Annotated in this window: 111 protein-coding genes, 1 tRNA gene and 1 pseudogene (2 of these 113 only partly in view); 59 read left to right on the forward strand and 54 right to left on the reverse strand. The window is 70.3% G+C overall.

What is annotated here, in order from left to right:
• Both LCHO_RS05975 and pcaF read left to right on the forward strand, forming a co-directional pair.
• Positions 1-272, forward strand: partial view of a 3-hydroxyacyl-CoA dehydrogenase gene (locus tag LCHO_RS05975; protein ID WP_012346228.1) — the end only. Its footprint begins 1,243 nt before the window's first position; 272 of the gene's 1,515 nt are visible here — the last part of the coding sequence; the start codon falls outside the window, past its left edge; the stop codon is at positions 270-272.
• A complete protein-coding gene (pcaF, locus tag LCHO_RS05980) occupies positions 269-1,474 on the forward strand; it encodes a 3-oxoadipyl-CoA thiolase (protein WP_012346229.1) in 1,206 nt (401 codons plus the stop codon). The genes LCHO_RS05975 and pcaF overlap by 4 nt, the downstream gene beginning before the upstream one ends.
• A 25-nt stretch (positions 1,475-1,499) precedes the next feature.
• Here pcaF and LCHO_RS05985 read toward each other — a convergent pair whose 3' ends face one another.
• Positions 1,500-2,432, reverse strand: coding sequence for a helix-turn-helix domain-containing protein (locus LCHO_RS05985; RefSeq protein ID WP_012346230.1), 933 nt, complete (start codon positions 2,430-2,432; stop codon positions 1,500-1,502).
• A 139-nt stretch (positions 2,433-2,571) separates the two neighbouring features.
• Here LCHO_RS05985 and LCHO_RS05990 point away from each other — a divergent pair, with 139 nt between their 5' ends.
• From LCHO_RS05990 to LCHO_RS06045, 12 genes are all read left to right on the forward strand, one after another.
• Positions 2,572-3,435, forward strand: coding sequence for an SDR family NAD(P)-dependent oxidoreductase (locus LCHO_RS05990; protein WP_012346231.1), 864 nt, complete (start codon positions 2,572-2,574; stop codon positions 3,433-3,435).
• On the forward strand, positions 3,432-5,135 hold the full coding sequence (locus LCHO_RS05995) for an FAD-dependent oxidoreductase (protein WP_012346232.1): 1,704 nt from the start codon (positions 3,432-3,434) through the stop codon (positions 5,133-5,135). The genes LCHO_RS05990 and LCHO_RS05995 overlap by 4 nt, the downstream gene beginning before the upstream one ends.
• Entirely contained in the window at positions 5,132-5,494 is a 363-nt protein-coding gene (locus tag LCHO_RS06000; protein WP_012346233.1) for an NIPSNAP family protein, read from the forward strand. The genes LCHO_RS05995 and LCHO_RS06000 overlap by 4 nt, the downstream gene beginning before the upstream one ends.
• The gene (locus LCHO_RS06005; protein ID WP_012346234.1) at positions 5,491-6,288 is read left to right on the forward strand and encodes an SDR family NAD(P)-dependent oxidoreductase; all 798 of its coding nucleotides are present in this window, start codon (positions 5,491-5,493) and stop codon (positions 6,286-6,288) included. The genes LCHO_RS06000 and LCHO_RS06005 overlap by 4 nt, the downstream gene beginning before the upstream one ends.
• Before the next feature lie 39 nt (positions 6,289-6,327).
• On the forward strand, positions 6,328-7,176 hold the full coding sequence (locus LCHO_RS06010) for a branched-chain amino acid ABC transporter permease (RefSeq protein ID WP_012346235.1): 849 nt from the start codon (positions 6,328-6,330) through the stop codon (positions 7,174-7,176).
• 21 nt (positions 7,177-7,197) lie between these two features.
• Entirely contained in the window at positions 7,198-8,199 is a 1,002-nt protein-coding gene (locus tag LCHO_RS06015; RefSeq protein WP_012346236.1) for a branched-chain amino acid ABC transporter permease, read from the forward strand.
• A gap of 16 nt (positions 8,200-8,215) precedes the next feature.
• Positions 8,216-8,935 carry an ABC transporter ATP-binding protein gene (locus LCHO_RS06020; protein WP_012346237.1) on the forward strand — a complete coding sequence of 240 codons (720 nt, stop codon included), beginning with the start codon at positions 8,216-8,218 and terminating at the stop codon, positions 8,933-8,935.
• Positions 8,932-9,630 (forward strand): ABC transporter ATP-binding protein, encoded by a 699-nt coding sequence (locus tag LCHO_RS06025; RefSeq protein WP_012346238.1) that lies wholly within the window; start codon positions 8,932-8,934, stop codon positions 9,628-9,630. The genes LCHO_RS06020 and LCHO_RS06025 overlap by 4 nt, the downstream gene beginning before the upstream one ends.
• Before the next feature lie 35 nt (positions 9,631-9,665).
• The gene (locus LCHO_RS06030; protein ID WP_012346239.1) at positions 9,666-10,856 is read left to right on the forward strand and encodes an ABC transporter substrate-binding protein; all 1,191 of its coding nucleotides are present in this window, start codon (positions 9,666-9,668) and stop codon (positions 10,854-10,856) included.
• A 71-nt stretch (positions 10,857-10,927) separates the two neighbouring features.
• Entirely contained in the window at positions 10,928-11,515 is a 588-nt protein-coding gene (locus LCHO_RS06035) for a hemerythrin domain-containing protein (RefSeq protein WP_012346240.1), read from the forward strand.
• Between the two features lie 122 nt (positions 11,516-11,637).
• Positions 11,638-11,898 (forward strand): PepSY domain-containing protein, encoded by a 261-nt coding sequence (locus LCHO_RS06040; RefSeq protein ID WP_012346241.1) that lies wholly within the window; start codon positions 11,638-11,640, stop codon positions 11,896-11,898.
• 37 nt (positions 11,899-11,935) lie between these two features.
• On the forward strand, positions 11,936-12,499 hold the full coding sequence (locus LCHO_RS06045) for a cytochrome b/b6 domain-containing protein (protein WP_223210509.1): 564 nt from the start codon (positions 11,936-11,938) through the stop codon (positions 12,497-12,499).
• 12 nt (positions 12,500-12,511) lie between these two features.
• Here LCHO_RS06045 and LCHO_RS06050 read toward each other — a convergent pair whose 3' ends face one another.
• Genes LCHO_RS06050 through LCHO_RS06060 form a run of 3 tightly spaced genes read right to left on the reverse strand, consistent with a single transcriptional unit; the run spans position 12,512 to position 16,391 of the window.
• The gene (locus LCHO_RS06050) at positions 12,512-14,083 is read right to left on the reverse strand and encodes an acyl CoA:acetate/3-ketoacid CoA transferase (RefSeq protein ID WP_012346243.1); all 1,572 of its coding nucleotides are present in this window, start codon (positions 14,081-14,083) and stop codon (positions 12,512-12,514) included.
• Complete coding sequence (locus LCHO_RS06055; protein WP_012346244.1) at positions 14,080-15,240, reverse strand: acyl-CoA dehydrogenase family protein; 1,161 nt, start codon at positions 15,238-15,240, stop codon at positions 14,080-14,082. The genes LCHO_RS06050 and LCHO_RS06055 overlap by 4 nt, the downstream gene beginning before the upstream one ends.
• A gap of 8 nt (positions 15,241-15,248) precedes the next feature.
• On the reverse strand, positions 15,249-16,391 hold the full coding sequence (locus LCHO_RS06060; RefSeq protein ID WP_012346245.1) for an ABC transporter substrate-binding protein: 1,143 nt from the start codon (positions 16,389-16,391) through the stop codon (positions 15,249-15,251).
• Positions 16,392-16,562: 171 nt separating this feature from the next.
• Between LCHO_RS06060 and LCHO_RS06065 the strand changes: the two genes are divergently transcribed.
• From LCHO_RS06065 to LCHO_RS06075, 3 genes are all read left to right on the forward strand, one after another.
• Positions 16,563-17,591, forward strand: a complete 1,029-nt coding sequence (locus tag LCHO_RS06065) for a Gfo/Idh/MocA family protein (protein WP_043703932.1) — start codon at positions 16,563-16,565, stop codon at positions 17,589-17,591.
• A 65-nt stretch (positions 17,592-17,656) separates the two neighbouring features.
• Positions 17,657-18,469 carry a sugar phosphate isomerase/epimerase family protein gene (locus LCHO_RS06070; RefSeq protein ID WP_012346247.1) on the forward strand — a complete coding sequence of 271 codons (813 nt, stop codon included), beginning with the start codon at positions 17,657-17,659 and terminating at the stop codon, positions 18,467-18,469.
• Complete coding sequence (locus LCHO_RS06075) at positions 18,466-19,269, forward strand: SDR family NAD(P)-dependent oxidoreductase (protein WP_012346248.1); 804 nt, start codon at positions 18,466-18,468, stop codon at positions 19,267-19,269. The genes LCHO_RS06070 and LCHO_RS06075 overlap by 4 nt, the downstream gene beginning before the upstream one ends.
• A gap of 412 nt (positions 19,270-19,681) precedes the next feature.
• Here LCHO_RS06075 and LCHO_RS23130 read toward each other — a convergent pair.
• Positions 19,682-20,596, reverse strand: a pseudogene (locus LCHO_RS23130) (inositol monophosphatase family protein); the annotation flags it as partial.
• A 146-nt stretch (positions 20,597-20,742) separates the two neighbouring features.
• Between LCHO_RS23130 and LCHO_RS06085 the strand changes: the two are divergent.
• Positions 20,743-21,501, forward strand: coding sequence for an RNA methyltransferase (locus tag LCHO_RS06085; RefSeq protein ID WP_012346250.1), 759 nt, complete (start codon positions 20,743-20,745; stop codon positions 21,499-21,501).
• A gap of 107 nt (positions 21,502-21,608) precedes the next feature.
• Complete coding sequence (gene cysE / locus LCHO_RS06090) at positions 21,609-22,388, forward strand: serine O-acetyltransferase (RefSeq protein ID WP_012346251.1); 780 nt, start codon at positions 21,609-21,611, stop codon at positions 22,386-22,388.
• Here the strand turns inward: cysE and mog are convergent.
• The gene (mog, locus tag LCHO_RS06095) at positions 22,381-23,001 is read right to left on the reverse strand and encodes a molybdopterin adenylyltransferase (protein ID WP_012346252.1); all 621 of its coding nucleotides are present in this window, start codon (positions 22,999-23,001) and stop codon (positions 22,381-22,383) included. The two genes, cysE and mog, sit on opposite strands and share 8 nt — an antisense overlap.
• Complete coding sequence (gene yjgA / locus LCHO_RS06100; protein ID WP_012346253.1) at positions 22,994-23,647, reverse strand: ribosome biogenesis factor YjgA; 654 nt, start codon at positions 23,645-23,647, stop codon at positions 22,994-22,996. The genes mog and yjgA overlap by 8 nt, the downstream gene beginning before the upstream one ends.
• A 204-nt stretch (positions 23,648-23,851) precedes the next feature.
• On the opposite strand from yjgA, the gene pmbA reads away from it, so the two are divergent.
• The 4 genes from pmbA (at position 23,852) to LCHO_RS06120 (ending at position 28,334) form a co-directional block, all read left to right on the forward strand.
• A complete protein-coding gene (pmbA, locus tag LCHO_RS06105) occupies positions 23,852-25,276 on the forward strand; it encodes a metalloprotease PmbA (RefSeq protein WP_012346254.1) in 1,425 nt (474 codons plus the stop codon).
• A gap of 119 nt (positions 25,277-25,395) precedes the next feature.
• Positions 25,396-26,478 carry a TRAP transporter substrate-binding protein gene (locus LCHO_RS06110; RefSeq protein ID WP_012346255.1) on the forward strand — a complete coding sequence of 361 codons (1,083 nt, stop codon included), beginning with the start codon at positions 25,396-25,398 and terminating at the stop codon, positions 26,476-26,478.
• Positions 26,479-26,589: 111 nt separating this feature from the next.
• Positions 26,590-27,510: a DMT family transporter gene (locus LCHO_RS06115; RefSeq protein WP_012346256.1), complete on the forward strand. Its 921-nt coding sequence runs from the start codon at positions 26,590-26,592 to the stop codon at positions 27,508-27,510.
• A gap of 32 nt (positions 27,511-27,542) precedes the next feature.
• Positions 27,543-28,334 carry an SDR family oxidoreductase gene (locus LCHO_RS06120; protein WP_012346257.1) on the forward strand — a complete coding sequence of 264 codons (792 nt, stop codon included), beginning with the start codon at positions 27,543-27,545 and terminating at the stop codon, positions 28,332-28,334.
• Positions 28,335-28,361: 27 nt separating this feature from the next.
• On the opposite strand, the gene LCHO_RS06125 is transcribed toward LCHO_RS06120, so the two are convergent.
• Positions 28,362-29,315, reverse strand: coding sequence for a DMT family transporter (locus LCHO_RS06125; RefSeq protein ID WP_012346258.1), 954 nt, complete (start codon positions 29,313-29,315; stop codon positions 28,362-28,364).
• 163 nt (positions 29,316-29,478) lie between these two features.
• Here LCHO_RS06125 and LCHO_RS06130 point away from each other — a divergent pair, with 163 nt between their 5' ends.
• From LCHO_RS06130 to LCHO_RS06145, 4 genes are all read left to right on the forward strand, one after another.
• Entirely contained in the window at positions 29,479-30,462 is a 984-nt protein-coding gene (locus LCHO_RS06130; RefSeq protein WP_012346259.1) for a quinone oxidoreductase family protein, read from the forward strand.
• Between the two features lie 107 nt (positions 30,463-30,569).
• A complete protein-coding gene (locus LCHO_RS06135) occupies positions 30,570-32,561 on the forward strand; it encodes a TonB-dependent receptor plug domain-containing protein (protein WP_083772685.1) in 1,992 nt (663 codons plus the stop codon).
• 9 nt (positions 32,562-32,570) lie between these two features.
• Positions 32,571-33,140 carry a YfiR family protein gene (locus LCHO_RS06140; protein WP_223210510.1) on the forward strand — a complete coding sequence of 190 codons (570 nt, stop codon included), beginning with the start codon at positions 32,571-32,573 and terminating at the stop codon, positions 33,138-33,140.
• A 56-nt stretch (positions 33,141-33,196) separates the two neighbouring features.
• Positions 33,197-35,137 (forward strand): putative bifunctional diguanylate cyclase/phosphodiesterase, encoded by a 1,941-nt coding sequence (locus tag LCHO_RS06145; protein ID WP_050757297.1) that lies wholly within the window; start codon positions 33,197-33,199, stop codon positions 35,135-35,137.
• A gap of 15 nt (positions 35,138-35,152) precedes the next feature.
• Here the strand turns inward: LCHO_RS06145 and LCHO_RS06150 are convergent, their stop codons facing one another.
• The 11 genes from LCHO_RS06150 to LCHO_RS06200 all read right to left on the reverse strand — a co-directional run bounded on the left by LCHO_RS06150 (position 35,153) and on the right by LCHO_RS06200 (position 46,478).
• Positions 35,153-35,458 (reverse strand): putative signal transducing protein, encoded by a 306-nt coding sequence (locus LCHO_RS06150; RefSeq protein ID WP_012346263.1) that lies wholly within the window; start codon positions 35,456-35,458, stop codon positions 35,153-35,155.
• Positions 35,459-35,468: 10 nt separating this feature from the next.
• Positions 35,469-36,338, reverse strand: coding sequence for a DUF2189 domain-containing protein (locus tag LCHO_RS06155; RefSeq protein WP_012346264.1), 870 nt, complete (start codon positions 36,336-36,338; stop codon positions 35,469-35,471).
• Between the two features lie 87 nt (positions 36,339-36,425).
• The gene (gene lspA / locus LCHO_RS06160) at positions 36,426-36,938 is read right to left on the reverse strand and encodes a signal peptidase II (protein WP_012346265.1); all 513 of its coding nucleotides are present in this window, start codon (positions 36,936-36,938) and stop codon (positions 36,426-36,428) included.
• A 50-nt stretch (positions 36,939-36,988) separates the two neighbouring features.
• Positions 36,989-37,876: an aldo/keto reductase gene (locus LCHO_RS06165; RefSeq protein ID WP_012346266.1), complete on the reverse strand. Its 888-nt coding sequence runs from the start codon at positions 37,874-37,876 to the stop codon at positions 36,989-36,991.
• Positions 37,877-37,923: 47 nt separating this feature from the next.
• Positions 37,924-40,794, reverse strand: a complete 2,871-nt coding sequence (gene ileS / locus LCHO_RS06170) for an isoleucine--tRNA ligase (protein ID WP_223210542.1) — start codon at positions 40,792-40,794, stop codon at positions 37,924-37,926.
• 238 nt (positions 40,795-41,032) lie between these two features.
• Positions 41,033-42,070, reverse strand: a complete 1,038-nt coding sequence (locus LCHO_RS06175; RefSeq protein WP_012346268.1) for a bifunctional riboflavin kinase/FAD synthetase — start codon at positions 42,068-42,070, stop codon at positions 41,033-41,035.
• Between the two features lie 37 nt (positions 42,071-42,107).
• Positions 42,108-42,740, reverse strand: a complete 633-nt coding sequence (locus tag LCHO_RS06180) for a nucleoside/nucleotide kinase family protein (protein ID WP_012346269.1) — start codon at positions 42,738-42,740, stop codon at positions 42,108-42,110.
• A gap of 20 nt (positions 42,741-42,760) precedes the next feature.
• Positions 42,761-43,900: an acyl-CoA dehydrogenase family protein gene (locus LCHO_RS06185; protein ID WP_012346270.1), complete on the reverse strand. Its 1,140-nt coding sequence runs from the start codon at positions 43,898-43,900 to the stop codon at positions 42,761-42,763.
• 13 nt (positions 43,901-43,913) lie between these two features.
• Positions 43,914-45,053 (reverse strand): acyl-CoA dehydrogenase family protein, encoded by a 1,140-nt coding sequence (locus LCHO_RS06190; protein ID WP_012346271.1) that lies wholly within the window; start codon positions 45,051-45,053, stop codon positions 43,914-43,916.
• Positions 45,054-45,191: 138 nt separating this feature from the next.
• Positions 45,192-45,887, reverse strand: coding sequence for a retropepsin-like aspartic protease family protein (locus LCHO_RS06195; protein ID WP_012346272.1), 696 nt, complete (start codon positions 45,885-45,887; stop codon positions 45,192-45,194).
• 102 nt (positions 45,888-45,989) lie between these two features.
• Positions 45,990-46,478: a YajQ family cyclic di-GMP-binding protein gene (locus tag LCHO_RS06200; protein ID WP_043704906.1), complete on the reverse strand. Its 489-nt coding sequence runs from the start codon at positions 46,476-46,478 to the stop codon at positions 45,990-45,992.
• Positions 46,479-46,522: 44 nt separating this feature from the next.
• Here LCHO_RS06200 and murB point away from each other — a divergent pair, with 44 nt between their 5' ends.
• The gene (gene murB / locus LCHO_RS06205) at positions 46,523-47,539 is read left to right on the forward strand and encodes a UDP-N-acetylmuramate dehydrogenase (protein WP_043704907.1); all 1,017 of its coding nucleotides are present in this window, start codon (positions 46,523-46,525) and stop codon (positions 47,537-47,539) included.
• A 25-nt stretch (positions 47,540-47,564) separates the two neighbouring features.
• On the opposite strand, the gene LCHO_RS06210 is transcribed toward murB, so the two are convergent.
• From LCHO_RS06210 to LCHO_RS06245, 9 genes are all read right to left on the reverse strand, one after another.
• The gene (locus tag LCHO_RS06210; RefSeq protein WP_012346275.1) at positions 47,565-48,794 is read right to left on the reverse strand and encodes a septal ring lytic transglycosylase RlpA family protein; all 1,230 of its coding nucleotides are present in this window, start codon (positions 48,792-48,794) and stop codon (positions 47,565-47,567) included.
• A gap of 25 nt (positions 48,795-48,819) precedes the next feature.
• A complete protein-coding gene (locus LCHO_RS06215) occupies positions 48,820-49,914 on the reverse strand; it encodes an alkene reductase (protein WP_050757299.1) in 1,095 nt (364 codons plus the stop codon).
• A gap of 65 nt (positions 49,915-49,979) precedes the next feature.
• On the reverse strand, positions 49,980-50,744 hold the full coding sequence (gene xth, locus LCHO_RS06220; RefSeq protein WP_012346277.1) for an exodeoxyribonuclease III: 765 nt from the start codon (positions 50,742-50,744) through the stop codon (positions 49,980-49,982).
• Between the two features lie 66 nt (positions 50,745-50,810).
• Positions 50,811-51,173 carry a hypothetical protein gene (locus tag LCHO_RS06225; RefSeq protein WP_012346278.1) on the reverse strand — a complete coding sequence of 121 codons (363 nt, stop codon included), beginning with the start codon at positions 51,171-51,173 and terminating at the stop codon, positions 50,811-50,813.
• Between the two features lie 51 nt (positions 51,174-51,224).
• Positions 51,225-52,706 (reverse strand): FAD-binding domain-containing protein, encoded by a 1,482-nt coding sequence (locus LCHO_RS06230; RefSeq protein WP_012346279.1) that lies wholly within the window; start codon positions 52,704-52,706, stop codon positions 51,225-51,227.
• 31 nt (positions 52,707-52,737) lie between these two features.
• Positions 52,738-54,000: an FAD-binding domain-containing protein gene (locus LCHO_RS06235; RefSeq protein ID WP_012346280.1), complete on the reverse strand. Its 1,263-nt coding sequence runs from the start codon at positions 53,998-54,000 to the stop codon at positions 52,738-52,740.
• Positions 54,001-54,002: 2 nt separating this feature from the next.
• On the reverse strand, positions 54,003-55,544 hold the full coding sequence (locus tag LCHO_RS06240; RefSeq protein WP_012346281.1) for a cryptochrome/photolyase family protein: 1,542 nt from the start codon (positions 55,542-55,544) through the stop codon (positions 54,003-54,005).
• On the reverse strand, positions 55,537-55,704 hold the full coding sequence (locus LCHO_RS22665) for a DUF2256 domain-containing protein (protein ID WP_012346282.1): 168 nt from the start codon (positions 55,702-55,704) through the stop codon (positions 55,537-55,539). The genes LCHO_RS06240 and LCHO_RS22665 overlap by 8 nt, the downstream gene beginning before the upstream one ends.
• A 135-nt stretch (positions 55,705-55,839) precedes the next feature.
• Positions 55,840-56,478: a class I SAM-dependent methyltransferase gene (locus tag LCHO_RS06245; RefSeq protein ID WP_012346283.1), complete on the reverse strand. Its 639-nt coding sequence runs from the start codon at positions 56,476-56,478 to the stop codon at positions 55,840-55,842.
• A gap of 132 nt (positions 56,479-56,610) precedes the next feature.
• On the opposite strand from LCHO_RS06245, the gene LCHO_RS06250 reads away from it, so the two are divergent.
• From LCHO_RS06250 to LCHO_RS06260, 3 genes are all read left to right on the forward strand, one after another.
• Positions 56,611-57,072 (forward strand): rhodanese-like domain-containing protein, encoded by a 462-nt coding sequence (locus LCHO_RS06250; RefSeq protein ID WP_012346284.1) that lies wholly within the window; start codon positions 56,611-56,613, stop codon positions 57,070-57,072.
• 23 nt (positions 57,073-57,095) lie between these two features.
• Positions 57,096-57,830, forward strand: a complete 735-nt coding sequence (locus LCHO_RS06255; protein WP_190274837.1) for a Crp/Fnr family transcriptional regulator — start codon at positions 57,096-57,098, stop codon at positions 57,828-57,830.
• A gap of 72 nt (positions 57,831-57,902) precedes the next feature.
• Complete coding sequence (locus LCHO_RS06260; protein WP_012346286.1) at positions 57,903-58,406, forward strand: deoxyinosine 3'endonuclease; 504 nt, start codon at positions 57,903-57,905, stop codon at positions 58,404-58,406.
• A gap of 37 nt (positions 58,407-58,443) precedes the next feature.
• Here LCHO_RS06260 and LCHO_RS06265 read toward each other — a convergent pair whose 3' ends face one another.
• Positions 58,444-59,010 carry a chorismate--pyruvate lyase family protein gene (locus LCHO_RS06265; protein ID WP_012346287.1) on the reverse strand — a complete coding sequence of 189 codons (567 nt, stop codon included), beginning with the start codon at positions 59,008-59,010 and terminating at the stop codon, positions 58,444-58,446.
• 133 nt (positions 59,011-59,143) lie between these two features.
• Here LCHO_RS06265 and LCHO_RS06270 point away from each other — a divergent pair, with 133 nt between their 5' ends.
• Positions 59,144-60,151, forward strand: a complete 1,008-nt coding sequence (locus LCHO_RS06270) for a cation diffusion facilitator family transporter (protein WP_012346288.1) — start codon at positions 59,144-59,146, stop codon at positions 60,149-60,151.
• Positions 60,152-60,448: 297 nt separating this feature from the next.
• Entirely contained in the window at positions 60,449-61,417 is a 969-nt protein-coding gene (locus tag LCHO_RS06275; protein ID WP_012346289.1) for a porin, read from the forward strand.
• A 32-nt stretch (positions 61,418-61,449) separates the two neighbouring features.
• Here LCHO_RS06275 and LCHO_RS06280 read toward each other — a convergent pair whose 3' ends face one another.
• The 4 genes from LCHO_RS06280 to LCHO_RS06295 all read right to left on the reverse strand — a co-directional run bounded on the left by LCHO_RS06280 (position 61,450) and on the right by LCHO_RS06295 (position 65,049).
• Complete coding sequence (locus tag LCHO_RS06280; protein ID WP_012346290.1) at positions 61,450-61,950, reverse strand: dihydrofolate reductase; 501 nt, start codon at positions 61,948-61,950, stop codon at positions 61,450-61,452.
• Positions 61,947-62,795, reverse strand: a complete 849-nt coding sequence (locus LCHO_RS06285; protein ID WP_012346291.1) for a thymidylate synthase — start codon at positions 62,793-62,795, stop codon at positions 61,947-61,949. The genes LCHO_RS06280 and LCHO_RS06285 overlap by 4 nt, the downstream gene beginning before the upstream one ends.
• A gap of 83 nt (positions 62,796-62,878) precedes the next feature.
• Positions 62,879-63,247, reverse strand: a complete 369-nt coding sequence (locus LCHO_RS06290) for a PilZ domain-containing protein (protein ID WP_012346292.1) — start codon at positions 63,245-63,247, stop codon at positions 62,879-62,881.
• Positions 63,244-65,049 (reverse strand): ABC transporter transmembrane domain-containing protein, encoded by a 1,806-nt coding sequence (locus tag LCHO_RS06295; protein ID WP_012346293.1) that lies wholly within the window; start codon positions 65,047-65,049, stop codon positions 63,244-63,246. Before LCHO_RS06295 ends, LCHO_RS06290 begins: the two co-directional genes overlap by 4 nt.
• Before the next feature lie 104 nt (positions 65,050-65,153).
• Here LCHO_RS06295 and LCHO_RS06300 point away from each other — a divergent pair, with 104 nt between their 5' ends.
• The 6 genes from LCHO_RS06300 (at position 65,154) to LCHO_RS06325 (ending at position 70,058) form a co-directional block, all read left to right on the forward strand.
• Positions 65,154-65,621, forward strand: a complete 468-nt coding sequence (locus tag LCHO_RS06300) for a hypothetical protein (RefSeq protein ID WP_012346294.1) — start codon at positions 65,154-65,156, stop codon at positions 65,619-65,621.
• 119 nt (positions 65,622-65,740) lie between these two features.
• Positions 65,741-66,142: a hypothetical protein gene (locus LCHO_RS21990; RefSeq protein ID WP_012346295.1), complete on the forward strand. Its 402-nt coding sequence runs from the start codon at positions 65,741-65,743 to the stop codon at positions 66,140-66,142.
• Positions 66,132-67,577 carry a TolC family protein gene (locus LCHO_RS06310; RefSeq protein WP_012346296.1) on the forward strand — a complete coding sequence of 482 codons (1,446 nt, stop codon included), beginning with the start codon at positions 66,132-66,134 and terminating at the stop codon, positions 67,575-67,577. Before LCHO_RS21990 ends, LCHO_RS06310 begins: the two co-directional genes overlap by 11 nt.
• Positions 67,578-67,595: 18 nt before the next feature.
• Positions 67,596-69,008: a multicopper oxidase family protein gene (locus tag LCHO_RS06315; protein ID WP_012346297.1), complete on the forward strand. Its 1,413-nt coding sequence runs from the start codon at positions 67,596-67,598 to the stop codon at positions 69,006-69,008.
• 28 nt (positions 69,009-69,036) lie between these two features.
• Complete coding sequence (locus LCHO_RS06320) at positions 69,037-69,552, forward strand: cupredoxin domain-containing protein (protein WP_012346298.1); 516 nt, start codon at positions 69,037-69,039, stop codon at positions 69,550-69,552.
• A complete protein-coding gene (locus LCHO_RS06325) occupies positions 69,549-70,058 on the forward strand; it encodes a DUF411 domain-containing protein (protein WP_012346299.1) in 510 nt (169 codons plus the stop codon). The genes LCHO_RS06320 and LCHO_RS06325 overlap by 4 nt, the downstream gene beginning before the upstream one ends.
• Positions 70,059-70,074: 16 nt before the next feature.
• Here LCHO_RS06325 and LCHO_RS06330 read toward each other — a convergent pair whose 3' ends face one another.
• The 12 genes from LCHO_RS06330 to LCHO_RS06385 form a co-directional block, all read right to left on the reverse strand.
• Positions 70,075-70,824, reverse strand: a complete 750-nt coding sequence (locus tag LCHO_RS06330; protein ID WP_012346300.1) for an anti-sigma factor — start codon at positions 70,822-70,824, stop codon at positions 70,075-70,077.
• Entirely contained in the window at positions 70,821-71,387 is a 567-nt protein-coding gene (locus LCHO_RS06335) for a sigma-70 family RNA polymerase sigma factor (protein ID WP_012346301.1), read from the reverse strand. Before LCHO_RS06335 ends, LCHO_RS06330 begins: the two co-directional genes overlap by 4 nt.
• 51 nt (positions 71,388-71,438) lie before the next feature.
• Complete coding sequence (locus tag LCHO_RS06340) at positions 71,439-72,023, reverse strand: DUF3455 domain-containing protein (protein ID WP_012346302.1); 585 nt, start codon at positions 72,021-72,023, stop codon at positions 71,439-71,441.
• A 121-nt stretch (positions 72,024-72,144) separates the two neighbouring features.
• The gene (locus tag LCHO_RS06345) at positions 72,145-73,791 is read right to left on the reverse strand and encodes an ABC transporter ATP-binding protein (RefSeq protein ID WP_012346303.1); all 1,647 of its coding nucleotides are present in this window, start codon (positions 73,789-73,791) and stop codon (positions 72,145-72,147) included.
• Positions 73,788-74,903 carry an ABC transporter permease gene (locus LCHO_RS06350; RefSeq protein ID WP_012346304.1) on the reverse strand — a complete coding sequence of 372 codons (1,116 nt, stop codon included), beginning with the start codon at positions 74,901-74,903 and terminating at the stop codon, positions 73,788-73,790. Before LCHO_RS06350 ends, LCHO_RS06345 begins: the two co-directional genes overlap by 4 nt.
• Entirely contained in the window at positions 74,900-75,937 is a 1,038-nt protein-coding gene (locus tag LCHO_RS06355; RefSeq protein ID WP_012346305.1) for a microcin C ABC transporter permease YejB, read from the reverse strand. The genes LCHO_RS06350 and LCHO_RS06355 overlap by 4 nt, the downstream gene beginning before the upstream one ends.
• A gap of 24 nt (positions 75,938-75,961) precedes the next feature.
• Entirely contained in the window at positions 75,962-76,384 is a 423-nt protein-coding gene (gene hepT, locus LCHO_RS06360; protein WP_012346306.1) for a type VII toxin-antitoxin system HepT family RNase toxin, read from the reverse strand.
• On the reverse strand, positions 76,377-76,766 hold the full coding sequence (mntA, locus tag LCHO_RS06365) for a type VII toxin-antitoxin system MntA family adenylyltransferase antitoxin (protein WP_012346307.1): 390 nt from the start codon (positions 76,764-76,766) through the stop codon (positions 76,377-76,379). The genes hepT and mntA overlap by 8 nt, the downstream gene beginning before the upstream one ends.
• Positions 76,763-78,688: an extracellular solute-binding protein gene (locus LCHO_RS06370; protein WP_012346308.1), complete on the reverse strand. Its 1,926-nt coding sequence runs from the start codon at positions 78,686-78,688 to the stop codon at positions 76,763-76,765. Before LCHO_RS06370 ends, mntA begins: the two co-directional genes overlap by 4 nt.
• A gap of 123 nt (positions 78,689-78,811) precedes the next feature.
• Positions 78,812-79,501, reverse strand: coding sequence for a substrate-binding domain-containing protein (locus LCHO_RS06375; protein ID WP_012346309.1), 690 nt, complete (start codon positions 79,499-79,501; stop codon positions 78,812-78,814).
• 91 nt (positions 79,502-79,592) lie between these two features.
• Positions 79,593-80,822: a lipocalin-like domain-containing protein gene (locus LCHO_RS06380; RefSeq protein ID WP_012346310.1), complete on the reverse strand. Its 1,230-nt coding sequence runs from the start codon at positions 80,820-80,822 to the stop codon at positions 79,593-79,595.
• Between the two features lie 58 nt (positions 80,823-80,880).
• Complete coding sequence (locus LCHO_RS06385; protein ID WP_012346311.1) at positions 80,881-81,189, reverse strand: hypothetical protein; 309 nt, start codon at positions 81,187-81,189, stop codon at positions 80,881-80,883.
• Positions 81,190-81,322: 133 nt separating this feature from the next.
• Here LCHO_RS06385 and LCHO_RS06390 point away from each other — a divergent pair, with 133 nt between their 5' ends.
• Complete coding sequence (locus tag LCHO_RS06390) at positions 81,323-81,637, forward strand: cupin domain-containing protein (protein ID WP_012346312.1); 315 nt, start codon at positions 81,323-81,325, stop codon at positions 81,635-81,637.
• Between the two features lie 4 nt (positions 81,638-81,641).
• Here the strand turns inward: LCHO_RS06390 and LCHO_RS06395 are convergent, their stop codons facing one another.
• The 5 genes from LCHO_RS06395 to LCHO_RS06415 all read right to left on the reverse strand — a co-directional run bounded on the left by LCHO_RS06395 (position 81,642) and on the right by LCHO_RS06415 (position 88,010).
• A complete protein-coding gene (locus LCHO_RS06395) occupies positions 81,642-84,203 on the reverse strand; it encodes an FtsX-like permease family protein (RefSeq protein ID WP_012346313.1) in 2,562 nt (853 codons plus the stop codon).
• Positions 84,204-84,220: 17 nt separating this feature from the next.
• Positions 84,221-84,982 (reverse strand): oxygen-binding di-iron domain-containing protein, encoded by a 762-nt coding sequence (locus tag LCHO_RS06400; protein ID WP_012346314.1) that lies wholly within the window; start codon positions 84,980-84,982, stop codon positions 84,221-84,223.
• Positions 84,983-85,091: 109 nt separating this feature from the next.
• Positions 85,092-85,787: an ABC transporter ATP-binding protein gene (locus tag LCHO_RS06405; RefSeq protein WP_012346315.1), complete on the reverse strand. Its 696-nt coding sequence runs from the start codon at positions 85,785-85,787 to the stop codon at positions 85,092-85,094.
• Entirely contained in the window at positions 85,784-86,770 is a 987-nt protein-coding gene (gene miaA, locus LCHO_RS06410; RefSeq protein ID WP_012346316.1) for a tRNA (adenosine(37)-N6)-dimethylallyltransferase MiaA, read from the reverse strand. Before miaA ends, LCHO_RS06405 begins: the two co-directional genes overlap by 4 nt.
• A complete protein-coding gene (locus LCHO_RS06415; RefSeq protein WP_012346317.1) occupies positions 86,763-88,010 on the reverse strand; it encodes a multidrug effflux MFS transporter in 1,248 nt (415 codons plus the stop codon). Before LCHO_RS06415 ends, miaA begins: the two co-directional genes overlap by 8 nt.
• A gap of 143 nt (positions 88,011-88,153) precedes the next feature.
• Between LCHO_RS06415 and LCHO_RS06420 the strand changes: the two genes are divergently transcribed.
• Both LCHO_RS06420 and LCHO_RS06425 read left to right on the forward strand, forming a co-directional pair.
• Complete coding sequence (locus LCHO_RS06420; protein WP_012346318.1) at positions 88,154-88,579, forward strand: PA2779 family protein; 426 nt, start codon at positions 88,154-88,156, stop codon at positions 88,577-88,579.
• A 3-nt stretch (positions 88,580-88,582) separates the two neighbouring features.
• Complete coding sequence (locus LCHO_RS06425) at positions 88,583-89,575, forward strand: PA2778 family cysteine peptidase (RefSeq protein ID WP_012346319.1); 993 nt, start codon at positions 88,583-88,585, stop codon at positions 89,573-89,575.
• Positions 89,576-89,609: 34 nt separating this feature from the next.
• Here LCHO_RS06425 and LCHO_RS06430 read toward each other — a convergent pair whose 3' ends face one another.
• Positions 89,610-90,041: a DUF1841 family protein gene (locus LCHO_RS06430; protein WP_012346320.1), complete on the reverse strand. Its 432-nt coding sequence runs from the start codon at positions 90,039-90,041 to the stop codon at positions 89,610-89,612.
• 78 nt (positions 90,042-90,119) lie between these two features.
• Here LCHO_RS06430 and LCHO_RS06435 point away from each other — a divergent pair, with 78 nt between their 5' ends.
• From LCHO_RS06435 to LCHO_RS06460, 6 genes are all read left to right on the forward strand, one after another.
• Complete coding sequence (locus LCHO_RS06435) at positions 90,120-90,713, forward strand: malonic semialdehyde reductase (RefSeq protein ID WP_012346321.1); 594 nt, start codon at positions 90,120-90,122, stop codon at positions 90,711-90,713.
• A complete protein-coding gene (locus LCHO_RS06440) occupies positions 90,713-91,471 on the forward strand; it encodes a sulfite exporter TauE/SafE family protein (RefSeq protein ID WP_012346322.1) in 759 nt (252 codons plus the stop codon). The genes LCHO_RS06435 and LCHO_RS06440 overlap by 1 nt, the downstream gene beginning before the upstream one ends.
• 33 nt (positions 91,472-91,504) lie before the next feature.
• Positions 91,505-92,296 carry an enoyl-CoA hydratase/isomerase family protein gene (locus tag LCHO_RS06445; RefSeq protein WP_012346323.1) on the forward strand — a complete coding sequence of 264 codons (792 nt, stop codon included), beginning with the start codon at positions 91,505-91,507 and terminating at the stop codon, positions 92,294-92,296.
• Between the two features lie 68 nt (positions 92,297-92,364).
• Positions 92,365-93,897 carry a malonate--CoA ligase gene (locus LCHO_RS06450; protein ID WP_012346324.1) on the forward strand — a complete coding sequence of 511 codons (1,533 nt, stop codon included), beginning with the start codon at positions 92,365-92,367 and terminating at the stop codon, positions 93,895-93,897.
• A gap of 142 nt (positions 93,898-94,039) precedes the next feature.
• The gene (locus LCHO_RS06455) at positions 94,040-95,767 is read left to right on the forward strand and encodes a methyl-accepting chemotaxis protein (protein ID WP_012346325.1); all 1,728 of its coding nucleotides are present in this window, start codon (positions 94,040-94,042) and stop codon (positions 95,765-95,767) included.
• Positions 95,768-95,788: 21 nt separating this feature from the next.
• Positions 95,789-97,495: a putative bifunctional diguanylate cyclase/phosphodiesterase gene (locus LCHO_RS06460; protein WP_012346326.1), complete on the forward strand. Its 1,707-nt coding sequence runs from the start codon at positions 95,789-95,791 to the stop codon at positions 97,493-97,495.
• Positions 97,496-97,507: 12 nt separating this feature from the next.
• Here the strand turns inward: LCHO_RS06460 and kefC are convergent, their stop codons facing one another.
• Together kefC and kefF are read right to left on the reverse strand one after the other, a co-directional pair.
• Entirely contained in the window at positions 97,508-99,325 is a 1,818-nt protein-coding gene (kefC, locus tag LCHO_RS06465) for a glutathione-regulated potassium-efflux system protein KefC (protein WP_012346327.1), read from the reverse strand.
• On the reverse strand, positions 99,322-99,966 hold the full coding sequence (gene kefF, locus LCHO_RS06470) for a glutathione-regulated potassium-efflux system oxidoreductase KefF (protein WP_012346328.1): 645 nt from the start codon (positions 99,964-99,966) through the stop codon (positions 99,322-99,324). The genes kefC and kefF overlap by 4 nt, the downstream gene beginning before the upstream one ends.
• 143 nt (positions 99,967-100,109) lie before the next feature.
• Here kefF and LCHO_RS06475 point away from each other — a divergent pair, with 143 nt between their 5' ends.
• The 9 genes from LCHO_RS06475 to LCHO_RS06515 all read left to right on the forward strand — a co-directional run bounded on the left by LCHO_RS06475 (position 100,110) and on the right by LCHO_RS06515 (position 107,504).
• Positions 100,110-100,784, forward strand: a complete 675-nt coding sequence (locus tag LCHO_RS06475; protein ID WP_012346329.1) for a ParA family protein — start codon at positions 100,110-100,112, stop codon at positions 100,782-100,784.
• A 94-nt stretch (positions 100,785-100,878) separates the two neighbouring features.
• A complete protein-coding gene (locus LCHO_RS06480; RefSeq protein WP_012346330.1) occupies positions 100,879-101,700 on the forward strand; it encodes a response regulator transcription factor in 822 nt (273 codons plus the stop codon).
• Positions 101,697-103,103, forward strand: a complete 1,407-nt coding sequence (locus tag LCHO_RS06485) for an ATP-binding protein (RefSeq protein ID WP_012346331.1) — start codon at positions 101,697-101,699, stop codon at positions 103,101-103,103. Before LCHO_RS06480 ends, LCHO_RS06485 begins: the two co-directional genes overlap by 4 nt.
• Before the next feature lie 90 nt (positions 103,104-103,193).
• The gene (locus LCHO_RS06490) at positions 103,194-104,117 is read left to right on the forward strand and encodes a branched-chain amino acid transaminase (RefSeq protein WP_043703953.1); all 924 of its coding nucleotides are present in this window, start codon (positions 103,194-103,196) and stop codon (positions 104,115-104,117) included.
• A 21-nt stretch (positions 104,118-104,138) separates the two neighbouring features.
• The gene (locus tag LCHO_RS06495) at positions 104,139-104,345 is read left to right on the forward strand and encodes a zinc-finger domain-containing protein (RefSeq protein WP_012346333.1); all 207 of its coding nucleotides are present in this window, start codon (positions 104,139-104,141) and stop codon (positions 104,343-104,345) included.
• Positions 104,346-104,467: 122 nt separating this feature from the next.
• On the forward strand, positions 104,468-105,355 hold the full coding sequence (gene purU / locus LCHO_RS06500) for a formyltetrahydrofolate deformylase (protein ID WP_012346334.1): 888 nt from the start codon (positions 104,468-104,470) through the stop codon (positions 105,353-105,355).
• A 7-nt stretch (positions 105,356-105,362) separates the two neighbouring features.
• Entirely contained in the window at positions 105,363-105,812 is a 450-nt protein-coding gene (locus tag LCHO_RS06505) for a YybH family protein (protein WP_043703956.1), read from the forward strand.
• Between the two features lie 68 nt (positions 105,813-105,880).
• Complete coding sequence (locus LCHO_RS06510; protein WP_043704925.1) at positions 105,881-106,951, forward strand: YheT family hydrolase; 1,071 nt, start codon at positions 105,881-105,883, stop codon at positions 106,949-106,951.
• Entirely contained in the window at positions 106,944-107,504 is a 561-nt protein-coding gene (locus tag LCHO_RS06515) for a DUF2946 family protein (RefSeq protein ID WP_012346337.1), read from the forward strand. Before LCHO_RS06510 ends, LCHO_RS06515 begins: the two co-directional genes overlap by 8 nt.
• A 90-nt stretch (positions 107,505-107,594) precedes the next feature.
• On the opposite strand, the gene LCHO_RS06520 is transcribed toward LCHO_RS06515, so the two are convergent.
• Complete coding sequence (locus LCHO_RS06520; RefSeq protein ID WP_012346338.1) at positions 107,595-108,119, reverse strand: c-type cytochrome; 525 nt, start codon at positions 108,117-108,119, stop codon at positions 107,595-107,597.
• A gap of 128 nt (positions 108,120-108,247) precedes the next feature.
• Between LCHO_RS06520 and LCHO_RS06525 the strand changes: the two genes are divergently transcribed.
• Positions 108,248-108,323, forward strand: a tRNA-Arg gene (locus tag LCHO_RS06525).
• 526 nt (positions 108,324-108,849) lie between these two features.
• On the forward strand, positions 108,850-109,328 hold the 5' portion of the coding sequence (locus tag LCHO_RS06535) for a hypothetical protein (protein WP_012346339.1). Its footprint extends 166 nt past the window's final position; the window shows 479 of its 645 coding nt (coding positions 1-479); the start codon lies at positions 108,850-108,852; its stop codon lies beyond the right edge, outside the window.

Raw genomic sequence — 109,328 nt, forward strand, 5'->3', positions numbered from 1 at the left:
TCGCCGACGCGCCGGGCCTGGTGGTCGCGCGCACGCTGGCGATGTTGATCAACGAAGCCGCCGATGCGGTGCAGCAGGGCGTCTGCACGGCCGAGGGCGCCGACACCGCGATGAAGCTCGGCGTCAACTACCCCGCGGGCCCGTTCGAGTGGCTGGCCGGCTGGAGCGCCGGCGCGGTGGTGCAGTTGATCGAGCAGCTCGATGCGAACTACCGAGGCGAGCGTTACCGCGTCAATGCAGCGCTGCGCCAGCAAGCCTGGAGCCACCCATGACCCGACACGCCTTCATCTGCGATGCCCAGCGCACGCCCTTCGGCCGCTACGGCGGTGCGCTCTCGTCGGTGCGCACCGATGATCTCGCCGCCATCCCGCTGCGCGCGCTGATGGCGCGCAACGCCGCTGTCGACTGGTCGGCGGTGGCCGACGTGCTGTACGGCTGCGCCAACCAGGCCGGCGAGGACAACCGCAACGTCGCCCGCATGGCCGCGCTGCTGGCCGGTCTGCCGGTCGACGTGCCCGGCGGCACGATCAACCGCCTGTGCGGCTCGGGCATGGACGCGGTGGGCACGGCGGCGCGGGCCATCCGCGCCGGCGAGGCCGAGCTGATGATCGCCGGTGGCGTCGAGAGCATGAGCCGCGCGCCGTTCGTGATGCCCAAGGCCGAGAGCGCCTTCAGCCGCAACAACGCGATCCACGACACCACCATCGGCTGGCGCTTCGTCAACAAGCTCATGAAGGCGCAGTACGGCGTCGACTCGATGCCCGAGACCGCCGAGAACGTGGCGCAGCAGTTCGGCATCGAGCGCGCCGCGCAGGACCGCATGGCGCTGGCCTCGCAGTTGAAGGCGGTCGCGGCGCAGCGCAGCGGTTTCTTCGACGCCGAGATCACACCGGTGTCGATCGCGCAGAAGAAAGGTGACCCGATCGTCGTCAACCAGGACGAACACCCGCGCGAGACCTCGCTCGAATCGCTCGCCAGGCTCAAGGGCGTGGTGCGGCCCGATGGCAGCGTGACGGCGGGCAATGCCAGCGGCGTCAACGACGGCGCCTGCGCCTTGCTGCTGGCCAGCGAAGCGGCTGCCACCAAGAACGGCCTCACCCCACGCGCCCGCGTGATCGGCATGGCCACCGCCGGTGTCGAGCCGCGCATCATGGGCATCGGCCCGGCGCCGGCCACCCGCAAGGTTCTGGCGCTGACCGGGCTGCGGCTCGACCAGCTCGATGTCATCGAGTTGAACGAGGCCTTCGCGGCTCAAGGCCTGGCGGTGCTGCGCGACCTCGGCCTGGCCGACGACGATGCACGCGTCAATCCGAACGGCGGCGCGATCGCGCTCGGCCACCCGCTGGGCGCGAGTGGCGCGCGGCTGGTGATGACGGCGGTGAACCAGCTGCACCGCATCCAGGGCCGCTACGCGCTGTGCACGATGTGCATCGGCGTCGGCCAGGGCATCGCGCTGATCGTCGAGCGGGTCTGAGCCGCCGGCCCGGCTGCGGCTGCCCTCACGGTTCCACCGTGGCCCGGCCCTTGGCCTCGGGTGTCAGCCGCAGCCGCGCGGCGTCGCGGAACTCGGTGGGCGTGCGGCCGATCTGCTTCTTGAAGAAGCGGCCGAAATAGGCCTCGTCGGCAAAACCGAGCACCGCCGCGATCTGCTTGATGCCGAGCGTCGAATAGACCAGCTCGCGCTTGGCCTCGTGCACCACGCGGGCGTTGAGCACGTCGAGGCTCGACATGCCCAGCGCATCACGGCACAGCCGCGACAACTGCCCCGCGCTCAGGCCCATCTCGGCGGCATAGAACTCGATCCCGAGGCGCTTGCGGAAGTGGGCGTCGACCAATGCGCGGAAGCGCTCCACCTGCGCCGCCTTGCGCGAACGGCCGTGGGTGTCCGGCCCTTCCTGCGACTGCAGCGTGGCGGAGATGCGCGCGATCTGCACGAACACCGCCATCAGCAGCGCCGAGCCGGCCGCCACCTCGCCGCTGCCGTGCACGCGGGCCTCGCGCTGGATCGCGTCGAACAGCGGCATCAGCGCATCGACGTGCCGCACCGCATCGCCGACGCTCAGCACCTGCGGCCGGCGGATGTGCGCCAGCAGGTCGGGCGCGCCCACGCTGGCGAGCGATTCGAGCGGGCTCTGCGCGGCGGTCACCACCGGCCCGTCGATGTCGTGCGTGAAGTGGAAACCGTGCACATGGCGCGCCGGCACCACGATCAGCGACTGCGGATGCACCTGCCAGTTCGTGCCGTCGATGAAGGCCTCGCCGCCGCCGTGGGTGACGTAGAGCAGCTGGATCAGGCCCTCGTGGAAATGCGGGTCGATCTCGAACTTGAAGAGCGACGAGCGCTCGTGAATCATCTCGAAATGGACCATGTCCAGCCAGGCCGGCTGGGCCTCTTCGCCATACAGCGCGTAGTTCGGGATGGAGGAGCTCATGCGGGTTTTCACGGGTGGGCGATGCACGAATTGTCCGGCTCACCGCTGCTTTTGTCGATTGAGGCAAGAGGCTGCCGTTTCTACAGTCCAGGCACTGACTAACGGAGACACGGCGCCGGTCGAGAGACCCGCCGATGTGATGCAAATGCCTGAATTGTCTGGCTCCAACTTTCCCCACTGGCTGGGCCTCGAAGGCCGCGTGTGCGTCGTCACCGGCGCGGCCAGCGGCATCGGCCGCGCGGTGGCCGAGTCGCTCGCCGCTGCGGGTTCGTGGGTCGCGCTGGTCGACCGCAACGGCGACGCGGTGCGGCAGGCCGCACACGAGATCGCCGAGTGCGGCGCCCGCGTGCTGGCGCTCGAATGCGACATCACCGATGAAGCAGCGGTGGCCGCTGCGGCGCAGCGCGTGCGCAGCGAACTCGGCCCGGTGGCCGGCCTGGTCAACAACGCCGGCCTGCTGCGCCCGGGCGCGCTCGAGGACGTCAGCGTCGCCGAATGGAATGCGGTGCTGGCGATCAACCTCACCGGCTACCTGCTGTGCGCGCGCGAGTTCGGCCGCGACATGCTGGCCGCCGGGCGCGGCAGCATCGTGCACATCGCCTCGGTGTCTGCGCTGCACCCGCAGACCCGCAGCGGCGCCTACAGCGCCAGCAAGGCCGGCGTGCTGCTGCTCAACAAGCAGATGGCCGCCGAGTGGGGCCCGCGTGGCGTGCGCAGCAATGCGATCTGCCCCGGAATGATCCGCACCGCGCTGTCGGCCCGGTTCTACGAAGAGCCCGGCTTCGAGGCCAAGCGTGCGGCCGTGACCGCCAGCCGGCGCGTCGGCGAGCCGGTCGACATCGCCGAGCCCGCGCTGTTCCTGCTCAGCGACCGCGCGGGCTACGTCAATGGCACCGAACTGGTGGTCGACGGCGGGCTCGACTGCATGTTGATGGACATGGTGCCGCGCCCCGGCTTCAACCACACCGCCGACGCGGCACAGAAGGAATCGAACCCATCATGAACAAGCTCGAATGTGACGTGATCGTCGTCGGCTCCGGCGCTGCGGGATTGGCCGCCGCGATCACCGCGCGCAAGCGTGGGCTCGACGTGGTCGTGCTGGAGAAGGAACCCGTGTTCGGTGGCACCACCGCGCTGTCCGGCGGCGTGTTGTGGATCCCGCTGAACACGCATGGCCGCAAGCAGAACCCGGCCGACACGCGTGAGGCGGTGCGGACCTACATGATGCGCGAGACCGGCACCTATTACGACGCAGCCGCGGTCGACGCCTTTCTCGACAACGGCCCGAAGATGGTCGAGTTCTTCGAGCGCGAGACGGCGATGAAGTTCGTGCCGACGCTCTACCCGGACTATCACCCGACGGTGGACGGTGGCGTCGACATCGGCCGCTCGATCCTGGCAGCCCCGTACGACATCCGCGGTCTCGGCCGCGACATGGCGCGCCTGAAGCCGCCGCTCAAGACCATCACCTTCATCGGCATGATGTTCAACTCGTCGAACGCCGATCTGAAGCATTTCTTCCAGGCGACGAAATCGCTGACCTCCTTTGTCTACGTGGCCAAACGGCTGGTCACGCACATCAAGGAGCTGGCGCTGTACCGGCGCGGCATCCAGGTCACGAGCGGCAATGCGCTGGCCGCGCGGCTGGCGCAATCGGCGCTGGACCTGGGCATCCCGATCCTGACCAGCAGCCCGGCCAAGGAGATCCTGATCGAGCGTGGCAAGGCCGTCGGCGTGCGCGTCGATGGTGAAGGCGGCGAGCGCCGCATCACCGCGCGTCATGGCGTGGTGCTGGCCTGCGGCGGCTTTCCGCACGACATCCAGCGCATTGCCAAGGCCTACCCGCACCTGGCGCGTGGCGGCGAACATCTGTCGCCCACGCCGACGAGCAACACCGGCGATGGCCTCAACATGGCCGAGGCGCAGGGCGCGGCGGTCGACATCCGCTTCAAGGACACCTCGGCCTGGATGCCGGTGTCGAAGGTGGTCTACGGCAACGGCGAGGTGGGCGTGTTCCCGCACCTGCTCGATCGCTACAAGCCCGGCATCATCGGCGTGCTGGCGAATGGCAAACGTTTCACCAATGAATCGGACTCGTATCACGACGTCGGCGCCGCGCTGATCCGCGCCTGCGAAGGTCAGAAGAACACCGCCATGTGGCTCGTGTGCGACAAGCCGACGCTGGCCAAGTACGGCCTCGGTTTCGTCAAGCCGGCGCCGATGCCGATCGGCAAATTTTTGCGCAACGGCTACCTGATCCAGGGCGACACGCTGGCCGAGCTGGCGAAGAACGCCGGCATCGATCCGGCCGGGCTCGAAGCCACGGTGCGCACCTACAACGTCGGCGCGGTCAAGGGTCAGGACCCGGCTTTCGGCCGCGGCACGACCTCGTTCAACCGCTACCTGGCCGATCCGCAGAACCAGCCCAACCCCTGCGTGGCGCCGGTGCAGAGCGGGCCGTTCTACGCGGTGAAGGTGATCATGGGCGACCTCGGCACCTTCGACGGCATCCGCACCAGCGTGGTCGGCGAGGTGCTCAAGCGCGACGGCTCGCCGATCGCCGGTCTCTACGCGGTGGGCAACGACCGCGCCAGCATCATGGGCGGCAACTACCCCGGCGCCGGCATCACGCACGGGCCGAACATGACCTTCGGCTACGTCACGGCCAACCACATCGCCGACCAGGCCGGGAGCCGGGCATGAGCGGGCTGGATGCACTCGGCGTGAGCGCCGGCAAGGTGCTGATCGACCACCGCATCTACACCATCGTGCTGCGCAAGATGCCCGAATTCATCGAGGTATTCGACCGCTTGGCAATGCCGATCCTGCTCGAGACGCTGGGCCATCCGCTGGGCTTCTGGACCAGCCTGGTCGGGCCGCAGAACCAGTTCGTGCACCTGTGGGGCTACGACAGCCTGGCCGACTACGAACAGCGTTGCCGGGCCCGCGACACGCACCCGGATTTCCCGAAATACCTGGCCGCGTCGGGCCACCTGATCACCGCGCAGGAGACGCGCCTGATCCGCCGCGCCGAGCTATCGAGCATGAAGGGGTTGGCATGACTATCGCCATCGTTACTGGTGCCGCCGACGGCATCGGCTGGGCCACCGCACAACGGTTTGCAGCCGGCGGTGCCCGCGTGGTGCTGGCTGACCTGCGTGGTGAGTCCGCCCGCGAGCGCGCTGCCGAGCTGGGCGCCGCCCACATCGGGCTGGCTTGCGACGTGACGTCCGAAGCATCGGTCATCTCGCTGGTCGAGCAGGTGCTGTCGCAATGCGGGCGCATCGACGTGCTGGTCAACAACGCCGGCATCGGCGACCAGGGCGGCGCCACGGTCGACCAGAGGCTCGATGCCTTCGACCGCGTGCTCGGCGTGCACCTGCGCGGCACCTTCCTGATGAGCCGCGAAGTGGCCCGCGTGATGCTGGCGCAGGCGCCGCTGGAGGGCCCGCACGGCTGCCGCGGCGCGATCGTCAACATCGCCTCGATCGTCGCATCGGCCGGCATTCCGGGCCGCAACGCCTACGGGGCGGCCAAGGCCGGCATCGTCGGCATGACGAAGGCGATGGCGGTCGAGTGGGGCCTGGCGGGTGTGCGCGTCAACGCGGTCGCGCCGGGTTATGTGCGCACCGCGCTGGTCGAGAAGTTGCAGGCCGAGGGCCTGCTCAACACCGACGCCATCCACGCCCGCACGCCGATGGGCCGCATGGGCGCGCCGGCCGAGATTGCCGAGGCGATCGCCTTCCTGGCCTCGCCGCAGGCCAGCTACATCACCGGCTCGGTGCTGCAGGTCGACGGCGGCTGGATCGCCCATGGCGGCGCGATTCCGTCGGTGCCGCCGGTGGTGGCGTCCTGAGCCCCGGTCCTGATTCCTGAGTACAACGAGGAGACAAACATGTTCATCCACATCTTCAACGGCCTGGTCTACGGCGCATTGCTGATCGTGATGTGTTCGGGGCTGGCGCTGATCTACGGCCTGCGCCGGGTCGTCAACTTCGCGCACGGCTCGCTCTACATGCTGGGCGCCTACATCGGCTTCTCGATTGCGCAGGCGAGCAACTTCTGGGTCGCGCTGGTCGCGGCCCCCGCGGTGATGGCGCTGTTGGGCGTGCTGCTGGATCGCTGGGGTTTCCGCCTGCTGCAGCACCGCGATCCGCTGTCGGTGGTGCTGGTCACCTTCGGCCTGCTGCTGGTGATCGAGGACTTCGTGCAGACCGTCTGGGGCAAGAGCAACCTGTCGGTGGTGACACCGTCGGCGCTGGCGTTCTCCGTCGACGTGTTCGGCACCGCGCTGCCGGCCTATCGCATCGCGGTGATCGGCGTCGGCGCGGCCGTGGCGATCGGCCTGACGCTGTGGCTGCGCTTCTCGCGTGCCGGCCTGTTCGTGCGCGCCGCCAGCACCGACCCGGTGACGACCGCGATGCAGGGCGTCAACACCGACGCGCTGAGCGCCTTCGTGGTCGGCCTCGGCACCGCGCTAGCCGGCCTGGCCGGGGTGGTGGCGGCGCCGTTCCTGTCGCTGTCGCCGTCGATGAGCAGCGACGTGATCATCGATTCCTTCGTGGTCGTGGTGGTCGGTGGCCTCGGCAGCCTGGCCGGCGCGTTCGTGGCGGCGATGGTGCTCGGCATGGTGCAGTCGCTCGGCGCCGTCTGGCTACCCGACACCTCGGTGCTGCTGCCCTTCCTGCTGATGGTGGCGATCCTGATCTGGAAGCCGGCCGGCTTTGCCGGCAGCCGCACCTGAGACGCAAAGACGAGAACTCAGATGACACACAACCGCTTGTTCCTTTCCACCGCCGCCGCACTGGCCATCGGCGCGGCCCTGGCGCTGGGCGTCAGCTCGGGCACGCTGCTGTCGCTGCTGACCCAGGCCACGATCTACGCCGTGTTCGCGCTCGGCGTCGGCCTGCTGCTGCGCCAGAACGGCATGGTCAGCTTCGGCCACGCGCTGTTCTTCGGCTCGTCGGGCTACATCGTCGCGATCCTGCTGCAGCTGAAGGCCGTGCCGGCCGAGGCCGCCATCGTGATCGCGGTGCTCGGGCTGAGCGCCTTCGCCTTCCTGATCGGACTGGTGATCGTGCGGGTGCCGGGTGTCGCATTCGGCATGCTCACACTCGCCGTCGGCCAGATGGCGTATCTCACGGCGTCGCGTTCACGCGGCCTGACTGGCGGCGCCGACGGCATGTCGGTCGAATGGCCGTCGACGCTGTTCGGCTTGCAGACCTCGCTGCTGTTCAGCCCCGCCGGCATGCTGATGCTGAGCTGGAGCGTGCTGGTGCTGACGCTGCTGGCCATCGCCCTGCTGCTGCGCACGCGCTTCGGCGCCATCACCGAAGCCGCGCGTGACAACGAGGAGCGCGCCCGCTTCATCGGCATCCGCACGCTGATGCCGCAGGCGGCGCTGTATGCGCTGTCGGCGGGCGTGACCTCGCTGGCCGGCGTGCTGGCGGCGCTCAACACCGGCTTCATCTCGCCCGAGAGCCTGCACTGGAGCCTGTCCGGCGTGGCGCTGATGATGGTGGTGGTCGGCGGCACCCGCGCGCTGTGGGGGCCGGCGCTCGGCGCGGCGGTGTATTTCCTGGCCAAGGACGTGCTCGGCGATCACGCCCAGCACTGGATGGCGATCTTCGGCACCGCGCTGATCGTGGTGATCGTGTTCGCGCCCGAAGGGCTGTCGGGCATCTTGATGCGCCTCGTCAGCAGCCGCGCCAAGGCTGCCGGCGGTGCCGCCCCCCAGACCCCCGTCGCGGTCCGCACCGCGCACTGAACCGGAGCCGATGAACATGGCTGAATACGTATTGCAGACCGAGGACGTCGCCATCCACTATGGCGGCGTCAAGGCGGTCGACGGCGTGGCGATGACGCTCGAACGCGGCCAGATCCGCGGCCTGATCGGCCCCAACGGGGCGGGCAAGTCGACCGTGATCGACGCCATCACCGGACGGCGCCGCCTGACCCGCGGCAAGGTGGTGCTGGGTGGCCAGGACGTGAGCGCGCTCGGCGTGGTCGAGCGCCGCCAGCGCGGCCTGTCGCGCTCGTTCCAGCGCACCAGCATCTTTGCGCAGATGCCGGTGCGCAAGCAGGTCGAGCTGGCCTCCTGGAAGATGGGCATGGCCGACCCCGGCGCCGATGCCGACGACGTGCTGCGCGAGCTGTCGCTGCACACGATGTCTGACGTGATTGCCGCCGATCTCGGCTACGGCGAGCAGCGCCGCCTCGACCTCGCCATCGCGCTGGTCGGCAGCCCCACCGTGCTGCTGCTCGACGAGCCGATGGCGGGGCTGTCGGTCAAGGAATCGCTCGACCTGGCGCAGCACCTGAAGGCGCTGACCTCGCGCCGCAACGTCTCGGTGCTGCTGGTCGAACACGACATGGACGTGGTGTTCGGCATCTCCGATGTCGTCACCGTGTTCGAACTCGGCCGCGTCATCGCGGCCGGCTCACCCGCCGAAGTGCGCAGCAATCCGCGTGTGCGCGAGGCTTATCTCGGGAGCGCGGCATGAAGACGCTTTTGGCACTCGACAAGGTCAACGCCTTCTACGGCGCCGCCCACATCCTGCACGGCCTGAGCCTGCACGTGAACGAGGGCGAACGGGTCGCGCTGATCGGCCGCAACGGCGTCGGCAAGACCACGGTGGTCAACACCATCCTCGGTCTGGCCAGCCTGCGCGGCGGCGACATTCGCCTGCGTGACTACGCGCTGACCAAGCCGCGCACCTACATCGCCGCGCAGCACGGCATCGTGGTGGTGCCGCAGGGTCGGCGCATCGTCGCCAACCTGACGGTCGAAGAGAACCTGCAGCTCGGTGCAGCGACCGGCCGCAAGGGCCACTGGACCGTGCCGCGCATCTACGAGCTGTTCCCGATCCTGCAGGAGCGCGCGCACACGCCGGGCACGGCGCTGTCGGGTGGCCAGCAGCAGATGCTGGCGGTCGGCCGCGCGCTGATGGCCAACCCGGCGCTGATCCTGCTCGACGAGCCCACCGAAGGACTGGCGCCGGTGATCGTCGACCAGCTCGGCCGCATCTTCAACCAGGTGGCCGCGCAGGGCACGGCGCTGCTGCTGATCGAACAGAACATGACGCTGGTGGCGCGCGTGGCCGAGCGCTTCTGCGCCATGGCCAAGGGCGCCGTGGTCGCCGAAGGCCGCGTGCACGAAGGCAGCCTCGACGAGCTGCACCGCCACGTGATGGTTTGACGTTTTTTTACCCGCCCCCAGAAGGAGACAACACCATGATGAAGACCCGCCTCAATCGCCGCGCACTCGCCGCACTCGCCCTCTGCACCGCGCTGCCGCTGGCCGCGATGGCGCAGGCCAAGGACCCGGTGCGCGTCGGCCTCGTCAGCTCGAAGTCGGGCGTGTTCGCCCAGCAGGGCGAAGAGGTGATCCGCGCGATCCAGTTCGCCATCGACGAGGCCAATGCCCGCGGCGGCGTCGACGGCCGCAAGGTCGAGGTGCAGATCGCCGACGACGAGGGCACGCCCGACGCCGGCCGCCGCGTCGCCGAGAAGCTGGCGCGCGACGGCTACAACCTGCTGATCGGCGCGATCCCGTCGAGCATCTCGCTGGCGCTGGCGCCCAATCTCGAGCGCTGGAATGCGGCCTATTTCGTGGTGGCCAGCAAGAGCGACAAGATCACCGGCGACACCTGCAAGGCGCGGGTCTTCCGCACCAATCACTCGGACGCAATGGACATCGCCATGATCGGCGAGTGGGCCAAGGGCTTCAAGGAGAAGACCTACGCCTCGCTGGCGGCCGACTACGTGTGGGGCCGCGACTCGGCCGAGTCGTTCGCCAGGTCGGTCAAGGCGCAGGGCAAGGAGGTCAAGCTGCAGCTCTACGCGCCGCTGGGAACGAAGGATTTCTCGCCCTTCATCGCGCAGCTGAAAGAAGCCAATGTCGACGCGATCTGGGTCGCCGAGACCGGCCGCGACGCGATCGCCTTCGTCAAGCAGGCGCAGGAGTTCGGCCTGATCCCGAAGACCCGGCTGATCGGCCACGCGCTGATCCAGAACTTCATGATCAACGCCACTGACAAGGCACTCGAAGGCACGCCCGGCACCACCGGCTACACGCCGGACCTGGACAACCCGCGCAACAAGGCTTTCGTCGCGAGCTGGAAGGCCAAGTTCAACCGCCTGCCGACCGACAACGAAGGCCAGGCCTACAACGGCGCGCAGGTGATGTTCGAAGGTGTCAAGAAGGCCGGCAGTGCCCAGCCGGCCGATGTGGCCAAGGCCCTGCCGGGCGCCACCATCGATTCGATCTACGGCCCGGTGACGATGCGTGCGGCCGACAACCAGCTGGTGCTGCCGAACTTCGTCGGCCGAGCCAAGATGGCCGATGGCCAACTGCGCCCGGTCATCGAGCAGACCTTCGCGCCCGCGCTGATGCCGGCCGCATCGCCGCTGTGCAAGATCTGATCGACCGCAGCTGAACCCGCAAGGCGAGGGTGGGGCGCACCCCCCTTCGCCTTGATGACTGGAACGACCGAATGACGACGCCCTCCGCACTGACCATCATCCGCGCCGAACACCAGGCCCTCGCGGCGATCCTGCACGCGCTGCGCCACACACTGTGCGACATCCGCGATCACGGCGCGAAGCCGAACTTCGAGGTGCTGCGCAGCCTGCTGTTCTACGTCGACGCCTACCCCGAGCGGCTGCATCACCCCAAGGAAACCGATCACCTGTTCAAGCGCCTGCGCGAGCGCAGCAGCCAGGCCGCCGAGGTGCTCGACCGGCTCGACCTCGACCACGCCAGCGGCGAGCAGGCGATCCTGCGGCTCGAACATCAGCTGCTCGAATACGAGATGCTCGGCGAGACCCGGCTGGCCGAGTTTGCCGCTGCGGTCGAGCTGTTCTGCGACCGCTACATGGCGCACATGCATCTGGAGGAACTGGAGATCCTGCCGCTGGCCCGGCATGTCCTGACCGAAGAGGACTGGCTTTCGATCAACGCCGCCTTCGAGTCCAACCGCGACCCGCTGACCGGCCACAAGCCGGAGAAGGAATTCGAGGCGCTGTTCAGCCGCATCGTCAACCTGCTGCCGGCGCCGCTGGGGTTGGGTTCTGCAGCTTGAACTGACCGGTGCCTTGGGCCCTGTGCCTCTGACGGTCCGCTCATCTTTTCTTCATCTGCGCCATCTGTAATGCGTTCAGCCGATCGATGACGACCGGCTCAACACATGAAAGACACAGAACCATGAAGACCTTTGCTGCTGCTGCCGCCCTGACGTTGATCGCTTCTGCCGCGTTTGCCGGCCCCACCTGCAACGTGCCCGAAGACAAGTGGATGAAAGAGTCCGACTTCAAGAGCCGGCTCGAAGCCCAGGGCTACCAGATCAAGACCTTCAAGGTCAGCAAGGGACGTTGCTACGAGATCTATGGCTTCGACAAGGCGAACAAGAAGGTCGAGATCTATTTCGACCCGGCGACTGCCGCAGTGCTTGAAACCAAGTCCTGATCGCTGAATGGGCGCTGTGCCTTGCGCAGCGCCAATCTTGTTCTTCCACTTGCATGCCATCGCGATGACATCTACCCATCGGCCTGAACCCGTCCGGGTCTGGGATCTCTTCGTGCGCGTTTTCCACTGGTCCCTGGTGACGTGCATCCTTCTCAACTACTTTGTCGTCGACGATGGTGAAGACCTCCATCAGTGGCTGGGCTATGCCGCCGCTGCCTTGGTGGTGTCACGCATCGTCTGGGGTTTTGTCGGCACGCGGTATGCGCGGTTCAGCGACTTCTTTCCGACCTACCGCCGCATCCGTGATCACCTGAGCCGCTTGCGCTGCGGACAGGCCGACGGCCATGTCGGCCACAACCCGCTGGGTGCGTTGATGATGCTGGCGCTGATGGCGCTGGTGCTGTCGTTGGGACTCACCGGTTTTCTGCAGACCACGGATGCTTTCTGGGGAGATGAGCTGATGCAGGAAACCCATGAATGGCTGGGTTCCGCACTCATCGCGTCGGCCGGCCTGCACGCCGTGGCGGCCATCGTCATGGGACGTCTGGAGCGCGTGAATCTCGTGCGTGCGATGGTCACCGGCGTGAAGGTGATGCGCTGACCTGCGGCCTGTCTATCGGCTCGACAGCGCGCCCAGCCGATCGTCCTCGCGTCGGAAGTGCGACGCCGGCATCACCGCAATGTTCTCGGCCAGCCGCGGCACGAAGTCCATCTGGTCGAGCACGTCGCGCTGCAGATCGATGCCGGGCGCGATCTCGAACAGCTCCATGCCTTCGGGCGTCAGGCGGAAGTTCGCCCGCTCGGTCAGGTAGAGCGCCTGCTGGCCGCGCAGCAGCGCCTGCGGGCCGCTGAAGGTGACCTGGTCGACCTGCTGCACGAGCTTGCGCACCTCGCCGGGCTTGACCACGCACAGCGTGCCGTCGCCGGTTTCGAGCTGGACGCCCTTGGCCGCGAAGGTGCCGCAGAACACCACCTTGCGGGCGTTCTGGGCGATGTCGATGAAGCCGCCCGGGCCGACCGTCAGGCCGCCGAGTTTCGACACGTTGACGTTGCCCAACGCATCGAACTCGCCGAAGCCGAGGAAGGCGATGTCGAGCCCGCCGCCGGCGTAGAAGTCGAACTGTGTCGGCGCATCCAGCATCGCGCTGGCGTTGCGGGCGTAGCCGAACAGCACGCCGTCGAGCAGGCTGCCGCCGTAGGTGCCGTGTTCGATGGTCTGGTAGATGCGGTCGAGTTCGCCGCGCCGCGCCACCAGCTTGGCCACTGCATCGGGCACGCCGACGCCGTAGTTGACGACCGCGCCTTCGACCAGTTCGCAGGCCGCGCGCCGGGCCACCGCCTGGCGCTCGTTGAAGGGCTCGTCGCCAGGCGCTTCGAGTTCGAAGCGCTGCGGGCCGGTCAGTTCGCCGCTCAGGCTGGCGTCGAAGGGGATGTCGTAGCTGGTGCGCTGATCCGCGTCGACCACGATCGCATCGACCCAGGCGGCCGGGATGCGCACCTCGCGGGCCTTGAGCGCACCACGTGGCAGGCGCTCGCGCACCTGCACGATCACGCGGCCGCCACTGGTGCGCGCGGCCAATGCGATCGACGCGGCATCGAGATTGGCGGCCTCGTGTTCGAAGCTGATGTTGCCGTCCTCGTCGGCCGCCGAGGCGCGCACCAGCGCGACGTTGACCGCATACGGCTTGTAGCGCAGGTACTCGCGGCCATCGACCGTGACGACCTCGGCCAGGTCATCCTTGGCGCTCGCGTTCATGCGCCCGCCGCCGTGGCGCGGGTCGCAGACGGTGCCCAGGCCGACGTGCGTGAACAGCCCCGGCCGCGCGCCGCCGATCTCGCGCAGCAGCTGCGACGACACGCCACCGGGCAGGATGTAGGCCTCGATCTTCTCGTCCAGCGCGAGCTGCTGCATGCGTGGCGACCAGACCCAGTGGCCGCCGATCACCTTGCGCACCAGGCCCTCGTAGGCGAAGCAGTTCATGCCGCGCGACTGCTTGTCGCCGATGCCCAGCGCGTGCACGCACGTGAGATTGCGCGGCGTCTGGGTGGCCAGGAAGCGCCGCTCGACCGCCTGGAACAGGCAGGTCGCCTCCATCAGGCCGCCGCCGCCGCCCATCAGCGCCACGGTGTCGCCGTCATTGATCAACAGGGCCGCGTCATCGGCCGATACGAACTTGGATTTCATCGGTGTATGTCGAACAAGGCCGCGCCGCGCTTGAGCACGCTGCGGGCGATCACGGTGCGGTGGATCTCCGACGTGCCGTCGAAGATGCGATAGACACGGGCGTCGCGGTAATAACGTTCGATCGGCAGCTCCTTGCAGAAGCCCATGCCGCCGAACAGCTGCACGCCGCGATCGACCACGCGACCGAGCATCTCGGAGGCATGCACCTTGACCATCGCGATCCAGTCACGGGCATCGATGCCGGCGTCGATCATCGCGGCCGTGTGCAGCACCATCAGGCGCGAGGCGTTGATCTCCATCACGCTGTCGGCCAGCATCTGCTGGACCAGCTGGAAGTCGCCGATGCGCTGGCCGAACTGACGGCGCTCGTTGGCGTAGGCGGTCATCAGCTCCAGCACGTGGCAGGCCTTGCCGACCGCGCGTGCGCCGACCTGGCCCAGCCGCACGACGCCCAGCACGCCCATCGCCATCTTGAAGCCCTGGCCCTGCTCGCCGAGCATCGCCACCGGCTCCAGCGGCACGTTGTCGAAGAAGAGTTCGAGGTGCGGCGTGCCGCGCAGGCCCATCATCTTCTGGTCCTTGCCGACGGTGAAACCGGGCAGGCCCTTGTCGACCATGAAGAGGCTGATGTCCTTCTCGCCGGTGCGGGCCGAGACCAGAAAGAAGTCGCTCCACTCGCCGTCGCTGATGAAGTGCTTGCTGCCGTTGAGCACCCAACCCGAGTCGGTCTTCTTGGCGTGGGTCTTGATGCCCTGCGCATCCGAGCCCGCGCCCGACTCGGTGATCGCGATCGCGCAGGTGCGATCGCCACGCACGGTGGGTTTCAGCCAGCGCTCGACCTGCTCGCCCTGGCAGGCCAGCAGCGCCTCGTAGACGTTGCCGAAGGCGCGCCGGATCAGGATGTCGGTGGTGTGGCCGAACTGTTCCTCGCACAGCATGCGGTCGACCGTGTTCAGACCGCCACCGCCGAGCTCGTCGGCGATGTTCATCGCGTAGAGGCCGAGCGCCTTGGACTTCTCGTGGATCCGCTTGGCCTTCTCGGGGTCGAGCCGGCCGGTCTCCTCGACCTCGTCCTCGAGCGGCTTCAATTCGTCATGGATGAATCGACGCACCGTGTCGATCACCATCTTCTGTTCGTCGTTGAGCGCGAATGTCATCTTCGATCTCACTTCTTGCCCAGCGGCGGCAACGTCGCCACGACGACCTGGCGGCCGTCCTTCACTTCGACCAGGAAGCTCTCGCGGTCGAGATCGCCCTTGTCGTCGAAGCTCACGTCCATGATCACGCCGGGGTACTTGGCGGCCTTCACCTCCAGACCCTTCATCGCCTTGGCCACCGCCACGCGGTCGAGCTTGCCGGCCTTCTCGATCGCAGCCTTGAGCGTGTAGACGCCCATGTAGCTCTTGATGCCGTTGTGATCGGGGATGTACTTGTAGGCCTGATAGAACTTGGCCTTGAACTTGAGCATCTCGGGGTTGGGCGCATCGACCGTCAGGCCGACATGGCCGGTGACGCCGTTGGCCGCTTCGCCGGCCAGCTCGATCACCTTCTGGCTCACCAGCACGGTCTCGCCGATGATGGGCTTGCTCCAGCCCTGCTTGCGCAGTTCCTTGAGCGCGCGGGCCGATTCTTCTTCGGTCAGGTAGACGAACACCGCGTCGGCGTTGGCCTGCCTGGCCTTGATGACGGCGGCCGAGAAGTCGATCTGGCCCTGGTCGGTGGCCATTTCGCCGACGATCCTGGTCGGGCCGCCGTCGAGCAGCTTGGTGAGGGTGTCGCGCCCGCCCTTGCCGAAGTCGTTGTTCTGGTAGATCACCACCAGCGTCCGGGCCTTGGTGTTGATGTAGCGCGCCAGCTTGGGGAAGGAGCTCGACTGGCCGAAGGCGGTGCGGAAGACGTACGGGTTGCCCTGCTGCGTGATCGCCGCGGCCTCGCCGCCGGTGAAGTTGGGCACTTCGGCGCGGCGCGTCTCGGCCATGCTGACCATGATCGAGCCCGAATACACCGGGCCGAACACCGCGAACGCGCCGTCGTCGACCGCCTTGGCAGCCAGGCCCTTGGCGATGCCGGGCTGGGTCTGGGTGTCGGCGGTGGTGGTGACGATCTTCCGGCCCAGGATGCCGCCGGCCGCGTTGATCTCCTTGACCGCCAGCTCGACGCCGTCGCGGAAATAGGTGCCCGGGCTCGCGCCGCTGCCCGACAGCTCGACCACGTTGGCGATGCGGATGACCTCCTGCGCGTGGATCGGCGCCGCGAGCGCGGTCAGCAGGCCTGCGGCGGCGATGGCGAGGGTGTGGCGTCTGTTCATCGGAGTCTCCTGGAGGAATGGGGCCGGCGTGGGCTTTGCGTGACGGGTGTCGACAGCATAGTCAATTGTGGAACACAATTCAACTATTGGCATATGTTCCATCAGATGGCTTTCCCTACCCCGGTGTCCGTTCATGAAAGCGAGTCGTCCGTGAATCCACTCAGCCCCAAGATGCCCGTCGCGGTGATCGGCGCCGGCGCCATCGGCCGCATGCACATCGAGCGCCTGCTGCGCCACGCCGATGTCAGCCTGGCCGCTGTCGCCGATCCGACCGACGCCGCCCGCGCCCTGGCCGCCGAACTCGGCGTGCCGTGTTTTGCCGATCCGCGCGAGATGCTCGATCAGGTCCGGCTCGGCGGCGTGATCGTCGCCACGCCGAACTCGACGCACGCCGACATCGGCATCGCCTGCATCGAGCGCGGCCTGCCGGTGCTGATGGAAAAGCCGGTGGCCGACACGGTGGCCGATGCGCAGCGCCTGTGCGATCGGGCCGCAGCGGCGGGCGTGCCGCTGATGGTCGGCCACCAGCGCCGCCACAACCCGATCCTGCGCCGCGCCCGCGCACTGATCGCCGACGGTCTGCTCGGCCGGCCGGTGAGCGCCAACGTGATGGCGACCTGGCTCAAGCCCGACAGCTACTACCAGCTCGCCTGGCGCCGCCAGGCCGGCGGCGGGCCGGTGCTGATCAACCTGATCCACGACATCGACGTGCTGCGCTTCCTGCTCGGCGAGATCGAGTCGGTGCAGGCCGTCACGTCGAACGCGGTGCGCGGCTTCGAGGTGGAGGACAGCGCCGCCGTGCTGCTGCGTTTTGCCAGCGGCGCGCTCGGCACGCTGGTGGTTTCCGATGCCGCGGTGGCGCCGTGGAACTGGGATCTGGCCGCGGGCGAGGCGGCGCACTACGTGCAGCAGGCGGTCGATTCGCACTTCATCGCCGGCACCGAGGCCTCCCTGACCTTGCCGCGCCTGAACGTGTGGCGCTACCGCGGCGCGCGCGGCTGGCACGAGCCGCTGACGCAGGAGCGCAGCGCCGTGCACGCCGGTGATCCCTACATCGAGCAGTTGCGCCACTTCCGCGCCGTGGCCGAGGGCCGCGAGACGCCGCTGTGTTCGGGCCTCGACGGCCTGCGCACGCTGCAGGCGACGCTGGCGGTGCACGAAGCCGCGCGCAGCCAACGCCCGGTGAACCTGGCCGCCTGAGCCGGCGCCGCCCACATCCGCATCTGATCCGCATCCGACCCGAGACAACCGACCGAGACCCGACCATGAGCCGCATCTATTCGCTCGCCCAGTTGATGGCGCTGCCGTATTCGCCCGCCGAGATGATCCGTCTGGCCGCCGAGACCGGCTGCGCCGGCGCCGGCATCCGCATGCTGCCCACCGCGCCCGGCGGCCAGGCTTACCCGCTGATGGACGACGCGGTGATGCTGCGCGAGACGCTGGCGGCGATCGCCGACACCGGCGTCAAGGTGTTCGACCTCGAGGTGGTGCGCATCGGCGCGGCCTTCGACGTGCGCGATTTCCAGCGTTTCATCGAGATCGGCGCGCAGATCGGCGCGGCCCACATCCTGGTTGCCGGTGACGACCCCGACGAGGCGCGCCTGACGGCGTCCTACGCCGCCTTGTGCGACGCCGCGGCACCGTTCGGCCTGAGCGCCGACCTCGAATTCATGCCGTGGACCGCGGTGCCGAACCTGCGCAGCGCCAAGCGCATCGTCGGCGCGGCGGCGCGCCCCAACGGCGGCGTGCTGGTCGATGCGCTGCATTTCGCGCGCTCCGGCAGCCGGCTCGACGAGCTCGACGACATCCCGCGCGCCTGGCTGCATTACGCCCAGATCTGCGACGGCGCGGTGCCCGGCCCTGACACCGTCGAGGGCCTGATCCACGACGCCCGCTGCGAGCGGCTGTTGCCGGGCGAGGGCGGCATCGACCTGCGCGCGCTGTTCGCGCGGCTGCCGGCCGATCTGCCGGTCAGCATCGAGGTGCCGAGCGACAGCCGCGCGCCGCAGGTCGGTTATCCGGCCTGGGCTGCGCGTGCCAAGGCCGACACGCTGGCGGTGCTGGGAGAACGGGCATGACCGCGGTGCGTGCACTCGTGACCGGTGCGACCGGTGGCATCGGCCGGGCGATCTGCCTGGCGCTGGTCGAGCAGGCGCGGCGCGATGGCGCCGACATCCGCATCGCCGCGGCCGCCTCGCGCCCGGGGCCGGCGCTCGATGCGCTGGTGGCCGAGTTGACGGCGGCAGGGGCTGCGGCCACCGGTGTCTGCGGCGATCTCACCGATCCCGATTCATGCGCTGCGCTGGTGGCGCAGGCGGGCGAGTTCTGTGGCGGGCTGACGCTGCTGGTGTCGAACGCGGGCGCGTCGGGGCCGGGCCGGCTGGCCGACCTGTCGGTCGAGCAGTGGGACGCGACCTTTGCGCTCAACGTGCGTGCGACCTGGCTGCTGGCCCGCGCGGCACGGCCGCTGCTGGCCGGTGGAGGCAGCGTGGTGGCGATCGCGTCGATGTCGGGCCTGCACCCGCATCCGGGCTACGGCGCCTACTCGCCGGCCAAGGCCGCGTTGACGATGCTGTGCCGCCAGCTGGCGCAGGAGTGGGCCGACATGGGCATCCGCGTCAACACGGTCTGCCCCGGCATGATTCGCACGCCGCTGACCGAGGCGGTCTACCGGGATGAATCGGTCAAGGCGCAGCGCGAGGTGCTGGTGCCGCTGGCGCGCATCGGCCGGGCCGAGGACGTGGCCGCGGCGGTGGCCTACCTGGCGAGTGCCGGGGCGTCGTACGTGACGGGGCAGAACCTGGTGGTCGACGGCGGCGTGGCCGATCACATGCTGGCGCTGATCCCCGGCCGGCCGCAGAAAGCCGCTGCCACCTGAGGGGCTGCAGCGCGAGCGCCAGGACGGTGCGTCAGAACGGCGCGTCGTCGTGGCGCTTGGGGCCGCGCGGTGACGGGCGGCGCTCTTCTTCGGCCGGCGCGGGCAGGTCGGCCTTGCGGATGCGGGTCGGCTTGCGCACGGTCACGGTGGGCGCCACGGTGTCGACCGGGGTCGGGTCGAAGGCGGCGGCGAGCGCCTGGGCGGGCGTCATCGGGCGCTCGCTGGCGGTCGATGCGCGCTTGGGTTCGGCCCAGATTTCTTCGGCGCCGTCGTCGCCGGCGTCAACGGCGTCGATTTCATCGGCCTCGTCAGAGTCCTGCGCTTCGGCGGTTTCGGCAGCGCTGGCTGCGGCGCGCGAGGTCGGCGACAGCGAGCTGGTGGCGGAGATCGTGCCGGCAAAGCTGGCCGAGGTGGCGGCCGAGACCGGGGCCTTGCTGGCCTTGGGCGCCCGGGCGGTCTTGCCCGGAGCCGCCGCGCCTGCTGCCGCGCCGGTGTCGGCTTCGGCCTCGTCTTCCTTGATCACGCGGGTGTAGGGCGCCAGGATCTGCACCAGCTGGGCGTAGATGCGCGGGCTGCCGGTGACCAGTTCGCGCTGGTAGAGGTAGTCGGCTTCGCCGGTGAAGTTGCCGACCAGGCCGCCGGCCTCGGTGATGATCAGCGAGCCCGCGGCGATGTCCCAGGGGTTCAGTCCGGTCTCGAAGAAGCCGTCGTACCAGCCCGCGGCCACGTAGCACAGGTCGAGCGCGGCCGAGCCCGGGCGGCGCACGCCGGCGCAGGCCTGCATGACCTCCTCGAACATCTTCATGTAGCGCTTGAAGTTGTCACCCTTGCGGAACGGGAAGCCGGTGCCGATCAGGCACTCGAGCAGCCGCGTGCGCTTGGACACGCGCAGGCGCTTGTCGTTGAGGAAGGCGCCCTTGCCCTTGGTGGCGTAGAACAGGTCGTTGCGGTTGGGGTCGTAGACCACCGCCTGCTCGACCTTGCCCTTGTAGGCCAGCGCGATCGAGACCGCGTACTGCGGGAAGCCGTGGATGAAGTTGGTGGTGCCGTCGAGCGGATCGATGATCCAGACGTAGTCGCTGTGCTTGGCGCCATGCTCGCGGCCCGACTCCTCGGCCAGGATGGCGTGGCCCGGATAGGCCTGCAGGATGGTGTCGATGATGGCGTGCTCGGCCGCTTGGTCGACTTCGGTGACGAAGTCGTTGTGCCCCTTGCTGGTGACCGTCAGGCGGTCGAGATCCTGGCTGGCCCGGCTGATGATCGCCCCACCTGCACGAGCCGCCTTGACGGCAATGTTGAGCATGGGATGCAGATTGGTTTGCGACATGGCGAATCACTCGTGGGGCTGCCGCTCACGCGCAGGGCGTGATGGCGTTGGGGGGCTGGCGGGGGCAAAGAGCGCAGGGGCCGCAAGCTGCAGGCCCCTAAGATGAGGGCGAGATTCTATCCAAACCCGATTCCCGCTGTCCTGCCATGACCCCCGAAACCGATCCGACCCGCTTCATCCTGCTGCACACCAGCCATGCCGGCAACGTCGGTGCCACTGCCCGGGCGATGAAGGTGATGGGTTTTCGCGACCTGGTGCTGGTCGCGCCCCGTTTTGCCGACGTGCTCAGCCGCGAGGAGACCGTGGCGATGGCCAGCGGCGCGGCCGACATCCTGGTGCGCGCACGCATCGTCGCCACGCTGGACGAGGCGCTCGAGGGCATCCACGTGGCCTGCGCCACCGCGATGACGCCGCGCGATTTCGGCCCGCCCACCTCGACGCCGCGCGAGCATCTGCCGGCGTTGGCGGCCGGTGGCGAGCGGGTCGCGTTCGTGTTCGGCAGCGAGCGCTACGGCATGTCCAACGAGGAGGTCTACCGCTGCCAGATCTGCCTGTCGATCCCGACCCAGCCCGACTACGGCTCGCTCAACCTCGCGCAGGCGGTGCAGCTGATGGCCTACGAATGGCGCATGGCGCTGGGCGGCTACGACGTCAGCGCGCGCACGCCGGCGGTGCAGCGCGCCAGCCTCGACGAGGTGCAGGGCGCGCTGTCGCACTGGCAGGACACGCTGGTGGCGCTCGGTTTCCTCGATCCGGCAGCGCCGAAGAAACTCATGCCGCGCCTGCAGCAACTGCTCAACCGCGCGGCCCTGACACGCGAGGAGGTGCACATCCTGCGGGGCATTGCCCGTCTGGCTGCACGGGCTGCGGCCGCCGGCGATGTGCCGACGACACGCAAACCATGAGACAGGTTTCTCGCTCCCGCTCTCGGCGAGTGCCCGCACGGCCCGATTGCCTGCAGTGCCGGAAGCGAGCCCCTACACTGGACCGAGCTGTTTGAGGCGAGGCCACCATGTTCGAGCGACTCAGAGAAGACATCGATTGCATCCTGGCGCGCGATCCTGCCGCCAAGTCGCGGTTCGAGGTCGCCACCTGTTACCCGGGCCTGCACGCCTTGTGGATCCAGCGCTTCGCGCATGCCTGCTGGGTGCGCGGATTCAAGTGGCTGGGGCGCTTCGTCTCGCACATCGGCCGCTTCGCCACCGGCATCGAGATCCACCCCGGCGCCACTTTCGGCCGGCGCGTCTTCATCGACCACGGCATGGGCGTGGTGATCGGCGAGATGGCCGAGATCGGCGACGACTGCACCATCTACCAGGGCGTGACGCTGGGCGGCACCTCGCTGGTGAAGGGCGCCAAGCGTCATCCGACGCTCGAGAACGGCGTCATCGTCGGCGCCCACGCCTGCGTGCTGGGCGGCTTCACGGTGGGTGCGGGCGCGCGGGTCGGCTCGGGCGCGGTGGTCACCAAGCCGGTGCCGGCGGGCGCCACGGCGGTCGGCAACCCGGCCCGCATCATCCAGGCCACAGCCGACGCGCAGCGCGAGGAGGCCGCGGCCAAGATGGGTTTCTCCGCCTACGGTGTCACGCAGGGCGACGACCCGGTGGCGCAGGCGATGAAGGGCCTGATCGACAACGCCTCGGGCCACGAGCACCAGATCGCGCTGCTCTGGCAGGCGATCGAGAAGCTCTCCGGCCGGGCCCGCGAGCTGCCCGGCGACGAATGCGTGCCGCAGGACGCGCACACCACCGAGAACTTCGACGCCGACCGGCTCAGCCGACTCGTCAAGTAGCCGGGTTCCGGCGCGCCGGCCGCTGCGCCGACTTGGGCCGGAAGGCCTTGATCACCTCGTCGCGCGTTTCCAGGTACGGCCCGCCGATCAGGTCGATGCAATACGGCACCGCGGCGAAGATGCCGGGGCAGGGCGGCGTGGCATTGGGCAGACCCTCGAGCGTTTCGGCGATCGACTTCGGCTGGCCGGGCAGGTTCAGGATCAGCGCCTGGCTGCGCACCACCGCCACCTGGCGCGACAGGATCGCGGTCGGCACGAAACGCAGGCTGATCTGGCGCATCTGCTCGCCGAAACCCGGCATCACCTTGTGCGCCACCGCCAGCGTGGCCTCGGGCGTGACGTCGCGCAGCGCCGGGCCGGTGCCGCCGGTGGTCAGCACCAGGCTGCAGGCCTCGTCGTCGACCAGTTCGCGCAAGGCGGCGCTGATGCCGGCTTCTTCATCCGGGATCAGGCGTGTCACCCAGGTGATCGGGTTGAGCAGCGCGCGCGCCAGCCATTCCTGCAGCGCCGGCAGGCCCTTGTCGACGTAGACCCCGGCGCTGGCGCGGTCGCTGACCGAGACCAGGCCGATGCGCACCGGCTCGATGGGGTTGTCCTGGCTGGCGTCACTCATCCTCGTCTCCTTCGTCGCCCTCGGCTTCGGTGGCCGCGCGTTCGGCCGCCGCGAGCGTGCTGCGCACATGCTGGAACAGATCGCGGTAGGCCCGGCCCTTGCGCTCGGTCGGGCCGTCGTGCGGCAGCGCCACGTGGGCCTGCTCTTCCTTGCGGGCGTTGCGGATCAGCGCGCGCAGCGCCTGGCTGTCGGTCTGCGGGTGGGCGGCCAGCCATTCGGTCAGCGCGCCGTCGTCGCGCACCAGACGGTCGCGCCAGCGTTCGGCCTCGTGCAGCGCCAGCGTCTCGCGTGCGCCAGGCACGCGGAACGACGCCACCGCCTCGCGCAGCGGCTCCGGGTCGATCAATCGCATGATCTTGCCGACGTACTGCAACTGCCGGCGCTTGCCTTCGTGCGAGCGGGTGCGGCGCATCTCCTCGAGCGCATCGCGCAGCCGCTCGGGCATGTCGATCGCGGCCAGGCGCTGCGGCGGCAGCTCCAGCAGGTCGCGGCCGAGGGCCTGCAGATCGTGCGATTCCTTCTTCAGCCGGGTCTTGCTGGGGCGCTCGCCTTCGTCGCCGAACGCGTCCGCGTGGTCGCCGCTGTCGCCGTTGTCGCGGGGGTCGGGATGGCCCGACTCGGGGTCTGGAATGTCTTGGGGTCGCATGGTGAGTGGGGCGGCGCGCCCGGCCGTAAGGGCGGCGCGCCGGCCTGAAAGCTGCGCAGGGGTGCGACGGCTATGATACGAGCGACCCTTTCAAAGGCCCTTTTGCAGACCCGGGCGCAGCCCTGCCGAGCGGCCCTCAGGCCGCCTCCAGACGCACCGGGCAGCCACTTTCGCGGCCCCGTCCGCGAGCCACCCCGAGCGTCCATGACCACCCTCGACAGCGCCGCTTCTTCGTCCTCGTCCTCGTCCGCGTCGACGTCCAACACCACTTCGAGCCAGGGTTTCGCCTACAGCCGCGAGCAGTTCCAGCAACTGGTCGAAGACTCGCTGGCGCTGGCCCGCGAGCTCGGTGCCAGCGACGCCGGTGTCGAGGTCTCCGAAGGCGCCGGACTGTCGGTGTCGGTGCGCAAGGGCGAGATCGAGAACGTCGAGCGCAACCGCGACAAGGCGATCGGCGTGACGGTCTACATCGGCCAGCGCCGCGGCAACGCCAGCACCTCCGATTTCGCCCCCGCCGCCTTGCGCCAGACCGTGCAGGCGGCCTACGACATCGCCCGCTTCACCGCCGAGGACAGCGCCGCCGGCCTGCCCGACGCCGCCGACCTGGCGCTGGGTGACGCCGCGGTGCGTGACCTCGGGCTGTTCCATCCTTGGGCGATCGACGCCCAGACCGCCAGCGAGATCGCGCTGCGCTGCGAGGCCGCGGCGCTGTCGGTCGACAAGCGCATCACCAATTCCGAGGGCGCGGCGGTGTCGGCCCAGCAGTCGCACTTCTTTGCCGGCAACAGCCGTGGTTTCCGCGGCGGCTATTCGAGTTCGCGCCATTCGCTGTCGGTCTCGCCGATCGCCGGGCGCGGCCGCGACATGCAGCGCGACGCCTGGTACAGCTCGATGCGCGATGCGCTCGACCTGAGCTCGCCCGAATCGGTCGGCCGCTACGCCGCCGAGCGGGCGCTGTCGCGCCTGAAGTCGCGCAAGATCAAGACCTGCGAGGTGCCGGTGCTGTTCGAGGCGCCGGTGGCCGCCGGCCTGCTGGGTGCCTACGTCAACGGCACCAGCGGCGGCTCGCTCTACCGCAAGGCGAGCTTCCTGCAGGACAGCCTCGGCCAGGCGATCTTCCCGAGCCACATCGACGTGCGCGAGGATCCGCACATCCCCAAGGGCAAGGGCAGCGCGCCGTTCGACGACGAAGGCGTGCTGACGCGCGCGCGCACCGTGGTCGAGGCCGGCGTCACGCTCGGTTATTTCCTGTCGAGCTATTCGGCGCGCAAGCTCGGCATGCACACCACCGGCCACGCCGGCGGCTCGCAGAACCTGACGCTGACCAGCCGCCTGACGCGTCGCGGCGACGACCTGCCGGCGATGCTGCGCAAGCTGCACCGCGGCCTGTTCGTGGTCGAGCTGATGGGCCAGGGCGTCAACTACGTGACGGGCGACTACTCGCGTGGCGCGGCGGGTTTCTGGGTCGAGAACGGCGAGATCGCCTTCCCGGTCGAGGAGATCACCATCGCCGGCAATCTGCGCGACATGCTGGCCCGGATCGTCGCGGTCGGCGCCGACACCTACAACGCCGGCAGCAAGACGATGGGCTCGGTGCTGGTCGAGCGCATGACCATCGCCGGGCACTGAGCCGTTGCACTTTCACCTACGCAGTCTTGCGCAGGGGAAAGCACCCGGCCGGGTGGCCGATGGTGTTTTCTAGAATCATTCGATACGTTCCCCCCCCCGACAGGATCAGGAGTCTTTGCATGCAACGTCGTTCCTTCGTTCGCCAGGCCGGTATCGCCGGTGTTCTCGCCGCGGGTGCCGCACCGGCAATCGTCAATGCGCAAGCCAACATCCGCTGGCGCCTGGCGTCGAGCTTCCCGAAGTCGCTGGACACCATCTACGGCGCCGCCGACGAGTTCTCCAAGAAGGTGTCCGAGCTGTCGGGCGGCAAGTTCCAGATCTCGGTGCACAGCGGCGGTGAGCTGATGCCCGCGTTCGGCGTGGTCGACGGCGTCCAGAACGGCACGGTCGAGGTGGCGCACACGGTGCCCTATTACTTCTTCGGCAAGGACGAGACCTTCGCGCTCGGCGCTTGCGTGCCGTTCGGCCTCAACAGCCGTCAGATGACCGCCTGGATGCTCGAAGGCAACGGCCTGAAGCTGATGCGCGAGTTCTACGCGCAATACAACATGATCAACTTCCTGGGCGGCAACACCGGCGCCCAGATGGGCGGCTGGTTCCGCAAGCCGCTGACCTCGATGGCCGACATGAAGGGCCTGAAGTTCCGCATCGGCGGTTTCGCCGGCAAGGTGCTCGAGCGCCTGGGCGGCGTGCCGCAGAACATCCCCGGTGGCGAGATCTACCAGGCGCTCGAAAAGGGCACCATCGACGCGGCCGAATGGATCGGCCCCTATGACGACCAGAAGCTCGGCTTCAACAAGGTGGCGCCTCACTACGCCTATCCGGCCTGGTGGGAAGGCGGCCCGCAGATCGACTTCTTCATCAACCAGAAGGCCTACGGCGCACTGACGCCCGAGTACAAGGCCATCATCGAAGCCGCTTCGATGTACGCACACGTCGACATGCAGGCCAAGTACGACGGCAAGAACCCGGTAGCGCTCAAGCAGCTGGTGGCCGGCGGCAGCAAGCTGTTCCGCACGCCCAAGGACATCATGGACGCGGCCTTCAAGGAATCGCAGGCCCTGTACAGCGAGCTGTCGGCCAAGAACCCGAACTGGAAGAAGGTCTACACCGACTTCGCCAAGTTCCGCGCCGAGCAGAACCTGTGGTTCCGCTTTGCCGAAGCCGGCTTCGACGACTTCATGCAGCAGCAGAAGCTGTAATCGTTGCGCCACCGTCCGGGCTGCAGGCCCGGGCGGAGCCCGACCCGAGACCCCGTGCGGCCCGTTGACGGCTTCACGGGGTCATTTTTTTGCCTGCCTAGAATCGGTCGCATGAGTTCTTCCGCCGTGGCCCCGTTGCCGATTCCCGTCGCCCCGCGCCTGTGGCCGGGGCTGGCGTTCGCGCTGATCGGCTCGGTGGCGTTCTCGGGCAAGGCCATCATCGTCAAGCTGGCCTACCGGCACGGGGTCGACGCGATCACCTTGCTGATGCTGCGCATGCTGTTCGCGCTGCCGCTGTTCGTCGGCCTGGCGTGGTGGGCCGGGCGTGGCAAGCCGGCGCTGACGCGGCGTGACCGGCTGACCGTGCTGGGCCTGGGTTTCTCGGGCTACTACCTGGCGAGCTTTCTCGACTTTGCCGGCCTGGCCTACATCAGCGCCAGCCTCGAGCGCCTGATCCTGTATCTCAACCCGACGCTGGTGCTGCTGCTCGGGCTGGTGCTGTTGCGCCGCCCGATCGGTGCGCGTCAGCTGATCGCGCTGGCGGTCAGCTATGCCGGCGTGCTGGCGGTGTTCGGCCAGGAGCTCAAGCTGCAGGGCGACCACGTGATGCTGGGCACCGCGCTGGTGTTCGGCAGCGCGGTCAGTTATGCGGTCTACCTGCTCTACAGCGGCGAAGAGGTCAAGCGCCTGGGCGCCTTGCGGCTGACCGGGCTGGCGACCACGGTGGCCTGCCTGCTGTGCATCGGCCAGTTCGTGCTGCTGCGTCCGCTCGGCAGCCTGGCTGCGGTGGCGCCCGAGGTGCTGTGGCTGTCGCTGCTCAACGCCACCGCCTGCACCTTCGCGCCGGTGATCCTGGTGATGCTGGGCATCGAGCGGCTCGGTGCCGCGCTGGCGGCGCAGTGCGGCCTGGTCGGGCCGATGAGCACGATCCTGATGGGCATCGTGATCCTCGGCGAGCCGTTCACGCCGTGGCTCGCGGTGGGCACGCTGCTGGTGTTCACGGGTGTATGGCTGCTGGCGCGCTGGCGCTGAGCCGGGTTTTCGAATCGAAGGATGAACGGATCATGGATCTCGGCATTGCAGGCAGATGGGCGCTGGTGTGCGGCGCGAGCAAGGGCTTGGGCTTGGGTTGCGCGCAGGCGCTGGCCGCCGAAGGCGTCAACCTGGTGATCACCGCCCGCAACGAGGCCGCGCTGCAGCACAGCGCCGCCGAATTGCGCCAGCGCCACCCGGCCGCACTGCAGGTCCGCACGGTGGTGGGCGACATCACCACGCCCGAGGGCCGCGCCGATGCGCTGGCGGCCTGTCCGCAGGTCGACATCCTGGTCACCAACGCCGGCGGTCCGCCGACCGGCGATTTCCGCGACTGGGACCGCGAGGCCTGGCTGCGGGCGCTCGATGCCAACATGCTCACGCCGATCGAGCTGATGCGCGCCACCGTCGACGCGATGGCCGCGCGCGGCTACGGCCGCGTCATCAACATCACCTCGGCCGCGGTGAAGGCGCCGATCGACATCCTCGGCCTGTCCAACGGCGCGCGCAGCGGCCTGACCGGTTTCGTCGCCGGACTGGCGCGCCAGCCGCAGCTGGCGCAGAACGACGTCACGATCAACAACCTGATGCCGGGCGCTTTCGATACCGACCGGCTGCGCGCCACCTTCGACGGCGCCGCGGCCAAGACGGGGCGCACCGTCGAGGCCTTGCGCGGGGCTCGCGCGCAGGCCATCCCGGCACGGCGCTTCGGCCGGCCCGACGAGTTCGGCGCCTACTGCGCCTTCCTGTGCAGCCCGATGGCCGGCTACATCACCGGCCAGAACCTGCTGATCGACGGCGGCGCCTACCCCGGCACGTTCTGAACCGGGCCGGTGTCGCCCGGCGACGCGTCAGCGCCGCGACGACACCAGGATGCCGGCCACGATCAGCGCGAAGGCCGCGCCGTGGTAGAGGTGCGGCGCCTCGCCCAGCAGCGCGGTCGACATCAGGGCGGCGAACAGCGGCGTGAGGTTGGCAAACACGCCGGCGGTGGCCGGCCCGGCCAGCGCCACCGCGCGACCCCAGAAGCCGTAGGCGAGCAGCGACGGGCCGATCACGATGTAGGCGATCGCCACCCCGACCCACGGCGTCCATTGCGGCTGGCGCGGCGTCAGCACGGCCTCGAGCCCGGCGGCGCTGCCGGCCCACAGCAGGCCGAACAGCGTCTGCACGAGCAGGAACTCGGCCCAGTTCCAGGGCCGCGGGGCGCCCTGTGTTTGCGGCCCGCCCGGCACCATCGGGCGGGCCGATCCCTGCATCGACGGCGGCGGTCGCACCAGCAGCCAGCTGTAGCCGGCCCAGCTGGCCGAGGCCATCAGCATGTAGAGGTCGCCCTGCACGAAGTGCACGTCGGCCAGCGCGGCCGGGTTGCCGCGGCTGAGCACCGTGGCCACGCCGGCCAGCGACAGCGCCGCGCCCGCCACCTGCTGCCAGCGCGGGTGCTCGCGAAAGAACAGCACCCCGACCAGCAGCATCCACAGCGGCATGCTGGCGGCGATCAGCGTCACGTTGATCGGCGTCGAGGTGGTCAGCGCCAGGTACTGCAGCGCGTTGTAGGCGCCCACGCCGAGCAGGCCGATCAGGCCCAGATAGCGCCAGCGCGAGACCACCTCGCGGCGCTGCTGCGCGCTGGCGATGGCGCGCCAGCCCAGCACCAGCAGCACCAGCAGCACCACCGCCCAGCGCACCGCGTTGAGCAGCAGCGGCGGCACCAGCGGCACCGTCAGCCGCCCGACCACCGCGTTGCCGGCCCACAGCAGCGGCGGCACGGTGAGCAGCAGGATCAGTCGCGGGGTCAGGGTCATGGTGGCGCAGGGCAGACGAAAGGTCGGGCATCGTAGCCAAGCCGCGCGGCCTTTGCTGCGGTGCGTGCAACGCCGCCACGTTCTGCGCCGGCCATGGGCATCGCTTATGCTGATCGCCCGGTCGGGCCAGCCTTTGCGCCCGAGCAATCCAGGAGATGAACAGATGACACGTGCGATCCAGATCCAGCAGTTCGGCGGCCCCGAGGTGATGCAGCTGGTCGACCTGACGGTGGGCGAGCCCGGCCCGGGCGAGGTGCGCATCCGCCACCACGCCGCCGGGCTGAACTTCATCGACGTCTACCAGCGCACCGGCCTCTATCCGAACGCCCTGCCGCTGGCGCTGGGCATGGAAGGCGCGGGCATCGTCGAGATGGTGGGCGAGGGTGTCACCCACCTGCAGGAAGGCGACCGCGTCGCCTACGCCAGCCAGCCGCCCGGCAGCTACTGCGAGGCGCGCGTGATGCCGGCCAAGTGCGTGGTGCAACTGCCCGACGGCATCGATTTCGAGACCGGCGCGGCCATGATGCTCAAGGGCCTGACGGTGCAGTACCTGCTGCGCAGCACCCAGCCGCAGGGCGGGCTGAAGCCCGGCGACACGATCCTGTTCCACGCCGCCGCCGGCGGTGTCGGCCTGATCGCCTGCCAGTGGGCGCGCGCGATGGGCCTGAACCTGATCGGCACCGCCGGCAGCCCCGAGAAGTGCGCGCTCGCGCTCGAGATGGGCGCCAGCCACGCCATCAACTACCGAACCGAAGACTTCGTGGCCCGCGTCAAGGAGATCACCGGCGGACGCGGCGTCAAGGCGGTCTACGACTCGATCGGCCGCGACACCTTCGCGGGCTCGCTCGACTGTCTGGCGCCGTTCGGCCTGCTGGCCGTCTACGGCAACGCCTCGGGGCCGGTGGATGCGTTCAACCTCGGCCTGCTGGCCGCCAAGGGCTCGCTGTACGTGACGCGGCCCACGCTGTTCACCCACATCGCCACCCGCGAGCGCACCCAGGAGATGGCCGACGACCTGTTCGGCATGGTCGCCAGCGGCGCGGTCCGGATCCGCATCGACCAGCGTTACGCGCTGGCCGACGTGGCGCAGGCGCACCGTGATCTCGAAGCGCGCAAGACCACCGGTTGCAGCGTCCTGACGCTCTGAGGCCGGGGCCGGCCCGTCAAGTTCGTCCAGGACCTGCCGATGACAGGAGCGAGGGGGTGCCGCGTGTCTGATGCGCGGTGATCCGCCTCACCCACCGGCACAGGCCCATGATGAAGCGCACTCACAAGACCCTTCGAATCCCCATCGGCGCCTGCCTTCTGTCCTTGCTCTGCGCGAGCCTGCCGGCGCTCGGCAACGAGGCCAGCGCCGAACTCGCCGAACTGCCCCTCGATGCCCTGCTCGACATGCCGGTGACCGGTGCCTCGCGTTTCGTGCAGCGGCGCAGCCAGGCCGCCTCGGCGGTGACGGTGATCACGCGCGAGGAAATCCGCGCCTTCGGCTACCGCACCCTGAGCGAGGCGCTCGGCGGCGTGCGTGGCGTGACCGTGGCCACCGATCGCACCTACGACTACCTCGGCGTGCGCGGCTTCCTGGCCAGCGGCGACTTCAACACCCGGGTGCTGCTGCTGATCGATGGCAACCGCATCAACGACGGTCTCTACGACCAGGCCTTCATCGGCGGCGAGTTTCCGCTTGACCTGGAGGCGGTCGAGCGCATCGAGTTCGTGCCCGGCCAGGGCTCGGCGGTCTACGGCGCCAATGCGCTGTTCGGCGTCATCAACGTGATCACGCGCGAGTCGAGCCGCGACGGCAGCGGCCGGGCCTCGGTGGCGCTGGGCAGCGCCGGCGAGCGTACGCTGAAGGCGGCCCTGAACGCGCCGCTGCCCGGCGGCGGCCTGCAGCTGATGGCGTCGCGCCGGGTCAGCGCGGGCGAACCGTACTTCGATGCCGCGCAGGTGGGCGTCGGCGCCGGCGACGGCTGGTCGCGCGGCACCGACGGCGAGCAGCGCAGCGCCGCCTACCTGCGCTGGGACCGGGGCGGCCTGGCGCTCAGCGTGCTGCATGCCGAGCGGCTCAAGGGCACGCCGGCCACCGTCGGGCTGATCTACGGCGACCCGCGCAACAGCTACCGCGACAGCTACAGCCAGGTCAACCTCGAAAACGTCTGGACGCTCGACGCGGCGACCGCCGTGATCGCGCGGGCCTACCTCGGCCAATATCACTTCGTCGGCAACTACCTGCTGGACTACCCGCCGCCGACCCTCAACCGCGACGTCGGTGACGGCCACTGGCGGGGCCTGGAGGCGCGCATCACGTCGACGCGCGCAGACGGCCATCGGCTGGTGGCGGGTGTCGACGCGCAGGTCATGAACCGCCTCGCGCAAGGCAATTTCGACGTCGACCCGGCCGGCACGGTCTACCTCGACGACGCCCGCCGCGCCCGGCGCACGGCGATCTACCTCGAGGACCAGATGACGCTGTCGCCCACCTGGTCGCTGCACCTGGGCGCGCGCGCCGATCAGGTGTCGGGCATGGCCACGCAGCTCAATCCGCGGCTGGGCCTGATCCATCAGCCCGGCGCATCCTGGACCTTCAAGGCGATCCACGGCCGCGCCTTCCGGCCGCCCAATGTCTACGAGGCCCATTACGCCGTCGACACCCCGGCGGGTTACGTCGGCAATCCGGCGCTCGACGGCGAGCGGGTGCGCGGCGACGAGCTGATCGCCGAATGGCGGCCGCAGGCGGCGTGGCGGCTGTCGGGCTCGTACTACCGCAACCAGACCCGCCGGATGCTGCTGCTCGGCTACGACGCGGCCGCCGACCGCTACCGCTTCGACAACGCCGGCACGCAGGATCTGCGCGGTGCCGAGATCGAGCTCGAACACGCACGAGGCGCGGCGCGCTATCGCCTCAACTACAGCCTGAGCCGCCCGTCGCGCGCCGGTGCCGGCGCGGCCGAACTCGGTTATCCGCAGCACATGCTCAAGGGCAGCGCGATGCTGCCGCTGCCGCACGACTGGGTCGTCGGGCTCGAGTTCCAGGCGCAGAGCCGGCGCGGCGCGGCGCCCGGTGCGGCCCAGGCCCACCTGGCCCTGCACGGCCACTGGTCGGCGATCGGCGCCGATCTGGCGCTGGGTGCACGCAACCTTTTCGACCGTCAGCTGTTCGATCCCGGTGCCGACGCGCTCCGCCAGCCCGTGATCGCCGTGCCCGGTCGCCGCTGGCGGGTCGAAGCCAGCTGGCCGCTGGGCCGCTGAAGCCTGATCGTGAGCCTTGCCGTGCGCCTGCAACCCTGGTCCCGCCTGAGCCTGCGCTTGCGCCTGGGCCCGCTCGTGGCCGCGCTGCTGCTGGGCGTCGGTGCATGCCGGCCCGCGCTGGCGCTGGACGCCCATCCGCTCAAGGCCGCGGTGGTGTTCAACCTGCTGGGTTTCGTGCAATGGCCCGGCGAATCCGATCTGCCGCCGATGACGCCCCTGCGCCTGTGTGCCGAGCGCGGCGGCCCGCTGTGGCCCCATCTGCTGGCCTTGAACGACCGCGTCGTGCGGCAGTTCCGGCTCGTGCTGCGCGAGCTGCCGGGCGCCGACAACGGCCCGCCCTGCGACGTCCTGCTGGTCGAGCGCGAGGGCGGTGCGCGTCGCCTGCCGGCGCGCACCGGGCCGCCGTCGCCGGTGCTGCTGATCGGCGATGCCGAGGGCGGCGCCGAGCCGGGTGTCGTGATCGCGCTGCAGATGCGCGGCGACCGCGTGGCGTTCGACATCGACCTGGCCGCCGCGCGGCGCAGCAGCCTGCAGGTCAGCTCCAAGCTCCTGCGCCTGGCCCGCAGCGTGCGCGAATGAACGCCCACGCCGACTGCCACCTCTCACCGACGCCGCCACCGAACCTGGCTCCACCGATGCCCGTCCCATCGCCCAAGCTGCTGCCGTCGTCGACGCTCGACACCCGGACCAGCCTCGCCTCGCGCCTGACCCGCCTGGCGCTGATCGCCGCCGGGCTGGCGCTCGCGGTGGCCGGCGTGCTGCTCAACGTGGCGCTGTATTTCCAGGCCCGCGACACGCTGGTCGACGACACCGTCGCCCAGGCGCGCGTGATCGCCGTCAGCTCGACCGCCGCACTGGTGTTCGGCGATGCGGCGGCGGCGGCCGAAATCCTCGGCAGCCTGAGCAACGTGCGCTCGATCGACCGCGCCACGCTGTTCGACCGCACCGGCGCCGTGCTGTCGGAGCACCACCTGCACGGTCCGGTGGTGCATGCCCGGTCCGAGTCCATGCCGGTCCATGTGGCCGATTACCTGTTGCGTGACGACTGGCTCAGCGTGCTCGAGCCGGTCATCCACGGTGGCGCCGCGGTCGGTCAGGTGCGCGTCGAGGTGCCGATGCGCCCGCTCTACCTGAAGGCGGCGGCCACCGCCGGCGTCACCGCCTTGTGCGCGGCCGTCGCGCTGCTGCTGGCGTACCTGTTCGCCGTCGGCGTGCGGCGCGACGTGCGCCGCATCGAGCGGCGCATGCGCGACCTCGCCTATGTCGACACCGTCACCGGCCTGTTCAACCGTAACGCGGCGGGCGAGCACCTGGCCGAGTCCGTGCGCGCCGGGCAGGCCGGCGGCGAAGGCTTCTCGGTGGTGACGATCGACATCGACGACTTCAAGAAGATCAACGACACGCTCGGCCATGCCGCCGGTGACGCGCTGCTGTGCGAGGTGGCGCGGCGCCTGACCGGCGCGCTGTCGCCGAGCGCACGGGCCTACCGGTTCGGCGGCGACGAGTTCGTCATCGTCTGCCCCGACCCGAACGGTTTTCGCGACCCCGACTGTTATGGCCACCGGATCGGCGAGGCGCTCGGCGGTGCCTTCCTGCTCGACGGCCGCCTGCTGCACCTGGGCGGCAGCGTCGGCGTGGCGCGATTCCCGATCGACGGCAGCAGCGCCAGCGAGGTCCTGCGAGCCTCCGACCTGGCGATGTACCGCGCCAAGGCCAACGGCAAGAACCAGGTGGTGGTGTTCGACGCCCACCTGCGCGCGGCCTCCGAGCAGAGCCTGCGCATCGAGTCCGAGCTGTGGCTGGCGCTCGAGCGCGGCGAGCTGCGGCTGTTCTACCAGCCGATCGTCGAGCTCGCCAGCGGCCGCACCGTCGGCGCCGAGGCGCTGGTGCGCTGGCAGCACCCGCAGCGCGGCCTGCTCGGCCCGGCCGACTTCATCGACGTGGCCGAGAGCACCGGCCTGGTCGTGCCGCTGGGCGGCTGGGTGCTGGCCGAAGCCGCCCGTCAGCTGGCGCGCTGGGATGCCGACGGTCTGGCGCCGATGCAGATGGCGGTCAACGTGTCGGCCCGCCAGCTCGGCGGCGACGTGCTGCTGCAGCAGTACCGCAGCGCCGTCGATGCCGCCGGCTGTGCGCCGCAGCGCCTGGAGATCGAGCTCACCGAGCACACCCTGGTCGACAACGTCGACGTCAACCTGCGCCTGCTCAACCGGCTGCGCGACTGGGGCGTGTCGATCGCGATCGACGACTTCGGCACCGGGCTGTCGTCGCTGGCCTACCTGAAGCACCTGCCGGTCAACAAGCTCAAGATCGACCGCAGCTTCGTCGACGGCCTGCCGGGCGATGCGGGCGACCACGCCATCGTCAGCGCCGCGGTGTCGATGGCGCACGCGCTGGGCATGCAGGTGGTGGCCGAAGGGGTCGAGACGCGCGCGCAGGCCGACGTGCTGTGCGGCCTGCATGCCAGCCTGGCGCAGGGCTGGCTGTTCGGTCGGCCGGTCGACGCGCAGGCCTTTGCGCAGCGCCTGCGCGACCAGGACGCGGCGCAGTCGCCGCTGTCGATCTGCACCGCCGCCTAGGCGCGCGGCGCTCGATCAGTCAGGCCGCAGCGCGCCGCAGCGCCAGCATTGTTCGAACGGACCTTCGATCAGCTCGTCGCAGGCCGCGCACACCCAGCGCAGCATCGGCGGGTGTCGATACGCCTCCAGCAGCGCGCGCGCCTGCTCGACCTGCGCGGCGTCGTCGACCCACAGCTCGGGCTGGCTCTGGTCGGGCGGGATCTCGCCGGCGATGCTGCTGGCGAAGGCGCGCTGCACGTGGCAGCCGATGCCTGAGCCGGTCAGCATGTCGCACCACAGCGTGGCGAGCGCCAGGTTGGGGGCGGTGGTCAGGCGCTGCATCGGCGGGCCGTCAGTCGATGCGGGTCACCGCGGCGCGGTAGGCGTGCCAGCTGGCGTGGCCGAGCACCGGCCCGACCACCATCAGCCCGGCGAACCACGGCAGCATCGCCAGCGCCACCAGCGCCGTGATCAGCGCGCCCCAGAACAGCAGCACGCCGGTCTGCGTCAGCACCAGGCGCAGGCTGGTCAGGCCGGCGGTGATGGCGTCGACCTGGGCGTCGAGCATCATCGGGATGCTGACCACGCTGACCGAGAAGATGATCACCGCGAACGCCGAGCCGACCGCCATCCAGGCGATGATGAACTCGATGTTCTCGGGGTTGAACAGCGCCATCAGCGAGCCCTTGAAGTCGGGCATGCCGTCGAAGCTGAGCGCGAAGATCACCAGCGTCGAGCGGGCCCAGACCATCTCCAGCACCAGCAGCACGAAGCCGAAGATCGCCATCTGGCCGATGTGCTCGTCCCAGGCGGTGAGCGAGTCGCCCAGGTCGGGCCGTTCGCCGCGTTCGAGCCGCTGGCTGACCTGGTACATGCCCATGCACATGAACGGCCCGACCAGCAGGAAACCGCCCGACAGCGCCAGCGTCCAGGCCGGCGCGTGCTCGAACACCGTCATCAGCGCCCAGCCCATCGCCACGAAACACGCGCCGTAGAAGGTGCCGATGCCGGGGTGGCGCAGGTAGTCGCGCCAGCCCAGCATCAGCCAGCGCAGCGGGTCGCCCCAGCTCAGCGTGTTGAGCTCGTAGCGGCTGCGCGACGGCGGGCTGGCCGGCTGCGCGGGGGGCGTGCCGGCCGGGTCGCGGCCGGGCTCGGGCGGCTGCGCGGGATCGTCGATGCCCGCCATCAGGGTGGCGGTGCCGATCGAGTTTGCTGGGGTCATGCGGGTCTCTCCATCCGATGCCCGACACGGTAGGTCAGGCGCGCGGTGTTGACCAGCCGGCCATACCCGGGTTGACCGGGCGGGCGTTCAGCTGCGCCGCACGCGCCCGATCTCGTCGAGGATCAGCCCGATCGCGCCGGCCGTGATGGCGCAGTCGGCCACGTTGAAGGACGGGAAGTAGCCGCCCGGAAAGATCGGCGCGAGGAAGTCCCAATGGAACTGCAGGAAGTCGACCACGTAGCCGTGCCAGGCGCGGTCGATCACGTTGCCGATCGCACCGCCCAGCAGCATCGACACCGAGAAGGCGAACAGCTTCTGGCTGGCGTGCGATCGGAGCAGCCAGATGAACATGCCCGACGCGGCGATGCCCAGCGTGATGAAGAACCAGCGCTGCCAGCCCGCGGCGTCGGCCAGGAAGCTGAACGCCGCGCCGGTGTTGTGCACCCGCACCAGGTTGAAGTAGCCCGTCAGCGTGACGCTGTCGCCGTAGGCGAAGCGCGCGACGATCAGCACCTTGGTGAGCTGGTCGGCCACGATGACCAGCAGGGCCAGCATCAGCCAGGTCGTCAGGCTGATGGATGAACGGGACTTGGAGCGCATCGGTGTGGGTCTGTCGATCTGTCGATCTGTGGGCCGGTGTGGCGGGGGTTTCAGGGGACTTCGTGGCCTTCGGCCAGGGTCCAGAGCTCGAACCAGGTCTGGCGGTCGATGCGCACCTTGAAGGCGTCGTTGACGCGTTGGATGCGCTCGATCCGGTTGGTGCCGATCACCGGCAGGATGCCCGCCGGATGCGCCAGCAGCCAGGCCAGCGCCACCGCGTCGGTCATCACGCCGTGTTCGGCGGCGATGCGCTGCAGGGCGGGCTGCAGGCGCTGCACGGCCGGGCTGGCCGCGTCGCCCTGCGCCATCAGCGCGCCGCCACCCAGCGGCGACCAGGCCATCGGCCGCACGCGGTGCTGCTGCAGGAAGGCCAGCTGCCCGTCGGTGAAGGCGCTGCGCGCCAGCAGGCCCAGCTCGATCTGGTTGGTGACCAGCGGCGTGCGCATGCGCGACTGCAGCAGCTGCCAGTCGGCCGGGCTGAAGTTCGACACGCCCACCGCCGCCACCTTGCCACCTGCGACCAGCTGGTCGAGGCAGGCGCCGGTGGCACCCGCATCCATGAACGGATCGGGGCGGTGCAGCAGCAGCAGGTCGATGCGCTCGACGCCCAGGCGCTCCAGCGAGCGCTCCACCGACGCGCGGATGTGCGCCGGCGAGGTGTCGTAGTGCTTGACCCGCCGCTCGGGGAACTGGCCCGACAGCAGCAGGATGTCGCACTTGGTGATGACCTGGATCTGCGCGCGCAGATCCGGCCGGGCGCGCAGCGCGGCGCCGAACAGCGCCTCGCAGCGGTAGTCGCCGTAGATGTCGGCGTGGTCGAAGGTGCTGATGCCCTGGTCGAGACAGGCCTGGATCTTGGCGGCCACGTGCGCCGGGCTGGTGTCGGCATCGTCACCGATGCGCCAGGCGCCGTAGACCAGCCGGCTGAAGGCCGGCATGGAGGCATCCGGCGAGGGATGCAGCTGGACGCTCGGGCACTTCATGCTCAGGCCACCGTGCGCAGTTCGCCGTCGCCGTGCAGGTTGCTGACGCAGCGAGCGCAGATCGTCGGATGCGCCGCATCGCTGCCGACGTCGTCGCGGTAATGCCAGCAACGCTCGCACTTGACCGCCGTGCTCGGCGCGACCGTGATCGCCAGCTCGGCGCCGTCCTCGACCGTCACGGCCGAGGTGATGGTGACGAACTTCAGGTCGTCGCCCAGCGAGCGCAGCAGGGCCGCGTCTTCCGCGTTGGCCGTGATCGCCAGCGTGGCCTGCAGCGACGAGCCGACCTGGCCGGCGGTGCGCACGGTCTCGATCTCCTTGTTGGCAGCGTCGCGGATCGCGCGGATGCGCGCCCACTTGGCCAGCAGCGCGGCATCGGGAGCGTCGAAGGTCGAGAAGGTCTCGGTGAAGATCGAGCCGCTGCTCTGGCCGGCGGCAAAGATCGCCCACGCCTCTTCGGCCGTGAAGCTCAGGAACGGCGCCATCCAGCGCAGCATCGCGTGCGTGATCTGGTGCAGCGCGGTCTGCGCCGAGCGACGTGCCAGGCTCTTGGGCGCGCTGGTGTAGAGGCGGTCCTTGAGCACGTCGAGGTAGAACGCGCCCAGGTCCTCGGAGCAGAACACCTGCAGCTTCGACACCACCGGGTGGAACTCGTAGACCTCGAAGTGCGCCAGGATCTCGGCCTGCAGTTCGGCCGTGCGCGCCAGCGCGTAGCGGTCGATCTCCAGCAGCTGGTCGGCCGGCACCGTGTCAACCGCCGGATCGAAGTCCGAGCTGTTGGCCATCAGGAAACGCAACGTGTTGCGGATGCGTCGATACGCATCGACCACGCGGGCCAGGATCTTGTCGTCGATGTTGAGGTCGCCCGAGTAGTCGGTGCTGGCCACCCACAGGCGCACGATCTCGGCGCCGAGCTTGCTCGTGATGGTCTGCGGTTCGACCGTGTTGCCCAGGCTCTTGCTCATCTTGCGGCCCTGGCCGTCGGTGGCAAAACCGTGGGTCAGCAGGCCGCGGTAGGGCGCGCGGTCTTCGAGCGCGCAGGCCAGCAGCAGCGAGCTGTGGAACCAGCCGCGGTGCTGGTCGTGGCCTTCGAGGTAGAGGTCGGCCTCGGGGCCTTGATCGTGGAACGGCGCGCGGTCGTAGGCGTGGGCGTGGCTGCCACGCAGCACGTGGCGGAAGGTCGAGCCCGAGTCGAACCAGACCTCGAGGATGTCGGTGCTCTTGGTGTAGTGCACCGCGTCTTCTGCGCCCAGGATCTGCTCGGGTGTCACGCGGCTCCAGGCCTCGATGCCACCGGATTCGACGATGGCCGCGGCCTGGTCGAGGATGGCCATCGTGCGCGGGTGCAGCTCGCCCGAATCCTTGTGCAGGAAAAACGGCACCGGCACGCCCCACGAACGCTGGCGGCTGATGCACCAGTCGGGCCGGTTGGCGATCATGTCGCGCAGGCGGGTGCGGCCGTTTTCGGGGTAGAAGCTGGTCTGGTCGATGGCGTCGAGCGCGAGCTGGCGCAGCGTCTTCGGTGCCTTGTCGGTCGTGAAGACACCGTCGCCCTCGTCCATGCGCACGAACCACTGCGCGGCGGCGCGGTAGATCACCGGCGTCTTGTGGCGCCAGCAGTGCGGGTAGCTGTGGACGATGCCTTGCGTGGCCATCAGGCGGTCGCTCTGGCCCAGCACCTCGATGACCCGCTCGCAGGCCTTCCAGATGTGCTGGCCGCCGAAGAACGGCAGCTCGTCGGCGTAGACGCCGTTGCCGTGCACCGGATTGAGGATGTCGTCGACCTTCAGGCCGTGCGCGACGCAGCTGTTGAAGTCGTCCACGCCGTAGGCCGGTGCCGAGTGCACGATGCCGGTGCCGTCGCCGGCGGTGACGTAGTCGGCCAGGTACAGCGGGCTCTTGCGGCGGTAGCTGTACGCACCGCCTTCTTCGGCCGTCACCGTGTCGTGCAACGGGTGGCGGAACACCAGCCCCTTGAGCGCCGCGCCCGGGGCGGTGGCGATCACGCTGCCGTCGAGCTTGTAGCGCTCCAGGCACTTGGCGACCAGCTCCTCGGCCAGCAGCAGCACGCCGCGCGGCGTGTCGACCAGCGCGTAGGTCAGCTCGGGGTGGGCGTTCAGCGCCTGGTTGGCGGGGATGGTCCAGGCGGTGGTGGTCCAGATCACCGCGAAGGCTTTCTTGGCGCCATCGCCCGGCAGCTGCGACAGACCGAAGGCAGCAGCCAGCGCGGCGGCGTCATCGGCCTCGAAGGCGACGTCGAGCGTGTCGCTCTTCTTGTCGGCGTATTCGATCTCGAACTCGGCCAGCGACGAGCCGCAGTCGAAGCACCAGTACACCGGCTTCAAGCCGCGGTAGACGAAGCCACGTTCGATCACGCGCTTGAAGGCGCGGATCTCGCCGGCCTCGTTGGCGAAGTCCATCGTGCGATACGGGCGCTCCCAGTCGCCCAGCACGCCCAGGCGCTTGAAGTCCTCGCGCTGCTGGTTGATCTGTTCGGTGGCGTAGGCGCGGCTCTTGGCCTGCATGTCGTCGCGGCTCAACTTGCGGCCGTGCAGCTTCTCGATCGCGTTCTCGATCGGCAGGCCGTGGCAATCCCAGCCGGGGATGTACTGCGCGTCGAAGCCGGCCAGCTGCTTGGACTTGACGATCATGTCCTTGAGCACCTTGTTGAGCGCATGGCCGATGTGCAGGCGGCCGTTGGCATACGGCGGGCCGTCGTGCAGCACGAACAGCGGCGCGTCGCGACGCGCCACGCGCAGGCGCTGGTACAGGCCCCCGCTTGTTCCATCATCACCCGGTGCATTCCATTGTTCGACCCAGCCCGGCTCGCGCTTGGGCAGGTCGCCGCGCATCGGGAACGCCGTGTCGGGCATGTTCAGCGTGGCGCGGTAGGCGCCGCCGCCGCTGTCAGCACCCTCGGCAGCGGATTTGCCGGCCGGCTTGTCCTGGTTCTTGCGGGCAGGCTTGCCGGCGGTCTGGGCGTCGTTCGGATGATTCATCGCGGCTCGCGCCGCTTCGGGCGCGCTCACAGCAAAACAGAGGGGCGGCCCGGTCAGGCCGAAGAGGCAGCCGACGGCCGGCGTGGCCGTCGGGAGGCAGACGCACGACGCGTCAAATTCGATCGCGGGTGGTCTGCCGGCGTTCGGCGGCGTGGCCGGCCGCGGCGATGCGTTCGAAATAGGCGCGGGCGTTGGCGATGTCCTGGCCGATCGCGGCGGTCAGGGCATCCAGGCCGTCGTAACGGGCCTCGTCGCGCAGTTTGCAGAGCAGTTCCACGCGCGCAATTTTACCGTAGCCCCCTTCGGCGCCGAGTTGTGCCGGCCAGTCGAAGCAGAAGGTCTCGAGCAGCACCCGGCCGGCGTCTTCCACCGTGGGCCGCACGCCCAGGCTGGCGACACCTTCGAGCGGCTGCTCGGTCAGGCCCGAAACGCGCACCGCGTAGATGCCGTTGGCGGCGGGCTTGCCGTGGGTGAAGCGCACGTTCAGGGTCCGGAAACCGTCGGCCGCGCCGATCGTCGTTTCGCCCAGCGAGCGCCCGAGCTTGCGGCCGTGCACCACATGGCCGCTGATGCTGTACGGCCGGCCGAGCAGCTCGGCCACGCGCGCCATGTCGCCACCGGTCAGCGCCTCGCGCACCGCCGAGCTCGACACCCGCGTGCCGTGCACCTCGTAGCTCATCATGCGGGCGACGTCGAAACCGGCGGCACTGCCGGCCGCGTCGAGCATCGCGTAGTCCCCGGCACGCTTGGCGCCGAAGCAGAAGTCGTCGCCGACCAGCACGTAGCGCGCGCCCAGGCCCTGCACCAGCACCTCGTCGATGAAGGCCTGCGGCGACAGCGCCGCAAAACGCGCGTCGAAGCGCATCAGCACCACCTGGTCGACGCCGCAGCGTTCGAGCTCGCCGAGCTTGTCGCGCAGCGTCGCGATGCGGGCCGGCGCCAGGCCGGGCTTGCCGCTGACAGTGGCAAAAAAATCGCGCGGATGCGGCTCGAAGCTCAGCACGCAGCTCGGCAGCCCGCGATGCCGGGCCTCGTTCTGGAGCAGCGCCAGCATGGCCTGATGACCGCGGTGCACGCCGTCGAAATTGCCGATGGTGAGCGCGCACGCCGCGGCCAGGCCGGGATGGTGGTAACCGCGAAAGACTTGCATGGGCGCGGATTATCCGCGCCCCCGGGCGGTGGCCGCTTCAGGCCGGCGGCCAGCGCACCTGGCGGTCGGCGCGCGCCTTGCCGGCAGCGATCAGCCGCGCGTTGGGCTCGTCGGTGCCGGCGATCCAGGCCGCAGCCGCCTCGGCGCTGCGGCCGTGGTGCATGTGGCGCGCCAGCAGCCAGGCGCCGCGGGCGGCCTCGTCGGTGTCGATGTACCAGACCTCGTCGAGCAGGCCGCGCACCTGCGCCCACGGGCCGTCGTCGAGCAGCAGGTAGTTGCCTTCGGTGACGATCAGCGGCGTGTCGGCGAACACGGGAATCGCGTTCGCGATCGGCTCCTCGATCTCGCGCCGGAACTCGGGCGCGTAGACCGTCTCGTCGGCGCGCTGCTCACGCAGGCGCCGCAGCAGCGCCACGTAGCCGGCCGAATCGAAGGTGTCGGGCGCGCCCTTGCGGTGGGCGCGGCCGAGGCGCTCGAGCTCACGTTGTGCGAGGTGGTAGCCGTCCATGGGCACCACCTGGGCCTGGCCGGGCAGGGCGGCCAGGATCGCCGCCGACAGCGTCGACTTGCCCGCGCCCGGCGGCCCGACCAGGCCGATCAGGCGGCGCTGGCCGTCGGCGAGCAGGGTGGCGAGGGCGTGGCGCAGGTCGTCGGGCAGGGGCGGGTTCATGGCGCTAGTTTGCCCCGATGTCAGGCGAACACGCCGGCGCTGTCCTGCAGGCCGGCGCTCAGGTCGCCGAGGTGATGCAGCGTGTCGCCCAGCGTCAGCTCGATGCAGGTCAGGCGCTTGAAGTGGTGGCTGGCGATGCAGTCGTCGGTGACGCCGATGGCGCCGTGCAGCTGCACGCACTGCTGGCCGACGAAACGCGCCGAGCGGCCGATCTGCAGCTTGGCCATCGACACCGCGCGCCGGCGCACCGCCGGCTCGTCGGCCAGCCGCAGCGTGGCGAGCCAGCTCATCGAGCGGGCCAGTTCGAGCTGCATGCGGGCGTCGGCGATGCGGTGGCGCAGGGCCTGGAAGCGCGCGATCGGCACGCCGAACTGGTGACGCGTGTTCAGGTGGTCGGCGGTCAGCGCGAGCAGCGCCGCCATCACGCCGACCGCCTCGGCGCACAGTGCGGCGAGGCCCACGTCCACCGCCTGCTCGAGCGCCGCCCAGGCCGCGCCGGGGCCGGCCAGCAGCGTGGCGGGGGTGTCGTGCAGCTGCAGCTCGGCGGCGCGGGCGCCGTCCTGCAGGCCGTGGCCCCGGCACTGCAGGCCGCCGGCGCGGCGTTCGACCAGGAACAGCGCCAGGCCGTCGGGTGCATCGACCGCACCGTGCACACGCGCCGACACCAGCAGCGCGTCGGCCTGGTCGCCCGCGGGCACCAGGCTCTTGCCGCCGTCGAGCAGCCACTGCGTGCCGACCGGCGCGGCCCGGGTCTCGACAAGGGCCAGCCGGTGGCGCGCGCCGCGCTCCTGGTGCGCCGGCACCACCAGCGCGTCGCCCGCCGCGATCGCCGGCAGCCAGCGCGATTGCAGCTCGGCGGGCGCGGCGGCCAGCAGCGCGGGCACCATCAGCGCGGCCGGTGCGTAGGGTTCGAGCAGCAGGCCGCGGCCGAGCTCCTCCATCACCAGCATCGCCTCGACCGCGCCCCAGCCGAGCCCGCCGTGGGCCTCGGGCACCGCCAGCGCGGTCAGGCCCAGGCCGGCGAGTTCGCCCCAGGCCTCGGCGCTGAAACCGCCGGCGGCGGCAATGGCGCGGTGGCGCTCGAAGCCGTAGGCCTTGTCGACCCAGCGCCGCACCGCCTCGCGCAGCTGCTGCTGGTCGTCGCTGAGATCGAAGTCCATCGCGGCTCTCCTGTCAGCCCAGCACGGCCTGCGCGACGATGTTGCGCTGCACCTCGTTGCTGCCGCCGTAGATCGTGGTCTTGCGCTGGTTGAAATAGCGCGACGCCGGCGCCTCGGGCCCGCACGGCAGGCCTTGCGGCCCGGCGGCGAGCATCGTCAGCTCGGCCAGGTGCTGCTGGATCTCGCTGGCGCGGATCTTCAGCAGCGCGGCGATGTCGAGCCCCGGGCCGCCGCCGCGCTCGGCGCACAGGGCGCGCAGCACCATCATCTCGAGCGCGACGATGTCGACCTCGAGCAGCGCGATGCGGTCGCGCCATCGGCTGTCGTCCCACAGGCCTTCGAGCCGGGCGATGCGCTTGAGGTGCTCGAGCCCGCGCTTGGCGCGCGGCACGTCGGCGATGTGGGTGCGCTCGTGCGCGAGCAGGTACTTGGCGCAGGCCCAGCCCTGGTTCTCGGCGCCGATGCGCTGGTCGAGCGGCACCTGCACGTCGTCGAAGAACACCTCGTTGACCTCGGCCTCGCCGTCGAGCAGGCGGATCGGCCGCACCGTCACGCCGGGGCTTTTCAGGTCGATCAGCAGGAAGCTGATGCCGGCCTGCGGCTTGCTGCCGTGGCCGGTGCGCACCAGGCAGAAGATCCAGTCGGCGTGCTGGGCCAGCGTGGTCCAGGTCTTCTGGCCGTTGACGCGGTAGTGCTCGGCCGCGCCGCTGCCGGCACGTTCGGCGCGGGTGCGCAGGCTGGCCAGGTCGGAGCCGGCGCCGGGCTCGCTGTAGCCCTGGCACCACCAGACGTCGCCGCTGGCGATGCCGGGCAGGAAGCGCTGCTGCTGCGCGGGCGTGCCGAAGGCCATCAGCACCGGCGCCAGCATCACCGGGCCGAACGGCAGCACCGGCGGCGCGTCGGCGCGGGCGCATTCCTCGTCGAACAGGTGGCGCTGCACGGCGCTCCAGCCCGGCCCGCCGAACGCCACCGGCCAGCCCGCGCCCAGCCAGCCCTGCGCGCCGAGGATGCGCGCCCAGCGCTGCAGGTCGTCGCGCGTCAGGCGCTGGCCGGCGCGCACCCGGGCGCTGAGCTCGTCCGGCAGGTGGCTCGCCAGCCAGGCGCGGATGTCGGCCCGGAAGGCCCGCTCCTCGGCGCTGAAGTTCAGGTCCATGTCCGGTCTCCTGCACGGTGCCGCGGGCCGGACATCCGGGCGGCACGTCAGGATTTTTAGCACGCGCGTTCGCCTCGGGGCGACCCCGCCGACGCCGGAATTCATCAGCGCAGATGACGCCTGCGCCGGGCTCGGCGCTCAGTAGCGCCGCTCCAGCACCATCTGGTCGCCGTCGCGCTGCATCCGGAAGCGGTTCAGGAAGCTGTTGCCCAGCAGCACCACCGGCAGGTCCTGCTGGCTGACGACGGTGTCGACCTGGTGCAGCTCGACGTCGCCGATGCGCACCCGGTCGATGCTGATGCGCCAGGCCGGCGCGATGCCGTTGGCGGTCTGCATCGTGATGCGCTTGCCGCCACGCCACGGCAGGCCCAGGCGCTCGGCCTCGCGCTGCGACATCGAGATCGCGGTGGCGCCGGTGTCGACCAGGAAGCGCACCGACACACCGCCGATGCTGCCGTGCACCTGGAAGTGCCCGTCGCTGCTGGCGCCCAGCACGATGCGCTGGCCGCTGTCGCGCGGGTTGCCCGCCGGGCCGGATGCCACGGCCGGCGCCACGCCCACGCTGGCCGGCTGTGCGCCCATGCGCAGGGTCAGCCGCTGGCCCTGCACCACGACGGTGGCGCTCTCGCCGTCGAGCATCAGCAGCTTGACGCCCTGCGCCGTCTCGCCCAGCGCCATCGTGCGCGGCTGGCCGTCGATCAGCAGCAGCGCGCGCTGGCCCATGCGCCCGGCCAGGCTGACGCTCTGGGCCTGCGCCGGGGCGCCCGTCAGCAGCAGCGTGAGCAGTGCGCCGGCGGCGGCGCTGCGGGCGAGCGCGCTCAGATCGTGTGACATGGGAGCCCGGACCGGGCGACAGGCAGTTTCATGGTGGGCTTCGCGAACTCGTGAAGCCTCACGATAACCGAGCGCCGCCGGCCGGCGCCGCCGTGCGCTGCGTCAGTCGCGGAAGTTGTTGAAGCTCAGCGGGTAGTCGCTGATTTCCTTCTTGATCAGCGCCATCGCGGCCTGCAGGTCGTCGCGCTTGGCGCCGGTCACGCGCACGGTGTCGCCCTGGATGCTGGCCTGCACCTTCATCTTGCTGTCCTTGATCGCCTTGCTGATCTTCTTGGCCACGTCGGCCTCGATGCCGGCCTTGACCAGCACCTTCTGCTTGAGCTTGTCGTGGCTCATCTTCTCGGGCTTGGCCTCGCGGTCGAGGAAGCGGATGTCGACGCCGCGCTTGGCCATCTTGCCGATCAGGATGTCGGTGACGTTGCCCAGCTGCAGGTCGTTGTCGGCGAACAGCGTCAGCTCCTTGTCCTTCTGCTCGATGCGGGCGTCGCTGCCCTTGAAGTCGAAGCGGGTGGCGATTTCCTTGTTGGATTGGTCGATGGCGTTTTTCACCTCGACCAGATTGGGTTCAAGCACGGTGTCGAAGCTGGGCATGGTGTCGTTCTCGATCATTCGATGGGATGGGCGAAAATTCTGCCATGCACATCGAACACGGCGTCAGCCTGCAAAGTTTCAACACCTTCGGGCTGCCCGCCGTGGCGCAGACGCTGGTGCGCATCCGCGGCGAGGCCGATGTCCGGCGGCTGGTCGATCACCCCAGGCTCGGCCGCGCGCCCAAGTTCGTGCTGGGCGGGGGCAGCAACGTGGTGCTGACGCGCGACGTCGATGCGGTGGTGCTGAAGGTCGAGGTGCCGGGTCTGCGGGTGGTCGACACCCGCGCCGACGCCGTCATCGTCGAGGCCGGCGCCGGCGAGTCGTGGCACGGCCTGGTGGCCTGGACGATCGGGCAGGGCCTGGGCGGGCTCGAGAACCTGGCGCTGATTCCCGGCACGGTGGGCGCCGCGCCGGTGCAGAACATCGGCGCCTACGGGCTCGAACTGGCCGATCGCTTCGAGTCGCTCGACTATGTCGACCTGGTGAGCGGGCGGCTGCTCACGATCGATCGCGCCACCTGCCGCTTCGGCTACCGAGATTCGGTCTTCAAGCAGGCCCTGGCCGACAAGTGCGTGATCACCCGGGTGCGCCTGCGCCTGCCGCGGCCGTGGCGGCCGGTGCTCGACTACATCGACCTGCAGCGCCGCATGGCCGACAGCGGCATCGGCGATCCGGGCCCGCAGCAGATCTTCGACTGGGTGGTCGAGGTGCGGCGCGCCAAGCTGCCCGACCCGGCCGTGATCGGCAACGCCGGCAGCTTCTTCAAGAACCCGATCGTCACGCCCGAGCAGTGCCGCGACATCATCGGCCGCGACCCGCATCTGGTGCACTACCCGATGGACGACGGCAACTTCAAGCTTGCCGCCGGCTGGCTGATCGACGCCTGCGGCTGGAAGGGCAAGACGGTGGGCGGCGCCGGCGTCTACGAGAAGCAGGCGCTGGTGCTGGTCAACCGCGGCGGCGCCCGCGGCGCCGAGGTGATGACGCTGGCGCGCGCGATCCAGGAGAGCGTCTACGGCCGCTTCGGCATCCGGCTCGAACCCGAGCCGGTGGTGCTCTGAACGCGCTGGGGCGACGACCGGCGGCTCAGCGCCGCTCGACCAGCATCGGCACCAGCTGCAGCTGGGTGCGCAGCCGCTGGCTGGCGGCCAGCGCCTCGTCTCGGCTCGGGAAGGGCCCGGCCTGCAGCTTGTGCAAGGCGCTTTCGCGGAACTGCGCCAGCAGCGGCGCCAGCCACTCGGCATCGCTCGCCACCTTGCGCTGGAACTGCGCCGCGCCTTCCGAGGCCTTGAACGCGCCCAGCTGCAGCCACCAGCCGCGTGCGGCCTGCGTGCCGGCGCGTTCGGTGGGCAGGATCGAGGTCACGGGCGCAGGGGCCGGCAGGGCCCTGGCGGACGCCTGGGACGGGGATGCGGGTGCGACATGCGGACCGTCGGCGCGCGGGCGCTCGGCGGCGGCGGTGGCCTGCGGCGCATCCAGGCGATCGCCCCATTCCGGCTCGCGCGCCGGTGTGGTGGCGGTCGGGGCCGGACGGGTCGCCGACGTGTCCTCCGGGCTGGCCGGCGCGGCCATGGGCGCCTCGGCCTGGAGGGCCTGCGCCAGCGTCAGCGTGGCGCGCTGGCCGGCCGACGGTGGCTCGTCGGTCGACATCTCGCGTCGCCAGGTGCCGTTGCGGATCGCCTCGTGGGTGATGCGCTCGACCTCGACCTCCGTCACGCCGCCGAGGATGCCGAGCTTGAGCGCGGCGGTATACGACACGTCGACCACCCGGTCGCGCTTGAACGGCCCGCGGTCGTTGATGCGCACGATCACCTCGCGGCCGTTGGCCGGATTGCGGATGCGCGCGTAGCTGGGGATCGGGAAGGTGCGGTGCGCCCCGGTCATCGCGTACATGTTGTAGACCTCGCCGCTGGCGGTGCGCCGGCCGTGGAACTTGCGGCCGTACCACGAGGCCAGGCCGCGTTCGAGCACCGGCTCGTCGCGTGTCATCGGCGTGTACTGTCGGCCGAGCACGGCGTACGGCTTGTTGGGGCCGCCGACCCGCAGCGCCTCGACCTTGGGCTCGGCGTCGGGCACCTTGTGCAGGTCGGGCGGCGGGTTGGCCTCGGGGCCGTCGCGCTCGGTGATCGGGGCCGGGCGGCTGGCGCGTTCGGCGGGGCTTTCCACCTTGGGCGCGCTGCCGCAGGCGGTCAGCAGGGCGGCGACCAGGGCCGGCGCCGCCCATCGCCAGGCGGGCCCGGCCACCGCTGCAGGGCGGCGGTTCAGGCCCGCGGGATGGGCGGGGCGGGTCGGTGACGGGCAGGCTGGGTACGACATGGGCGCGCATGTTCGCCCAGTTCGATCACCCCGCCGCCGACCAGGTCGGGTAATCCGTGTAACCGGCGGCACCGCCGCCGTAGAGCTTGTCGCCCTGCAGCGGGTTCCACGGATGGCCGCCACGCAGGCGCAGGCCGAGGTCGGGGTTGGCGATGAACGGGCGGCCGAACGCCACCAGGTCGGCGCGGCCCTCGGCCACCGCGGCTTCGGCCATCGCGGCGCTGTAGCCGTTGTTGACCATCCACGGCGCGCCGATGCGACGGCGCAGCTCGGCGTAGTCGAACGCGGCGATATCGCGCGCGCCGCCGGTCTGGCCCTCGACCACGTGCACGTACATCAGGCCCAGCGGCGCGAGCCTGTCGCCCACGGCGTTGAACAGCGCCTGCGGGTCGCTGTCGGGTGCGGCGTCGTTCGAGGGGGTGACGGGGCTCAGGCGAACCGCCGTGCGCGCCGCGCCGATCTCGGCCACCACCGCGTCCATCACCTCGCCGAGCAGGCGGATGCGGTTGGCGATCGAGCCGCCGTAGGCGTCGGTGCGGTCGTTGATGCTGTCGCGCAGGAACTGTTCGAGCAGGTAGCCGTTGGCGGCATGGATCTCGACGCCGTCGAAGCCCGCCTCGATCGCGCAGCGGGCGGCGTGGCGGTAGTCGTTCACCAGGCCGGGCAGTTCGTCGGTGCGCAGCGCACGCGGCGCCGAGACGTCGGCGAAACCGCTGGCGATGTAGGTCTTGGAGACGGCAGCGCGGGCGGTCGACGACACCGGCACTTCGCCCTCGGGCAGCAGCGACACGTGCGAGATGCGGCCCACGTGCCAGAGCTGGATCACGATTCGCCCGCCTTGCGCGTGTACCGCGTCGGTCACGCGGCGCCAGGCGGCGATCTGCTCGGGGCTGTAGATGCCCGGGGTGTCGAGATAGCCCTGGCCCATCGGGCTGATCTGGCTGGCCTCGGTGATGATCAGCGCCGCACCGGTGGCCGGATTGGCGCGCTGGCGGTAGTAGTCGACCATCAGGTCGTTGGGGACGCGCCCGACCGCGCGGTTGCGCGTCAGCGGGGCCATGGCGAGGCGGCTCGACAGCGTGAGGTTGCCGATCTGGATGGGGGTGTGCAGGAGGTTCATGGCCGGCATGATCGCCGCACTTCCAGCAACCGCAGCGCCGACAAGGGCGCCGGATTTGTGCTGCATCAGCCCAGCTCGACCCAGACCGGCGCGTGATCGCTCGGCCGCTCGTTCTTGCGCGGCGCCTTGTCGATCTGGCAGGCCGTGACCCGCGCCTTCAGCGCCTCGCCGACCAGCACGTGGTCGATGCGCAGGCCTTGGTTCTTGCGGAAGGCGAGGTTGCGGTAATCCCACCAGCTCCAGCTCTTGGGCGGCTGCTCGAACAGCCGGAAGGCGTCGACCAGCCCCAGCCCGACCAGTGCCTGAAAGTGCGCGCGCTCCTCGGGCGTGCAGTGGATCTGGCCGGCCCAGGCGACCGGATCGTAGACATCGCGGTCTTCGGGCGCGATGTTGAAGTCGCCCATCAGCACCAGTTGCGTATGCGCCGCCAGCTCGGTCTGCAGCCAGGCTTCGAGCGCCGTCAGCCAGCCCATCTTGTAGACGAACTTCTCGCTGTCGGGCGCCTGGCCGTTGGGGAAATAACCGCCGATCACACGCACGCCGTCGACCGTGCCGGCGATCACGCGCGCCTGCGGGTCGTCGAGCGCGGGGATGTTGCGCACCACGTCGACCGCCGGCGTGCGGCTCAGCAGCGCCACGCCGTTGTAGGTCTTCTGGCCGTGCCAGACGGCGTGGTAACCCGCGGCCAGCAGTTCGGCAGCGGGGAACTTGTCGTCGGTGAGCTTGGTTTCCTGCAGCACGAGTGCGTCGGGCTGCGCGCTGACCAGCCAGTCGAGCAGCTGAGGCAGGCGCACCGACAGGGAGTTGACGTTCCAGGTGGCGAGTTTCAAGTGGATCCCGGGTGGCTGATGTCTGTCGCCACCATCCTACAAGGCGGCAGCCCCGGCGGGTCGGGCTCAGGCTGGCCGGGCTGGCCGATCAGGCGCGTCGTCGTCATCGCTGGACGGCGGCATCGGGTAGGCGTCGGCCACGTAGGCGGGCCCTTTCATCACGCGGACGATGAAGCAGCCCAGGCCGAGCGTCAGCACCCAGGTCCAGTTCAGCACGATGACGCCCAGCATCGCGAAGTCCCACTGCAGCAGCGCGCCGTCGGCTGCGCCGGATGCGGGCGTGGCCGGTGCCAGCAGGTGGTTCAGGCCGGCCAGCAGCAGGGGCAGCAGCGTGCCCCACAGCAGCACGGCCGGCAGGCGTCGCCAGATGCGGTGCTCCAGCCCGGGGGCCGATCGGGTGAAGCCGGGCAGGCGGTTGAAGGCGGTCATGGGGGCTTTCGTCGGCGTCTGATCGAAGTGTGATCCGTGCGGGCCGGGTCGTCAGAACAACCGACCTTGCCCGTCGTCGGCTGCGCGGGTGCGTCGGGTCGGCCGGTTGCCCGATGGCGGCAGGCCGCTCTTGCGCGAGCCGTGCTTGTGCTGGATGGCGCCGGCTTCGTCATGGGCCTCGGGTGTCTGGCGCAGGCCGTAGAGCCGCTGCTTGGCGGCAGCCACCGCAGCGCGTTCGTCGACGATCGGCGCCGGGTAGGCGGCGCTGCCGAACTCGGGCACCCAGCGGCGGACGTACTCGCCCTGTGGATCGTGATCGAGCGCCTGCTTGGCCGGCGAGTAGATGCGCAGCGTGTTGATGCCGGTGGTGCCGGACTGCATCTGCATCTGGCTCCAGTGGATGCCGGGCTCGAAGTCGAGAAACTGGCGAGCGAGGAACAGCCCCGGCTCGCGCCAGTGCAGCCACAGGTGATAGGCCGCGAAGCTGACCAGCATCGCCCGCATGCGGAAGTTCAGCCAGCCGGTGGCGCGCAGCTGGCGCATGCAGGCGTCGACCATCGGGAAGCCGGTGCGGCCTTCGCACCAGGCCTGCAGGCGCTCGCGGTCGGCGGTCTGCAGCGCGCTGCCGTCGCCGGGTCGCAGGCCGTCGGCGCTGCGCGCGAAGTTGCGCCACTCGATCGCCGGCTCGTCCTCCAGCTTCTGCATGAAGTGGCAGTGCCAGCGCAGGCGGCCGGCGAAGCCGCGCAGGCTGTAGGCCAGTTCGCGGTCGCTGGTGGCGCGCAAGGTGGCCTCGGTGGCCTGGTGCAGCATGCGCAACGACAGCGTGCCGAAGGCGAGGTGTTCCGACAACCGGCTGCAGCCGGCTTCTGCCGCGAGCGGACTCGACAGATGGCGCCGATAGCCGAGCGCGCGGCCGCCGAGGAAGCTCTGCAGCATCTGCTGCGCCGCCGCCTCGCCGGCCGGTGGCGTGTCGGGCGCGGTGGCCACGCCCAGCTCGCGCAGCGTGGGCAGGTCGGCCGGCAGCGTAGATGGTGCGAAGCCCGGTGCGGCGCGCCAGCCCGCCGGCACGCGCACGCACGGCGCGTCCATGCGCTGCTGCCAGCGGCCGGCCCAGCCGCGGCGGTCTTTCAGGCGGCGGATCACGCCGGTCTGTGGCCACTCGGTCCAGGCCACGCCGTGCGCACGGCACCAGCGCGCCACGGCCCGGTCGCGCGCGTAGCTCCAGCCCGGGCCGGTCTCTTCGTGGCTGAACAGCCGCGTACAGGCGAATTCGCGCCGCAGCGCCGCCAGCACCTCGACCGCCTCGCCCGTGCGCACCAGCAGCGGCAGGCCGCGTGCGGCCAGCGCGTCGCGCAGGGGTGCCAGGCACTTGAGCAGCCAGGTGACGTGTCGCGGGTGGCACTCGGGGCTGTCCAGCCAGGCGGGTTCGATGATGAACAGCGCCAGCGCGGCGTCGCAGCGTGCGGCCTCGGCCAGCGGCGCGTGGTCGGTCACGCGCAGGTCGCGCTTGAACCAGACGACAGCGCGGCTCATGCGCGTTCCGGGCCTCGGCCGCGCGGCCGTGTCAGTCGCGGCTGCACAGCAGCTCCTCGGCATGGTGCAGACCGCGCGTGGCGCGGGTCCACCACTGCGAGAAGCTCTCGCAGCGCCGCGCCACCGGCGGGAACAGCGTCGGTGCCGCGTCCAGCTGCGCCACGGGCCGGAGCCAGCGCGTGAGGTGCGGGTCGTCGACGCTGCGCACGCGCGCCGCGCCCGCCAGCGCGTTGGCCAGGCCGGCGGCGTCGACGAACCAGCGTTGCGCAGTCACCGCAGCCATCGCCGTGTCGACCCAGCGCCAGCGTGACTCGGGCCAGGGCCAGGCCTGGTGGTGTTCGCGCAGGTACACGCCGATCCGCACGGCACCGTCGGGCAGGTCGGCCGGCGGCGCACGCAGCGCCCACGGGTGCACCAGCCAGACCTCGCGCCCGCGCAGCCGCTCGGCGCAGGCGGCATCGGGCACGCGCAGCCCCAGGCCGGCGGGTGGTGCGGCGAGCAGCGGCGGCTCGGGCGTGGCGGCTGTCTCGGCCATCGGCGCACGGGAGGCCGGGCCGGGGGCGGCTGTCGGCGTGGCGCTGCGGGCGATGCGGTCCAGCGCCTCGTAGGACTGGTCGATCACGGTGCCGGCGCTGTGCCAGTGGGCGGGCGCGTAGCACGCCACGTTGTCGGCGTTGAAGAGATACGGCTTGTGGCTGCCGGTTCCGGCCACCCACTGCCAGCTGAGGTGGTTGCTGGCCAGATCGCCGTCGAGCAGGTGCGCCACCAGCCAGTCGGCGCCCGCGCGCCAGTGCACGTGACGCAGGTGCACCACGTAGCTGGCCAGCCACATGCGGGCGTGGTTGTGCAGCGTGCCGGTCGCGTAGAGCGTGCGCACCGCCTCGTCGATGACCGGCACGCCGGTGCGCGCCTGGCGGATGTCGGCCGGCAGCACCGGCGCGCAGGTTTCATCCGGGCGCGGGCCGGTGTGCAGCGACTGCAGGATGGCGTCGCCCGCGTGGCCCCAGGCATGGCGGAAGAACTCGCGCCAGCCCAGCTCGAACACCAGCTTGTGCCGCACCTCCAGCCGCTCGCGCTGCAGCACGCCGGCCAGCACCTCGGGCAGCGTGATCAGGCCGTGCGTCAGGTAGGGTGACAGGCCCGTCACCGCGCCGTCGAGGTGGTTGCGGGTGCGCGCGTAGGCGGCGGGCCGCACGCGGGCGATGCGCGCCAACGCCGCGCTGCGCGTCGGGGGCAGCGTGTCGGCCCAGGGCGCCGGGCTGTCTTCGAGTCGGTGGTCCAGCAGGTCGGACATGTTCAGCGCACCTCGCCGCGGCGGATCGCAGACGCGCGTTCTCGGATCGCCTGCTTCTGGCCGTCGTTCAGGCGCGCCACGTTCTTCACCTGCAGCGCCATGCGCGGATTGCCGGCCAGCGCGGCCTCGTGCTTCATCAGGAAGTCCCAGTACAGCGTGGTGAACGGGCAGGCCGCGTCGCCGCTGCGCTGCGCGGGGTCGTAGCGGCAGCCCTTGCAGTAGGGGCTCATGCGCTGGATGTACTTGCCGGTGGCCACGTAGGGCTTGCTGGCCATCAGGCCGCCGTCGGCGTACTGGCTCATGCCCAGCGTGTTGGGCAGCTCGACCCATTCGACCGCATCGACGTAGACCGCCAGATACCAGGCATGCACCTGCTGCGGCTGCACGCCGTACATCAGCGCGAACAGGCCGGTGACCATCAGGCGCTGGATGTGGTGGGCGTAGCCGTGCTGCAGCGTCTGCCCGATCGCATCGCGCAGGCAGGCCATGTCGGTGGCGCCGGTCCAGTACCAGGCCGGCAGGTCTTCCTGTGCGTCCAGCGTGTTGAGCTCGGCGTAGCCGGGCATTCGGGTCCAGTAGATGCCGCGCACGTACTCGCGCCAGCCCAGGATCTGGCGCACGAAACCTTCCACGCTGGCCAGCGGCGCCGCGCCCGCGCGGTAGGCGGCGACGGCCGCGTCGACCACCTCGCGCGGGTTCAGCAGCTTCAGGTTCAGTGCCGCCGACAGGTGCGCGTGATGCAGCCAGGGCTCGCCGGGCCACATCGCGTCCTGGTAGCGGCCGAACAGCGGCAGGCGCTCGGTGACGAAACGCTGCAGCGCGACGAGCGCCTGTTCGCGCGACACCGGCCAGGCGAAGTCGTCCAGCCGGCCGGGGTGGTCGGCCAAGCGCGCCTCGACCAGCGCGATCACCTCGCGTGTCATGGCATCGGGCTCGAACACCGCCCGCGGTGGCACGCTGCCCGGACCGGCGGCGCCAAACGCCTCGCGGTTGTCGGCGTCGAAGTTCCACTGGCCGCCTTCGGGCTGCTCGCCTTGCATCAGCACGCCGTGGCGCTTGCGCATTTCGCGATAGAAATATTCCATGCGCAGCGACTTGCGGCCGCGCGCATGCGCCGCGAACTCGCGCACGCTGCCATAGAAATGGCGGTCCTCGCGGATCTCCAGCGGCAGGCCGTGTGCCTGCGCCACATCCTTGATCGCCTGCAGCACGCGCCAGTCGCCCGGTGCAGTCATCACCAGCCGGGCCGGGCGCAGGCGCTCGATGTCGGCCTGCAGTTGCGCGGCCAGGCTGCCTTGGTTGGTCGGGTCGTCCAGCCGCATGGGGTGCAAGGGCCGGCCGGCGGCACGCAGCGCCTGCGCGAAGTGGCGCATCGCGGCCAGGAACATCACGCTGCGTGGCTTGCTCGACCACACATGGGTCGATTCCTCGGCCACCTCGGCCATCCAGACCGCGTCGTGTGCGGCGTCGAAACCGTCGAACGCGGCGGCTTCCAGGTCGAGCTGATCGCCCAGCACGAGAACGAGATTGCGCAACTCAGCCACGGGCAGCCCTGGCGCGCCGGCAGGCGTCGGAGCAGAACTTCACCTCGTCCCAGGTGCGGGCCCAGCGGCGGCGCCAGCTCATCGGCCGGCCGCAGGCCACGCAGGGCTTGCTGGGCAGGGCCGCCTTGTTGCCGCGGAATGCGGGGGTGGGTGGCGTCATCGGCAATGCGCTCGGGCAGCGGGGCTTGATCGGCCGTCGATGGTAGCCAGACAGGATTCAATGGCGATTCATCTTGATAGAGGTCATCAAGATCGCTGCGAGAATGCGATTCAAATCCGACTCAGCAAGGCTGATTCATTGACGACGTCGGGCGACCAGGCCGATGAGGGCCGACCGTCCGCGGTGGCCGGTGCCCTCGGCCACTTCGGCGTCGTACTCGCGCAGCGTGAGCAGGTCCATCTCCGCGAAGGCTTCGCGCAGCATGGCTTCGGTGTACAGGTGCGACGCCAGAGGCGGCCCGCCGGTCCGGTACACGAGCTGCCTGGGTGTGTAGCCCAGCAGCACCAGAACGCCGCCGGGCTTCAGGCTGGCCGCCATGTTCGCGAACAGGCGCGCGCGCAGCGCCGGGTCGGCGAACTGCACGAAGATCGCGGCCACGCCGTCGTAGGTGGCCTGCGGCCACGGGAAACCGTCGCAGTCGGCCACCGTGAAGTCGACTGCCACGCCCCGGCTGGCGGCGAGTCGGCGGGCCTTGGCCACGCCGATTTCGGCGATGTCGAAGGCGTCGACCTGCAGGCCTTGCCCGGCAAGCCAGACGCTGTTGCGCCCCTCGCCGTCGGCCACGCTCAGGATCCGCTGCCCGGCCCGCCAGTGGTGAGCCTGTTCGCGCAGCCACTCGTTGGGCTCGATGCCGAACAGGTAGTCGTCCTGGTCGAAGCGGCGGTTCCAGGTGCCCGCCGGATCCTCGAACGAAGGGGTTGGATTCTGTGACATCGATGGGCCGCGGAGGGTTAATTTATCTTCATATAATTGTATTCAGCTTGATTGATATGAGCCGCCCGGTTCACGCGACACGGCTCGGCGCCGACCCTGGCGTTCGTGAACGGCCCTTCTTTGAACTCGCTCATGCGCACCGATTCCCCGATCGTCGAACCGTCATCCCTTCGCCGTGTTTCCCGGCGTCGTCTTGCGTGGCTGGTCCTGGCCACGGCCGCGCTGGGCGTGGCGGGCTGTGGCGAGGCCGGCGCATCGGCCGACGCCGTCAGCCTGGACTTCGCACGCGCCGAGCACGAGAGCGGGCGCGCCGTCCTGATCGACATCCGCGAGCCCGACGAGCACGCCACCGGCGTGGCCGCAGGGGCGCGGTTGTTGCCGATGCGGCAACTGGGTCGGCGGTTGGCCGAGATACCGGCCGACCCCGCCCAGCCGGTGCTGCTGATCTGCAATACGCAGAACCGGTCGAGCGCGACGCTGCGTGCGCTGCGCGAGCGCGGCTACGGGCATGTGCGCTACGTGCAGGGCGGCATGAGCGAATGGGCCCGTCGCGGCTGGCCGATGGTCAGGCCGGCCGGCCGATCCGGCGACTGAGCCCGCAGGGCGGAATGCTGCGCATGACCGGGATCGCGATCTACCGCCAGGACGATCGCCATCCCCAGGCGCAGGCCTGCGCGGCCTGCGAGGTGCGCAGCTCGGCGCTGTTCGGTGCGCTCGACGATGCCGGCCTCGACCGCATCCACACCCACATCGCCAGCCTGACGTTCGATCCCGATGCCACCGTCTACGACCGCGGCACCGCGGGGCTCGCGGTCTACACCGTCCGTGCCGGGCTGGTCCGTTTCGAGCGCACCACCGAGCGCGGCGACCGGCGCATCGTCCGGCTGGCCGGTCGCGGCGACCTGATCGGCCAGGAGGCCCTGCTGCAGCGGCCCTATGCCGACGAGGCGGTGGCGTGCACGCCGGTGCAGCTGTGCCGTATCCCGCGCACGCTCATCGACGAGCTGGCGCGGGGCGAGGGCACGCTGCCCCGTGAACTGATGTTGCGATGGCAGGTGGCACTCGATGCCGCCGAGACCTGGGTCGCCGACCTGTCGACAGGTCCGGCGCGCCGGCGCCTGCTGCGCCTGCTGCTGCGGCTGTCCGAGCATGCCGACCCGGGCGGCCAGATCTGGATGCCGCGCCGCGAGGAGATCGGCGCCATGCTCGACATGACGGTGGAAACCGCCAGCCGCCTGATCAGCGCGTTGCGGCGCGAAGGCGTGCTCGAGCTGGCGCGCTCGCGCAGCCGCAGTGCCCGGCTGGATGCAGCCGCGTTGCAGAAGGCCTTGCGCGCCGAGGATTCGGCCTGAGCCCCGGCCCTGCGGTTCACGCTGGGTGTACGGTTGCGCGCCGGTCGACCGGCCGCTCACACAAGGATCCCGATGAAACTGGCCGTTGATGTGCATTTCGACGCCGAGGGCGCCGTCGCCGCCGCCGTCGCCTTCGACGAATGGGCTGCGCCCGAAGCGTCCCGGACGTACACCTCCCGCATCGCCCACGTCGACAAGGCGGTGCGCGGCGAGCTCGATCTTCGCGCGCTGCCGTGTCTGCTGCAGCTGCTGCGCGAGCATGCGCTCGAACCCGAGCTCGTCCTGATCGACGGATTCGTCCACCTCGACGCGCAGGAAACGCCCGGGCTGGGGCGCCACCTGTACCAGGCCCTCGGTGGCCGCACCGCCGTCATCGGCGTCTCGAAGACGGCTCGGCCGGGCCTGTCGGCGCAGTTCGAGGTGGCGCGCGAAGAAGAGGCCCGGCCGGTGATCGTGACCTGCGTCGGTGTCGACATCGGTGCCGCCAAGGCCCGGCTGCGCGCCATGCACGGCAAACGCCGCGTCCCGACGCTGCTCAAGCAGGTCGCTCGCATCGCCAAGGGCGCGGCGTCCTGAGCCCTGGCGTTGCCCGGTTGCGCCCTCGACGCGTTGCTCAAGCCTGGCGAGCGGGCGCCATCCGCATGCCGCGCCGGAAGGTCTCGGTGATCAGCATGCACGGGCCTTCGGGCGTGGTGATGCAGTAGCTGCGCGTGGCGCCGGCGTCAGGCAGCCCGACCACGCCCCACAGCCGTTCGCACAGCGCGGGCGGCGGGGCGTCGAAGAACGCGCGGCGCACCCACATGCGCGCCAGCAGGTGGCCGATCGGGGTCACGCCTTCCTCGAGCTCGCGCCGCACGTCGGCGGCCAGGCCGTCGAGCGCGATGTACGACAGGTTGTCCATCATCACCTCGCCGTGCGCGTGCAGGCAGGTGATGCGCTCGATGAAGCGCGATCCGGGCAGCCGCTCGCCGACCTCGGCCGGTACCCGTCCGACGATCTGCTGATCCAGCAGTTGCAGCGCGACGGCGCCGGCGGCAACCACCTCGCACAGCCGGGTGGCCGAGCCGTCCTGCGCCAGCAGCAGCTGCAGCTCGCGCTGCGCGAACGCGGCCACCGCCGGGCCATCGGCCGGGGTGTGGAAGGGTTGACGCAGCAGCGCCGGATGAGCAGTGGCAGACATGATCGAACGTCGGGTGAGTCGCCGCCGCGTGGCCCGGCCACGCGGCTGACCGGCCGCACTGTAGCGGCTGCCCGCGCCCGATTGCCACGTCCGTCCGACCACCTGCTGCCGAGGCCGGGAACAGAATACGCGCATGCACGATCACTCCGGACATGACCATCCCGCCCACGGCTTGAAGGCCTCCGACGCGCATGGACACCGGCATGCGCACGGGCACGCACACAGCCACGCGCCGGCCGACTTCAACACCGCCTTCGCGATCGGCATCGCGCTCAACATCGCCTTCGTCGCGATCGAGGCCTTCTACGGCTGGAAGATCAACTCGCTGGCGCTGCTGGCCGACGCCGGCCACAACCTGAGCGACGTCGCCGGCCTGGTGCTGGCCTGGGGCGGCGCGCTGGCCGGCCGGCTGCGGCCCGACGCGCGCCACACCTACGGCTGGAAGCGGGCTTCCATCCTGGCCGCGTTTGCCAACGCGCTGCTGCTGCTGGTGGCGATGGGGTCGCTGGCCTGGGAGGCGGCGCAGCGCCTGCAGTCGCCCGAGGCCACCGAGGGCTGGACCCTCATCGCGGTGGCCGGCGTGGGCATCGTCGTCAACGCCGCCACCGCTGCGCTGTTCATGCGCGGGCGCGAGGACGATCTCAACATCCGCGGCGCCTTCCTGCACATGGCCGCCGATGCGCTGGTGTCGCTGGGCGTGGTGATCGGCGGCGCGCTCTACCTGTGGCAGGGCTGGGCCTGGATCGACCCGGTGATGAGCCTGGCGATCGCCGCGGTGATCGTGCTGGGCACCTGGGGCCTGTTGCGCCAGTCGCTGCACCTGCTGTTCGACGGCGTGCCCGAGCACATCGACCTGCACGCGGTGCGCGAGCTGCTGCTGGGCCTGCCGGGCGTGAGCGAGGTCCACGACCTGCATGTCTGGGCGATGGGTACCTCGCAGAACGCGCTGACCGCGCACCTGGTGCTGACCGAGTCGAGCGGCGAGCCGGGCCAGGCGCCGGCCGCCGACCCGGTCCTCGTGCTGTGCCGGGCCGAACGGGCGCTGCACACGCACTTCGAGATCCGCCACGTCACGCTGCAGCTCGAGCCGCCGGCGTATGCACGGCAATGCCGGTTGCGAGGCGACGCCGGCTGCGCCTGAGCGCCGGCCGCTCCCGACCCGCCGTCGTCCCCCGAGGCGGGCCACTACCCGAGTCCGATCCCCGTGTCCACCGCGCCACGCAGCTGACTGCGTGAGCGTGGCTGTTTCGCTCTGATCTGAATCAAGGTATACAATATTCCAAGCATTGACGAGGTTGCTGTCGGCAACAGCGAATCTCCCTCGGGAGAGTTCAGTGTTTGCTCAAGAAGACGAATGACACGGTATACATTGTTCCAAAAATCAGTCCCAGGTTCCCGTTCCTCGCCCTGACTCACTCACCAACCGAAGCACGCCCTCATGAACTTCCGCACTGCCTTTGCCCTGACCCTCGGCGCTGTCGCGCTGCTGCCGCTGGCGGCTCACGCCCAGTCATCGTTCAACCTTTCCGGCCGGGTCGACCTGGGCCTGCGCCACGACTCGGCCATCGATGCCGCCACCGGCAGCAAGATCGGCACCCGGATGGCTTCGGGCACCAACAGCAACATCGCGCTGACGGGCACCGAAGACCTGGGCGGCGGCATGGCCGCCTTCTTCAACGTCGAGCATCGCTTCAACGCGAGCAACGGCGCGGTATCCGATCCGGCGTCGTTCTGGAACGAGATCTCGGTGGTCGGCCTGCGCGGCTCGATGGGCTCGGTGCAGCTCGGCCGCCAGGACGGCCCGATCTTCTACGGCCTGTCACCCGATGCGTTCTACGGCGACTACGTCGGTGGCCGCGGTGAACGCAAGGCCGGCGCCGACGACAAGTTCAACAACGGCGTGCTGTACATGAGCCCGACCGTCAACGGCCTGCAGCTGATCCTGGGTGCCACGGTCGACAAGGGCGCGCCGATCGGCGGCCTGCAGCCCGACCGCGCCCGTGCCGGCGCGCTGCGCTACTCGAACGGCGCCTTCACGGCGTCGACCGCATTGGCCAAGCGCTTCAACGGCGACACCGCCTACGGCGTGGGCAGCACCTACAACTTCGGTGTGGCGACGCTGCTGTTCGTGGCCGGTCGCAACGACGGCGAGGGCATCGTCGGCCTGTCCGACGGCAAGCGCACGACGCTCGACATCGGCACCATCGTGCCGGTCAGCGCCCAGGGTTCGGTGCGCGCCAAGTACAACACCGACAAGCGCGGCGCCTCGACCACCCGCAACCTCGGCCTGGGCTACCTGCACGACCTGAGCAAGCGCACCAACCTGTACGTGACCGGCAGCCAGACCAAGGTGACCGGCGCCAGCGCCACCGAGGCGATGGACATGGGCATCGTCCACCGCTTCTGATGTGCCGGCCCTGATCGCCCGGGTGTCGGGAGTCAGGGCTTTTTGCGATGGTGCACGCGTTCGTAGCCGATGGCATCACTGCCATCGGCTGCGTGCGTTTCGCGGGACAGCACCTCGAAGGCACTGCGGTCCCAGTGCGGGAAAAACACGTCGCCGTCGACCGCCCGGTCGATCTCGGTGAGGATGATCTCGTCGGCCAGCGGCAGCGCCAGCCGGTACAGCTCGCCGCCGCCGATGACGAACAGCGTGGGCACATCGCCCAGCTGATCGAGCGCCTGCGCCAGGCTGTGCACGACGGTGGCGCCCTCGGCGCGCCAGTCCGGATTGCGCGTCAGCACGAGGTTGTGGCGCCCGGGCAGCGGGCGGAACTTCGCCGGCAGCGAGTCCCAGTTGCGCCGGCCCATCAGCACCGGATGTCCCATCGTCGTGCGGCGGAAGAACTGCAGGTCTTCCGGCAGGCGCCAGGGCAGGTCGTTGTCACGGCCGATCACGCCGTTGCGCGCCACGGCGGCGATCAGCACGATGCGCGTCATACCGCCACCGGCGCCTTGATGGCCGGGTGGTGCTGGTAGTCGAGCACCTCGAAGTCGTCGCAGGCGTAGTCGAAGATCGATGCCGGCCGGCGCTTGATGTGCAGCGTCGGATACGCGAAGGGCGTGCGCGCCAGCTGGGTCTCGACCTGCGTGGTGTGGTTGTCGTAGAGGTGGCAGTCGCCGCCGGTCCAGATGAAGTCGCCCACGTCGAGGTCGCATTGCTGCGCCAGCATGTGGGTCAGCAGCGCGTAGCTGGCGATGTTGAACGGCACGCCCAGGAAGATGTCCGCGCTGCGCTGGTAGAGCTGGCAGCTGAGCTTGCCGCGGCCGCCTTCGTGCGTGGCCGGCGCGACGTAGAACTGGAACAGCGCGTGGCAGGGCATCAGCGCCATCTGCGGCAGCTCGGCCACGTTCCAGGCGCTGACGATGATGCGGCGCGAATCGGGGTTGCTGCGCAGCTGCTGCACCACCTCGGCGATCTGGTCGATGTGGCCGCCGTCGGCGGTCGGCCAGCTGCGCCATTGCACGCCGTAGACCGGCCCGAGATCACCGTCGTCACGCGCCCATTCGTCCCAGATGGTGCAGCCGCGCTCCTGCAGCCAGCGCACGTTGCGCTCGCCGCGCAAAAACCACAGCAGCTCCAGGATGATCGACTTCAGGTGCACCTTCTTGGTCGTCACCAGCGGGAAACCTTCGCTGAGATCGAAGCGCATCTGGTGGCCGAACAGGCTGCGCGTGCCGGTGCCGGTGCGGTCGCCCTTGGCCACGCCGGTGGTGTGCACCAGGCGCATCAGGTCTTCGAACTGGGAGCGCACGGGGCGCTGGAAACTCGCTTCGGTGGACATGGCCGGACAGCTGGTGCCGCGCGTTGCGGCTGCGCCGCGGAGCAGCGGATTCTAGGCGGGCCGCGATCGGCGTGCGTGTCCGGTCAGCCGAAGCGCAGCTTGGTGATCCACTGCTTGAGCAGCTGGCGCGCCGGTTCGCCGAGTTCGGCCCACTGCGCGCCCAGGCGCCACTCGTGCCCGCTCATCACCACGAACACCAGCTTGACGGTGCCGGGCACGGCCTGCAGCCGGGTCGGATCGTGCAGGTCGGGCACGCCCACGGTGATCTTCAGCCGGGCGTGTTCGGGCAGCGGCCTCTCGCAGCGCAGGCCCAGGCCGCTTTCGGAGATGTCGCGCACCTTCACCTCCACGAGCTGGCCGTTGCCCAGATCCAGGCGCGCCGGCCAGTTCACGGTGTAGCGGGGCTCCCGGCGGTTGTCGATGCTGCCTTGTGCAAGTGGGCCCGTGCTCATGATGACTCGCTGGGTTGTCCGTTGAACTGCATCGCGGCCAGCCGGGCGTAGATCCCGCCCTGGTCCACGAGCTGCGTGTGGGTGCCGGTTTCGACGATACAACCATCTTCGAGCACGATGATGCGGTCGGCGCGCTGCACCGTGGCCAGGCGGTGCGCGATCACGAGGGTGGTGCGGTGCGCCATCGCGGCCTCGAGGGCGGCCTGCACCACGCGCTCGCTCTCGGCGTCGAGCGCGCTGGTGGCCTCGTCGAGCAGCAGCAGCGGCGGGTTCTTCAGGATCGCGCGGGCGATGCTGATGCGCTGGCGCTGGCCGCCCGACAGCCGCACGCCGCGTTCGCCCAGGAAGGTCTGGTAGCCCTCGGGCAGCGCGCTGATGAACTCGTGCGCGTAAGCCGCCTTGGCGGCGGCCATCACCTCGGCATCGCTCGCGTCGGGGCGGCCGTAGCGGATGTTCTCGAGCGCGTTGGCCGAGAAGATCGTGCTGTCCTGCGGCACGATGCCGATGCGCGCGCGCAGGTCGTGCAGCGCCACCGCGTCGACCCGCACGCCGTCGATGCGGACGGCGCCGTGCTGGGCGTCGTAATAACGCAGCAGCAGCTGGAACACGGTGCTCTTGCCGGCGCCGCTGGCGCCCACCAGCGCGACGGTTTCGCCCGGCATGACGCTCAGGCTGAAGTCGCGCAGCGCCGCGTGCGCGGGCCGCGACGGGTAGTGGAACGTCACCTGGTCGAGCGCCACCGCCGAGCCGCCCCGCGTGGCCGGCAGCGCCAGCGGCTGCGCCGGCTCGGCCACCGGCGAGCGTGCGCCGAGCAGTTCCATCAGTCGCTCGGTGGCGCCGGCGGCACGCAGCAGGTCGCCGTAGACCTCGGACAGCACCGCCACGCTGCTGACCAGGATCACCACGTAGACCACCGTCTGGCCCAGGTGCCCGGCGCTGATGTCGCCGCGGATCACCGCCTGCGTGCCCTGGTACAGCCCCCACAGCAGCGCGCCGAAGGTGGCGCTGATGATGAAGGCCACCAGCATCGCGCGCACCCGGCTGCGCTTGCGGGCGGTCTCGAAGGCGTGTTCGGTGGTGACGTTGAAACGCCGTGCCTCGCGGTCTTCCTGCGTGTAGCTCTGCACCACGGGGATGGCGTTGAGCACCTCGGCGGCGATCGCGCTGGAGTCGGCCACGCGGTCCTGGCTGGCGCGGCTGAGCTTGCGCACGCGTCGGCCGAAATACAGCGACGGCAGCACCACCAGCACCAGCATGCCCAGCACCTGCGTCATCACGTAGGGGTTGGTGGCGACCAGCATGCCCAGCGCGCCGATGCCCATCACGCTGTTGCGCAGGCCCATGCTCAGGCTCGAGCCCACCACCGTCTGCACCAGCGTGGTGTCGGTGGTCAGGCGCGACAGCACCTCGCCGGTCTGGGTGGTCTCGAAGAAGGCCGGGCTCTGCCGCACCACGTGCGAGTAGACCGCGTTGCGCAGGTCGGCGGTGACCCGTTCGCCCAGCCAGCTGACCATGTAGAAACGCGCCGCCGAGAACAGCCCGAGCGCCGCGCCGACCGCGAACAGCGCCAGGAAATGGCCGCGCAGCGCCATCAGCCGCTCGCCCGGATCGGCTGCCACCAGGCCCTCGTCGATCAGCGTGCGCAGCGCCACCGGAAACACCAGCGTGGTGGCCGCGGCCATCACCAGGAACAGCCCGGCCAGGCCGATCTGCAGCCGGTACGGTTTCAGGAACGGCCCCAGCCCTGACAGCGAACGGGGACTCTGGGCACTGGCGCGATCGGAGAGCTTGGACTTGGACATGCGTGGCAGTGTAAGCAGCCGCGGCGCCGGAAAGGGATCGCGGCCGACGGGCTCGGCGCCCGGACCACGCGCCGGTCGTGCGGCGCTTTCATATACTGCGCGCCATGAGTTTGTGGCTGCGCATCATCCTGACCTGGCTGCTGGCACTGGCCGTGCCGCTGCAAGGCCATGCTGCGCAATCCAGGGTCATGTGCGGGCCCGATCACGGTGACGCCGGCTCCCATGGGTTCGCGGTGCAAGCCGTGCACGCGGCAGCCGAACCACATGCGGCGGCCGACCCACATGCGGCGGCCGATCCGCACGCGCATGCCGATCCGCTCGCGCAAGCCCATTCGCACGCGGCCCAGGCGGGCGATCACGATCCGGCCTCCCATGCCGATCACGCCAAGCAAGCCGAGCACGGCAAGTGCAGCGTCTGCGCGTCGTGCTGTGGTGCGCTGGCCCTGACCAGCGCCGTGCCGGTTTTCGAGGCCTCGCCCGCCCCCGCGCACTACCGCGCCGAGTCGCCGACGCCGAGCCCGGGCACCATCCCCGGCGGGCTCGAGCGTCCACCCAGGCGTCCGCTCGCCTGAGCGATCGCCAACGCCGCGTCGCCTGACCGGCGCGACCCGCGCATCGCCTCGAACGCCCCGACCCTGCGCCGCCCGAGCGGCCACGCAGGGCACTGCCACCGTTCATCTGCGAGGTTCCCATGCCTGCCATTCCGATTGCCGCGGTCGCGCTGACCGCTGCGACGCTGTTTCTTGCCGCGCCGCCCGCGCCGGCCCAGCCGGTCGCCGGCTCCACCGCTCCTGCTGCCGCCGCTGACGCCACCGTGGTCCGCGCCCCGGCCCGGCCCGATCCGCTCGACCCGCGTGCCGGCGTGCCGCCGCTGCGCCACCGCTCGTCACTGGCCGGTTACCGCGCATCGAAGGAGCCGGCACCCGTCGACTGGCGCGAGGCCAACGACACCACCGCCCGCGTCGGCGGCTGGCGTGCCTACGCCCGCGAAGCGCAGGCCAGCGACGCCGGTGCGCCGGCCGCCGCTTCGGCCCCGGTCACGAAGACGCCGCAGGACATGCCGGCCGGCGGGGGGCATCACCATGGCCATTGAGAAGCTGCCGATGCCCGCGATCCCGCCCCGCGACCGATCGCGACCGCCGTTGCTGGGCCTGGTCGCGCTGACCCTGGCGCTCGGCGGCTGCGCCGGCATCGGCTCGGCCGACGGCTTTTCAGCGGTCTCCGCCACCGCATCCGAACAGCTCGGCAAGGACCTGCGATGGGCCCGCTCCGAGGCCGATCTCGACGCCATCGAGCGTCGCGTCGCCGAGCTGCTGCGCGCGCCGCTGACGGCCGATTCGGCGGTGCAGATCGCGCTGCTCAACAACCGCGGTCTGCAGGCGAGCTTCCAGGCGCTGGGCATCGCCGACGCCGATCGGGTGCAGGCCAGCCGGCTGCCCAACCCCGGCTTCAGCTTCGGCCGCTCGCGCCGTGGCGACGAGCGCGAGATCGAGCGGTCGCTGTCGATCGACCTCGGCCACCTGCTGCTGATGCCGCTGGCGCGTCAGGCCGAATCGCGCCGCCACGCCGCCGTGCAGCGCAGCGTGTCGATGCAGATGCTCGGCCTGGCCGCCAGCACCCGCAAGGCGTACTACCACGCCATCGCCGCCGACCAGACCTGGCGCTACATGCAGCAGGTGCGCGCCAGCGCCGAGGCCGGTGCCGAACTGGCGAGCCGGCTGGCCCGGGTCGGCAACTGGACCGCGCTGCAGCAGGCGCGTGAACAGGGTTTCTACGCGACGGCGGCGCTCAACGAGGCGCGCGCCCAGCAGGGCCGCATCGCCAGCCGCGAACAGCTGATCCGCCTGCTCGGCCTGTGGGGCGAGCAGACGCAGTTCTCGCTGCCCGAGCGCCTGCCCGACCTGCCGCCCGAGCCCGTCGACCGGCCCGACATCGAACAGGTCGCGATGGCGCAGCGCCTGGACGTGCAGGCCGCCAAGCTGCAGGCCGAGGCCACCGCGAAGAACCTCGGCCTGAGCCGTGTCAGCCGCTTCATCAACGTGCTGGAGCTGGGTTACGCCCGCAACACGTCGAACGAAGCGCCGCGCCAGACCGGCTACGAGATCAGCTTCGAGATCCCGCTGTTCGACTGGAGCGGCTCGCGGGTCGCGAAGGCCGAGGCGATCTACATGCGCAGCGTGCACGAGGCCGCGCAGGTGGCGATCGAGGCGCGCTCCGAGGTGCGCCAGGCCTATGGCGCGTACCGCACGGCCTGGGACATCGCGCGCCACTACCGCGACGAAATCGTGCCCAACGCGCAGCGCATCTCCGAGCAGAACCTGCTGCGCTACAACGGCATGTTCATCGGCGTGTTCGAACTGCTGGCCGACGCCCGCGCGCAGGTGGCCAGCGTCAACGCCGCGATCGAGGCGCAGCGCGATTACTGGATCGCGCAGGCCGACCTCGAGATGGCCTTGATCGGCAAACCGGCCTTGTCCGCCGCCGCTGCGGCCACGGCGTCCGCCGGTGGCGACAGCCCCGCGCACTGAATTCAGGAGTTTCCCCAAATGGTTTCCCGACGCAATTTTCTCGGTCGTGCCGGCGCCGTGACGGCTGCCGTCAGCGCCGCCGCGGTCAGCCGTGTGGCGATGGCCGCGCTGCCCGAACCGGTCATCCAGACCAAACCCGACACCATGCCGCCGCTCGTGCCCGCGAGCGGGCGGCCCTACAACCCGGTGGTCACGCTCAACGGCTGGACGCTGCCCTGGCGCATGAACAACGGCGTCAAGGAGTTCCACCTCGTCGCCGAGCCCGTGGTGCGCGAGATGGCGCCCGGGATGCGCGCGCACCTGTGGGGCTACAACGGCCAGAGCCCTGGCCCGACGATCGAGGTGGTCGAAGGCGACCGCGTGCGCCTGTTCGTCACCAACAAGCTGCCCGAGCACACCAGCGTGCACTGGCACGGCCAGCGCCTGCCCAACGGCATGGACGGCGTTTCCGGCCTGACGCAGCCGAGCATCCAGCCGGGCAAGACGTTTGTCTACGAGTTCGTGGCGCGCCGGCCGGGCACCTTCATGTACCACCCGCATGCCGACGAGATGACGCAGATGGCGATGGGCATGATGGGTTTCTGGGTCACGCACCCGAAGGAGAAACACCCGCTGATCGACGAGGTCAATCGCGACTTCTGCTTCCTGCTCAATGCCTACGACATCGAGCCCGGCGCGGCCACGCCCAAGATCATGACGATGACCGAGTTCAACCTGTGGAGCTGGAACAGCCGCATCTTCCCCGGCATCGACTCGCTCAACGTGCGCCTGAACGACAAGGTGCGCATCCGCGTCGGCAACCTGACGATGACGAATCACCCGATCCACCTGCACGGCCACGAGTTCCAGGTGACCGGCACCGATGGCGGGCCGACGCCGAAAAGCACGCGCTGGCACGAGGTGACGACCGACATCGGCGTCGGCCAGATGCGCCAGATCGAGTTCGTCGCCGACGAAGAGGGCGACTGGGCCTTCCATTGCCACAAGAGCCACCACACCATGAACGCGATGGGCCACGACGTACCCACGCTGATCGGTGTCGACCACAGCGGGCTGGCCAAGAAGATCACCGACCTGATCCCCGACTACATGGTGATGGGCGAACGCGGCATGGCCGACATGGCCGAGATGGAGATGCCGCTGCCCGACAACACCGTCCCGATGATGACCGGCGAGGGGCCTTACGGCTCGGTCGAGATGGGCGGCATGTTCAGCGTGCTCAAGGTGCGGCGCGACCAGAAGCCCGGCGACTACGGCAATCCCGGCTGGTACAAGCCGCCGGCCGGCACGGTGGCATTCGAGTGGACCGGCTCGTTGCCCGACCCGGCGCGCTTTGCTGCCGAGGGTGGGCAATCGATGCCGCTCGCGCACAAGCCCGCGAAGGAAATCGAAGTGAGAGCACGCAAGCCCTCCGGCCATTCCGGCCACTGATTCGATGCACGAACTGAAAAGGAATCACATGACACGCAAACGTCGTTCGATCGCCGCCGCCTGGCTGGTCGGCCTGCTGGCTGCCGGCACGGTGCAGGCCCACGGCGAGAAGACCCATGCGCAGAAGGCCGAGCCGGTGCGCATGGAACAGAAGGACTGGGGCATCGCCGGCGACCCCAAAGCCGTGGTGCGCACCGTCGAGATCCGCATGAGCGACAAGATGCGTTTCACGCCCGATCGCATCGAGGTGCGCGAGGGCGAAACCATCCGCCTGGTGCACCGCAACGGCGGCAAGATCCTGCACGAGTTCGTGCTCGGCACGAAACAGGAGCTCGAAGCCCACGCCGCGCTGATGCTGAAGTTTCCGGACATGGAGCACGACGAGCCCTACATGGTGCACGTCGGCGCCGGCAAACGCGGCGAGATCGTCTGGCACTTCAATCGTGCCGGCGAGTTCGACTTTGCCTGCCTGATCCCCGGCCATTACCAGGCCGGCATGGTGGGCAAGATCGTGGTGACTGAACGAAAGGGGATCACGCAATGACGCTTCATTCAAATCGGATCGAGACGACCCGCGAGTCGGCCTCGCCCTTGTCCCGCCGCAGCCTGCTGATGGCCGCCGCGGTGATGGCCTTGCCGGCCTGGGCGGCCACCTCGGCCCAGCCCGGCACGGGTGTGGTCGAAGTCTGGAAGAGCCCGAGCTGCGGCTGCTGCAAGGACTGGGTGGCCCACCTCGAAAGCAACGGCTTCAAGGTCAAGGTCCACGACGAGGGCAACACCGACGCCCGCGTGCGGCTGGGCATGCCGATCCGGTACGGCTCGTGCCACACCGCGCGGGTCGACGGCTATGTGCTCGAAGGCCACGTGCCGGTGCGCGAGATCCGGCGGCTGCTCAAGGAGCGCCCGAAGGCCGTCGGCCTGGCCGTGCCGGCGATGCCGGTCGGCTCACCCGGCATGGACGGGCCCGAATACGGTGGCCGCAAGGATCCCTACGACGTGCTGCTGATCGCCAGGGACGGCGGCTCGTCGGTCTATCAGGCCTATCGCTGAGCGGCCAGGCCGTCGCTCACAGCACCTCGACCGCGCGCCCGATGAACTGGATCGGCCCGGTCGGCTTGCCGGTCGGCGATCCGGTGGGCGGCTCGAGAGTGAGCTCGAACAGCTGGTTGGCCTGCAGCGGCGGCAGCTTGTCGAGCCGGATCTGCAGCGGCTCGCCCGGGCGCACCAGCCCCAGCGAAACCGGGCCGCTCCAGCCGTCGGCCTTGGTCCAGAACTCGAGCGCCTTGTCGGCCGGCACGGCCGCGACGGCCAGCGGGATCAGGCGGATCTGGCGGTTCGTGCTGGCCTGCACCACCCAGCCGGGCGACTTGTCTTGCGGCGCCACCAGCACCACCAGGAACTGCGGCGCAGCCGGCGGCGCGCTGGTCTTCATCATCAGCACCAGCGCCAGTGCGGTGGCCAGCGCGTAGCCGGATCCGGTGAGCCAGCGCCAGGCCTGGATGCTGTTCCACCAGCGTGCGGCCAGACGGCCGTGCGCGGCCTTGGCCCCTGCCGGCCGGGCCTGCGGCCGAGCGCCCGATTGCGCATCCAGCGTGGCCTCGATGCGCTGCCATAGCGCCGCGGGCGGTGCCACCGGCTCGGCCAGGTGGGTGGCGGGCAGCAGCCGCGCCTGCCATTGCTCCACGGCCTCGCGCAGGGCCGGTTCGTGTGCGAGCCGGGCTTCGAGCGCACGCCGCTGCCGCAGCGCCAGGGTGCCGAGCACGTACTCGCCGGCGAGCAGGTCGAGGTCTTCGGACAGGCGGTCGAGCGACTTCATGCCATGCACTCCCGCAGCGCCAGCAGGCTGCGCCGGATCCAGGCCTTGACGGTGCCCAGCGGCGCGCCCAGGCGCTCGGCGATCTCGCCGTGCGAGCAGCCGTCGACGTAGGCGTGCAGCACGCAGTTGCGGCGCGGCGCATCGAGCGCGGCCAGGCAGGTGCGCAGGCGGCCCAGGCTGGCGTTGAGCTCGAAGGCTTCGGCGATGTCGCGGTGGGCGTCGAGCGCCAGTTCGGCTTCACGCGACTCGACCGCCGTGTCGTCGAGGTCGACATCGCGCGAGCTGGCGCGCACGGCGTCGAGCGCCAGGTTCCTGACCACGGTGTAGATCCAGCCCCGGCCACTGCCGCGTGCCGGGTCGAAGCTCGCGGCCCGCTGCCAGATGGCGACGCAGGCGTCGTGCACGATGTCCTCGGCCAGTTCGCGCCGTCGCACCACGCGCAGCGCGACCCCCAGCATGCGCGCCCCTTCCTGGTCGTAGAGGGCGCTCAACGCCTTGCGATCGCCCGCGGCGCAAGCCGCGAGGGCGGCTTCATAGTCGAATTCGGTGCGATCGGCATGCATGAGCATGAACCTGATCATAGGTCGAGCCCATGATCAGGCGAGCGCCGGTCGTCACATCGCGGTCCAGAAGATGTAGTCGGCCTGATAGCGCACGGTCTGCTTCTCGCCCTTGTTGGCCATCGTGCACGCACTGGCCGGTGCCACGCCGCCCTTGAGCGCGACACGCTGGATGTGGGTCACGCCGTTCATCGCGCCCATGCCCATCGCCGGGTTGGCCTTCACCAGCTGCAGCGGCAGATTGCCCGCACCGGCCGGCGCCACGGCCAGCTGGGTGGCGGTGACCTTGGAGCCGTCCATCGACTCCCAGGTGGCCGGCGGACCGAAGTACCTGCCGACCTGCTTGCCGCTGCGGTCCATCAGCTTGGCATCCGGGCCGACGAACACCCAGGCGGTCTGGCCGGCGGCGTCGGCCTTCTCGCGGCATTCGTAGGTGATGTCGCCGGCACCCACCGTCTCCATCGCGACCTTGTGGCCGGCGGGCACCTTGATGGTGTCGGGCAGGCTGTCCTGCGAGAAGGTCGATGCCATCGGTTTCATCGACGGCATCGGGTTCATCGAGCCGCAGGCGCTCAGCGTGGCGGCGGCGGCCGTGGCGATCAGGATGGAAAGGGGGCGGAAGTTCGAAGGCTGGGTCATGGCGATCCTCGTCGGGGTGGAGTCTTGAGCGCAGCGCGATGGGCTGCTGCTGTGCTCTACGCACGAGGGACGCGTTTGGATGCAGGGCCGGCAAAAAATAGTTTCGACCGGCCCGGATGCCTCAGTGCATCAGCGCCGCTTCGAGCAGGCTGCGCGTGTACGGATGCCTGGGCGCTGCGAACACCTGCGCGGTGGCGCCGCGCTCGACGATCTCGCCGTCCTTCATCACCAGCACCTGATGCGCCATCGCGCGGATCACCGCCAGGTCGTGGCTGATGAACAGGTAGCTCATGCCGAGCTCGCGCTGCAGCCGCAGCAGCAGCGCCAGCACCTGCTGCTGCACCGAGGCGTCGAGCGCCGAGGTCGGCTCGTCGAGCACCAGCAGTTCGGGGCGCAGGATCACCGCCCGCGCGATCGCGATGCGCTGGCGCTGGCCACCCGAGAACTCGTGCGGGTAGCGCTGCAGCATGTCGCCGGCACCGCGGTTGTGGGCATCGGCCGACTCCAGTCCGACCTCGCCCAGCATGGCGCGGATGCGCGCCTCGCGCTGCACGGCGCTCAGTTCGGGCATGTGCAGCGCCAGGCCCTCGCCGACGATCTGGCCGATCGTCAGACGCGGCGACAGCGCCGCGAACGGATCCTGGAACACCACCTGCATGCGCCGCCGCAGCGCGCGCAGGTCGGCACCTTCGGCCAGGTCGACACGCTGGTTGGCACGCTGATTGGTGTTGCTGCCCACCAGGTTGTGCAGCGTCACCTCGCCCCCGGCGAGCGCCTGCAGCGACAGCAGCGCCATGCCGAGCGTGGTCTTGCCCGAGCCCGATTCGCCGACCACGCCGAGCGTCTGGCCGCGTGGCAGCAGCAGCGAGGCGTCCTTCACCGCGACGAAATGGCGCTTCCTGAACCAGCCCTCGTTCTGCACGAACTCGACCTTGAGCGACTGCGCCTGCAGCAGCGGCGTGCTGCGCAGCTCGCGGTCCGGCGGCAGCGGCACCGGCCGGCTCGCCAGCAGCTTCTGCGTGTACGGGTGGCGTGGCCGCGCGAACACCCGCGCGGTGGCGCCGGCCTCGACGATGCGCCCGCGCTCCATCACCGCCACCCGGTCGCTGTAGCGGCCGACCAGATTGAGGTCGTGCGTGATGAACAGCAGCGCCATGCCCATCTCGCGCTGCAGCTCGTCGAGCAGGGCCAGGATCTGCGCCTGGATGGTGACGTCGAGCGCGGTGGTCGGCTCGTCGGCGATCAGCAGGCGCGGCTTGCAGGCCAGCGCCATCGCGATCATCACGCGCTGGCGTTGGCCGCCCGAGAGCTGGTGCGGGTAGCTGTCGATGCGGCGTTCGGGCTCGGGGATGCCGGTGCGCGCCAGCAGCTCGATGGCGCGCGCGCGGGCCTCGCGTGCGCTCAGGCCCTCGTGCAGTTCGAGCACCTCGCCGATCTGGTTGCCCACCGTGTAGAGCGGGTTCAGGGCCGTCATCGGCTCCTGGAAGATCATCGCGATGTCCTTGCCGCGGATGCCGCGCATCTGGCGCTCGCTGTGCGCCATCAGGTCGGCGCCGTCGAAGCGGATCGCGCCGCTGCTGGCCGCACCTTCGACCAGCCGCAGGATCGACATCGCGCTGATCGACTTGCCCGAACCCGACTCGCCGACCAGCGCGAACTTCTCACCCACGCCGATCTCGAACGAGACGTCGTCGACCACCCGGCTGTCGCCGAACGCGACGTGGAGGTGCTCGACCTGCAGCAGCGGCATTCCGATGACGGGCGTCATGACTTGCGGGTGTCGAAGGCGTCGCGCAGCGCGTCGCCGATGAAGGTGAGCAGCAGCATCGTCAGCACCAGCAGGAGAAAGGTCGGCACGATGATCCACCAGGCGTCGAGGTTGGCCTTGCCCTGCTGCAGCAGCTGGCCCAGCGACGGCATCGAGCTCGGCACGCCGAGGCCCAGGAAATCGAGCGAGGTCAGCGCCAGGATCGCCGCGCTCATGCGAAACGGCAGGAAGGTGATCACGGGCGTCAGCGAGTTGGGCAGCACGTGGCGCCAGATGATCTGGCGGTTGGACAGGCCCAGCGCACGCGCCGCCTTGACGAACTCGAGGTTGCGGTTGCGCAGGAACTCGGCGCGCACGTAGTCGGAGAGGCCCATCCAGCCCCACAGGCTCAGCAGGATCAGCAGCAACAGCAGCGAGGGCTCGAAGATCGACGCGAAGATGATCAGCAGGTAGAGCTCGGGCACCGCGCCCCAGATCTCCATCAGCCGCTGCGTGACCAGATCGACCCGGCCGCCGAAATAGCCTTGCAGCGCGCCGGCCGCCACGCCGAGCAGCGTGCCGACCACGGTCAGCGCCAGCGCGAACCAGATGCTGATGCGAAAGCCGTAGAGCAGCCGCGCCACCATGTCGCGGCCCTCGCTGTCGGTGCCCAGCCAGTTGCGCTCGCTCGGCGGCATCGGGCTGGGCAGCGGGTCGAAGTAGTTGATCGAGGTGGCCGAATGCGGGTTCAGCGTGAACAGCGCCCAGGCGTCGGGCTGCTTGAAACGCTCGACGATGAAGCTGTCCTTCCAGTCGGTCGGCGTGGCGAAATCGCCGCCGTAGGCGGTCTCGGGCGGGTTGTGCAGCATCGGCGCACTCAGCTCGCCCTTGAAGCTCACGAGCAGCGGCCGGTCGTTGCTGACCAGCTCGGCGGCGGTCGAAAACACCAGCATCACGATGAACAGCCACAGCGACACCAGCCCGATGCGGTTGCGCCTGAAGCGCGCCCAGGCGCGCTGGTTAGGGCCCCCGCCGCCGGGTACGGCGGACGACCCCCCGCGGGGGTGCAGGCCGGCTTGGGGCGGCCCGGCGCTCGGCCCGCCCGCGTCGTTCAGCGCTCGTTTGGCTGTCATTTGGCCGCCTTCGCGAACTGCACGCGCGGGTCGACCACCACGTACAGCAGGTCCGACACCAGCTTGACCACCAGCCCGATCAGCGTGAAGAGGTAGAGCGAGCCCAGCACGACGGGGTAGTCGCGCCGGATCACCGCCTCGTAGCCGAGCTGGCCCAGGCCGTCGAGCGAAAACAGGTTCTCGATCAGCACCGAGCCGGCGAAGAAGGCACCGACGAACGCCGCCGGAAAGCCCGTGATCAGCGGGATCAGCGCGTTGCGGAAGATGTGCTTGTAGAGCACGCGGTTGGCCGACAGGCCCTTGGCACGTGCCACCTTGACGTACTGCTTGCGCATCTCTTCCACGAAGGTGTTCTTGGTCAGCATCGTCATCACCGCGAAGCTGCCGATCACCATGCAGGTCAGCGGCAGCGCCAGGTGCCAGAAGTAGTCGGCGATGCGCGCCGGCCAGGTGAGATCGGCCCAGTTGTCGGACGTCAGCCCGCGCAGCGGAAACCAGTCGAGGTAGGTGCCGCCGGCGGTCAGCACGATCAGCAGCACGCCCAGCACGAAGCCCGGGATCGCGTAGCCGACCAGCACCAGCAGCGTGGTGGCGACGTCGAACCGTGAGCCGTCATGCACCGCCTTGGCCACGCCCAGCGGGATCGACACCAGGTACGAGATCAGGAAGCTCCACAGCCCCAGGCTGATCGACACCGGCAGCTTCTCGAGGATCAGCGTGCCGACGTCCTTGTTGAACATGAAGCTGCGGCCGAGGTCGAAACGCGCGAAGCGGCCGAGCATCTCGACATAGCGCACATGCGCGGGCTGGTCGAAGCCGTAGAGCTTCTTCAGCTCCTCGATCTGCTGCTTGTCGACATCGCGGCTGGCCTTGTAGCCGCCGCCTTCGCCGCCCTTTTGCGTCTGCCGCGCTTCGGCCATCAGCTGCTCGACCGGCCCGCCGGGCACGAACTGGATCACCACGAAGGTGATCGTCAGCGCACCCAGCAGCGTGGGGATCATCAGCAGGATGCGCTTGAGGATGTAGGCGAGCATGTGGGTTCGGCGATGGCGATGGGTTCAGGGCTGGCCGGCGTCGTGCTTCAGCAGCGCGGCGCTGTACTGCAGGAACTCGTCGAGGTGCGATGTGATCACGCTCACCGTGATCGGCAGCAGCAGGCGCTGGTAGTCGTGCACCGCGATGTTGCGAAAGCCCACCATCTTCTGCAACGCAGAGGCCAGTGTGGTGTCGATGCGTCCGGCCCGTGCAAGCAACTCGAACACGTCGCGCGCGCTCTGCGGCAGCCCCAGCCGGTCGCGCCGGATCAGATGCTGGCCCATGTCGAGCGCAGCCTCGCAGGCGCGCTGGATGTTCAGCACGGCGGCGTCCTGTCGTGTGAAGTCGGTAGCGAAGTGCGCGCCGGCAGCGGCGTACTCCTCGCGCACCCGCGCCACGCAGCGTTCGATCGTGGCGGCCTTGTTGAGCAGCACGTCGTCAGCCATGCACGCGGCCCTCGCGGGTGATGTCGGCCAGCAGCCCGGCACGCGCCTGATCGAGTTCGAGCTTCTCGCTCATCACGTAGCACTCGAACAGGCCGGCGTCGGGCTCCTGGGCCCAGAGCCTTTCGCCGGTGGTCAGCACCTGGTACTGCATCACCGTGCTGGCCGCACGAAGGTCCAGCAGATCGACATCGCAGCCGGCTTGCGCCGACAGGTCGGCGGCCAGCGACCACAGCGCCAGCGGGTCGGCATAACCGGGCACCAGCACGGCCAGGTCCAGATCGCTGTCGGCCCGCGCCGTTCCTTGCACGCGGCTGCCGAAAGCGTAGAAGGCCAGCGCGTCGGGGAACGCGTTGCGCAGCGCGGGCAGCAGCGCGTCGATCATGGTGTGACCGGGTCCTTGATCCACCACGTCCACAACGGCCACGGTGCATCGGAGTCGATCGAGAAATAGCCCGGCTGCACGGCCGGCAGGCCGAAGCGGTTCCAGTACGAGACGCGCTCCTTGTTGAGGTACAGCTCGGGGATCTGCCAGAAGTTCCACATCACGACGCGGTCGAGCGCGCGGCAGGCGGTGCGCAGCTGCTCGAGGGTCTTGGCGTCGGAGATGGCCTGGATCAGCGCGTCGACCGCCGGGCTCTTGACGCCGCGGAAGTTGTTGTTGCCCTTCTCGTCGGCCGAGGCGCTGCCGTAGATCGCCTTGAGGTCGGACGCGCCCGGCAGCGTGAAGTCGCCTTCGACGATCGTGACCAGATCGAAGTCGTAGTTCTCGAGCCGGCGCCGGTAGAGCGCGAAGTCGACCAGCCGCTCCTTCAGCGTGATGCCGAGCTTCTCGAGGTTCTTCTGGAAGTCGGTGTTGCGCCCGGGCTGGCTGGGTTCGAGGTATTCGATCTCGAAGGGCTCGCCGCGGGCATTGCGCAGCCGGCCGTCGTCGGCGATCTTCCAGCCGGCCTGGGCGAGCAGATCGCGCGCGCGCAGCAGGTTGGCGCGCAGCCGTTGCGAGTCACCGTTGATCGGCGCGACAAAGGCCGGGCCGAACACCCGCGGCGGCAGTTCGGCGCGGAACGGTTCCAGCAGCGCCAGCTCGGCGGGCGACGGCGAGCCCTGCGCCGCGAACTCGGAGTTGTTGAACACGCTGTTCGAGCGCGCGTACTGGCCATAGCGGTTCAGGCGCTCGAAGTCCCAGGCGTGCACGATGGCCTCGCGCACCCGCACGTCCTGGAAGATCGGCCGGCGCAGGTTGAAGTCGGTGGCCTGCAGGCCCTGGCCGTAGGCGGTCGGGAAGGCGTTCTTGACGATGCGGCCGTCGCGCCATTTCACGCCCTGGTGCTGTCGCACCCAGGCCCGCGCGCTGTACTCCTTCATCAGGTCGAACTCGCCGGCCTTGAAGGCCTCGGCCGCCACCGCCGGGTCCTGGTACATGCGGTAGACCACGCGTTCGAAGTTGAAGTGGCCGCGCCGCACGCCGAGCTCACGCGCCCAGTACCGGGGGTTGAAGCGGAACTCGATGCGCCGCGGCCGCTCGACCTTGTCGATCAGATACGGGCCGCTGGCGATCGGGTACTCGTCGATGATGGCGTCGAACTGCTTGCCGGCGCCCCATTTGCGAGAGAACACCGCCATGCCGCCGGCGGTGAACAGCGCGTCCATCTTGCGTTCGCGCAGGTCGAAGCGCACGGTGGTGGCGTCGAGCGCGACCACGTCGGCGATGTCGGACATCGCCGTGCGCACGCCCGGCGCGGCCTGCGGGCTGGTGAGCTGCCGGAAGCTGTGCACCACGTCGTCGGCGGTGACGGCGTCGCCGTTCGAGAAACGCGCCTGCGGGTGGATGCGGAAGGTGATGGCCGACAGGTCGGGCGCCACCGACATCTGCTGCGCCAGCAGGCCGTACATCGACTGCGGCTCGTCCATCGAGCGGGTGGCCAGGCTCTCGAACATGAACAGCCCGACACCCGCCGGTGCGCTGCCCTTGATCGTGAACGGGTTGAACTTGTCGAAGCTGCTGCGCCGGTCGGGGTTGCGCAGGAACAGCGTGCCGCGGCGCGGCGCGGTCGGGTTGACGTAGGCGAAGTTCGCAAAACCTTCGGCGTACCTGGGCGTGCCGAAGGCGGTATAGGCGTGCTGCCACGTGTCGAGCGGCGTGGCCGTGATCGACGAGCCGGCAATCGGCGACGGCGATGCCGCCGTGGGCTGCGCAGCCGGCGCGGTCGTCAACAGCAGACCGGTCAGCGTGGCAGCCAGCAGGCGCAACGCTCGGGCGCCGGGCGCGGCAGGGATCACGACGTTCGCGGGGCGCTGGAGGTGCATGTACCGTGGACTGGCTGAGGCACGCGGTGGTGCAGGGCGCTGAAGGGTGAAAACGATTGTAGACACCGCATCCGCCGTCAACGCCCCCCAGGTCGGGACTTGCCGCGCAGCGCGTGCGGCGGGTCAGGCCGGCGCCATGCCGTTGGCCAGCTTGGCTGCCGTCGCAGCCGGTGACACCATGAAATCGAGCATTGCCCGCACCGCCTCGGCCTGGTTCGAGCTGGCACACAGCCCGGCCGAGAACGTCGTGATGATCTGGATCGCGTCGGGCAGCGGGCCCAGCACCTCGATGCCCGGCAGGTGGATCAGCTCGCTCAGCTGCTGGAAGCCCAGCTCGACCTCGCCGCTGGCCACCAGCGAGCCCACCGGCACGCCCGGCGGGGCCTGCACGATGCGGTCCTTGATCTGCTCGGCGATGCCCCAGCGCTCGAACAGCTTGACCAGGTGCACGCCGCTCGGCCCGGTCGAATAGCTGACGGTGCGCGCGGCCAGCACGGCCTGCTTGACGGCTTCCTCGCAGCCGATGTCCGGCCGCGCCGCACCGGCCTTGACGGCGATCGACACGCCCGACTTGACCAGATCGACCCGGCTGCCCGCCACGATCTTGCCGGCCGCGATCAGCTGCTCGATCGCGTTGGCCGCCAGGATCACGACATCGAAGGCCTCGCCGGCCTGCACCCGCCTGGCGGCGTCGACACCGCCCACCGACTCGCAGGTGATCGGCTGCGGCGTGCCTTGCTGATACTGGGCGATGAGGTCGGCAAGAAGCTGCCGGGTCGCCATCGACGAAATGATGCGGATCTGCGCTGCCATGCGGCCACCTTCTGCAATGCGGGGATGAAACATGAGACGAACGCTCGGCGAGCGCCGGCGACATTGTCCCGGCAAAGACCGGGGTGCCGCCTCACGGCATCGCCAGCCGACCCGCATAACCCGTCATCTCGAGGTAACCCAGGCCGATGCGCCGGCCCTGCGCGTCGAGCAGCTCGCTCAGGCCTTCCCAGTAGACCGTGCCGGTGGAGGCGCGGCTGTCGAGCTCCTGGGCCTCGAACAGGGCGCGCACCCGATGCCGGCCGGCCGGCGTGTCGACCTGCCACAGCACCGGGTAGGTCGCGGCGGTGGCCGGGCTGGACCAGCGCTGCAGCGGCGTGAATCGCACCTCGTCGGGCTTGAAGCTGCGCGTCTCGGCGGTGCTGCCCGTGGCGCCGGTCGAGCCGGTAGGGCCGCGCAGCGAGCCGCCGGCCCACAGCGTGCTGCCGTCGGCGCGGCGCAGCCGGAAGGCGGTCAGCGCGCCGCCGTCGAACAGGTTGATGCCGATCCAGTCCCAGCCCACGGCGCTCGGGTCGAGCACCGAGTTGCTCCATTCGTGATCGAGCCAGGCGCGGCCCGCCAGATCGAGGCTGCGGCCGTCGATCTGCAGGCGTGCCGCCACGTCGAGCTGAGGCTGGCTGTAGTAGTGGCTGGCCTGGCCTGGCTGCGGGCCCTTGCGCGAGTAGCCGGCGTCGCCCTGCAGCAGCAGCGGCTGGGTGGTGGCGAGCTGCAGGGCGAGCTGCCAGGCCGGGCCGGCGTGGCTGCCGGCGAGCAGTTCGGCGCGGTAGATGCTCGATGTGCCCGCCGCCCCGGCCCGGCGCTGCAGCGGCCAGTCGCGCAGGCGCACGTCGGTGTCGCCCACTGCCGCCTGCGCCAGGCCGAAACCGGCGCGCGCCATGCGCTGGTCGTGGTGCTGGCGGCGCTGGCCGACGTCGCTCAGTGCGGCATGGGCGAACAGCAGCTGCGTGGCGGCGAAGGCGCTCGGGTGGCGCGCATCGACCTCGGTGCGCGAGCGGAAGAACGTCAGCTGGAAACCGTAGCGCGGCGCCTCGGCCGTGCCGAGCCAGCCGGTCACGTACCACCACTCGATGCGGGTGTCGGGGTGGGCGCCGAAGTCGGCCGGGAAGACCAGCGGCCGTGGTGCGACGCCGCGCGGTTCGAACGGCGTGGATGCGGTCGGCGCGGCGGCACCGGCCGCGCCGCTCCAGGCCAGCGCCGGCAGCGCGCCGAGCAGGCCGCGGCGCGACAGGCCGGCGCCGGGCCACGCATCGCCGGGCGGCGTGGGCGGTGTTCGTGTCGGGCCGTGACTGCGGGGTGGTGCCAAGTCCTGGCCTCCGGATGATTGCTGCGACCGGCGGATTCTCCGCGCAGCGTGCGGGCGTTCAGCCGAACAGCCGGATCGCCAGCCGTTCGAGCAGCGGCCGGGCGCGCCAGGCCGCCAGCGCCCGGTGGGCAAACTGGTGGCCGGCGGCGGTCAGGCGGTAGTAGCGCGCGCCGCTGAAGCCCTCGACATTGTTGAACTCGGCGATCAGGCCGTACGAGATCAGCGACGGAAACGACCACATCAGCCGCACGCCGTCGAGCACGCAGGCGTCGGATCCGTCGTCCAGCCGCACGATCACGTTGCCCCGCGACAGGGCCGCCAGGGCGTCGATGAACTCTCCGCGATTGGTCAGGATCGGCTTGGACATGGGGCGCGTGCGGCTTTCACCGGCATGGTGCCGGTCAGTCGGCGCCTGGCCGAACGGTGGGTCGCGTTAACTGCGACGCCGTCATGGTTTAGGCATCCGGGCAGCATCGGCAACCCGATTCCTGGAGACTGTCTTGAGCAAGCTGACCTTCGACGAGTTCAGGGCGACCGCATTGGCTCGAGGCTTCGACGACGTGCTCGAACGGCACTGGGAGCCGCTCACCGTGCTCGACACCCACGTGCATCCGTTTTCGCTCCAGGCGCTGGTGGTGAGCGGCGAACTGTGGCTCAGCGTCGGGGGCATCACCCGCCACCTGCGTGCCGGCGATCCGTTCGAACTGGACTTCGAGGTGCCGCACGCCGAACGCTACGGCCCCGAAGGCGCGACCTACTGGGTGGCCCGGCGCGTCAGCGTCGCCGCCCAGGCCGGCACGCCGCCGGCGGCCTGAGCGCTCACCAGTCCTCCTTGACCGCCAGCACCATCTCGCGCCCGGCGGCGGCGCGGCCCGACAGCCAGGCGGTGGCGACGCCCGCGGCCAGCACCGCGGCGGCCAGCGCGGCCAGGCGCGGCAGCGGCAGCGACAGGTCCATCGTCCAGTGAAAGCTCTGCGGGTTGACGACGTGCACCAGCACCACGCTCACGCCCACGCCCAGCAGCAGGCCGAGCACGGTGCCGACGGCGCTCCAGAGCGCGCCTTCGGCACACACCAGCGCCAGCACGCCCGAGCGCGGCAGCCCCAGATGCATCAGCGCGCCGAACTCGCGCCGCCGCGCCAGCACCTGGGCTGAAAAGCTCGCCGCGATGCCGGCCAGGCCGATGCCGATCGCCACCGCCTGCAGCCAGTAGGTGACCGCGAAACTGCGGTCGAAGATTGCCAGCGAGGTGGCGCGGATGGCCGCCGGCGTGGCGAACTCCAGCAGCGCCGGGTTGCCCGCCAGGCCGCGCAGCGCCTGCTGCACCGCGGCCGGGTCGGCGCCGGGCTGCAGCCACAGGCCGAGGTCGTTGACGCGCTCGTCGCCGGTGAGCGCGCGCCACTGCGAGCGCTCGATCGCGATCGCGCCCTGCTGGCGCGCGTAGTCGCGCCAGACGCCGCGCAGCCAGACGTCGGCGCGCCGGCCGTCGGGCAGCGGCAGCGTGATGCGCTGGCCGGGCCGGGCGCCGTAGAGCGCCATGTAGCCTTCGCTGGCGTAGACCACCGGCAGGTCGCGGTCGCTGGCCGGTGCGTCGACCAGCGCGCCCACCAGCGGCAGGCCGGTTGCCGGATCGGCGATCTCGCGGGCGATCAGCGTGACCGGCGCGCGCTGCGGATCGAGGTCGAGCGGCACCAGGCGCTGCGTCTGCAGCCGGGCCACGCCGGGCAGGGCCGCGGCGGCCTGCAGCAGCGCCGGTTCGAGGTAGACGCTGTCGGCCTGCGCGCTGCTGCTGGCGGTGCGCACGTAGAGGTCGGCCGGCAGCACCTGTTCGAGCCACTGGCTGACCGAGTCGCGAAAGCTCGCCACCATCACCGTCAGCGCCACGCTGAGCGCCAGGCTCGCCACCACGCCGGCCACCGCGATGGTGGCGACCTGGCGCTGGTCGCGGGCGCGCTCGACCGCCAGCAGCCAGATCGGCTGCAGCGGCGGCGCCAGCCGCGCCAGCACCGCCCCCACCAGCGCCGGCACGCAGACGATGCCACCCAGCAGCAGGCAGGCCACCGAGGCATAGGCCGCCAGCGGCAGGTCGCCGACCGGCGGCAGCAGCGCCAGCAGCGGTGCGGCCAGCAGCAGCAGCGGGCCGAGCCAGGGGCGCGGCGCGCCGACGTCGTCACCGCCCAGGCCCTTGAGGCTCTGCGCCGGCGCCAGCCGCTGGGCCTGGCGCGCCGGCAACCAGCCGCCGGCCAGCGCCGCGGCCATGCCCAGCGCCGCGTAGATCGCCGCCGCCGAGGCTGACCACTGCAGAGGCGGCGCGCTGCCGCCGAACAGGCCGCTGCCCAGATCGCCGCCCAGCACCTCGAGCGCCAGCAGCGCCAGGCCGGTGCCCAGCGCCACGCCGATCAGCGCGCCGATCAGGCCGATCGCCGCCGATTCGAGCAGCACCAGGCGCAGCCGGGCACGCGCGTCCATGCCCAGCACGCCCAGCAGCGCGAGCTGCGGCACCCGCTTGGCGACCGCCAGCGCCTGCACCGAAAACACCAGGAAGGCACCGGTGAACAGCGCCACCAGCGCCAGCACGGTCAGGTTGACGCGGTAGGCGCGCGACAGGTTCGAGATGCGCAGCGTCGACTCGCCCGGCGCGGCCAACCGCACGCCCGTCACGCCGGCGGCATCGAGCGCGCGCTGCAGGCCGTCGCGATCGGCGCCGGCGGCCAGCCGCAGGTCGATGCGGCTGAGTCGGCCGAGCCGGTCGAAATGCGACTGCGCGCCGGCGATGTCGATCACCGCCAGCGGCGGGCCGTCGGCGCTGACCGAGCCGGCCACGGTCAGCGTCAGCAGCCGGGCGCCGCCTTGCACGCGCAGTTGCCGCAGGCTGCCGGAACCCCGGTTGATGGGGTCGACCAGCGCCAGCGCCGCCGGGTTCAGGAACACCTGGTCCGGATCGAGCATCGCCAGCCGGTCGGTGCCGGGGTCGGCGCGCGGCCGCAGCGCGGGCGCGAGTGTCGCGGCCACCAGGGCGTCGAGGCCGAGCACGCGCAGCGATCGCTTGGCGCCTTGCGGGTCGATCGCGATGCTGTCGATCTCGATCACCGGGCTGGCCAGCGCCACCTGCGGCAGCGCGGCCACGGTTTCGTAGAGCGCCTCCGGCAGGCCCGCGCCGCTGGCCGGGCGCAGCTCGAAGTCCGGCTGGCCGTTGACCGAGCGCACCGCGCTGCCGAACTCGGCCAGCGCCGAGGCGTTGATCAGGTGCACCGCCAGCGCCAGCGCCACGCCGAGTGCGATCGCCAGCAGCGCCACCAGCAGCCGACCGGGGTGCTGGCGCCATTCGAGGCCGATCAGCCACAGGCTTTGCGCGCTGGCCCAGCCGCCGGTGCCGTTCATCGTGGGCGCGCCGCGGTTCAGTGGGGCACGCTGTAGTGGCTGGCGTTCATCAGGTCGACGCCGCAGCTCAGGTCCTGCGCCCAGTCGATGAACTCCTGCACGGCTGCGCCGGCCAGCGGCGCGCCGTGCTGCGGCACGATCATGCGGATCGGCAGCGTGCGCACCATCTGCGCCCACAGGCGCAGGATCTTCTGGCTGACCATGAAGCGGCGGTGGAAGGGTTCCATGCGCTCGATGTGGCCGGCCAGGTGCGTCACCGGCACGCGCGCGTTGCCGCCGATCGAGGCGCCCAGGTCGCCCGAGAACAGGATGCCGCTGGCCTCGTCCCAGAACTGGAAGTTGCCCTCGGCGTGCAGGAAATGCGCCGGCAGCGCCACCAGCTCGCCGCGGCCGATGCGGATGCGCATGCCGCGGTCGGGGATGCCGATGACACGGCCCTCGGTCTTGCCGGGCTTGCAGAAGTGCGGGATGAAGCGCTCCCAGATCGACGAGATGTAGACCGGCGCGGCGGTCGAGGTCATCCAGCGGTCGAGCGAGGCGATGATGTCGGGGTCGGCATGCGAGGCCAGGATGGCCGACAGGTGCTGCGGCGGGAAGTGCCGCATCATGCCCACGTACAGGTCGTTGTAGGCCAGGTTGCCGCCCGGATCGATGATCGCGCCGGTGTCGCCGTTGACGATCAGGAACTGGTTCGCCTGCACCGCTTCCGGATGACTCTGCTGCAGGTCGGAAAACATCAGGCGCAGGTTGCCGCCTTGATGGAACAGTTCAACGGGCATGACGGGTCTCTGGTATGGGCCGAGGTCAAGCCCGGGCGTGAAAAACGCACTGTGCGCGACCCGATCATGCCGCAGCTTGACCGACATCAAGCAAAGGCCGGCCGTTGTCTCAGACAGACGCGACGCCGTCGGCGCGCAGCCGCAGCACCCGGTCGGCGCGCGCCGCCGCCGCGGCCGAGTGGGTCACGATCAGGCAGCCGGCGCCGCTGTCGCGCGCCTGGGCGCACAGCAGGTCGAGCACCTGCGCGGCGGTGTCCGGATCGAGGTTGCCGGTGGGCTCGTCGGCCAGGATCAGCGCCGGCCGGTGCACCAGCGCGCGCGCGATCGCCACCCGCTGCAGCTGGCCGCCCGACAGCTCGCGCGGGCGCCGCTCGGCCAGCCCGGCCAGGCCGACCTCGGCCAGCATTGCGTCGACCCGGGCGTGGATCGCGGCCGGGTCGCGCAGGCCCTGCAGCAGCAACGGCAGCGCCACGTTGTGGCGCACGCTCAGGTGCGGCAGCACGTGGAAGGCCTGGAACACGAAGCCCAGCTGCTCGCGCCGCAGCGCCGCGGCCTGCGGCTCGGCGAGCGCGTCGATCGCCTGGCCGAGGATGCGCACCGAGCCGGCATCGGGCCGGTCCAGCCCGGCGATGCAGTTCAGCAGGCTCGATTTGCCGACACCCGATTCACCGAGCAGCGCCACCACCTCGCCGCGGCGCATGCGCAGCTCGACGGCGTGGAACACCGGCGTGCGGCCGTAGGCCTTGGCGAGGCCGCGGATGTGCAGCAGCTCGGCCGTGTGGTCGTCCGTGGTCGCCCTGTTCATCGCGCGTCCGCTTGCCAGGCGTCGGCGCGGCTCAGCACGCGCTCGACCAGGCCGGGCTCGTCGCAGGCCAGCACCTGGCGGCGCGGCATGCCGCGCAGCCAGGTGAGCTGGCGCTTGGCGAGCTGGCGGGTGGCGGCGCTGCAGCGTTCGAGCAGTTCGGCCGAGGGCCACAGGCCGTCGAGCATCTCCCAGGTCTGGCGGTAGCCGACGCAGCGCATCGACGGCAGATCCGGGTGCAGGTCGCCACGTGCGCGCAGGTGTTCGACCTCGTCGATCAGGCCGGCCGCGAGCATGGCCTCGAAGCGCTCGCCGATGCGCTGGTGCAGCCATGCGCGCGAGGTCGGCTCCAGCGACAGCATCAGCCCGCTGTGTGCCCAGGCCGACGACGCGCTGCGGCCGGTGTGCAGGCTCGACAGCGGCTGTCCGCTGATCTGCCAGACCTCGAGCGCGCGCTGGATGCGCTGCGCGTCGGCCGGCGCCAGGCGGGCGGCGGTGATCGGGTCGACCCGCGCCAGCTCGGCGTGCAGCGCCGGCCAGCCGAGCTCGCGTGCGCGCTGGTCGATCTGCGCGCGCACGCCGGCGTCGGCAGTCGGCAGCGGGTCGATGCCGTCGAGCCAGACCTTGAAATACAGCATCGTGCCGCCCACCAGCAGCGGCAGCGCGCCGCGGCCGTGGATCTCGCCGATCAGGCGTGCGGCGTCGGCGGCGAACTCGGCGGCCGAATAGGCGGCGGTCGGTTCGATCAGGTCGATCAGGTGGTGCGGCACCTCAGCCCGCTCGGCGGCGCTGGGCTTGGCGGTGCCGATGTCCATGCCGCGGTAGACCAGCGCCGAGTCGACGCTGATGATCTCGACCGGCGGCCCGCCGCGTTGGCGCCAATGGCGGGCGATCGCGAGCGCCGCGCCGGTCTTGCCGCTGGCGGTGGGGCCGGCGATCGCCAGCCAGGGCAGGGCGGGCGGCGCCACGGGGTTGCGCTCAGGCATGCGCCGGGGCGGCCAGGCCGTGGCTCTGCACGCGGGTCCAGGCGATCAGCGCGGTGGCGATCGAGGCCGCGGCCACGCCGAGTGCCAGCGGCAGGGCGCTGTCGTCCATCAGCTGGCCGAGCAGGTTGCCGACGCCGAACGCCACGCCCGCCAGCACGAAGCCGGCCAGCGCCGACGCCGTGCCCGCCTCGCGCGGAAAGAACGACACCGCGCCGGCCTGGCCGCAGCTCTGGTGCACGCCGTGCGCGAAGGCATAGGCGAGCTGCGGCAGCAGCACCGCCCAGACCGTCTGCACGCCCGCCAGCGCCAGCGCGGCCATGCCCAGCCCGCCGATCAGCGTGAACGGCGCCGCGCGCTTGACCGCGCCGATGCTGCCGTGGCGCACCAGCCAGCGCCGGCAGAACACCGTGCCGATCAGGTAGGCGACCGAGCTGGTGCTCAGCGCCAGCCCGTAGGCGGTCGCGCTCAGGCCCAGCACGCTCATGTAGACGAACGACGAGCCGGCCAGGAACATGAACAGCCCGGCGTAGGTGCCGGCGGTCAGCCCGGCCCAGGCACGGAACCCCGGGTGCGCCAGGATGCGCCGCCAGGCCGCCCCCAGCAGCGCCGGCTGCAGGGCCTGCGGGTTGCGCTGGCGGATGGTCTCGGGCACCACGCGCCAGACCCAGATCCAGATCAGCAGCGACAGCGCGCAGACCACCCCGAATGGCGCGCGCCAGCCCCAGGCCGCCGTCACCCAGCCACCCAGCAGCGGGCTGCTGATGGCGATGATGCCCAGCCCGCTCATGCCCAGCGACATCACGTGGGCGCCTTCGTGCGGCGGATACAGATCGCGCACCATCGCGCGGCCGACCACCACCGCCGCGGCCATCGCCGCGCCCTGCAGCACGCGGGCGGCGATCAGCAGGGTCATGGACTGCGCCAGCATGCCGGCCGCCGCAGCCAGCGTGTAGAGCGCCAGCCCGGCCAGCAGCACCGGCCGGCGGCCCACCCGGTCGGCCACCGGGCCCCACACCAGCTGGCCGAAACCGAAGGCGAGGATCAGCGCCGACATCGTCAGCTGCGCGGTCGAGACGCTGGTCGCGAACTCGCGTGTCAGCAGCGGCAGGCCGGGCAGGTATAGATCGGTGGTGGCCGGCTGCAGGCCGAACAGCAGCGCCAGCGTGATGGCGGCCAGCAGGGGCGAGAGCAGCGCGGCGCGCTCGCCGGGCGCTGCCGCGGGTGGGGAAGAAACGGACATCCGGGAAGCGTAGCAGGCGAGCGCTGGCCGGGCACCGCACGCGGGCCGCTTGCATCCTGTGACTTCGTTCACGCCGGCTGAGCTAGATTAGCGCTTGGCTGCTCGCAGCCACCTCATCCAAGAATCGCCTACGGAGCCCCCTCATGAACTCGTCCACCCGTCAGTCCCGCGCGGCGTCTGTCTCCCGTCTGTCCCGTGCCGGCCGCTGCCTGGCGCTGTCCCTGGCGCTCAGCGTCGGCTGGGTCGGCATGGCTTCGTCGGTGCAGGCCGGCATGATCGGCACCCAGGCGGTGGCCGAGGCCGGTGCCGCGCAGCAGCGCCTGCTCGATGCCTTCAACCGCGCCGACGTGCAGCAGGCGCTGGTGGCGCGTGGCGTCGACCCGGCGCAGGCGCAGCTGCGCATCGCCGCGCTCAGCGACGCCCAGGCCGAGGCCCTGCTGGCCGAGATCGACCAGGCCCCGGCCGGCGCCGACATCCTCGGCACCATCGTCTTCATCTTCGTGCTGCTGCTGGTGACCGACATCCTCGGCTTCACCAAGGTCTACCCCTTCACCCGCTCGATCCGCTGAACGATGGCCGCTCGTGCCACGTTGGCAGCGCTGCTGTTGGGCGCTGTCACCGGTCTGAGCGGCTGTGCCAGCTGGCTGCCGCCGCCGATGACGGCGGCGCTGCAGCAGGCCGCGCCGCGTGCCGGCCCGACCCGGGTCGAACTCGACACGGTGCCGTTCTTCCCGCTCACCGATGCCGCGCAGGCGCGCCACTGCGGCCCGCAGGCGCTGGCCAGCACGCTGGTCGCCGCCGGCCTGCCGGGCGATCCGCTGGCGCTGGCCGAGGCCACCTACCTGCCGGCTCGCGGCGGCAGCCTGCAGATCGAGATGCTCGCCGCCGCGCGGCGCTCGGGTGCGCTGGCCGTGACCCTGCCCGGCACGCTGCAGGCCCTGCTCGACGAGCTCGACGCCGGCCGCCCGGTGCTGGTGCTGCAGAACCTCGGCCTGGCCTGGGCGCCGCGCTGGCATTACGCGGTGCTGATCGGCCACGACCAGGCGGCGCGCGAGTTCATCCTGCGCAGCGGCAACGAGGCGCGCCAGCGCCTGCCGTGGGCCACCTTCGAATACACCTGGGCACGCGCCTCGCACTGGGCGGTGGCGGTGCTGCCGCCGGGGCAGCTGCCGGCCTCGGCGAGTTCGGCCCAGACGGTGCAGGCCGCGGTCGATTTCGAGCGGCTGGCCGCGCCGGCCGACGCGGTGCGGGTCTGGCGCAGCGTGCTGCAGCGCTGGCCCGATCAGCTGGTGGCCGCGCTCGGCCTGGGCAACAACCTGCACGCGCTCGGCCAGGACGACGAGGCCGCGCAGGTCTTCGAGGCCGCCACGCAGCGTCATCAAAGCGCCGTGCTCTGGAACAACCTGGCCCAGGTCGAGATCGGCCGCGCGCGCTGGCCGCAGGCGCAGGCGGCGCTCGATCAGGCCTTCAGGCGCGCCCGCGACGCCGAGCCGCGCTGGCTGGCCGAGGTGCAGTCCACCGCGGCGGCGCTGGCCGCGGCGCGACAGGCGGCCGGGTCGCGCTGAAGCGGGTTCAGCGGGTTCAGCGGGTTCAGCCGGTTCAGCGGGTGGCGCGCCGCCGCACCGCATCCAGGTAGGCGTGCGGATCGGGCGGCTGGCCGCTGCGCTGCGACTGCCACAGCATCTCGCCCAGGCAGTCCATCACCTCGTGGTGTGCCGGGTGCAGATCGCCACGTTTGGCGGCCAGCAGCTCGACCGCCTGGCGGATGCCACGTGGCTGGTCGATCGAACACTGCTCGCTGATCGACAGGTGCATCGACAGGTGCAGGAAGGGGTTGGTGCGGCCGTCGTCGACCGTGTAGACCGCCGCCAGCGCGCCGGCCAAGTCGCTCAGGTCGGCGTGGTATTCGGGGTGGCGGTCGATCCACTGCGCGGCCAGCGTCTCCATCGGGCTGAGCGGCTCGGCGGCGCAGTGCTTGCGCCAGGTCTCGCAGAAGAAAGTCCGGACGTCGTTCTGGCTGGGTGCAAACATCTGACAATTGTCTCAGCCTGAGCCGCCCGGCACCCGCCTTGTCGCGGGTGCCGGTTTTTTTGACTGCCGCCCGAACCCATGACCCACGCACTCGACACCCTCGCCCTGAACCAGCTGTTCACCGAAGCGCGCACCCACAACGCCTGGCGCGACGAGCCGGTGGCGCCTGAACTGCTGCGCCAGCTGCACGAGCTCGCCAAATGGGGGCCGACGGCGATGAACTGCTGCCCGCTGCGGGTCCGGTTCATCGTCGGCGCCGAGGCGCGTGCGCGCCTGCTGCCGCTGATGAGCGAGGGCAACCGCGCCAAGACTGCCGCCGCGCCGGTGATCGCCATCCTCGGCCGTGATGTCGATTTCCATCAGCACATGCCGACGCTCGCGCCGCACATGGCCGGCGCCCGCGAGCGGTTTGCCGATCAGCCGGCGCAGCGCGAGGCGATGTCGCAGCTCAACGGCGCACTGGAAGCGGGCTACTTCATCCTGGCCGCGCGCGCGCTCGGGCTCGACTGCGGGCCGATGGGCGGTTTCGACGCCGCGGCGGTCGATGCCGAGTTCTGGGCCGGCACGGCGGTGCGCTCGATGATCGTCTGCAACCTCGGCCACGGTGACCCGGCCGGCCTGCGCCCGCGTGCGCCGCGGCTCGATTTCGACACCGCCTGCGCCGTGCTGTGATGTCGCAGCTGATCACCGACCCGTGGTTCTACGCGGTCGCGTTGCCGTCGGTGCTGCTGCTGGGGCTGTCGAAGTCGGGTTTTGCCTCCGGGCTGGGTTCGCTGGCCACGCCGATGCTGGCGCTGGCGCTGCCGGTGCCGCAGGCCGCGGCCATCATGCTGCCGCTGCTGGCGGTGGCCGACGTGATGGCCTTGTGGACGCTGCGCCGCCATGCCGATCGTGCCGTGCTGTGGATGCTGCTGCCGGCCGGGCTGGTCGGCATCGTGATCGGCTGGCTCAGTTTCGGCCTGCTGCCCGGTCACATCGTGGCCGGCATCGTCGGCGTGGTGACGCTGGCCTTCCTGGCCTGGCAGCTGATCTGGCCGCCACGCGCCGACGCGCCGCTGCCGGGCCACCGCCAGACCGGCGCGCTGGCGCTGATGGCCGGCTACACCAGCTTCGTCGCCCACGGCGGCGGCCCGCCGGTGGCGATGGCGCTGCTGCCGCGGCGCATGGAGCCGCTGGCCTACGCCGGCACCTCGGCGGTGTTCTTCGCCAGCATCAACGCTGCCAAGTGGCTGCCTTATGCGGCGCTCGGCCTGCTCGACGGCCGCAACCTCTCGACCTCGGTGCTGCTGATGCCGCTGGCCGCCGGCGGCGTGCTGCTGGGCGTGTGGGCGGCCAAGCGCATCTCGTCGCGCTGGTTCTACCGGCTGGTGCAGGTGGGCATGCTGCTGACCGGCCTGAAGCTGCTGGCCGACGCGTTCTGGCCTGCGTGATCCGATGAGATTCCCAAGAAGAAGGATGTTCCGATGAGCGTCGACGTTCGATTCGAACCCCACGCCAGCCTGCCCGACGTGGCGCTGGTGACCCTGTCCAATCCGGCCAAGCTCAACGCCATGAGCGTGGCGATGTGGCAGCAGCTGCGCGGCCATTTCGACGGCCTGGCCGAGCGCGCGCCGCAGCTGCGCTGCGTGATCCTGCGCGGCGAGGGCGGCACCTTCGTGTCGGGCGGCGACATCGAGGAGTTCCCGGCCTTCCGTTTCGACGCCGCCCGGCTGCGCCACTTTCATGAAGAGATCGTCGGCCCGGCACTCGACGCGCTGTACCGCTGCGACGTGCCGCTGGTGGCGCAGATCGAGCGCGCCTGCGTCGGCGGCGGGCTCGAGATCGCCTGCCAGTGCGACATCCGCGTGGCCGGCGCGGGCAGCCGCTTCGGCGCGCCGATCGCGCGGCTGGGCTTTCCGATGGCGCCCGACGAGATGGCCGGCGTGGCGCGCGTCACCGGCCTGGCCAGCGCCGCCGAGATCCTGCTCGAAGCGCGCCTGCTCGATGCCGCCACCGCGCTGCAGCGCGGCCTGGTGCACCGCGTGGTGGCCGACGACGGCGTGGCCGCCGAGGCCGAGGCCACCGCCCGCCGCATCGCCGCCGGCGCGCCGCTGGCTGCGCGCCTGAACAAGCGCACGCTGCGGCTGATCTCGGCCCAGTTCCACTTCAGCGAAGCGCAGCGCGCCGAACTGGCCGCCTACGCCAGCAGCGCCGATCACCGCGAAGGCATCGCCGCCTTCATCGAAAAGCGCGCCCCGCGCTTCACCGGCGCCTGATTGCGCCACACCGCAATCCGCCCGCTCCGCCCGCTCCGCCCGCCTCGCATCCCCAAGCCCTGCCCGCCATGACTGCCAACGCCAATCTCTTTGCGGCCCTGCGCGCCGCCTTCCCCGCCGACCTCGACGCCACCGCGATCGAGACCGACAACGGCCTGCTCTACAGCTGGGGCGACCTCGAGCGCGCCACCGCCATGCTGGCCAACCTGCTCGGTTCGCTGGAGATCCCGGCCGGCAGCCGCATCGCCGTGCAGACCGAGAAGTCGGTCGAGGCGCTGATGCTCTACCTGGCCACGCTGCGGGCGGGTTTTGTCTACCTGCCGCTCAACACCGCCTACCAGGAGGGCGAGCTCGACTACTTCATCGGCAACGCCGAGCCGGCGGTGGTGGTGTGCGCCAGCCGGAGTTTTCCGTGGCTGAGCAAGCTGGCGTTCCGCAAGGGCGTGGCGCATGTCTTCACGCTCGACGACGACCGCAGCGGCAGCCTGCTCGACCGCGCCGCCTATTTCAGCGACCAGCACGTCGTCGCCCACAAGAACGCCGACGAGCTGGCCGCGATCCTCTACACCAGCGGCACCACCGGGCGCAGCAAGGGCGCGATGCTCAGCCACGGCAACCTGCTGAGCAACGCGCAGGTGTTGAAGAAGTATTGGGATTGGCAGCCTGGCGACGTGCTGATCCACGCGCTGCCGATCTTCCATGTGCACGGCCTGTTCGTCGCCAGCCACGGCGCGCTGCTCAACGGCAGCAAGATGCTGTGGCTCGCGAAGTTCGACCCCAAGGCCGTGGTCGAGCGCCTGCCGCGCGCCAGCGTCTTCATGGGCGTGCCCACGCTCTACGTGCGGCTGCTGCAGGAGCCGGTGCTCACGCGCGAAGCATGCGCTCACATGCGGCTGTTCATCTCGGGCTCGGCGCCGCTGCTGATCGAGACCTTCCGCGACTGGCAGACCCGCACCGGCCACACCATTCTCGAGCGTTACGGCATGAGCGAGACGGCGATGCTGACGTCCAACCCGTGTCGTGCCGAAGACGGCGACCGGCTCGGCGGCACCGTCGGCCCGGCGCTGCCGGGCGTGGGCGTGCGGGTGGTCGACGATGCCGGCGCGGCGCTGGCGGCGGGCGAGATCGGCAACGTGCAGGTGCGCGGGCCCAACGTCTTCGGCGGCTACTGGCGCATGCCCGAGAAGACCGCCGAGGAGTTCACGTCCGACGGCTGGTTCAGGACCGGCGACGTCGGCCGCTTCGACGGACTCGGCTACCTGACCATCGTCGGCCGCAGCAAGGACCTGATCATCAGCGGCGGCTACAACGTCTACCCCGCCGAGATCGAGGGCACGCTCAACGAGCTGCCCGGCGTGGCCGAATCGGCGGTGATCGGCGTGCCGCACCCGGACTTCGGCGAAGCGGTGGTGGCGGTGATCGTGGCCAAGGCCGGCGCGAGCCTCGACGCCGACGCGCTGGTGGCGCAGCTCAAGCGCCAGATCGCCAACTTCAAGGTGCCCAAGCGCGCCTTCGTGGTGGCCGACCTGCCGCGCAACGCGATGGGCAAGGTGCAGAAGAACCTGCTGCGCGAGCAGCACAAGGCGCTGTTCATGCCGTGAGTGGCGAGGGGTGTTCACGCGCCGTTCACGGATACCGTGTGACGTACAGGGGTTTGGCCGCGGTTATCGATGGATTGCGGCGCATCGACAACCACGACGATGGAGGGGTCAACTTTCATGTCCATCGCCAGGGAACCGTCCGATGCGCACCAACTTGCCTGTCACCCAGCGCGAATACGCGTTTCCCGCCGGTCAGACGCTGGTCTCGGTCACCGACCTCAAAGGGCGCATCACCTACGCCAACGCCGCCTTCATCGCGGTCAGCGGCTTCCGCCGCGAGGAACTGCTCGGCCAGCCGCACAACCTGGTGCGCCATCCGGACATGCCGGAAGAAGCCTTCCGCGACATGTGGCAGACCATCGGCTCGGGCGTGCCGTGGACCGGCCTGGTCAAGAACCGGCGCAAGGACGGCGATCACTACTGGGTGCAGGCCAACGCCACGCCGATGATGGACGGCGAGCGCATCACCGGTTTCCTGTCGGTGCGCACCCAGCCCTCGCGCCAGGAGATCGATGCCGCCGAGCGCCTGTATGCGCAGATGCGGGCCGAAGTCCAGGCCGGCCGCCTGGTGCATCGGCTGCAGCGTGGCACCGTGCGGCGCGCCGACCTGCGCGGCCGGCTGGGCCGCCTGCTCAGGCCCGGCCAGCGCGCCCAGGTGCTGGCGATCCAGACGGCTTGCGTTCTGGCCGCGGTCGCCGTCGGCGAGACCTTGCCGGTCTGGCAGGCGATGCTGCTGGCGACGGGCGTGGTCGGTGTGGCGACGTGGGCCATGCTGCAGCGCCTGTTCGGGCCCCTCGATGCGGTGCTGACCGATGCCCACCACCTGGCATCCGGTGACCTGGCGCACCGCGTCGGCACCGGCGCGCCGGGCATCGCCGGCGAGCTGCAGCAGGCGCTGATGCAGATGTCGGTCAACCTGCGCACCGTCGTGCACGACACCCGCACCGAGATCGAGAACCTGCACGTGACGGCCAGCGAGATCAGTGCCGGCAACCACGACCTGTCGGCGCGCACCGAATCCCAGGCCAGCAGCCTGGAGCAGACCGCGGCGTCGATGGAGCAGATCAACGGCACCGTGCAGCAGACCGCCAGCTCGGCCGTGCAGGGCGCGCGCAGCGCCCGGGAGACCGCCGACGTGGCGCGGCGCAGCCAGCAGGCGGTGACCGACGTGGCCGAGACGATGGGCCGCATCAGCGAGTCGTCGCGTCGCATCGCCGAGATCCTGCACGTGATCGAGGGCGTGGCGTTCCAGACCAACATCCTGGCGCTCAATGCCGCGGTCGAGGCCGCGCGCGCCGGTGAACACGGCCGCGGTTTCGCGGTGGTGGCCGCCGAGGTGCGCGAGCTGGCGCAGCGCACCGCCTCGTCGGCGCGCGAGATCAAGCAGCTGATCGGCGAGTCGGCCCAACGGGTCACGCTCGGCAGCACGCAGAGCGCCGCCGCGCAGCAGCGCATGGGCGAGGCCCTGCACGCGGTCGACGCGGTGCAGGCGACGCTCGAGACCATCAGCACCGCCACCTCCGAACAGCAGTCGGGCATCTCGCAGATCAACGAGGCGGTGGCGCACATGGACTCGATCACGCAGCAGAACGCCGCGATGGTCGAGCAGCTCGCGGCGGCGGCGCAGTCGCTGCAAGGCCAGGTGGCCGCGGTGAGCGAATCGATGCGGCTGTTCCGGCTGTCGTCGGGCGAGGCCACCGTCGCCGAGCGCGATGCGGTCGAGCTGCGGCGCGACGGCCGGGCCACACCGGCCAAACCGGCGGCAACGCCGGCCAACCGGCCGGCGCCTGCGCCGAAACGGGCTGCCGCTGCACCCGAGCCGCTCGCGGCGCAAGCTGCCGCAGGGGCCGACGACTGGACCAGTTTCTGAGCACATCAACACGGGCAAGACATGGCATCGACCCCAACCACGCAGGCGCCTGATCTCGGCGACTTCTTCAAGTCCGTCATCGATTCGACCACCGACGCGGTCATCACCAAGGACCTGCACGGCATCGTCACCAGCTGGAACCGCGCGGCCGAATCGATCTTCGGCTACAGCGCCGCCGAGATGATCGGCCAGCCGATGGTGAAGGTCTTCCCGGCCGACCGGCTGCAGGAGGAGCCGATGATCCTGGCGCGCATCGGCCGCGGCGAGCGGGTCGACCACTTCGAGACCGTGCGGGTGCGCAAGGACGGCAGCCTGGTCAACGTCTCGGCGACCATCTCGCCGCTGCACGACAGCGAGGGCCGCATCGTCGGCGCCTCCAAGATCGCGCGCGACATCACCGAGCGCATCCAGGCCGAGCGCACGATCTGGCTGCAGGCCAATCACGACACGCTGACCTCGCTGCCGAACCGCCGCCATTTCCAGGAGCGGCTGACCCTGGAGCTGGCGCGGGCCCGGCGCATGCAGCGCCACCTGGCGGTGATGTTCATCGACCTGGATCGGTTCAAGGACGTCAACGACACGCTGGGCCACCAGGCCGGCGACGACCTGCTGGTGCAGGCGGCGCAGCGCATCCGCGCGGCGGTGCGCGAGATCGACACGGTGGCCCGCATGGGCGGCGACGAGTTCACCATCCTGCTGCCCGATCTGGTGGCCGGCGACGAGGTCGAGCCGATCGCGCGGCGCGTCAACCTGTGCCTGTTCAAGCCCTTCACGCTGGACGGCCAGACGTCGGTGCAGATCTCCGGCAGCATCGGCGTGGCGCTGTTCCCGCAGGACGGCGAGACCGCCGACGTGCTGCTGATGCACGCCGATCAGGCGATGTACGAATCCAAGCGGCTCGGCCGCAACCAGGCCCGGCATTTCGCGAAGGCGCTGGAATCGAACATCCGCGACCGCATGCGCCTGACCCACGACCTGCGTCACGCCGTCGAACGCGGCGAGCTGTCGCTGAGCTTGCAGCCGCTGGTCGACCTGCGTGACGGCTCGGTGCGCCAGCACGAAGCGCTGCTGCGCTGGGTGCATCCGGTGTTCGGCGCCATCAGCCCGTCGGTCTTCATGCCGCTGGCCGAAGAGACCGGCGTCATCCGCGACATCGGCGACTGGGCGTTCGACACCGTCGCGCGCCAGGCGGCCGACCGCAGCCGCGCGGGCAGCCCGGTGATCCCGGTCAGCCTCGACGTGTCGCCGGTGCAGCTGCACGCGGGCCTCGGTTACTTCAGGCGCTGGCTCGACGAATGGGCGCGGCTCGAACTGCCCGCCGATGCGCTGGCGCTCGAAATCGCCGAAAGCGCGCTGGCCGAGCCGTCCGACGGCGTCGGCGAACTGCTGCAGCAGCTCGGTGCCGCGGGTGTGCCGCTGATCGTGGACCACTTCGGCGCCGGCGCGTCCTGCCTGTCGCGGCTGAACCGCCTCGACATCGGCATGCTCAAGCTCGACCCGAGCCTGCTGCGCGACCTGGGCGTCGACGGCAAGAGCACCCGGCTGTGCGAAGCGATGGTGCAGATGGCGCACACGCTCGGCCTGCAGGTGGTGGCCCAGGGTGTCGAGACACCGGCGCAGCGCGCGCTGCTGGCGCGCATGGGCTGCGACTTCGGCCAGGGCCATCTGTTCGCCGCGATCGAGCCGGGCCCCGGCGCCGAAGTGCCTGCGTGGCCGGCCGCGGCCTGACGGCGTTCAGGTTCAGTCCTGCCAGTTGCCGCGGCGCTGCTGTTCGCGCTCGGCGCGCTCCTGCGCGAACAGCTCCTCGAGCTGCTGGCTGCCCTGCTTGGCGATCGACATCAGCTGCTGGCGATCGGCCCGGTGCGGCCAGGTGCGCTCGATCAGCGCCAGGTTGAAGCGCCGGAAGCGGGCCGCCAGCTGCCAGGCGTGATGCGGCTCGTGGCCCATCGCCTCGAGCACGCTGCGGCCGCTGACCAGCGCCGACTCGAAGGTCTCGCGTTCGATGTGCGTGACGCCGCGCTCGCGCAGCGCGTAGTGGTGCTGCACGTTGCGCGCCCGCACCACCAACTGGGCCTGCGGAAAGTGCGCCTGAGCCAGGTCGACGATCTTCAGGCTCTGCGCGACGTCGTCGACCGCCACCACGATCACGCGTGCCTGCGCGGCGCCGGCCTTGCGCAGCAGGTCGAGCCGGGTGGCGTCGCCGTACCAGGTGCTGAAACCGAAGCGCCGCATCACCTCGACCTGCTCGGGGTCGTGGTCGAGCAGCGTGGCCTTCAGGCCGCTGGCGTAGAGCAGCCGGCCGACGATCTGGCCGTAGCGGCCGTAACCGCAGACGATGATCGGCGCCTCTTGCGGCTCGTCGAGCGCATGTTCGGTGCGGTGCGGACCGTCGGACATCGCGGCGTAGCGCGGCGCCAGCCAGCGGTCGAAGGCCACCAGCAGCAGCGGCGTAATCAGCATCGACAGCGCCACCGTGCCGACCAGCACCGAGCCGATCGCGTTGCTGAAGACCCCCGCGTCGGCAGCCTGCTGGAACACCACGAACGCGAACTCGCCGCCCTGCGCCAGCAGCAGCACCCAGACCGGCCGCTCGGCGCGCGTCAGGCCCATCGCCCGGCCGATCGCCGACAGCACCAGCACCTTGACCGCCAGGAAGCCCAGCAGCAGCGCCAGCACGAGCAGCGGCCGCGCCAGCAGCGCGGCGAAGTCGATGCTCATGCCCACTGCCATGAAGAACAGGCCGAGCAGCAGGCCCTTGAAGGGCTCGACGTCGGTCTCGAGCTCGCGCTTGTATTCGCTCTCGGCCAGCAGCACGCCGCCGAGAAACGCACCCAGCGCCATCGACAGCCCGACCGCCTGCATCAGCGCGGCGATGCCGACCACCAGGCCGAGCGCGGCGGCGGTGAAGACCTCCGGCGTGCGGCTGGTCGCCACCCAGCGCAGGCCGTGGCGCAGCAGCAATCGACCGCCCAGCACGATGGCGGCGATCACGCCCAGCGCCTTGCCGGCTTCGAGCCACGGATTGCCGGCCGCCGCCTGGCCGGTGCCCAGCAGCGGCAGCAGCGCCAGGATCGGGATCGCGGCGACGTCCTGGAACAGCAGGATCGAGAAACCCGCCTGGCCGCTGGCGGTGGGCAGCAGGTTGCGCTCGCCCATCACCTGCAAGGCCACCGCGGTCGACGACAGCGCCAGCCCGAGCGCGCCCACCACCGCCCAGCGCCAGGGCGCGCCAGCGAGCATCGCCACGCCGGCCAGCGCCGCCGCGCAGCCCAGCACCTGCACGCTGCCCCAGCCGAAGATCGGCCGGCGCATGGCCCAGAGCCGGTGCGGTTCGAGCTCGAGCCCGACCATGAACAGCATCAGCACCACGCCGAACTCGGCGACGTGCAAGGTGGTGTCGGGGTCGCTGATGAAGCCCAGCCCGGCCGGCCCGATCGCGATGCCGGCGACCAGGTAGCCGATGATCGCGCCCAGCCCGAGCCAGCGCGCCAGCGGCACCACCAGCACCGCGGCGCCGAAGAAGACCAGGCTGGTCAGCAGCCAGTTGCCGGCGGTCATGCGAGGGCCCGGTTCGGACGGTCTTGTGCCGGGGTGATGCAGGCCTCGCAGGCCGGCAGGTCGGCGAGTTCGGGCCAGTCGGGGTGGCTCAGGATGCGCTGGCCGAAGAGTGCGGCGTGGCTGTCGAGCTCGTCCGCCGACGCGACGTGGGCGCCGTGCAGCACCAGCGGCGGCAGGAACCGCAGCCCGCACAGCGCCGCGGTCTGTTCGTAGGGCGGCAGGAAGGCGTCGAAGAAATGGCGGTTGTAGCCCGACGGGTGATAGGCCTCCTGGCGAGCGCCGGTGGACGTCACCAGCCACAGGTCCTTGCCGGCCAGCGCCCGCCCGCCCGGGCCGTAGGCCCAGCCCAGGCTCAGGACCTCGTCGACCCACAGCTTCATCAGCGCCGGCATCGCGTACCACTGGATCGGGTGCACCCAGACGATCAGGTCGGCCGCCGCCGCCGCGGCCTGCTCGGCGCCCACGTCGATCGTGAAGTCGGGGTACAGCGCGTAGAGGTCGCGCACCTCGATGCCCGGCGCCGACCGGGCCGCAGCCTGGCCGCGCTGCTTGAGCCGCCGGTTGACCCGGGAGCGGCGCAGGTCGGGGTGGGCGACCAGCACCAGCACGTGCGGCCCGCTGGCGCCCCGAGGAGGGGCCATCGGAGCCTCGGACGACGGGTCGGGCGTGTGTTCTGGGGGGGTCTGGGTCACGGCGTGTCTGTCAGGTCGCGGCCGGTGTCGGCCCGTTAACATAGCTTAAACGGGCTTTCTTCACGCCCCATTCATGCCGGAGGAGACAGACGATGGCGATCTATGTGGTGGCCAATCCCAAGGGCGGGGTGGGCAAGTCGACGCTGGCGACCAATCTGGCCGGCTATCTGGCGCGTCGCCAGGCGCAGGCGCACGAGGCTGCCGCAAGCGCGGCGCCGGCGCTGCCCGAGGTGCTGCTGGCCGACGTCGATCGGCAGGAATCGGCCCGGCTGTGGTTGTCGCTGCGCCCGGCCGAGCTGCCGCCGATCGGGTGGTGGCCGGTCGAGCGCGAGCGCATCGGCAAGTGCCCCAAGGGCGCGCGCCATGCCGTCATCGACACGCCGGCCGGTCTGTCGGGCAAGCCGCTCGACGCGGTCATGAAGGTGGCCGACAAGGTGCTGGTGCCGCTGCAGGCGAGCGTGTTCGACATCTACGCCACGCGCGATTTCATCGCCGAGCTCAGGAGTCGCCGCAAGCACGCCGACGTGCAGATCGCCGTGATCGGCAACCGGGTGCGCGAGCACACCTTCGCGGCCGAGCAGCTCGAGCAGTTCCTGGCGCAGCTGGGCGAGCAGGTGCAGGTGCCGATGCTGGGCTGCCTTCGCGACACCCACAACTACGTGCACCTGGCCGCTCACGGCTCGACCCTGTGGGACGTGGCCACCAGCCGGGTGGCGCGCGACCTCGAGCAGTGGCAGGCCCTGCTGGATTGGGTCGATGCCGCATGAGCGTCGCTTGCCCGCACTCCCACTTTTGGGGGTGTCCGTGCCGGGGTGAACCGCCGATACGCTCGGGGTCACGACAAGGCAGCGGGAGCGCACGATGAAGGTCTTGATGATCGACGACCATCCGTTGATCCTGGCGGCGATGCAGAACGTCGTGCGCGGCCTCGGCGTTCACGTGCGCGTGACGGGTGTCGAGACCCCCGACGAGGCGCGCCAGAGGCTGGTGCCGCCGCACGATTTCGACCTGATCCTGCTCGACCTCCTGCTGGGCAGCGGCGACGACGGCTACGACTTCCTGATCGAGCTGCGCGCCAGCCATCCGGCGCTGCCGGTGGTGGTGATCTCGGCGTCGGAGCGCGCCGCCGACGTGATCCGCTGCATCGACGGCGGCGCGATGGGTTTCGTGCCCAAGCGCGCCAGCAACGAGATGCTGTTCGAGGCCCTGCACCTGGTCATGTCGGGCGGCATCTACGTGCCGCCGATGGCCCGTGGCCTGGGCGGGCCGAACCTGCCGTCGGTGCCCGACGCGCAGGTGTTTCCGGGCCTGCCGGCGCAGGGGCCGCTGTCGATCGCCGCCGCCGGGCCGCGCGACCGCCCGGACGGCGTCCACGCCGGCATGTCGATCGGGCCGTGGTCGTCGCGCGGCATGGCGCTGCCGCGGCCCGCCTCGCTCGATGCGCTCGGCCTGACGCCGCGCCAGGCGAAGGTGCTGATGCTGTTGATGGAAGGCAAGGCCAACAAGGTGATCGCCAAGGAACTGGGCCTGTCGGTCGAGACCGTCAAGGATCACGTCGCCGCCGTGCTGCGGTGCCTGGGCGTGCGTTCGCGCATGCAGGCGGTGATCGCGGTGCGCCACCTGCCGCAGCCGGGGCCGTCGGCGCATCAGCCGCAGCCGGGGCCGGCCGGGCCGCCTTCGTGAGCCGGGCCGGGGCCGGCCCGGCCTGGGCGGCGATCACGCTGCTGGCGTGCATCGGGCTGCTGGTCGCGCAGGCGTGGCCGCTGCGGCTGGCCCTGGCGGCGCTGATCGTGCTCGCGGCCACGGTGATGGCCGTGACCGTGCGCCGCCAGGCCGAGGCCCTGGCCCAGGCGCTGACGCTCAAGCGCTGCACCGAGGATCTGGCCGGCCAGCTGTCGCTCGAGAAGGCCGCCGCCGACCAGGCCCGGCGCGTCGCCGAGGCGGCCAACCGCGCCAAGACGCAGTTCTTCTCGGCCGCCAGCCACGATCTGCGCCAGCCGCTGCACGCGCTCGGGCTGTTTGCCGAAACGCTGCGCCGCAAGCAGGGCCGGACAGGCGCCGCCGCCGATGACGACGAGGTGGCGCAGCTGGTGCACGACATCGTCGAGTCGGTCGGCGCGCTCGAGGGGCTGTTCGACGAGCTGCTCGACCTCACCCACATCGACAGCGGCGGCGTCGACGTGCGGCCGCGCGCCTGCGCGATGGCCGAGATCTACATGCGCCTGCGGCTGCACTTCGAGCCGGTGGCGTTCGACAAGGGGCTGACGCTCGATTTCTTCGGCGGTCACCACGCGGTGCAGGCCGACCCGGTGCTGGTCGAGCGCATCCTGCGCAACCTGGTGTCCAACGCGATCCGCTACACCGAGGACGGCGGCGTGATCGTCGGCTGCCGCTCGCGGGGCGGGCAGCGCCTGGTGCAGGTCTGGGACAGCGGCATCGGCATCTCGGCCGAGGCGCTGCCGCGCATCTTCGACGAGTTCTACCAGGTCGGCGGCCGCCGCCCTCTGGAGCCGCATCACCGCAAGGGGATGGGGCTCGGGCTGGCGATCGTCAAGCGCCTGGCCGGCCTGATGGACGCGCCGCTGACGGTGTGCTCGAAGGTCGAGCGGGGCAGCGTGTTCTCGCTGACCCTGCCGGCCGCGGTCGCCGAGCCGATGCCGGGTGCGGTGGTGCTGGCGCACGAACTGCCGCAGGTGACGCTGCACGGCCGCCGGGTGGTGGTGGTCGAGGACGACGCCGCCGTGCTGACGAGCCTGCGCGGCCTGCTCGAGAGCTGGGGCGCGCAGGTCGTCGCGTTCGACCGCGCGCAGACGGCCTGCAGCTGGGCGCAGCAGCACCCCGGTTCGGCGCCCGACCTGCTGATCGTCGATCACGGCCTGCCCGAAGGATGCACCGGCACCGAGGTGATCGTGGCCCTGCGCGCGGTCTGGGGGCCGGGCCTGCCGGCGGTCATGGTCACCGGCCACACGCTGCACGACCACGAGACCGAAGCGGCTGCCGGCAACTACCACGTGCTGTTCAAGCCGCTGGCCCCGAACCGGCTGCGGGCGATGGTCTCGTTCAAGCTCGGCAGCCGCGCCGCCTGAGCCGCCGCGACGCCTCGCGACGCCTCGCGGTGCCCGTTGGCGCCGACCTGCCCGCATACAATGGCGGCCCCGAGCGAAGGCGATAAAACCATGTCGATGCACGACCGAGACGGAAAGATCTGGATGGATGGCGAGCTGGTGGAGTGGCGCGACGCCAAGATCCACGTGCTCAGCCACACGCTGCACTACGGCTGCGGCGCCTTCGAGGGCGTGCGCGCCTACAAGACGGCGCAAGGCCCGGCGATCTTCCGCCTGCGCGAGCACACCGAGCGGCTCTTCAACAGCGCCAAGATCCTGCGCATGAAGATCCCGTTCACGCTGGAACAGGTGATGGACGCGCAGAAGACCGTCGTGCGCGAGAACCAGCTCGAAAGCGGCTACATCCGCCCGCTGACCTGGATCGGCTCGCAGAAGCTCGGCGTCAGCCCGAAGGGCAACACCATCCACCTGATGGTCGCGGCCTGGACCTGGGGCGCCTACCTCGGCGAAGAAGGCCTCAAGCGCGGCATCCGCGTCAAGACCAGCAGCTACACCCGCCACCACGTCAACATCACGATGACGCAGGCCAAGGCGGTGAGCAACTACACCAACTCGATCCTGGCCAACATGGAAGTGACCGAAGAGGGCTACGACGAGGCGCTGCTGCTCGACGCATCCGGCTTCGTCAGCGAAGGCGCGGGCGAGAACATCTTCATCATCAAGAACGGCGTGGTCTACACGCCCGACCTGTCGGCCGGCGCGCTCAACGGCATCACCCGCAACACGATCTTCCACATTGCCAAGGATCTGGGCCTGGAGGTCGTGCAGAAGCGCATCACCCGCGACGAGGTCTACATCGCCGACGAGGCCTTCTTCACCGGCACCGCCGCCGAAGTGACGCCGATCCGCGAACTCGATCGCATCGAGATCGGCGCCGGCTCGCGCGGCCCGATCACCGAGAAGATCCAGGCGGCGTTCTTCGACATCGTCAACGGCCGCAACCCCCAGTACGCCGAATGGCTGGATCACGTTTGAAGGTTTGAAGGAAAGTCAGCGATGAGCAACGACAAGCAGGCAGTGGTCGAAGTCTTGGCCAAGGATTTGCAAGGCCCCGGCGTGGTGGCGTGCCCGAACCCGAAGATGGCCTTGTGGAGCGCCCATCCGAAGGTCTACATCGACGTGGCCGGCAGCGGTGAAGGCCGCTGCCCGTACTGCGGCACGGTCTACCGGCTCAAGGCCGGCGAGAAGGTCCACGCGCACTGAGCATCCCGACGCGGCCCTTGACGGGCCGCGCCGCATTTGGGCGCGGGCATTCGGCCCGGGGGGTTGCGGGCCGTCGCCGGCCGACCGGTCGATGGTGCAGGCCTTGCGTAAAATCGGCCGCCATGACGCTCAACAACGGCCAGTTCGTACTCACGCTCTCCTGCCCCGACACCAAGGGCATCGTCCACGCGGTTTCAGGCCTGCTCTACCAGGCCGGCTGCAACATCATCGACTCGCAGCAGTTCGGTGACGTGCTCGGCGAAGACGCCACCGGCCTGTTCTTCATGCGGGTGCACTTCGAGGCGCCGCCGCACCTGGGCGACGCGGCCATGCTGCAGAACCTGTTCAGCCACGTGCGCAGCCAGTTCGGCATGCAGGCACGCGTGCACAGCCTGGCGCGCAAGCCGCGCCTGCTGCTGATGGTCAGCAAGCACGGCCATTGCCTCAACGACCTGCTGTTCCGCTGGAAGAGCGGGCAGCTGCCGGTCGACATCCCGGCGATCGTCTCCAACCACCCCGACTTTGCCGACCTGGCCGCCAGCTACGGCATCGCGTTCCACCACCTGCCGCTCAAGGCCGGCGCCGACGCCCAGGCCAAGCGCGCGCAGGAGCGCGAGGTCGAGGCGCTGTTCGAGCGCGAGCAGGTCGACCTGGTGGTGCTGGCGCGCTACATGCAGATCCTGAGCGCCGAGTTCTGCGATTTCCTGGCCGGGCGCGCGATCAACATCCACCACAGCTTCCTGCCCAGCTTCAAGGGCGCCAAGCCGTATTACCAGGCGCACGAACGCGGCGTGAAGCTGATCGGCGCCACGGCGCACTACGTGACGGCCGATCTCGACGAGGGGCCGATCATCGAGCAGGACGTCGAGCGGGTCGATCACACCCACAGCCCCGAAGACTTCACCGCCGTGGGCCGCGATGTCGAGTCCGTCGTGCTCGCGCGCGCGGTGCGCTGGCACGTCGAGCACCGTGTCCTGCTCAATGGCCGCAAGACGGTCGTTTTCCGGTAGACCGCCCATGAATCGTCCCAAACCCCTCGAGGCCGTCCTGATGGCCACGCCCGATGACACCGAGGCGCAGTTCTACGAGAGCCTGCAGCGCGCCGATCTCGACCGGCTGATGGCGGTCTGGGCCGACGAGGAGGACGTCGCCTGCGTGCATCCGGGCGGCCCGCGCCTGGTGGGCACGCATGCCATCCGCACGGCCTTCGAGGAGCTCTTCGGCCAGGGCCACATCGACACCCGCCCGGCTCAGGTCCGCCGCATGACGCTGGGCAACACCGCCGTGCACCACGTGCTCGAGGAGGTGCGTGTCAACACCGCCGACGGCCCGCGCAGCGGCTATGTGCTGAGCACCAACGTCTACCTGAAGACGCCGCTGGGCTGGCGCATGATCGTCCACCACGCCAGCCCCGGCACGCCGCGCGAGCTGCAGGAGCTGACCGAGTCGACCACCACGCTGCACTGATGCGGGTCGACCGCCCCAGGCTGCAGGCCGCCGCCGATGCGGCGGGGCTGGCCGCAGCGCCGGCGTCGATGCCGGCAACACCCGCCGCGCCCTGGTGGCTGCCGGGCGGACAGAGCCAGACCATCTGGCCGGCGCTGTTCGCGCGCAGCCGGGCCGGCGAAGCGCTGCGCTTTCGTCGTGAACGCTGGTTCACGCCCGATGCCGATTTCATCGACGCCGACTGGCTGGTCGACGATCAGCCCGCGGGCCGCGCGGCCGACATCGGTGTCGTGCCGCACGATGAACCGCACCGGCCGCTGCTGGTGCTGTTCCACGGCCTGGAAGGCAGTTCGCGCAGCCACTATGCGCAGGCCTTTGCCGACTGGGCGCGCCGCAACGGCTGGGCGATGGTGCTGCCGCACTTCCGCGGCTGCTCCGGCGAGCTCAACCTGGCACCACGCGCCTACCACTCGGGCGACCACGTCGAGATCGGCTGGATGCTCGCGCAGGCCCGCCGCGCCCGCCGTGGCCCGGTGGTGGCCGTCGGCGTGTCGCTGGGCGGCAATGCCCTGCTGCGCTGGGCCGAGGAGGCCGGCCACAGCGCGGCGGCGGTGGTCTCGGCGGTGGCTGCGGTGTGCTCGCCGATCGACCTGGCCGCCAGCGGCGAGGCGATCGGACGGGGCCTGAACCGGCTGATCTACACGCCGATGTTCCTGCGCACGATGAAGCCCAAGGCGCTCGCCAAGCTGGCGCAGCATCCCGGCCTGTTCGACCGCGAACGCCTGCTCGCCGCGCGCACGCTGCGTGCGTTCGACAACGTCTTCACCGCCCCGCTGCACGGCTATCGCGACACCGACGACTACTGGCGGCGCGCCTCGGCCAAGCCGGCGCTCGACGACATCCGCATCCCTGCCCTGGTGCTCAATGCCCTCAACGACCCCTTCGTGCCCGCGGCCAGCCTGCCACGCACGATGCCGCCGGGCAGCGCGGTCACGCTCTGGCAGAGCGCCGACGGCGGGCATGTCGGCTTCGCCAGCGGCGCGTTTCCGGCGCAGGTGACCGATCTGCCCGATGCCGTGATGGCCTGGATGCAAGCCGGGTTGCCACGCCGACCTCCGGCTGCCGCGGCGGCGGTTGAGGCAAGATCGACGCATGGATGACATCGTCAAGGCGGCACTGAAGAAATGGCCCGCCGTGCCGGCCTGCCGCGGCTGGCTGGCCCTGGATGCGCGTGGCGACTGGTATCTGCGCGACGAGCAGGTCCAGGCACACGGGCCGTTTCCGCAGGCCAAGGGCAGCCGCATCGTGCACGACAAGCTGCGCCAGTTCATCGAACGCAACTACGAGTCCGATGCCGACGGCTGCTGGTACTTCCAGAACGGGCCGCAGCGTGTCTACGTCGAACTCGAACTGGCGCCGCTGGTGATGGGCGTGCAGCGCATCCCGGGCGGCTGGCAGGTGCAGTCGCACACCGGTGTGACGGCCCACGAACTGCGCGCGGTGCTGGTCGACGAGCAGGGGCGGCTCTACCTCCACACCGAACTCGGCCTTGGCCTGATGCGTTCGGCCGACATGGACGTGGCCGCCGATGCCGTGCTGGCGGGCGCCTGGTCGCCCCAGCCGGTCGACAGCCAGGCGCTGCCGCAGCACTACGGCTACTGCGTCAGTCCGCAGGCCCGTGCCGTGAACCGCAGCGGCCCTGCTGCCGGCTGAACCCGGCGCGCGCAGGCATGAAAAAGCCGACCCTCGGGTCGGCTTCGTGTGCAGGCCGGCGTGCGCAGGGCCGCCGGCTGCCGGTTCGGTTCAGGGTGCGCTGGCGGCTGCGGCAGGAGCCTTGGGCTCGTCGAGCTTGCCACCGCTGGCGTTGGCCATGTAGACCACGGCGCGGGCGATCTCGAGCTCGCTGAAATCGCCGCCGCCTTGAGCGCCCATCGCGCCCTTGCCCTTCAGCGCGGAGGTCAGCAGGGCCTCGAGGCCGGTGCCGATGCGCGGGCCCCAGGCGGCGTTGTCGCCGATCTTGGGTGCACCGGCCAGGCCGGCGGTGTGGCAGGCGGTGCATTGCGCCTTGAAGACTTCTTCGCCGCTCTTGAGCGGGCCGCCCTCGAGCTTGAGCGTCACGGCGCCGACCGGCTGGATGCGTGCGGCCGTGGCCTCGGCACCGAGTGCATCGACGCCGGCGCCGCTGCGCGGATCGACCGCCACCGACTTCACCAGCAGCACGATGGCAAAGATCGGCACGATGAATGCAAAGACCACCGCGGCGATCAGTTGCTTGGAGGTCTTGATCGGGCTTTCGTGCTCGTCGTGGGTGTGTTGAGCGTCGCTCATGGAGTCCTCTGATGGTGAATGCGCGGCGCAGGCTCGGTGCGCAAAACCGCGAGATTATAAGCGGCAGGATTGCTCGACTTGTGTTGCGTGCAGGCTGCGTCGCAACCCCTGCTAGAATGCGTGTCGCTGCGCCCGTAGCTCAGTGGATAGAGTATTGGCCTCCGAAGCCAAGGGCCGCTGGTTCGATCCCAGCCGGGCGCACCACCCGATACACGGCACCCCGCCGAAGCAAGACGCCAACCGAGAGGTTGGCGTTCTGCTTTCGGGCCCCGCAACGCCGATCCGGACGGCTCCCCCGGCATCGTGCCTGGAGCCGACGGCAAGCTGTGCAGGCACATGGCCGCCATGTGCAGGTACATCGCCGCCATGTGCAGGCACGAAGGCGTGATCGTCCTGTCGATGCCGCCGTTGCACCGGCACATGACCGGGTTGCAGCGGCACACCGGTCACTTGTGCGGACGCATCCGCGCGTCGTGCCGCCACATGCCGGCATGGCGCCCGTGCAAGCCGACCGTGTGCCTGCACAACCCAAACGCTTGCCACCGCATTGCGGCCATGTGCCCCGCAAAAATGGCGTCGTGCTTGCACAAGATGGCGTTGCGTGCGCGCAATGCGGGCACATCCGACCCCTTTGCAGCGTGAATAGTGGACGCGGCGTATCCACCTTCAGAGGGATCTGCAAATCGGGTTCTGTCTCGAATAATGAAATCTCCAAACCCCGGGAGATTTCATGCAACCCAAACTGATCCTCAACTTCGATCGACTCGGCGAGACCGACTTCCAGAGCAAGGTCGGGACGATCATCGCGGCGCTGACCGCCAACCCGAGCTTTCCCGAGCCGTGGCCGGCACCCGCGCCCAGCCTGTTGGCGCTGAACGAGGCCTACCAGAGCTACCGCAGCGCCTTCCACGCCTGCGTCTCGGGGGACACCTTCCGCATCAACCAGCGCAGGATGCTTCGCCACACGCTTACCGAGATTCTCAGGCGGCTGTCGGTCTATCTCGAATTTGTCGCCGAGGGTGATCGGATGGCGCTGGCCTCCACCGGCTTCGACCTGCGGCGCGACAGCAACCGCACCAGCGGCACCGAGCCGCTGCCGGCGCCCAAGGGCTTCAAGGTGCTGCACGGCGCATTCAGCGGCACCCTGGACATTCGCCTGGACAGCCTGCCCGGCGCTGCCAGCTTCGAGATCCAGATCGCCCAGGGCGA

This window comes from Leptothrix cholodnii SP-6, assembly GCF_000019785.1.
In the GTDB taxonomy this organism is placed as follows: Bacteria; Pseudomonadota; Gammaproteobacteria; order Burkholderiales; family Burkholderiaceae_C; genus Sphaerotilus; species Sphaerotilus cholodnii.

What these genes read in the sequence shown, in the direction of transcription:
- LCHO_RS06060 (WP_012346245.1), bottom strand. Translation starts at nt 16,391, where the DNA reads ATGAACAGACGCCACACCCTCGCCATCGCCGCCGCAGGCCTGCTGACC.
- LCHO_RS06345 (WP_012346303.1), bottom strand. Translation starts at nt 73,791, where the DNA reads ATGACGCCCGTCATCGGAATGCCGCTGCTGCAGGTCGAGCACCTCCAC.
- LCHO_RS06085 (WP_012346250.1), top strand. Translation starts at nt 20,743, where the DNA reads ATGACCCCCGAAACCGATCCGACCCGCTTCATCCTGCTGCACACCAGC.
- LCHO_RS06250 (WP_012346284.1), top strand. Translation starts at nt 56,611, where the DNA reads ATGCGCACCGATTCCCCGATCGTCGAACCGTCATCCCTTCGCCGTGTT.
- cysE (WP_012346251.1), top strand. Translation starts at nt 21,609, where the DNA reads ATGTTCGAGCGACTCAGAGAAGACATCGATTGCATCCTGGCGCGCGAT.
- LCHO_RS06050 (WP_012346243.1), bottom strand. Translation starts at nt 14,083, where the DNA reads ATGAAATCCAAGTTCGTATCGGCCGATGACGCGGCCCTGTTGATCAAT.
- LCHO_RS06435 (WP_012346321.1), top strand. Translation starts at nt 90,120, where the DNA reads ATGACCCACGCACTCGACACCCTCGCCCTGAACCAGCTGTTCACCGAA.
- LCHO_RS06290 (WP_012346292.1), bottom strand. Translation starts at nt 63,247, where the DNA reads ATGAGCACGGGCCCACTTGCACAAGGCAGCATCGACAACCGCCGGGAG.
- LCHO_RS06215 (WP_050757299.1), bottom strand. Translation starts at nt 49,914, where the DNA reads ATGAACCTCCTGCACACCCCCATCCAGATCGGCAACCTCACGCTGTCG.
- kefF (WP_012346328.1), bottom strand. Translation starts at nt 99,966, where the DNA reads ATGGCCCCTCCTCGGGGCGCCAGCGGGCCGCACGTGCTGGTGCTGGTC.
- LCHO_RS06375 (WP_012346309.1), bottom strand. Translation starts at nt 79,501, where the DNA reads ATGGCAGCGCAGATCCGCATCATTTCGTCGATGGCGACCCGGCAGCTT.
- LCHO_RS06000 (WP_012346233.1), top strand. Translation starts at nt 5,132, where the DNA reads ATGAGCGGGCTGGATGCACTCGGCGTGAGCGCCGGCAAGGTGCTGATC.
- LCHO_RS06110 (WP_012346255.1), top strand. Translation starts at nt 25,396, where the DNA reads ATGCAACGTCGTTCCTTCGTTCGCCAGGCCGGTATCGCCGGTGTTCTC.
- LCHO_RS06420 (WP_012346318.1), top strand. Translation starts at nt 88,154, where the DNA reads ATGAACTCGTCCACCCGTCAGTCCCGCGCGGCGTCTGTCTCCCGTCTG.
- LCHO_RS06330 (WP_012346300.1), bottom strand. Translation starts at nt 70,824, where the DNA reads ATGAAGTCGCTCGACCGCCTGTCCGAAGACCTCGACCTGCTCGCCGGC.
- LCHO_RS06495 (WP_012346333.1), top strand. Translation starts at nt 104,139, where the DNA reads ATGAGCAACGACAAGCAGGCAGTGGTCGAAGTCTTGGCCAAGGATTTG.
- LCHO_RS06260 (WP_012346286.1), top strand. Translation starts at nt 57,903, where the DNA reads ATGAAACTGGCCGTTGATGTGCATTTCGACGCCGAGGGCGCCGTCGCC.
- LCHO_RS06255 (WP_190274837.1), top strand. Translation starts at nt 57,096, where the DNA reads ATGACCGGGATCGCGATCTACCGCCAGGACGATCGCCATCCCCAGGCG.
- LCHO_RS06310 (WP_012346296.1), top strand. Translation starts at nt 66,132, where the DNA reads ATGGCCATTGAGAAGCTGCCGATGCCCGCGATCCCGCCCCGCGACCGA.
- yjgA (WP_012346253.1), bottom strand. Translation starts at nt 23,647, where the DNA reads ATGCGACCCCAAGACATTCCAGACCCCGAGTCGGGCCATCCCGACCCC.
- ileS (WP_223210542.1), bottom strand. Translation starts at nt 40,794, where the DNA reads ATGCCCGACACGGCGTTCCCGATGCGCGGCGACCTGCCCAAGCGCGAG.
- hepT (WP_012346306.1), bottom strand. Translation starts at nt 76,384, where the DNA reads ATGGCTGACGACGTGCTGCTCAACAAGGCCGCCACGATCGAACGCTGC.
- LCHO_RS06320 (WP_012346298.1), top strand. Translation starts at nt 69,037, where the DNA reads ATGACACGCAAACGTCGTTCGATCGCCGCCGCCTGGCTGGTCGGCCTG.
- LCHO_RS06270 (WP_012346288.1), top strand. Translation starts at nt 59,144, where the DNA reads ATGCACGATCACTCCGGACATGACCATCCCGCCCACGGCTTGAAGGCC.
- LCHO_RS06075 (WP_012346248.1), top strand. Translation starts at nt 18,466, where the DNA reads ATGACCGCGGTGCGTGCACTCGTGACCGGTGCGACCGGTGGCATCGGC.
- LCHO_RS06005 (WP_012346234.1), top strand. Translation starts at nt 5,491, where the DNA reads ATGACTATCGCCATCGTTACTGGTGCCGCCGACGGCATCGGCTGGGCC.
- LCHO_RS06200 (WP_043704906.1), bottom strand. Translation starts at nt 46,478, where the DNA reads ATGCCCAGCTTCGACACCGTGCTTGAACCCAATCTGGTCGAGGTGAAA.
- LCHO_RS06490 (WP_043703953.1), top strand. Translation starts at nt 103,194, where the DNA reads ATGTCGATGCACGACCGAGACGGAAAGATCTGGATGGATGGCGAGCTG.
- LCHO_RS06165 (WP_012346266.1), bottom strand. Translation starts at nt 37,876, where the DNA reads ATGCCGGCCTTCAGCCGGCTGGTCTACGGCGCCTGGCGCATCGGTGAC.
- kefC (WP_012346327.1), bottom strand. Translation starts at nt 99,325, where the DNA reads ATGACCGCCGGCAACTGGCTGCTGACCAGCCTGGTCTTCTTCGGCGCC.
- LCHO_RS06300 (WP_012346294.1), top strand. Translation starts at nt 65,154, where the DNA reads ATGAGTTTGTGGCTGCGCATCATCCTGACCTGGCTGCTGGCACTGGCC.
- LCHO_RS06190 (WP_012346271.1), bottom strand. Translation starts at nt 45,053, where the DNA reads ATGGACCTGAACTTCAGCGCCGAGGAGCGGGCCTTCCGGGCCGACATC.
- LCHO_RS06340 (WP_012346302.1), bottom strand. Translation starts at nt 72,023, where the DNA reads ATGACCCAGCCTTCGAACTTCCGCCCCCTTTCCATCCTGATCGCCACG.
- LCHO_RS06025 (WP_012346238.1), top strand. Translation starts at nt 8,932, where the DNA reads ATGAAGACGCTTTTGGCACTCGACAAGGTCAACGCCTTCTACGGCGCC.
- LCHO_RS06245 (WP_012346283.1), bottom strand. Translation starts at nt 56,478, where the DNA reads ATGTCACAGAATCCAACCCCTTCGTTCGAGGATCCGGCGGGCACCTGG.
- LCHO_RS06150 (WP_012346263.1), bottom strand. Translation starts at nt 35,458, where the DNA reads ATGCAGCGCCTGACCACCGCCCCCAACCTGGCGCTCGCCACGCTGTGG.
- LCHO_RS06405 (WP_012346315.1), bottom strand. Translation starts at nt 85,787, where the DNA reads ATGAACAGGGCGACCACGGACGACCACACGGCCGAGCTGCTGCACATC.
- LCHO_RS06235 (WP_012346280.1), bottom strand. Translation starts at nt 54,000, where the DNA reads ATGTCCGACCTGCTGGACCACCGACTCGAAGACAGCCCGGCGCCCTGG.
- LCHO_RS06055 (WP_012346244.1), bottom strand. Translation starts at nt 15,240, where the DNA reads ATGACATTCGCGCTCAACGACGAACAGAAGATGGTGATCGACACGGTG.
- LCHO_RS06125 (WP_012346258.1), bottom strand. Translation starts at nt 29,315, where the DNA reads ATGACCCTGACCCCGCGACTGATCCTGCTGCTCACCGTGCCGCCGCTG.
- LCHO_RS06295 (WP_012346293.1), bottom strand. Translation starts at nt 65,049, where the DNA reads ATGTCCAAGTCCAAGCTCTCCGATCGCGCCAGTGCCCAGAGTCCCCGT.
- LCHO_RS06265 (WP_012346287.1), bottom strand. Translation starts at nt 59,010, where the DNA reads ATGTCTGCCACTGCTCATCCGGCGCTGCTGCGTCAACCCTTCCACACC.
- LCHO_RS06275 (WP_012346289.1), top strand. Translation starts at nt 60,449, where the DNA reads ATGAACTTCCGCACTGCCTTTGCCCTGACCCTCGGCGCTGTCGCGCTG.
- LCHO_RS06145 (WP_050757297.1), top strand. Translation starts at nt 33,197, where the DNA reads ATGCCCGTCCCATCGCCCAAGCTGCTGCCGTCGTCGACGCTCGACACC.
- LCHO_RS06335 (WP_012346301.1), bottom strand. Translation starts at nt 71,387, where the DNA reads ATGCATGCCGATCGCACCGAATTCGACTATGAAGCCGCCCTCGCGGCT.
- LCHO_RS06460 (WP_012346326.1), top strand. Translation starts at nt 95,789, where the DNA reads ATGGCATCGACCCCAACCACGCAGGCGCCTGATCTCGGCGACTTCTTC.
- LCHO_RS22665 (WP_012346282.1), bottom strand. Translation starts at nt 55,704, where the DNA reads ATGACGCCACCCACCCCCGCATTCCGCGGCAACAAGGCGGCCCTGCCC.
- purU (WP_012346334.1), top strand. Translation starts at nt 104,468, where the DNA reads ATGACGCTCAACAACGGCCAGTTCGTACTCACGCTCTCCTGCCCCGAC.
- LCHO_RS06385 (WP_012346311.1), bottom strand. Translation starts at nt 81,189, where the DNA reads ATGTCCAAGCCGATCCTGACCAATCGCGGAGAGTTCATCGACGCCCTG.
- LCHO_RS06400 (WP_012346314.1), bottom strand. Translation starts at nt 84,982, where the DNA reads ATGCCCGTTGAACTGTTCCATCAAGGCGGCAACCTGCGCCTGATGTTT.
- LCHO_RS05990 (WP_012346231.1), top strand. Translation starts at nt 2,572, where the DNA reads ATGCAAATGCCTGAATTGTCTGGCTCCAACTTTCCCCACTGGCTGGGC.
- LCHO_RS06455 (WP_012346325.1), top strand. Translation starts at nt 94,040, where the DNA reads ATGCGCACCAACTTGCCTGTCACCCAGCGCGAATACGCGTTTCCCGCC.
- miaA (WP_012346316.1), bottom strand. Translation starts at nt 86,770, where the DNA reads ATGCCTGAGCGCAACCCCGTGGCGCCGCCCGCCCTGCCCTGGCTGGCG.
- LCHO_RS06180 (WP_012346269.1), bottom strand. Translation starts at nt 42,740, where the DNA reads ATGAACCCGCCCCTGCCCGACGACCTGCGCCACGCCCTCGCCACCCTG.
- LCHO_RS06280 (WP_012346290.1), bottom strand. Translation starts at nt 61,950, where the DNA reads ATGACGCGCATCGTGCTGATCGCCGCCGTGGCGCGCAACGGCGTGATC.
- LCHO_RS06355 (WP_012346305.1), bottom strand. Translation starts at nt 75,937, where the DNA reads ATGCTCGCCTACATCCTCAAGCGCATCCTGCTGATGATCCCCACGCTG.
- LCHO_RS06230 (WP_012346279.1), bottom strand. Translation starts at nt 52,706, where the DNA reads ATGAGCCGCGCTGTCGTCTGGTTCAAGCGCGACCTGCGCGTGACCGAC.
- LCHO_RS06415 (WP_012346317.1), bottom strand. Translation starts at nt 88,010, where the DNA reads ATGTCCGTTTCTTCCCCACCCGCGGCAGCGCCCGGCGAGCGCGCCGCG.
- LCHO_RS06475 (WP_012346329.1), top strand. Translation starts at nt 100,110, where the DNA reads ATGGCGATCTATGTGGTGGCCAATCCCAAGGGCGGGGTGGGCAAGTCG.
- LCHO_RS06195 (WP_012346272.1), bottom strand. Translation starts at nt 45,887, where the DNA reads ATGTCACACGATCTGAGCGCGCTCGCCCGCAGCGCCGCCGCCGGCGCA.
- LCHO_RS21990 (WP_012346295.1), top strand. Translation starts at nt 65,741, where the DNA reads ATGCCTGCCATTCCGATTGCCGCGGTCGCGCTGACCGCTGCGACGCTG.
- LCHO_RS06065 (WP_043703932.1), top strand. Translation starts at nt 16,563, where the DNA reads ATGCCCGTCGCGGTGATCGGCGCCGGCGCCATCGGCCGCATGCACATC.
- LCHO_RS06225 (WP_012346278.1), bottom strand. Translation starts at nt 51,173, where the DNA reads ATGACCGCCTTCAACCGCCTGCCCGGCTTCACCCGATCGGCCCCCGGG.
- LCHO_RS06370 (WP_012346308.1), bottom strand. Translation starts at nt 78,688, where the DNA reads ATGCACCTCCAGCGCCCCGCGAACGTCGTGATCCCTGCCGCGCCCGGC.
- LCHO_RS06440 (WP_012346322.1), top strand. Translation starts at nt 90,713, where the DNA reads ATGTCGCAGCTGATCACCGACCCGTGGTTCTACGCGGTCGCGTTGCCG.
- LCHO_RS06450 (WP_012346324.1), top strand. Translation starts at nt 92,365, where the DNA reads ATGACTGCCAACGCCAATCTCTTTGCGGCCCTGCGCGCCGCCTTCCCC.
- LCHO_RS06285 (WP_012346291.1), bottom strand. Translation starts at nt 62,795, where the DNA reads ATGTCCACCGAAGCGAGTTTCCAGCGCCCCGTGCGCTCCCAGTTCGAA.
- LCHO_RS06395 (WP_012346313.1), bottom strand. Translation starts at nt 84,203, where the DNA reads ATGAACGGCACCGGCGGCTGGGCCAGCGCGCAAAGCCTGTGGCTGATC.
- LCHO_RS06070 (WP_012346247.1), top strand. Translation starts at nt 17,657, where the DNA reads ATGAGCCGCATCTATTCGCTCGCCCAGTTGATGGCGCTGCCGTATTCG.
- LCHO_RS06155 (WP_012346264.1), bottom strand. Translation starts at nt 36,338, where the DNA reads ATGACCCCAGCAAACTCGATCGGCACCGCCACCCTGATGGCGGGCATC.
- LCHO_RS06520 (WP_012346338.1), bottom strand. Translation starts at nt 108,119, where the DNA reads ATGAGCGACGCTCAACACACCCACGACGAGCACGAAAGCCCGATCAAG.
- LCHO_RS06130 (WP_012346259.1), top strand. Translation starts at nt 29,479, where the DNA reads ATGACACGTGCGATCCAGATCCAGCAGTTCGGCGGCCCCGAGGTGATG.
- LCHO_RS05995 (WP_012346232.1), top strand. Translation starts at nt 3,432, where the DNA reads ATGAACAAGCTCGAATGTGACGTGATCGTCGTCGGCTCCGGCGCTGCG.
- LCHO_RS06210 (WP_012346275.1), bottom strand. Translation starts at nt 48,794, where the DNA reads ATGTCGTACCCAGCCTGCCCGTCACCGACCCGCCCCGCCCATCCCGCG.
- LCHO_RS06030 (WP_012346239.1), top strand. Translation starts at nt 9,666, where the DNA reads ATGATGAAGACCCGCCTCAATCGCCGCGCACTCGCCGCACTCGCCCTC.
- LCHO_RS06175 (WP_012346268.1), bottom strand. Translation starts at nt 42,070, where the DNA reads ATGCAAGTCTTTCGCGGTTACCACCATCCCGGCCTGGCCGCGGCGTGC.
- LCHO_RS06515 (WP_012346337.1), top strand. Translation starts at nt 106,944, where the DNA reads ATGGATGACATCGTCAAGGCGGCACTGAAGAAATGGCCCGCCGTGCCG.
- LCHO_RS06325 (WP_012346299.1), top strand. Translation starts at nt 69,549, where the DNA reads ATGACGCTTCATTCAAATCGGATCGAGACGACCCGCGAGTCGGCCTCG.
- lspA (WP_012346265.1), bottom strand. Translation starts at nt 36,938, where the DNA reads ATGCGCTCCAAGTCCCGTTCATCCATCAGCCTGACGACCTGGCTGATG.
- LCHO_RS06020 (WP_012346237.1), top strand. Translation starts at nt 8,216, where the DNA reads ATGGCTGAATACGTATTGCAGACCGAGGACGTCGCCATCCACTATGGC.
- LCHO_RS06185 (WP_012346270.1), bottom strand. Translation starts at nt 43,900, where the DNA reads ATGGACTTCGATCTCAGCGACGACCAGCAGCAGCTGCGCGAGGCGGTG.
- LCHO_RS06480 (WP_012346330.1), top strand. Translation starts at nt 100,879, where the DNA reads ATGAAGGTCTTGATGATCGACGACCATCCGTTGATCCTGGCGGCGATG.
- LCHO_RS06015 (WP_012346236.1), top strand. Translation starts at nt 7,198, where the DNA reads ATGACACACAACCGCTTGTTCCTTTCCACCGCCGCCGCACTGGCCATC.
- LCHO_RS06445 (WP_012346323.1), top strand. Translation starts at nt 91,505, where the DNA reads ATGAGCGTCGACGTTCGATTCGAACCCCACGCCAGCCTGCCCGACGTG.
- LCHO_RS06510 (WP_043704925.1), top strand. Translation starts at nt 105,881, where the DNA reads ATGCCGGCAACACCCGCCGCGCCCTGGTGGCTGCCGGGCGGACAGAGC.
- LCHO_RS05985 (WP_012346230.1), bottom strand. Translation starts at nt 2,432, where the DNA reads ATGAGCTCCTCCATCCCGAACTACGCGCTGTATGGCGAAGAGGCCCAG.
- pmbA (WP_012346254.1), top strand. Translation starts at nt 23,852, where the DNA reads ATGACCACCCTCGACAGCGCCGCTTCTTCGTCCTCGTCCTCGTCCGCG.
- LCHO_RS06505 (WP_043703956.1), top strand. Translation starts at nt 105,363, where the DNA reads ATGAATCGTCCCAAACCCCTCGAGGCCGTCCTGATGGCCACGCCCGAT.
- LCHO_RS06350 (WP_012346304.1), bottom strand. Translation starts at nt 74,903, where the DNA reads ATGACAGCCAAACGAGCGCTGAACGACGCGGGCGGGCCGAGCGCCGGG.
- LCHO_RS06315 (WP_012346297.1), top strand. Translation starts at nt 67,596, where the DNA reads ATGGTTTCCCGACGCAATTTTCTCGGTCGTGCCGGCGCCGTGACGGCT.
- LCHO_RS06035 (WP_012346240.1), top strand. Translation starts at nt 10,928, where the DNA reads ATGACGACGCCCTCCGCACTGACCATCATCCGCGCCGAACACCAGGCC.
- LCHO_RS06010 (WP_012346235.1), top strand. Translation starts at nt 6,328, where the DNA reads ATGTTCATCCACATCTTCAACGGCCTGGTCTACGGCGCATTGCTGATC.
- pcaF (WP_012346229.1), top strand. Translation starts at nt 269, where the DNA reads ATGACCCGACACGCCTTCATCTGCGATGCCCAGCGCACGCCCTTCGGC.
- mog (WP_012346252.1), bottom strand. Translation starts at nt 23,001, where the DNA reads ATGAGTGACGCCAGCCAGGACAACCCCATCGAGCCGGTGCGCATCGGC.
- LCHO_RS06115 (WP_012346256.1), top strand. Translation starts at nt 26,590, where the DNA reads ATGAGTTCTTCCGCCGTGGCCCCGTTGCCGATTCCCGTCGCCCCGCGC.
- LCHO_RS06120 (WP_012346257.1), top strand. Translation starts at nt 27,543, where the DNA reads ATGGATCTCGGCATTGCAGGCAGATGGGCGCTGGTGTGCGGCGCGAGC.
- mntA (WP_012346307.1), bottom strand. Translation starts at nt 76,766, where the DNA reads ATGATCGACGCGCTGCTGCCCGCGCTGCGCAACGCGTTCCCCGACGCG.
- LCHO_RS06040 (WP_012346241.1), top strand. Translation starts at nt 11,638, where the DNA reads ATGAAGACCTTTGCTGCTGCTGCCGCCCTGACGTTGATCGCTTCTGCC.
- LCHO_RS06135 (WP_083772685.1), top strand. Translation starts at nt 30,570, where the DNA reads ATGATGAAGCGCACTCACAAGACCCTTCGAATCCCCATCGGCGCCTGC.
- LCHO_RS06425 (WP_012346319.1), top strand. Translation starts at nt 88,583, where the DNA reads ATGGCCGCTCGTGCCACGTTGGCAGCGCTGCTGTTGGGCGCTGTCACC.
- murB (WP_043704907.1), top strand. Translation starts at nt 46,523, where the DNA reads ATGCACATCGAACACGGCGTCAGCCTGCAAAGTTTCAACACCTTCGGG.
- LCHO_RS06430 (WP_012346320.1), bottom strand. Translation starts at nt 90,041, where the DNA reads ATGTTTGCACCCAGCCAGAACGACGTCCGGACTTTCTTCTGCGAGACC.